The organism is Allorhizobium sonneratiae, assembly GCF_023700755.1.
Taxonomy (GTDB): Bacteria; Pseudomonadota; Alphaproteobacteria; order Rhizobiales; family Rhizobiaceae; genus Allorhizobium; species Allorhizobium sonneratiae.
This window is the reverse complement of the sequence record NZ_JAMKOJ010000002.1, coordinates 457,803-565,159: the sequence shown is the minus strand read 5'-3', so window position 1 is coordinate 565,159 and position 107,357 is coordinate 457,803. Positions and strand designations below refer to the sequence as shown.

The 107,357-nt window shown below is 58.1% G+C and carries 101 protein-coding genes, 2 tRNA genes and 1 other RNA gene (1 of these 104 only partly in view); 61 read left to right on the top strand and 43 right to left on the bottom strand.

Translation table 11 applies throughout. The annotated features are described in order from the left end of the window. Window positions 1–291: 291 nt before the first annotated feature. From NAC44_RS05635 to NAC44_RS05625, 3 genes are read right to left on the bottom strand one after another with little or no spacing between them, the layout of a single operon-like run. Entirely contained in the window at window positions 292–1,506 is a 1,215-nt protein-coding gene (locus NAC44_RS05635) for an SAM-dependent methyltransferase (RefSeq protein ID WP_250938712.1), read from the bottom strand. Next, window positions 1,503–2,321 (bottom strand): DUF1365 domain-containing protein, encoded by an 819-nt coding sequence (locus NAC44_RS05630; RefSeq protein WP_250938710.1) that lies wholly within the window; start codon window positions 2,319–2,321, stop codon window positions 1,503–1,505. Before NAC44_RS05630 ends, NAC44_RS05635 begins: the two co-directional genes overlap by 4 nt. Continuing rightward, window positions 2,318–3,673, bottom strand: a complete 1,356-nt coding sequence (locus NAC44_RS05625) for an NAD(P)/FAD-dependent oxidoreductase (RefSeq protein WP_476726963.1) — start codon at window positions 3,671–3,673, stop codon at window positions 2,318–2,320. The genes NAC44_RS05630 and NAC44_RS05625 overlap by 4 nt, the downstream gene beginning before the upstream one ends. A 242-nt stretch (window positions 3,674–3,915) precedes the next feature. On the opposite strand from NAC44_RS05625, the gene NAC44_RS05620 reads away from it, so the two are divergent. The 7 genes from NAC44_RS05620 to NAC44_RS05590 all read left to right on the top strand — a co-directional run bounded on the left by NAC44_RS05620 (window position 3,916) and on the right by NAC44_RS05590 (window position 10,859). Further along, the gene (locus NAC44_RS05620; RefSeq protein WP_250938706.1) at window positions 3,916–4,512 is read left to right on the top strand and encodes a sigma-70 family RNA polymerase sigma factor; all 597 of its coding nucleotides are present in this window, start codon (window positions 3,916–3,918) and stop codon (window positions 4,510–4,512) included. Continuing rightward, complete coding sequence (locus NAC44_RS05615; RefSeq protein ID WP_250938697.1) at window positions 4,512–5,192, top strand: ChrR family anti-sigma-E factor; 681 nt, start codon at window positions 4,512–4,514, stop codon at window positions 5,190–5,192. The genes NAC44_RS05620 and NAC44_RS05615 overlap by 1 nt, the downstream gene beginning before the upstream one ends. Window positions 5,193–5,361: 169 nt before the next feature. Beyond that, the gene (locus NAC44_RS05610; RefSeq protein ID WP_250938785.1) at window positions 5,362–5,766 is read left to right on the top strand and encodes a DUF2177 family protein; all 405 of its coding nucleotides are present in this window, start codon (window positions 5,362–5,364) and stop codon (window positions 5,764–5,766) included. A gap of 110 nt (window positions 5,767–5,876) precedes the next feature. Beyond that, window positions 5,877–7,409, top strand: a complete 1,533-nt coding sequence (locus tag NAC44_RS05605; protein ID WP_250938695.1) for an acyl-CoA carboxylase subunit beta — start codon at window positions 5,877–5,879, stop codon at window positions 7,407–7,409. A gap of 77 nt (window positions 7,410–7,486) precedes the next feature. Beyond that, complete coding sequence (gene yghU / locus NAC44_RS05600; protein ID WP_250938693.1) at window positions 7,487–8,380, top strand: glutathione-dependent disulfide-bond oxidoreductase; 894 nt, start codon at window positions 7,487–7,489, stop codon at window positions 8,378–8,380. Between the two features lie 99 nt (window positions 8,381–8,479). Then, entirely contained in the window at window positions 8,480–8,857 is a 378-nt protein-coding gene (locus NAC44_RS05595; protein ID WP_250938690.1) for a hypothetical protein, read from the top strand. 4 nt (window positions 8,858–8,861) lie between these two features. Further along, complete coding sequence (locus NAC44_RS05590; RefSeq protein WP_250938688.1) at window positions 8,862–10,859, top strand: acetyl-CoA carboxylase biotin carboxylase subunit; 1,998 nt, start codon at window positions 8,862–8,864, stop codon at window positions 10,857–10,859. Between the two features lie 56 nt (window positions 10,860–10,915). Here the strand turns inward: NAC44_RS05590 and iolB are convergent, their stop codons facing one another. From iolB to NAC44_RS05560, 6 genes are all read right to left on the bottom strand, one after another. Next, entirely contained in the window at window positions 10,916–11,725 is an 810-nt protein-coding gene (iolB, locus tag NAC44_RS05585; protein WP_250938687.1) for a 5-deoxy-glucuronate isomerase, read from the bottom strand. Next, complete coding sequence (locus NAC44_RS05580; protein ID WP_250938685.1) at window positions 11,722–11,946, bottom strand: hypothetical protein; 225 nt, start codon at window positions 11,944–11,946, stop codon at window positions 11,722–11,724. Before NAC44_RS05580 ends, iolB begins: the two co-directional genes overlap by 4 nt. Window positions 11,947–11,963: 17 nt before the next feature. Next, the gene (iolE, locus tag NAC44_RS05575; protein ID WP_250938683.1) at window positions 11,964–12,863 is read right to left on the bottom strand and encodes a myo-inosose-2 dehydratase; all 900 of its coding nucleotides are present in this window, start codon (window positions 12,861–12,863) and stop codon (window positions 11,964–11,966) included. Window position 12,864: 1 nt separating this feature from the next. Continuing rightward, the gene (iolD, locus tag NAC44_RS05570) at window positions 12,865–14,688 is read right to left on the bottom strand and encodes a 3D-(3,5/4)-trihydroxycyclohexane-1,2-dione acylhydrolase (decyclizing) (RefSeq protein ID WP_250938681.1); all 1,824 of its coding nucleotides are present in this window, start codon (window positions 14,686–14,688) and stop codon (window positions 12,865–12,867) included. A gap of 134 nt (window positions 14,689–14,822) precedes the next feature. Next, window positions 14,823–16,745 carry a bifunctional 5-dehydro-2-deoxygluconokinase/5-dehydro-2-deoxyphosphogluconate aldolase gene (locus NAC44_RS05565; protein ID WP_250938679.1) on the bottom strand — a complete coding sequence of 641 codons (1,923 nt, stop codon included), beginning with the start codon at window positions 16,743–16,745 and terminating at the stop codon, window positions 14,823–14,825. Window positions 16,746–16,860: 115 nt separating this feature from the next. Then, a complete protein-coding gene (locus tag NAC44_RS05560; RefSeq protein ID WP_250938678.1) occupies window positions 16,861–17,697 on the bottom strand; it encodes a MurR/RpiR family transcriptional regulator in 837 nt (278 codons plus the stop codon). A 119-nt stretch (window positions 17,698–17,816) separates the two neighbouring features. Between NAC44_RS05560 and iolG the strand changes: the two genes are divergently transcribed. Further along, a complete protein-coding gene (gene iolG / locus NAC44_RS05555) occupies window positions 17,817–18,806 on the top strand; it encodes an inositol 2-dehydrogenase (RefSeq protein WP_250938676.1) in 990 nt (329 codons plus the stop codon). A 156-nt stretch (window positions 18,807–18,962) separates the two neighbouring features. Next, window positions 18,963–20,267: a nicotinate phosphoribosyltransferase gene (gene pncB / locus NAC44_RS05550; protein WP_250938674.1), complete on the top strand. Its 1,305-nt coding sequence runs from the start codon at window positions 18,963–18,965 to the stop codon at window positions 20,265–20,267. A 48-nt stretch (window positions 20,268–20,315) separates the two neighbouring features. On the opposite strand, the gene NAC44_RS05545 is transcribed toward pncB, so the two are convergent. Further along, window positions 20,316–20,831 carry an A24 family peptidase gene (locus NAC44_RS05545; protein WP_250938672.1) on the bottom strand — a complete coding sequence of 172 codons (516 nt, stop codon included), beginning with the start codon at window positions 20,829–20,831 and terminating at the stop codon, window positions 20,316–20,318. A 104-nt stretch (window positions 20,832–20,935) separates the two neighbouring features. Further along, complete coding sequence (locus NAC44_RS05540; RefSeq protein ID WP_250938670.1) at window positions 20,936–21,118, bottom strand: Flp family type IVb pilin; 183 nt, start codon at window positions 21,116–21,118, stop codon at window positions 20,936–20,938. A 371-nt stretch (window positions 21,119–21,489) separates the two neighbouring features. Here NAC44_RS05540 and NAC44_RS05535 point away from each other — a divergent pair, with 371 nt between their 5' ends. The 5 genes from NAC44_RS05535 (at window position 21,490) to upp (ending at window position 25,473) form a co-directional block, all read left to right on the top strand. Next, window positions 21,490–21,933: a pilus assembly protein N-terminal domain-containing protein gene (locus tag NAC44_RS05535; RefSeq protein WP_420839878.1), complete on the top strand. Its 444-nt coding sequence runs from the start codon at window positions 21,490–21,492 to the stop codon at window positions 21,931–21,933. 319 nt (window positions 21,934–22,252) lie between these two features. Continuing rightward, entirely contained in the window at window positions 22,253–22,870 is a 618-nt protein-coding gene (locus NAC44_RS05530; protein ID WP_420839890.1) for a TadE/TadG family type IV pilus assembly protein, read from the top strand. Next, window positions 22,870–23,424 carry a TadE/TadG family type IV pilus assembly protein gene (locus NAC44_RS05525; RefSeq protein WP_250938667.1) on the top strand — a complete coding sequence of 185 codons (555 nt, stop codon included), beginning with the start codon at window positions 22,870–22,872 and terminating at the stop codon, window positions 23,422–23,424. The genes NAC44_RS05530 and NAC44_RS05525 overlap by 1 nt, the downstream gene beginning before the upstream one ends. Before the next feature lie 76 nt (window positions 23,425–23,500). After that, complete coding sequence (locus NAC44_RS05520; protein ID WP_250938665.1) at window positions 23,501–24,733, top strand: phosphopentomutase; 1,233 nt, start codon at window positions 23,501–23,503, stop codon at window positions 24,731–24,733. A 110-nt stretch (window positions 24,734–24,843) separates the two neighbouring features. Further along, window positions 24,844–25,473 (top strand): uracil phosphoribosyltransferase, encoded by a 630-nt coding sequence (gene upp, locus NAC44_RS05515; protein ID WP_250938663.1) that lies wholly within the window; start codon window positions 24,844–24,846, stop codon window positions 25,471–25,473. Window positions 25,474–25,641: 168 nt separating this feature from the next. Here the strand turns inward: upp and NAC44_RS05510 are convergent, their stop codons facing one another. The 5 genes from NAC44_RS05510 to mepA form a co-directional block, all read right to left on the bottom strand. Next, window positions 25,642–26,277, bottom strand: coding sequence for a 2,3-bisphosphoglycerate-dependent phosphoglycerate mutase (locus NAC44_RS05510; RefSeq protein WP_250938661.1), 636 nt, complete (start codon window positions 26,275–26,277; stop codon window positions 25,642–25,644). A gap of 21 nt (window positions 26,278–26,298) precedes the next feature. Beyond that, on the bottom strand, window positions 26,299–27,111 hold the full coding sequence (gene dapB, locus NAC44_RS05505; RefSeq protein WP_420839889.1) for a 4-hydroxy-tetrahydrodipicolinate reductase: 813 nt from the start codon (window positions 27,109–27,111) through the stop codon (window positions 26,299–26,301). A 78-nt stretch (window positions 27,112–27,189) separates the two neighbouring features. Next, entirely contained in the window at window positions 27,190–28,233 is a 1,044-nt protein-coding gene (locus NAC44_RS05500) for a glucokinase (protein WP_250938658.1), read from the bottom strand. A 46-nt stretch (window positions 28,234–28,279) separates the two neighbouring features. Further along, on the bottom strand, window positions 28,280–28,660 hold the full coding sequence (locus tag NAC44_RS05495) for a methylglyoxal synthase (protein WP_250938656.1): 381 nt from the start codon (window positions 28,658–28,660) through the stop codon (window positions 28,280–28,282). Between the two features lie 177 nt (window positions 28,661–28,837). Continuing rightward, complete coding sequence (gene mepA / locus NAC44_RS05490) at window positions 28,838–29,860, bottom strand: penicillin-insensitive murein endopeptidase (RefSeq protein WP_420839888.1); 1,023 nt, start codon at window positions 29,858–29,860, stop codon at window positions 28,838–28,840. A gap of 150 nt (window positions 29,861–30,010) precedes the next feature. On the opposite strand from mepA, the gene NAC44_RS05485 reads away from it, so the two are divergent. The 16 genes from NAC44_RS05485 to glpD all read left to right on the top strand — a co-directional run bounded on the left by NAC44_RS05485 (window position 30,011) and on the right by glpD (window position 49,627). Beyond that, window positions 30,011–31,858: an extracellular solute-binding protein gene (locus NAC44_RS05485; protein WP_250938654.1), complete on the top strand. Its 1,848-nt coding sequence runs from the start codon at window positions 30,011–30,013 to the stop codon at window positions 31,856–31,858. Between the two features lie 357 nt (window positions 31,859–32,215). After that, window positions 32,216–33,304 carry a microcin C ABC transporter permease YejB gene (locus NAC44_RS05480; RefSeq protein ID WP_250938652.1) on the top strand — a complete coding sequence of 363 codons (1,089 nt, stop codon included), beginning with the start codon at window positions 32,216–32,218 and terminating at the stop codon, window positions 33,302–33,304. 14 nt (window positions 33,305–33,318) lie between these two features. Next, window positions 33,319–34,437, top strand: a complete 1,119-nt coding sequence (locus tag NAC44_RS05475; protein ID WP_420839887.1) for an ABC transporter permease — start codon at window positions 33,319–33,321, stop codon at window positions 34,435–34,437. Next, on the top strand, window positions 34,434–36,062 hold the full coding sequence (locus tag NAC44_RS05470) for an ABC transporter ATP-binding protein (protein WP_250938650.1): 1,629 nt from the start codon (window positions 34,434–34,436) through the stop codon (window positions 36,060–36,062). Before NAC44_RS05475 ends, NAC44_RS05470 begins: the two co-directional genes overlap by 4 nt. A gap of 21 nt (window positions 36,063–36,083) precedes the next feature. Further along, entirely contained in the window at window positions 36,084–37,046 is a 963-nt protein-coding gene (locus tag NAC44_RS05465) for a 2-hydroxyacid dehydrogenase (RefSeq protein ID WP_250938640.1), read from the top strand. 638 nt (window positions 37,047–37,684) lie between these two features. Next, complete coding sequence (locus NAC44_RS05460; RefSeq protein WP_250938638.1) at window positions 37,685–37,909, top strand: exopolysaccharide production repressor protein; 225 nt, start codon at window positions 37,685–37,687, stop codon at window positions 37,907–37,909. 312 nt (window positions 37,910–38,221) lie between these two features. Beyond that, entirely contained in the window at window positions 38,222–39,031 is an 810-nt protein-coding gene (cpaB, locus tag NAC44_RS05455) for a Flp pilus assembly protein CpaB (protein WP_250938636.1), read from the top strand. Window positions 39,032–39,057: 26 nt separating this feature from the next. Beyond that, window positions 39,058–40,632: a type II and III secretion system protein family protein gene (locus NAC44_RS05450; RefSeq protein ID WP_250938778.1), complete on the top strand. Its 1,575-nt coding sequence runs from the start codon at window positions 39,058–39,060 to the stop codon at window positions 40,630–40,632. Between the two features lie 8 nt (window positions 40,633–40,640). Beyond that, window positions 40,641–41,354 (top strand): CpaD family pilus assembly protein, encoded by a 714-nt coding sequence (locus NAC44_RS05445; protein WP_250938634.1) that lies wholly within the window; start codon window positions 40,641–40,643, stop codon window positions 41,352–41,354. Window positions 41,355–41,375: 21 nt separating this feature from the next. Further along, window positions 41,376–42,665, top strand: a complete 1,290-nt coding sequence (locus tag NAC44_RS05440; RefSeq protein ID WP_420839877.1) for a CpaE/TadZ family protein — start codon at window positions 41,376–41,378, stop codon at window positions 42,663–42,665. 149 nt (window positions 42,666–42,814) lie between these two features. Beyond that, window positions 42,815–44,284, top strand: a complete 1,470-nt coding sequence (locus tag NAC44_RS05435; RefSeq protein ID WP_250938632.1) for a TadA family conjugal transfer-associated ATPase — start codon at window positions 42,815–42,817, stop codon at window positions 44,282–44,284. Window positions 44,285–44,380: 96 nt separating this feature from the next. Beyond that, on the top strand, window positions 44,381–45,385 hold the full coding sequence (locus tag NAC44_RS05430) for a type II secretion system F family protein (protein WP_250938630.1): 1,005 nt from the start codon (window positions 44,381–44,383) through the stop codon (window positions 45,383–45,385). A gap of 11 nt (window positions 45,386–45,396) precedes the next feature. After that, complete coding sequence (locus NAC44_RS05425) at window positions 45,397–46,377, top strand: type II secretion system F family protein (protein WP_250938628.1); 981 nt, start codon at window positions 45,397–45,399, stop codon at window positions 46,375–46,377. Window positions 46,378–46,630: 253 nt separating this feature from the next. Further along, complete coding sequence (locus tag NAC44_RS05420; RefSeq protein ID WP_250938626.1) at window positions 46,631–47,026, top strand: hypothetical protein; 396 nt, start codon at window positions 46,631–46,633, stop codon at window positions 47,024–47,026. A 155-nt stretch (window positions 47,027–47,181) separates the two neighbouring features. After that, a complete protein-coding gene (locus tag NAC44_RS05415) occupies window positions 47,182–47,955 on the top strand; it encodes a DeoR/GlpR family DNA-binding transcription regulator (RefSeq protein WP_250938625.1) in 774 nt (257 codons plus the stop codon). 163 nt (window positions 47,956–48,118) lie between these two features. After that, window positions 48,119–49,627 carry a glycerol-3-phosphate dehydrogenase gene (gene glpD, locus NAC44_RS05410; RefSeq protein ID WP_250938623.1) on the top strand — a complete coding sequence of 503 codons (1,509 nt, stop codon included), beginning with the start codon at window positions 48,119–48,121 and terminating at the stop codon, window positions 49,625–49,627. A 332-nt stretch (window positions 49,628–49,959) separates the two neighbouring features. Here glpD and NAC44_RS05405 read toward each other — a convergent pair whose 3' ends face one another. Continuing rightward, window positions 49,960–50,814 carry a prephenate dehydratase gene (locus NAC44_RS05405; RefSeq protein ID WP_250938621.1) on the bottom strand — a complete coding sequence of 285 codons (855 nt, stop codon included), beginning with the start codon at window positions 50,812–50,814 and terminating at the stop codon, window positions 49,960–49,962. Between the two features lie 11 nt (window positions 50,815–50,825). Next, entirely contained in the window at window positions 50,826–51,572 is a 747-nt protein-coding gene (locus tag NAC44_RS05400) for a 3-deoxy-manno-octulosonate cytidylyltransferase (RefSeq protein ID WP_250938620.1), read from the bottom strand. Between the two features lie 319 nt (window positions 51,573–51,891). Here NAC44_RS05400 and NAC44_RS05395 point away from each other — a divergent pair, with 319 nt between their 5' ends. Continuing rightward, window positions 51,892–52,443 carry a c-type cytochrome gene (locus NAC44_RS05395; RefSeq protein WP_250938618.1) on the top strand — a complete coding sequence of 184 codons (552 nt, stop codon included), beginning with the start codon at window positions 51,892–51,894 and terminating at the stop codon, window positions 52,441–52,443. A gap of 21 nt (window positions 52,444–52,464) precedes the next feature. Here NAC44_RS05395 and NAC44_RS05390 read toward each other — a convergent pair whose 3' ends face one another. Next, window positions 52,465–54,093: an MFS transporter gene (locus NAC44_RS05390; RefSeq protein WP_250938616.1), complete on the bottom strand. Its 1,629-nt coding sequence runs from the start codon at window positions 54,091–54,093 to the stop codon at window positions 52,465–52,467. 303 nt (window positions 54,094–54,396) lie between these two features. On the opposite strand from NAC44_RS05390, the gene rimP reads away from it, so the two are divergent. The 6 genes from rimP (at window position 54,397) to truB (ending at window position 61,819) form a co-directional block, all read left to right on the top strand. Beyond that, a complete protein-coding gene (gene rimP / locus NAC44_RS05385) occupies window positions 54,397–55,014 on the top strand; it encodes a ribosome maturation factor RimP (RefSeq protein ID WP_250938614.1) in 618 nt (205 codons plus the stop codon). A gap of 56 nt (window positions 55,015–55,070) precedes the next feature. Continuing rightward, on the top strand, window positions 55,071–56,705 hold the full coding sequence (gene nusA / locus NAC44_RS05380) for a transcription termination factor NusA (RefSeq protein ID WP_250938612.1): 1,635 nt from the start codon (window positions 55,071–55,073) through the stop codon (window positions 56,703–56,705). After that, complete coding sequence (locus tag NAC44_RS05375) at window positions 56,705–57,382, top strand: RNA-binding protein (protein WP_420839885.1); 678 nt, start codon at window positions 56,705–56,707, stop codon at window positions 57,380–57,382. Before nusA ends, NAC44_RS05375 begins: the two co-directional genes overlap by 1 nt. A gap of 106 nt (window positions 57,383–57,488) precedes the next feature. Next, entirely contained in the window at window positions 57,489–60,290 is a 2,802-nt protein-coding gene (infB, locus tag NAC44_RS05370; protein ID WP_250938608.1) for a translation initiation factor IF-2, read from the top strand. A gap of 166 nt (window positions 60,291–60,456) precedes the next feature. Further along, window positions 60,457–60,867, top strand: a complete 411-nt coding sequence (rbfA, locus tag NAC44_RS05365; protein ID WP_250938606.1) for a 30S ribosome-binding factor RbfA — start codon at window positions 60,457–60,459, stop codon at window positions 60,865–60,867. A 22-nt stretch (window positions 60,868–60,889) separates the two neighbouring features. After that, on the top strand, window positions 60,890–61,819 hold the full coding sequence (gene truB / locus NAC44_RS05360; RefSeq protein WP_250938604.1) for a tRNA pseudouridine(55) synthase TruB: 930 nt from the start codon (window positions 60,890–60,892) through the stop codon (window positions 61,817–61,819). Window positions 61,820–61,941: 122 nt separating this feature from the next. Here truB and nudC read toward each other — a convergent pair whose 3' ends face one another. Continuing rightward, the gene (nudC, locus tag NAC44_RS05355) at window positions 61,942–62,901 is read right to left on the bottom strand and encodes an NAD(+) diphosphatase (protein ID WP_250938602.1); all 960 of its coding nucleotides are present in this window, start codon (window positions 62,899–62,901) and stop codon (window positions 61,942–61,944) included. Next, complete coding sequence (locus NAC44_RS05350) at window positions 62,898–63,305, bottom strand: HIT family protein (protein ID WP_250938600.1); 408 nt, start codon at window positions 63,303–63,305, stop codon at window positions 62,898–62,900. Before NAC44_RS05350 ends, nudC begins: the two co-directional genes overlap by 4 nt. A gap of 89 nt (window positions 63,306–63,394) precedes the next feature. Here NAC44_RS05350 and ffs point away from each other — a divergent pair. From ffs to NAC44_RS05335, 3 genes are all read left to right on the top strand, one after another. Next, an RNA gene (gene ffs, locus NAC44_RS05345) (signal recognition particle sRNA small type) lies at window positions 63,395–63,491 on the top strand. A 54-nt stretch (window positions 63,492–63,545) separates the two neighbouring features. Beyond that, complete coding sequence (locus tag NAC44_RS05340) at window positions 63,546–65,420, top strand: DNA polymerase III subunit gamma/tau (RefSeq protein WP_250938598.1); 1,875 nt, start codon at window positions 63,546–63,548, stop codon at window positions 65,418–65,420. A gap of 39 nt (window positions 65,421–65,459) precedes the next feature. Next, window positions 65,460–65,783, top strand: a complete 324-nt coding sequence (locus NAC44_RS05335) for a YbaB/EbfC family nucleoid-associated protein (RefSeq protein ID WP_250938596.1) — start codon at window positions 65,460–65,462, stop codon at window positions 65,781–65,783. Window positions 65,784–66,073: 290 nt separating this feature from the next. Here NAC44_RS05335 and NAC44_RS05330 read toward each other — a convergent pair whose 3' ends face one another. From NAC44_RS05330 to recR, 5 genes are all read right to left on the bottom strand, one after another. Next, complete coding sequence (locus NAC44_RS05330; RefSeq protein WP_250938594.1) at window positions 66,074–67,090, bottom strand: class I SAM-dependent methyltransferase; 1,017 nt, start codon at window positions 67,088–67,090, stop codon at window positions 66,074–66,076. 76 nt (window positions 67,091–67,166) lie between these two features. Further along, window positions 67,167–69,305 carry a polyribonucleotide nucleotidyltransferase gene (gene pnp / locus NAC44_RS05325; RefSeq protein ID WP_250938592.1) on the bottom strand — a complete coding sequence of 713 codons (2,139 nt, stop codon included), beginning with the start codon at window positions 69,303–69,305 and terminating at the stop codon, window positions 67,167–67,169. A gap of 289 nt (window positions 69,306–69,594) precedes the next feature. Then, window positions 69,595–69,864, bottom strand: a complete 270-nt coding sequence (rpsO, locus tag NAC44_RS05320; protein WP_250938590.1) for a 30S ribosomal protein S15 — start codon at window positions 69,862–69,864, stop codon at window positions 69,595–69,597. Window positions 69,865–70,023: 159 nt separating this feature from the next. Beyond that, entirely contained in the window at window positions 70,024–71,274 is a 1,251-nt protein-coding gene (locus tag NAC44_RS05315) for a lytic murein transglycosylase (protein ID WP_250938587.1), read from the bottom strand. A gap of 25 nt (window positions 71,275–71,299) precedes the next feature. Next, window positions 71,300–71,905 (bottom strand): recombination mediator RecR, encoded by a 606-nt coding sequence (gene recR, locus NAC44_RS05310; RefSeq protein WP_250938585.1) that lies wholly within the window; start codon window positions 71,903–71,905, stop codon window positions 71,300–71,302. 89 nt (window positions 71,906–71,994) lie between these two features. Here recR and NAC44_RS05305 point away from each other — a divergent pair, with 89 nt between their 5' ends. Next, on the top strand, window positions 71,995–72,612 hold the full coding sequence (locus tag NAC44_RS05305) for an MOSC domain-containing protein (RefSeq protein WP_250938583.1): 618 nt from the start codon (window positions 71,995–71,997) through the stop codon (window positions 72,610–72,612). A 91-nt stretch (window positions 72,613–72,703) separates the two neighbouring features. Here the strand turns inward: NAC44_RS05305 and NAC44_RS05300 are convergent. From NAC44_RS05300 to NAC44_RS05285, 4 genes are all read right to left on the bottom strand, one after another. After that, window positions 72,704–72,788, bottom strand: a tRNA-Leu gene (locus NAC44_RS05300). 177 nt (window positions 72,789–72,965) lie between these two features. Beyond that, on the bottom strand, window positions 72,966–73,250 hold the full coding sequence (locus NAC44_RS05295; protein WP_250938581.1) for an Rdx family protein: 285 nt from the start codon (window positions 73,248–73,250) through the stop codon (window positions 72,966–72,968). Beyond that, window positions 73,247–73,789 carry a GNAT family N-acetyltransferase gene (locus NAC44_RS05290; RefSeq protein WP_250938579.1) on the bottom strand — a complete coding sequence of 181 codons (543 nt, stop codon included), beginning with the start codon at window positions 73,787–73,789 and terminating at the stop codon, window positions 73,247–73,249. The genes NAC44_RS05295 and NAC44_RS05290 overlap by 4 nt, the downstream gene beginning before the upstream one ends. Continuing rightward, window positions 73,786–74,361: a helix-turn-helix domain-containing protein gene (locus tag NAC44_RS05285; RefSeq protein ID WP_250938577.1), complete on the bottom strand. Its 576-nt coding sequence runs from the start codon at window positions 74,359–74,361 to the stop codon at window positions 73,786–73,788. Before NAC44_RS05285 ends, NAC44_RS05290 begins: the two co-directional genes overlap by 4 nt. Window positions 74,362–74,577: 216 nt before the next feature. On the opposite strand from NAC44_RS05285, the gene ftsZ reads away from it, so the two are divergent. The 3 genes from ftsZ (at window position 74,578) to NAC44_RS05270 (ending at window position 78,509) form a co-directional block, all read left to right on the top strand. Then, a complete protein-coding gene (gene ftsZ / locus NAC44_RS05280) occupies window positions 74,578–75,522 on the top strand; it encodes a cell division protein FtsZ (protein WP_420839884.1) in 945 nt (314 codons plus the stop codon). An 85-nt stretch (window positions 75,523–75,607) separates the two neighbouring features. Next, the gene (gene lepA / locus NAC44_RS05275) at window positions 75,608–77,428 is read left to right on the top strand and encodes a translation elongation factor 4 (RefSeq protein ID WP_250938575.1); all 1,821 of its coding nucleotides are present in this window, start codon (window positions 75,608–75,610) and stop codon (window positions 77,426–77,428) included. 511 nt (window positions 77,429–77,939) lie between these two features. Beyond that, window positions 77,940–78,509 (top strand): DUF992 domain-containing protein, encoded by a 570-nt coding sequence (locus tag NAC44_RS05270; protein WP_250938573.1) that lies wholly within the window; start codon window positions 77,940–77,942, stop codon window positions 78,507–78,509. 284 nt (window positions 78,510–78,793) lie between these two features. Here the strand turns inward: NAC44_RS05270 and NAC44_RS05265 are convergent, their stop codons facing one another. The 3 genes from NAC44_RS05265 to NAC44_RS05255 form a co-directional block, all read right to left on the bottom strand. Further along, the gene (locus NAC44_RS05265) at window positions 78,794–79,546 is read right to left on the bottom strand and encodes an alpha/beta fold hydrolase (RefSeq protein WP_250938571.1); all 753 of its coding nucleotides are present in this window, start codon (window positions 79,544–79,546) and stop codon (window positions 78,794–78,796) included. Between the two features lie 312 nt (window positions 79,547–79,858). Further along, the gene (gene ybaK, locus NAC44_RS05260; protein WP_250938569.1) at window positions 79,859–80,332 is read right to left on the bottom strand and encodes a Cys-tRNA(Pro) deacylase; all 474 of its coding nucleotides are present in this window, start codon (window positions 80,330–80,332) and stop codon (window positions 79,859–79,861) included. 9 nt (window positions 80,333–80,341) lie between these two features. Further along, window positions 80,342–80,692: an ArsC family reductase gene (locus NAC44_RS05255; protein ID WP_250938567.1), complete on the bottom strand. Its 351-nt coding sequence runs from the start codon at window positions 80,690–80,692 to the stop codon at window positions 80,342–80,344. 298 nt (window positions 80,693–80,990) lie between these two features. Here NAC44_RS05255 and NAC44_RS05250 point away from each other — a divergent pair, with 298 nt between their 5' ends. After that, window positions 80,991–81,944: an AEC family transporter gene (locus tag NAC44_RS05250; protein ID WP_250938565.1), complete on the top strand. Its 954-nt coding sequence runs from the start codon at window positions 80,991–80,993 to the stop codon at window positions 81,942–81,944. Window positions 81,945–81,948: 4 nt separating this feature from the next. Here NAC44_RS05250 and NAC44_RS05245 read toward each other — a convergent pair whose 3' ends face one another. The 3 genes from NAC44_RS05245 to cmk all read right to left on the bottom strand — a co-directional run bounded on the left by NAC44_RS05245 (window position 81,949) and on the right by cmk (window position 86,889). Beyond that, the gene (locus NAC44_RS05245; RefSeq protein ID WP_250938563.1) at window positions 81,949–84,015 is read right to left on the bottom strand and encodes a hypothetical protein; all 2,067 of its coding nucleotides are present in this window, start codon (window positions 84,013–84,015) and stop codon (window positions 81,949–81,951) included. A 360-nt stretch (window positions 84,016–84,375) separates the two neighbouring features. Further along, the gene (gene rpsA, locus NAC44_RS05240; protein WP_250938561.1) at window positions 84,376–86,079 is read right to left on the bottom strand and encodes a 30S ribosomal protein S1; all 1,704 of its coding nucleotides are present in this window, start codon (window positions 86,077–86,079) and stop codon (window positions 84,376–84,378) included. A 156-nt stretch (window positions 86,080–86,235) separates the two neighbouring features. Then, entirely contained in the window at window positions 86,236–86,889 is a 654-nt protein-coding gene (gene cmk, locus NAC44_RS05235; RefSeq protein WP_250938559.1) for a (d)CMP kinase, read from the bottom strand. Between the two features lie 296 nt (window positions 86,890–87,185). Between cmk and NAC44_RS05230 the strand changes: the two genes are divergently transcribed. From NAC44_RS05230 to NAC44_RS05220, 3 genes are all read left to right on the top strand, one after another. Next, entirely contained in the window at window positions 87,186–87,569 is a 384-nt protein-coding gene (locus NAC44_RS05230; protein WP_250938557.1) for a TIGR02300 family protein, read from the top strand. A gap of 222 nt (window positions 87,570–87,791) precedes the next feature. Further along, window positions 87,792–87,867, top strand: a tRNA-Ala gene (locus NAC44_RS05225). Between the two features lie 67 nt (window positions 87,868–87,934). Beyond that, on the top strand, window positions 87,935–88,759 hold the full coding sequence (locus NAC44_RS05220) for a YdcF family protein (protein ID WP_250938556.1): 825 nt from the start codon (window positions 87,935–87,937) through the stop codon (window positions 88,757–88,759). Here NAC44_RS05220 and NAC44_RS05215 read toward each other — a convergent pair. Next, a complete protein-coding gene (locus NAC44_RS05215; protein WP_250938554.1) occupies window positions 88,749–89,219 on the bottom strand; it encodes a hypothetical protein in 471 nt (156 codons plus the stop codon). The genes NAC44_RS05220 and NAC44_RS05215 overlap by 11 nt on opposite strands. 185 nt (window positions 89,220–89,404) lie before the next feature. On the opposite strand from NAC44_RS05215, the gene NAC44_RS05210 reads away from it, so the two are divergent. Then, the gene (locus NAC44_RS05210) at window positions 89,405–90,043 is read left to right on the top strand and encodes a trimeric intracellular cation channel family protein (protein WP_250938552.1); all 639 of its coding nucleotides are present in this window, start codon (window positions 89,405–89,407) and stop codon (window positions 90,041–90,043) included. Between the two features lie 236 nt (window positions 90,044–90,279). On the opposite strand, the gene irrA is transcribed toward NAC44_RS05210, so the two are convergent. After that, window positions 90,280–90,699: an iron response transcriptional regulator IrrA gene (gene irrA / locus NAC44_RS05205; RefSeq protein WP_250938550.1), complete on the bottom strand. Its 420-nt coding sequence runs from the start codon at window positions 90,697–90,699 to the stop codon at window positions 90,280–90,282. 304 nt (window positions 90,700–91,003) lie between these two features. On the opposite strand from irrA, the gene fabA reads away from it, so the two are divergent. From fabA to fabI, 3 genes are read left to right on the top strand one after another with little or no spacing between them, the layout of a single operon-like run. After that, window positions 91,004–91,519, top strand: a complete 516-nt coding sequence (fabA, locus tag NAC44_RS05200; protein WP_250938548.1) for a 3-hydroxyacyl-[acyl-carrier-protein] dehydratase FabA — start codon at window positions 91,004–91,006, stop codon at window positions 91,517–91,519. Window positions 91,520–91,553: 34 nt separating this feature from the next. Continuing rightward, complete coding sequence (gene fabB / locus NAC44_RS05195) at window positions 91,554–92,777, top strand: beta-ketoacyl-ACP synthase I (protein ID WP_250938546.1); 1,224 nt, start codon at window positions 91,554–91,556, stop codon at window positions 92,775–92,777. Between the two features lie 5 nt (window positions 92,778–92,782). Then, window positions 92,783–93,589 carry an enoyl-ACP reductase FabI gene (gene fabI / locus NAC44_RS05190; protein WP_250938544.1) on the top strand — a complete coding sequence of 269 codons (807 nt, stop codon included), beginning with the start codon at window positions 92,783–92,785 and terminating at the stop codon, window positions 93,587–93,589. 162 nt (window positions 93,590–93,751) lie between these two features. Here the strand turns inward: fabI and xseA are convergent, their stop codons facing one another. Continuing rightward, window positions 93,752–95,344 carry an exodeoxyribonuclease VII large subunit gene (gene xseA, locus NAC44_RS05185; protein ID WP_250938542.1) on the bottom strand — a complete coding sequence of 531 codons (1,593 nt, stop codon included), beginning with the start codon at window positions 95,342–95,344 and terminating at the stop codon, window positions 93,752–93,754. Window positions 95,345–95,498: 154 nt separating this feature from the next. Here xseA and NAC44_RS05180 point away from each other — a divergent pair, with 154 nt between their 5' ends. After that, window positions 95,499–95,726 (top strand): hypothetical protein, encoded by a 228-nt coding sequence (locus NAC44_RS05180; RefSeq protein WP_250938540.1) that lies wholly within the window; start codon window positions 95,499–95,501, stop codon window positions 95,724–95,726. Between the two features lie 63 nt (window positions 95,727–95,789). Here the strand turns inward: NAC44_RS05180 and NAC44_RS05175 are convergent, their stop codons facing one another. After that, on the bottom strand, window positions 95,790–97,643 hold the full coding sequence (locus tag NAC44_RS05175; RefSeq protein ID WP_250938539.1) for a hypothetical protein: 1,854 nt from the start codon (window positions 97,641–97,643) through the stop codon (window positions 95,790–95,792). Between the two features lie 155 nt (window positions 97,644–97,798). Here NAC44_RS05175 and NAC44_RS05170 point away from each other — a divergent pair, with 155 nt between their 5' ends. Then, entirely contained in the window at window positions 97,799–98,806 is a 1,008-nt protein-coding gene (locus tag NAC44_RS05170; RefSeq protein ID WP_420839883.1) for a glycosyltransferase, read from the top strand. Then, on the top strand, window positions 98,803–99,174 hold the full coding sequence (locus tag NAC44_RS05165) for a GtrA family protein (RefSeq protein WP_250938536.1): 372 nt from the start codon (window positions 98,803–98,805) through the stop codon (window positions 99,172–99,174). The genes NAC44_RS05170 and NAC44_RS05165 overlap by 4 nt, the downstream gene beginning before the upstream one ends. Window positions 99,175–99,222: 48 nt before the next feature. On the opposite strand, the gene gshB is transcribed toward NAC44_RS05165, so the two are convergent. From gshB to dnaN, 3 genes are all read right to left on the bottom strand, one after another. Then, window positions 99,223–100,170 carry a glutathione synthase gene (gene gshB / locus NAC44_RS05160; RefSeq protein ID WP_250938535.1) on the bottom strand — a complete coding sequence of 316 codons (948 nt, stop codon included), beginning with the start codon at window positions 100,168–100,170 and terminating at the stop codon, window positions 99,223–99,225. A gap of 231 nt (window positions 100,171–100,401) precedes the next feature. Then, window positions 100,402–100,878 carry a cupin domain-containing protein gene (locus NAC44_RS05155; protein WP_420839876.1) on the bottom strand — a complete coding sequence of 159 codons (477 nt, stop codon included), beginning with the start codon at window positions 100,876–100,878 and terminating at the stop codon, window positions 100,402–100,404. A gap of 55 nt (window positions 100,879–100,933) precedes the next feature. Then, window positions 100,934–102,052, bottom strand: a complete 1,119-nt coding sequence (gene dnaN / locus NAC44_RS05150) for a DNA polymerase III subunit beta (RefSeq protein WP_250938531.1) — start codon at window positions 102,050–102,052, stop codon at window positions 100,934–100,936. Between the two features lie 260 nt (window positions 102,053–102,312). Here dnaN and rsmI point away from each other — a divergent pair, with 260 nt between their 5' ends. From rsmI to ugpC, 6 genes are all read left to right on the top strand, one after another. Further along, complete coding sequence (gene rsmI, locus NAC44_RS05145) at window positions 102,313–103,224, top strand: 16S rRNA (cytidine(1402)-2'-O)-methyltransferase (RefSeq protein ID WP_250938529.1); 912 nt, start codon at window positions 102,313–102,315, stop codon at window positions 103,222–103,224. Further along, window positions 103,221–103,592, top strand: a complete 372-nt coding sequence (locus NAC44_RS05140) for a YraN family protein (protein WP_420839875.1) — start codon at window positions 103,221–103,223, stop codon at window positions 103,590–103,592. The genes rsmI and NAC44_RS05140 overlap by 4 nt, the downstream gene beginning before the upstream one ends. 160 nt (window positions 103,593–103,752) lie before the next feature. Then, window positions 103,753–105,051, top strand: a complete 1,299-nt coding sequence (locus NAC44_RS05135; protein WP_250938527.1) for an extracellular solute-binding protein — start codon at window positions 103,753–103,755, stop codon at window positions 105,049–105,051. A gap of 71 nt (window positions 105,052–105,122) precedes the next feature. Further along, entirely contained in the window at window positions 105,123–106,004 is an 882-nt protein-coding gene (locus NAC44_RS05130; RefSeq protein ID WP_250938525.1) for an ABC transporter permease subunit, read from the top strand. Window positions 106,005–106,014: 10 nt separating this feature from the next. Continuing rightward, window positions 106,015–106,857 carry an ABC transporter permease subunit gene (locus NAC44_RS05125; RefSeq protein ID WP_250938524.1) on the top strand — a complete coding sequence of 281 codons (843 nt, stop codon included), beginning with the start codon at window positions 106,015–106,017 and terminating at the stop codon, window positions 106,855–106,857. Between the two features lie 12 nt (window positions 106,858–106,869). Next, window positions 106,870–107,357: the 5' portion of a sn-glycerol-3-phosphate ABC transporter ATP-binding protein UgpC gene (gene ugpC, locus NAC44_RS05120; RefSeq protein WP_250938522.1), read on the top strand. 613 nt of this gene lie beyond the right edge of the window; only the first 488 of its 1,101 coding nucleotides appear in the window; it begins with the start codon at window positions 106,870–106,872; the stop codon falls past the right edge of the window.

Sequence of the window (107,357 nt, the reverse complement as noted above, 5' to 3'; positions counted from 1 at the left end):
TCTTCTATATCTTAAGCCACCTTCGGGTGGCTTTTTGCGTTGGAAAAGCTCCTCCGCATAAGCCTCGAGGAGCTTTTTGCGTTTGGCCTCCGTAAGCCTCATCAGCCCAAGCAGCGCTCCAGAAATCTGCCCGAGAATCAAGGCGATCACGCCGTGACTTCGAGAGGTAGCGGCTGCTGTCCCGGGCTCTTGCCCATTGCCCTAGAATAGGCAAGATTCTCTAAGATTTTGTTTTCGCATCGAGTTGTTGTGAAAACCATTTAACACTTTTCTCAGGATAGGCTTTATTCGTCATCGTTGCAGATGAAACTGCACAACATTCAACCGACCTGTACGGAAGCCCGCTGCGCAATAATTGAGATAATAGCGCCACATGCGATAGAAGCGCTCATCAAAACCGAGGCGGGAAATGCGCGGCCAGGCAGAGATGAAAGACTGTTCCCAAAGCAGCAGCGTCTTTTCATAGTCACGGCCAAAGCAAAACGCATCCTTGACCGTCAGCCCGGCTTTGCCGGCTTCGTCCTTGAAACGCTTGATTGAAGGCAGCATGCCGCCGGGAAAGATATAGGTCTGGATGAAGTCGGCGTTGCGGCGATAATAGTCGAAGCGGTCTTCTTCGATGGTGATGACCTGCACCACGGCTTCGCCCTTGTCGTCGAGCAGGTCTCTCAGGCGATTGAAATAGACCGGCCAGTTTTCTTCGCCGACGGCTTCGAACATTTCGATGGATACGATCTTGCTGAACGTGCCTTTCACATCGCGATAATCCTGCAGACGGATATCGACCTGGGCGTCAGGACCCGCAGGAGAAAGACGGCTTCGGGCAAATTCCGCCTGCCGGGTCGACAGAGTCAGGCCGGTGACATGGCAACCAGCCGTCCTGATCGCTTCTTCAGCAAAACCGCCCCAGCCGCAGCCGATTTCCAGAACGCGATCATTGGCATTAAGCCGCAGAGCCTCGACAATTCGGGCATATTTTGCGGTTTGTGCCGCTGCAAGCGACTGGCCCGGTTCCGAAAACAGCGCCGAGGAATAGGTCATGGTTTCATCCAGCCATAACTGGTAGAATTCGTTGCCGAGATCGTAATGGAAGGCGATGTTGCGGCGGCTGCCAGCGCGGGAATTGGCCCGTAGCCTGTGGCGTAACAAAGCCAGCCGTCCGATAAGGCTGGAAGGCGACATGATGCGGCTCCACTCCACCTCGTTCAGGATGGCAAGCTCCAGGAGGGCCGTGATATCGGGACTGTCCCAGTCTCCCTCCAGATAGGCGCGGGAAAAGCCGAGACTGCCACCGGCCATGAGGCGGCGCAGCGGTCTGGCATTGTTGAGTTTCAAAATGGCGGAAGGTCCAGCCTTGTTGCCTTTTGCGTGATGCTCTTGCCCGCCGGGAAAGATTAGCGTCAACTGACCGCTGGTGATGCGATCGGCCCAGCGTGACAGGATCTTCTGCCAGAACGGCGCGGAAGACGGGATGAAGCTCAGGCTCTGCTGGTCGGCATGGCTCATGGCGAACTCCTTGTTAGGTCAGAGCAGGTGAGATCGGAAGCGGGATGGACAATCGTGGTCTGAACCGGTCGTGCTGCCTTGTGATGTCTGTGAAGGGGAATACCCTTGAGCCAGAGGCGCAACGCCTCCCAGTGGATGGCCCCCATAATCTTCAAGGTCATCAGCGGATAAAACAACAGCGCCTTCAGCAGGGTCCGGTCACTCAGCGCTTTGCGTCTGCCGGTAAAGCTTGCATAGAGCAGCGAACCTTCGTCATCTGTCTCGTCAATGGCGATCAGCACGGTGTCATCGGGTGGCTTGATACGAAAATGATAGCGGCAATCCATGCCGATGAAGGGGGACACATACATGTCTTTGCGGCATTCGTGCTGAAGGCTTGTCTGCGTGCCTGACGATGCGGGAATGATATAGGTGTGGCGCTCGTGAAAGGTGTTTTCCACCTCATACAATATGGCGATCAGCCTGTTGTCGCCGTCACGGCAGAAATAGACCGTGAGCGGATTGAAGACATAACCAAAGATACGCGGATAACACAGCATTGAGACGGAGAGCGCCCGCGTATCAAGACCGGCCCGCTGGAGCTGGCATGCGACCCAGTCCTTCAATCCGCCCTCTCGCCCCTCACCATGGTCGCTCTCATAGAGACTGAGCGGCGCAAAACGGTTGAGGCCGAACAGACGCAGCGAACGGTCGAGACGCTCCATCTCGTCAAGGTCGATCAGCAGCGAAAACACCCTGTAACGCAGCCTGTGCTGTTTCGGGCGATGACGCTGGTGAAAGACCTCACCGGCAAAAAGGGCGGATGAAAAGCTCATTCTGCGGCCATCAGTGTCGGCTTGAGATGGATACGGCCCGATTCATTCGCTACCGTCCAGGGGCGGCGCAATCCGCCAATGTCTTCGGCAACCGCAAGGCCGGATTGCAGGCCATCCTCATGGAAGCCGCTGCCGAAATAGGCGCCGCAGAACCAGCTGTGGCGGCGGCCCTGCAATTGCCAAAGCTGGCGCTGGGCGGCAAGTGCCTTCGCATCGAAGAGCGGGTGGGTGTAATCGAAACTGGCATGGACCTTTGAGGGTGCAATCTCGCGGCTGGGATTGAGCGTCACGAACAGCGGCAAACTGGCCGGCAGGCTTTGCAGCCGGTTCATCCAATAGGTGACGCAGAGCGGAGTTGCGCCGCCCGCGGCGATATCGCCGATATAATTCCAGCTTGCCCAGACGGTGCGCCGTTTCGGCATCAGGGTCGCGTCCGAATGCAGCACTGCCCGGTTTGTGGTATAGTCGAAGGCGCCAAGAAGCTTTTGTTCCAAAGGGTCGGCATCGCCCAAAAGCGCCAGCGCCTGATCGGCATGGGTTGCCATGGTCACGGCGTCAAAATGGTCCTGATGTCCGGAGCGGGTTGTGACCGTTGCACCCGCGTCATTCCGCAGCACAGACACGACCGGATCGCCAAGATGCACCTTTGCCGCCATTGTTTCCAGAAGGCGGCGAACATAGGTCTGACTGCCGCCTTTCACCGTGCGCCAGTGAGGACGGTCCTTGATCTGCACCAGACCGTGATTGACGAAAAACCGCAAAAAGGCGTGCAGCGGATAAGCGCGCATATCCTTGGCCGTCGTTGACCAGATGGCGGCTCCCATCGGCAGAAGATGATCCTCTATAAAGGCGTGGCTGTATCGACTCATGGCAAGATAATCGCCGAGCGAGGCCTCTCGCAGATCCTCGCGCTCCAGCAGGGCGGGGGCCGCTTTGTAGAAGCGTATGATATCCGACATCATCCGCCAGAAACGCGGTCGCACCATATTGATTTTCTGGCCGAGCAGGCCGGAAAGCCGGGAGCCGCAATATTCAAAGCCGCCACCGTCGAGCGAGGCGGCAAAGGACATGTCGGAAGCTTGTGTTTCCACGCCGAGATGGTCGAACAGCGCAACGAGATTGGGATAGTTCAACCCGTTATAGACAATGAAGCCGGTATCGACGGCCACGGAACCTTCAGGCCCTTGGACCGTCACCGTATTGGAATGGCCGCCTGGCCGGTTTTCCGCTTCATACAGCACGACATCGACGCTTTTGGACAGGAGCCACGCGGCTGACAGACCGGAAATGCCCGAACCGATGACTGCCACACGCTGTTTCCGTCCTGTCCCGACCGGGCCCATCTGCCGCATCTTATCCTGTCCTTACCATTGAGCTTCACACTCAATAACGAAAAGTTTTGAGCCGTGGATTGATCTTCATCCTGTTTTTTCGTGCAGTGATCCATTTTCATTTGCCCGGCGTAATGGTCATCATGACAATCAATGTTCCCCAATCGGCTTTGGCCCCATTGGCTCTGGCCCAATCGGCTCAGGAATGCCAGAATGATTTCAAAGCGGCTGCGCTGGCAAAACAGCGCAGCCGAGGAGGAATCATGGGTCTAAGCAATGGTGGCGGAACACTTGGCGATGGAGATACAGAGGATATGGGGCGGCTGTTGCTGGCCGTCGGCCGTGACCGCGATGTGAGCGCCTTTGAAACCTTGTTCCGCCATTACGGACCGAGGGTGAAGTCTTACATGGCGCGCAAATCTTCTGACAGTCAGGCAGCAGAGGAATTGATGCAGGAAACCATGATGGCCGTTTGGAACAAGGCGGCCCTGTTCGATCCGGAGCGCGGGCATGTGTCGGCCTGGATTTTTACGATTGCCCGGAATTTACAGATTTCCGCCTATCGTAAGGAAAGACGCCCGGAATTCGACCCCAATGATCCGGCCTTCGTGCCCGAAGACGTGGAGCCGGCCGACAGGGAGCTTGAAGCGCGCGAGCAATCGGAACGGCTGCATAAAGCCATGCAGGCGCTTCCCGAGGAGCAGTTGGCGCTGCTGAAGAAATCCTTTTTCGGCGATGTGCCGCACAGTGCGCTGGCTAAAGAGTTCAATCTGCCACTGGGCACGGTGAAGTCGCGCATCCGCATGGCTTTCGCCAAATTGCGCGCTTCACTGGACGAACGCATGGGGGAGGAGGGCTGATGGCTGTTCATCACCATGTCAGCGACGAATTGCTACTCGATTATGCCGCAGGCACGCTTGCCGAAGGCTGGAGCCTTGCTGTCGCCACCCATCTGGCGCTCTGCCCCGAATGCCGCCACCGCCTGAAAACCATGGAAGCCACCGGCGCCGCTCTTATGGAAAGTGCTCCGCTCGAGATCTCCGCCAAATCCGAGATCGATGTATCCTGGGCTGTGATGCAAAAACGCCTGGGCCAGTCGCAGAAGGGGGCTGACATTAAGGAAAAGACCAGGGGGAAGGCTGCTGGCCTGTCCGGCCCTGTCTTGCCGGAACCATTGCGCTCGTATGTCGGTGGTGATGTTGATGGCTTGAGATGGAAAGCACTTGGGCGCGGCGCTTATCATATTCCTATCCGAACGCAGGATGGAGAAACCAATGTGCGTCTACTGCGTATTCCAGCTGGCAAGCCGGTTCCGGAACACAGCCATGGCGGGCGTGAACTGACGCTGGTTCTCAAGGGTAGTTTCCATGATGAAACCGGGGAATTCCGCCGGGGGGATCTGGAAGATGCCGATGATACGCTGGAGCATCAGCCGATTGCCGGAAAAGACGAGGACTGCATCTGTCTGGCGGTGACGGATGCGCCGCTCAGGTTCAAGAGCCGTCTGCTGCGCTTTATCCAGCCGGTTCTCGGCATCTAGAGCATTGCAGTGTTTCCGTGAAACGATACCGTCCATGCGACACATCAAAGGTTTAAAGCACCTTGCATGAGGCTGATAAGCCGCAACATGCTTTAACAAAACGGATTTTTTAAAAACAGGGTCAACCGGGCTGGGGTTCAGCAGTGAAGCCCCCAAGGATTTCGTCATGCTGACATACGGTCTTGCTTATCTGTCCACGGCCATCGTCTTCTTCGGCCTCGATTTCATCTGGCTTTCAAAAATCGCCACGGGATTTTACAAATCTCGTATCGGTGACATCATGCTGGAAAAGCCGAATTTTACCGCAGCGGGCCTTTTTTACCTGTTTTACATTGCAGGCATCGTTTATTTCGCCGTCGCACCGGCGCTAAACCACGGCAGTCTGGCCACGGCGGTTTTCAGCGGTGCGATTCTTGGCCTCATCGCCTACGGCACCTATGACATGACCAATCTGGCGACGCTGAAAAGCTGGTCGCTGACCATGAGCCTGATGGACATGGCCTGGGGCACCGTGCTGACGGCTACGGCTGCTGCGGCCGGATATGCGATCACTGCCCGCTTCTTTGCCGGGTAAGGATCGGTCTCAGCGATACGTCTATCCGTTGCTGATGTGGACGCCGTAATTTTCTCTTGCATAATCCCCCGATTGAGGCAGGCTCCAGAAAAATTGCCATGGGAGGCATCATGCCGACAATTCTGGACCAGTTGGAAGCAAGACGGGCGCAAGCGCGTCTTGGCGGAGGAGAAAAGCGCATAGCCGCCCAGCATGCCAAGGGCAAGCTCACCGCCCGCGAGCGGCTCGATGTGCTGTTGGACGAAGGCTCGTTTGAAGAATATGACATGTATGTCACCCACCGCTGCACCGAGTTCGGCATGGCGGAAAACACCGTGCCGGGTGACGGTGTCGTCACCGGCTGGGGCACGATCAATGGTCGGCAGGTCTATGTATTTTCCCAGGATTTCACCGTGCTTGGCGGCTCGCTGTCGGAAACCCATGCGCAGAAGATCTGCAAGATCATGGATATGGCCGCTCGCGTCGGTGCGCCGGTAATCGGGCTCAATGATTCGGGTGGCGCACGCATTCAGGAAGGGGTGGCTTCGCTCGCTGGCTATGCCGAAGTCTTTCGCCGCAATGCCGAGGTCTCCGGTGTCGTGCCGCAGATTTCGGTGATCATGGGGCCTTGTGCTGGTGGAGCCGTCTATTCGCCCGCCATGACCGATTTCATTTTCATGGTTCGCGATTCATCCTACATGTTCGTCACTGGCCCGGATGTGGTGAAAACGGTGACCAACGAGATCGTCACGGCGGAAGAGCTGGGTGGGGCGGGAACGCATACGAAAAAATCCTCTGTCGCCGATGGTGCCTTTGACGATGATATCGAGGCGCTGGAACAGGTGCGGCTGCTCTTCGACTTCCTGCCGCTCAACAATCGGGAAAAACCCCCGGTTCGCCCCTTTTACGACGATCCCTTCCGCATCGACATGCGGCTCGACACGCTGATCCCGGACAGTTCCACCAAGCCTTACGACATGAAGGAACTGATCCATGCACTGGCCGATGAAGGCGATTTCTTCGAGCTTCAGGCCGATTTTGCCAGAAACATCATCATCGGCTTCCTGCGAATGGAAGGCCGCACCGTTGGCGTGGTCGCCAATCAGCCCATGGTGCTGGCCGGCTGCCTCGATATCGACAGCTCACGCAAGGCCGCCCGCTTCGTGCGGTTCTGCGATGCCTTTTCCATTCCGATCCTCACACTGGTCGATGTGCCGGGCTTTCTGCCGGGCGTGGCGCAGGAATATGGCGGCGTGATCAAGCATGGGGCGAAACTGCTCTTTGCCTATTCGGAAGCGACCGTGCCGATGGTGACGCTGATTACTCGCAAGGCTTATGGTGGCGCCTATGACGTGATGGCCTCCAAACATATCGGCGCCGATGTCAATTATGCGTGGCCGAGTGCTGAAATCGCCGTGATGGGGGCCAAGGGGGCAACGGAAATCCTCTACCGTTCGGAGCTTTCCAACCCGGATAAGATTTTTGAACGCACGAAAAATTATGAAGAGCGTTTCGCCAATCCCTTCGTTGCGGCAGAGCGTGGCTTTATCGATGAGGTGATCATGCCGCATTCGTCACGGCGTCGTATTGCCCGCGCCTTTGCATCGCTCAGGAATAAATCGCTGACGACCCATTGGAAAAAGCACGACACAATCCCTTTATGAGATAGGTTGTTATGCGTCCGCGGCATGAAAAGGGCCAAATTCCCTTGCCGAAGAAAGCACCCATTTGCGAGGATTCCATGAGTGACACGAAATTTCCGCCGGAAAACAATCTACCAGCGGGCTATCAGCCGCCGAAGGTGTGGACCTGGGAAGGGGCCAATGGCGGCCAGTTTGCCAGCATCAATCGCCCGATTGCCGGACCCACCCATGACAAGGACCTGCCGGTCGGCAAGCATGGCCTCCAGCTTTATTCACTGGCCACTCCCAATGGTCAGAAGGTAACGATCCTGCTGGAAGAGCTTTTGGAAGCCGGCATCAAGGATGCCGATTACGATGCCTGGCTGATCACCATCGGCAAGGGCGACCAGTTCGGCTCCGGCTTCGTCGATGTCAATCCGAACTCAAAAATCCCGGCGCTGATGGACCACAAGCCGAAGGATGGCGGCGAACCGGTGCGGCTGTTCGAATCCGGCTCTATTCTCGTCTATCTCGCCGAAAAATTCGGCGCTTTCCTGCCGACCGATGCCCGCGCCCGCGCCGAGGTGATGAACTGGCTGTTCTGGCAGATGGGCTCGGCCCCGTTTGTCGGCGGCGGGTTTGGCCATTTCTATGCCTATGCACCGATGAAGATCGAATATGCGATCAACCGCTACGCCATGGAAACCAAGCGCCAGATGGATGTGCTGAACCGCCAGCTTGCCGACAATGCTTATGTCGCCGGCAGCGAATATTCCATTGCCGATATGGCGATCTGGCCCTGGTATGGACGCCTTGCGCTCGACCAGTCCTATCCCGATGCCGGAACCTTCCTCGCCACCCACGAATATGCGCATGTGGTGCGCTGGGCCAAGGAGATTGCCTCCCGCCCCGGCGTCAAGCGCGGTATCGTCGTCAACAAGGCCTCGGGCGATCCCGGCACCTTTCTGGCTGAACGCCATGACGCTTCGGATTTCAACGGTTTGACCATCTGACCCCATGCCGCCCGTCTCATCTTCAATGAGAAGAGAGGCGGGCGGTCGAGGGCTCCGCCCTCCAAATAAACATCGAGACAGCAGACACTGGAGACACTCTTGGCCAACCTACCCGAGATGACGAAACACCGGGGCTTTCCATCGGGAATGCCGGGAACAGGGGTGCAATTCATCATCCGCCGCGCCAATCCGAGAGGCGTGACGCCGATCAAGGCCCTGCCGCGCCGCGCCCGCCCCGGCACCAAGGAACACCGCATTGACGCCGCCTTCCTGCACGCGCTCTGGCATCATTTCGGCTCAGAGCCCTTCGAGCGCGGCAATCTCGACGCTGCCCGCCTCAATCTGCTCTTCGGTCGCGAAGTTCTGCCTGCGGACAAGAATTTCGATCCGCTCTCCTATGAGGCGATGCTGGTGATCAACGAGAAAGTGGCGCGGCAGAGTTTCCCCGAAGCCTTTGAAGACGTGTTCGAGGTGTAAAATCATGGCAATCCGTAAAATCCTCATCGCCAATCGTGGCGAAATCGCCTGCCGGGTGATCAAGACCGCACGCAAACTGGGGATTTTGACGGTTGCCGTCTATTCCGATGCCGACAAGGAGGCGTTGCATGTGAAAATAGCCGATGAGGCCGTTCACATCGGGCCTGCCCCGTCCAGCCAGTCCTATATCGTCATCGATAAAATTCTCGACGCGATCAAGCAGACCGGCGCAGATGCGGTGCATCCGGGCTATGGTTTCTTATCGGAAAATGCCGCTTTTGCCGAGGCGCTGGAAAAGGCAGGCGTCACCTTTATCGGCCCACCGGTCAAGGCCATTCAGGCGATGGGCGACAAGATCACCTCGAAGAAGATTGCCGCCGAAGCGGGTGTTTCCACCGTGCCCGGCCATATGGGGCTGATTGCCGATGCCGAGGAAGCGGTGCGGATTTCCGATGGCATCGGTTATCCGGTGATGATCAAGGCCTCTGCCGGCGGTGGCGGCAAGGGCATGCGCATTGCCTGGAATGCGCAAGAAGCCCGCGAGGGCTTTCAGTCCTCGAAGAATGAGGCGAAGAATGCCTTTGGCGATGACCGGATTTTCATCGAAAAATTCGTCACCGAGCCGCGTCATATCGAAATTCAGGTGCTGGGCGATCAGCACGGCAATTGCCTTTATCTTGGTGAGCGCGAATGCTCGATCCAGCGGCGAAACCAGAAGGTGATCGAGGAAGCCCCGTCGCCTTTCCTCGATGCGGCCACCCGCAAGGCCATGGGCGAACAGGCCGTGGCTTTGGCGAAGGCCGTCGGCTATCATTCTGCCGGCACGGTGGAATTCATCGTCGATGGCAAGGCCAATCAATTCTACTTCCTCGAGATGAATACGCGGCTACAGGTCGAACATCCGGTGACGGAGCTTGTCACCGGGCTTGATCTGGTCGGTGAGATGATCCGCGTCGCCAATGGCGAAACGCTGGCACTCACGCAGGACGAGGTCGCGCTCAACGGCTGGGCGATCGAAAGCCGGCTTTATGCCGAAGATCCCTATCGCAATTTCCTGCCTTCGATCGGTCGTCTCACCCGCTACCGCCCGCCGCAGGAAGGCGAACAGGCCGATGGCACGGTGCTGCGCAACGATACCGGCGTCTTCGAGGGCGGCGAGATTTCCATGTATTACGACCCGATGATCGCCAAGCTCTGCACCTGGGCGAAGACCCGCGATCAGGCGGTCGAGGCCATGGCGGCAGCGCTTGATGCGTTCGAGGTGGAAGGCATCGGCCACAACCTGCCTTTCCTCTCCGCCGTAATGGGGCAGGAGAGGTTTCGCGCCGGAAAGCTGACCACGGCCTATATTGCCGAGGAATTTCCCGACGGCTTTTCCGGCGTTGTGCCGGATGCGGCAGAGGCCCGGATTCTTGCCGCCTTTGCGGCTCAGGCGCATCTTATCCGCGAAAGCCGCGCCATCCAGATTTCCGGCACACTCGGCAATCATCCGCGCAAGCTGGGCCAGGATTGGGTGGTGACGCTGGGCGATGATACCTATGCCCTGACACTGGATGGCAGCACGGTCCATTTTGCAACCGGCGAAAGCCTGACGCTGGAAACGGCTTGGAAACCTGGCGAAACGCTGGCGCATGTCGATATCGATGGTGTTGCGGGCGCCATCAAGATCGATCTCAAGGGGGCGGGCCTTCGCCTGCGCTGGAAGGGCATCGACTTGACCGCTCATGTGCGCAGCCCGCGCGTGGCGGAGCTGGCAAGGCTGATGCCGAAGAAACTGCCGCCCGATACATCGAAACTGCTGCTCTGCCCGATGCCGGGTGTGATCACCGGCATCGCCGTCACCGAGGGCGAGGTGGTGGAGGCCGGTCAGCCGCTGGCAACGGTGGAGGCGATGAAGATGGAAAACATCCTCAAGGCCGAACGGCGCGGCACGGTCAAGCGCCTTGCGGCGAAGCCCGGCCAGAGCCTTGCCGTCGATGAGCTGATCATGGAGTTCGAATGAGGATGACGCGGCATCGTCAAGCAATCAGGTGCCGCGCCGATGATTGTCGTTTCGGCTTACGGGTTGTCGCGCTTGAAGATCCAGTCATGATCCGGGTGGTTTTGAAAGCGCCATTTGCGTAACGGTCCGGCCATGACATTGAGATAATACATCTCATAGCCATAGGGTGCGCCGCAGGGATGATGCCCCTTGGGCACCAGCACCACATCGCCATCGGCAACCGCCATGGTCTCGTCCAGCGAACCGTCCTCGGTGAAAACGCGCTGGAAACCGAAGCCTTGAGCCGGATTGAGCCGGTGATAATAGGTTTCTTCCAGATAGGTCATGGCGGGGAAATTGTCCTCGTCATGGCGATGCGGCGGATAGGAGGACCAGTTGCCCTGCGGGGTAAAGACCTCCGTCACCAGCAGGCTATCGGCCACATCGCGCTCTTCCATGGCAATCGGGAAGATATGACGGGTATTGGCGCCTTTACCGCGTTCCGTCAGGCTGATACCCGTCGGGCCGATCACCTGCGCGTCACGCCCCGGTTTTCCCGGCGCAGTGCAGACGGCAAGCGTCAATTCGGTGGTGGCGATGGCCGACCAACTGCTGCCTGCCGGAATATAGACGCAGTGCGGCGGGGTTTTCTCAAAGACGTTCATACGCTCGCCCAGCACGCCAAAGCTTTTGTCTCCGCCGGAGATCTCCGCCTTGCCCTCGACGAGCACGAGAATGACCTCCGTGTCGCCGGTCGCCTCGGCCACGGTTTCACCCGCCTTCAGATGGTAAAGGCCGAAGCCGACATAGGACCAGCCGGCGCTTTTGGCGGTAATATCATGGACCTTGCCCGTTTTGGCCACGGGTTTGCGCAACAGATGGCTCATGAATCCTCTCCCTGATTTGCCTCGTCCGGTTTTGGCGGGGTTTTGTAAAACACCCAGAACAATTGCAGACCGGCATAAAAGCCCAGCGCCAGCGAAATCATCGCCCAGACCGGCGTGCCGGTGAAAAGCTCGACCCCCGCCCAGATCAGCGGCACCAGCGTGACGACAATGCGCACCCAAAGCGGCTTGAAAAACGGATGGTGGGGATCGAGAAACGTCATGCGGGTTCTTTCAAAAATCAGGATTTGTCCAGTCCGGCAGATTTGGCCATGGCTTTCAGCGAGGCAAGGCCGAGGCTCTGGTAATCATAGGGTTTGCGCACATCCGGGTCCTGCTCGGCCTCGATCACCAGCCAGCCTTCATAGCCGTGTTCACCGGCAATTTTAAGCACGGGAGGGAAGTTTACCCCGCCTTCATCATCGCCCGGCACGGTGAACACGCCGCGGCGAACACCTTCGAGGAAGGACAGTTTTTCATCGCGCACCTGTTTGGCAATGACCGGACGGACATTCTTGGCGTGGATATGGCCGACGCGACCCATATAGTTCTGCGCCACCCGCTCCGGATTGCCGCCGCCGAAGAAGCAGTGGCCGGTATCCAGCAACAGTTTCGTCTGCGGCCCGGTATGGGCCATGAAGGCGTCGATATCCTCTTCGCTCTCGACAATCGTGCCCATATGGTGGTGATAGACCAGCGCAATGCCCTGATCGGCGGCAAATTGTGCCAGTGCTTCCACGCCTGCGCCGAATGTGGCCCAATCCTCAGCGGCGAGTTTCGGACGCTCATTGAGCGGCTTTGCATCATCGCCATGAATGGCGTTGGAGGTTTCGCAGGTGATGATGACCTTGGAGCCCATGGCTTTGAGAACATCGAGGAAGGGCTGCATCGCCGCTTTCTCCTCTTCGATGCTGTTGGTCAAAAGATTGAGCGAATGCCAGCCGGAGACGAATTTCAGCCCGCGCGGTTCAAGCACGTCTTTCAGCCCTCCTGGGGTGGTTGGCAGCTTGTGACCCTTTTCAATGCCGTCGAAACCGATTTTCGCGGTTTCATCAAGGCATTGTTCGAGGCTGATATGGGCGCCGAGGCTGCGGTCATCGTCATTCGACCAGGCAATCGGATTGGTACCGTAGAGGATCATGTTACTGTCTTTCCTTGAGGGCTGCCTCGTAATGGGCGCGGGCGGCGTTGACTTGTTGGCGATCGGACACTTCCGGCACGGCGACATCCCACCAATGCCCGCCTGCCTCAGGCGTCGGATAGGGGTCGGTGTCGATGACGATGACGCGGGTGTTGCTGGCTTCGCGGGCTTCGGCCAGTGCCTCTTCCAGTTCGACTATGGTGGAAACCTTGCGGGCATCCGCCCCCATCGCGGCGGCATGGGCGGCGAAATCGATCTCAGGCGGTTTCACGTGAGACGTATGAGCATAAAGATTGTTGAACTCGGCCCCGCCGGTGCCCATCTGCAGCCGGTTGATGCAGCCATAACCGCGATTGTCGGTGATGACGACGGTGAGTTTGCGCTCGAGCGCCACGGCGGTCACCAGTTCGGAATTCATCATCATGTAGGAGCCGTCGCCGACCATGACGATGACGTCGCGCTCCGGCTCGGCCATCTTGATGCCAAGGCCTCCGGCAATCTCATAGCCCATGCAGGAAAAGCCGTATTCCATATGGTAGGAGAGCGGCAGTTTCGCCTTCCACAATTGATGCAATTCGCCCGGCATGGTGCCTGCGGCGCACATCACCACCGTATTGTCGCGTGACTGGCGCTGTACCGCACCGATCACCTGCATGTCGGTTGGCAGGCTGTTGCCGTCCTTTGGTGGCGCGGTAACGGCATCGGCCCTGGCGAACCAGTCGGCCTTGAGAGTGGCGTCGGGGGAGGGGAAGCGATGGTCGCCAAGCGCTTCGGTAATCAGTTCCAGCCCGATTTTTGCGTCAGCGACCAGCGGGATCGCCTCATGCTTGGCGCTGTCATAGGGCTGGATGTTGAGCGCCAAAAGCTTGCGGGACGGGTTTTTGAACAGCGCCCAGGACCCGGTGGTGAAATCCTGAAACCGGGTGCCAACGCCGATGACGAGATCGGCTGCTTCGCACAGCGCATTGGCGCTTGCCGCGCCGGTGACGCCGACCGGGCCGAAATTCATCGGTTCATCCCAGGCGAGCGCGGATTTTCCGGCCTGTGTTTCAACCACCGGGATCTGATGTTTTTCGGCAAAGCTTTTGAGGGTTACCGTTGCGCCGGAAAAATGCACGCCGCCGCCTGCGACGATCACCGGCTGTTTCGCCGCCTTGATCGCGGCAATGGCACGGACAAGCTCATCCTCATCCGGGCGCGGACGGCGGATGGGCCAGACCTTCGGTGTGAAAAAGCTTTCGGGATAATCATAGGCTTCCGTTTGCGTGTCCTGGCAGAAGGCCAGCGTCACCGGGCCGCAATCGGCCGGGTCCGTCATGGTACGAAACGCCCGTGGCAGCGCCGTCAACAGATGTTCGGGCCGTGAAATCCGGTCGAAATAGCGGCTGACCGGGCGGAAACAGTCATTGACGGAGAGAGTGCCGTCGCCGAAATCCTCCAGCTGTTGCAGCACCGGATCGGGTCCGCGATTGGCGAAAACATCGCCCGGAATGAGCAGAACCGGCAGGCGGTTGACATGGGCAAGTGCCGCTGCCGTCACCATATTGGCAGCCCCCGGACCGATAGAGGAGGTCACCGCCATGGCGCGGCGGCGACCAAGCTGCTTGGCATAGGCAATCGCCGCATGGGCCATGGATTGCTCATTCTGGCCGCGCCAGGTTGGCAATTCCTCGCGCACGCCATAAAGCGCTTCACCAAGACCTGCGACATTACCGTGGCCGAAAATTGCCCAGACCCCGGCGATGAAGGGCACGCCCTCCGGCGTCAACTGATTGGCAAGATAGCGCACCAACGCCTGCGCGGCGGTCAAACGCACCGTCTTCATGTCTCTCTCCCTTTAGAGCATTGTCCCGAGAAAAGCGTGAAACGGTTTTCCGTCCGGACATGCTTAAAAACAATGCGTTGGAGCTTTTCAGCGTTTCCGAAAAGACAAACCAAAACAAAGAACTCTAGAGTCTGTCAGGCGCTTTTGACCTGTTTTACGCCATCCCGCGCCCGGTCCCAGACGGCGCAGAGATCGCTGTAACGGCGTACCATATCGGCTATCGCTTCCTCATCACTGAGGCGACCTGCCAGCCATTGCCGTGCCGCATCGCCGAAAATCGTGCGCCCCACCGCAAATCCCTTGACCAGATCGAAACCTGCCGCCGTCTGAAAACTTTCCTCCAGCTCCTCTGCTGGCGCATCGAGGCCGAGAACCACGATACCACGGGTATAGGGATCGTTGCGGGAAATGGTGTCGCAGGCATTGGCCCAGGCGGCGCGGGTCTTCATCGGCTCCAGCTTCCACCAGTCCGGATAGACACCAATATCATAGAAACGCTGGATGATGGTCGCTGCCGTATCGTCATCGACCGGACCGACCTTGGACGGGATGATTTCAAGAAGCATGTCCAGCCGGTTGCGCCGCGCGGCGGTGAAGAGCCGCTTGACTGTCATCTCCTGCTCGGCCTTCATGTCCGCCGTGTCGTCGGGGTGATAGAAACACAGAAGCTTGACGCAGTTTTCCACCGGCCATTCTGAAAGCCCGCCGAAATCGAGACCGAGTTCCGGCTCCAGCGACAGCGGACGAGATCCCGGCCATTCGACCGGGCGACCGATCCACAAGCCGGTGCCGGATGCCTGATAGAGTGCCTCGCGCCCCAGACGGCTGTCGCAGAGAATGCCATAGCCCGGTTGACCGGCAGAGACCTGAAGAGCGGCCTTGAGACAGAGCGTCTTGAAGCTGCCGATGCGCTCATGCGACACGCCTGCCTCGTCGCACATGGCCTCAAGCTGCATGCGGTGATCGAAGGCAAACACCCGCATGAGCGGCCAGTCACGGTCGCGATTGGTTGACCAGTGCACCTGTTCCAGCGCTACGTCCTTGCGCAGCGCTTTTTCACGAATGCCGGTGCGGTAGAAATAGGTAAGCTCTTCCAGACTGGGATAGGCGGGCGTGCAGCCGTGACGTGAAACGGCGAAAGCGCCGCAGGCATTGGCATATTTCAGCGCCGTCGGCCAGTTCTCGCCGGTCAGCCAGCCCTTGAGCAGGCCGGACATGAAACCGTCGCCAGCCCCCAGCACATTGAAGACCTCGATGGGAAAACCGGGCCCGGTTTCGCCCTTGTCGAGACTGTCTGGAATGTCGCCATCAAACACCACCGCGCCCATGGGGCCGCGCTTGCACACCAGTGTGGCCTTGCACACCTTGCGCACGGCTTTCAGTGCCGCAAGCGTGTCGGTGCTGCCGCCAGCGATGTGAAATTCTTCTTCGGTGCCGACAATCAGGTCGAACCAGTGAAGCGTCGATTGCAGCTTGGCGGTGACGGCAGCCGATTCGATGAAGCGGCTTTCGCCATCGCCATGCCCGGCAAGACCCCAGAGATTGGGCCGGTAATCGATATCCAGCGCCGTCTTGGCCCCGTTTTCGCGGGCAAGGCGCAGCGCCTTCAAAACCGCGGCTTCGGTATTGGGATGCGACAGATGCGTTCCGGTAACGCAGACGCAGGCGGTTTCGGCAATGAAGGCCGGATCGATATCGTCTTCGCACAGCGCCATGTCGGCGCAGTTTTCCCGGTAGAAGATCAGCGGAAACTGGTTTTCGTCGCGAATGCCCAGCAGCACCAGCGCCGTCAGCCGTTTCGGATCGGTCTTGACGCCGCGCACATCCACGCCTTCGCGCACCAGCTGTTCGCGGATGAAACGGCCCATATGCTCGTCACCCACACGCGTAATCAGCGCCGATTTCAGCCCCAGGCGGGCCGTGCCGGCAGCGATATTGGTGGGTGATCCGCCGATATATTTGCTGAAGGAGGCCATGTCCTCCAGCCGCCCGCCGATCTGTGCACCGTAAAGATCCACTGATGACCGGCCAATGGTGATCAGGTCGAGTGTTTTCACCGTTTCCTCCCTCTCAATCGCCCGAAAGCGACGAGCATGGCCAGCCTTGTCAAACCGGCTCTTATGGTATGAAATGGATGATATATTCTATTTTTTACCCTTTCAACATAATTATTCAATTATTCTGCCGCGCCGTGCCCACCGCAACCGCAAGGGTGATGGCCAGACAGAGCGTTGCCGACAGCGAACGAAACGCACCGAAATCCACCTCGGACACGGAAAGGGTAATGGCCTCCAGCTTGCGCATCGGGCTGACAATGCTGTCTGTGATGGCCACGACCGGAATATGGCGTTCAGTGACATGATCCACCAGTTCCACGGTTTCCGTCGAATAAGGCGAGAAGCTGATGGCGAGCAGCGCATCGCCCGTGCGAATGGCATGGCGGCTCTCCAGTTTGCCGACGCCGCTGTGCAGCATGGCGGGAACGCCCATTTTTTCCAGCGCATAGGCCAGATAGCTTGCTACGGGAAAGGACCGGCGCAGGCCGACAATATGCACGGTTCCGGCTTGTGCCAGCATGGTGACGGCCTGATCAAGCACCTGATCGTCCACGGTTTTCAGCAGTCCTTCGAGCGAAATCCGCCCGGCCTCGGCAAATTCGGCCAGAAGGGCTGCGGGGCTGCCGCTTTCGCTTTCACGCAGATGATTGAGCCTCGTGGAATAATCCGGCCAGCCACCGACATAGGATTCGCGAAACAGTTTTTGCATCTCGGAAAAGCCGGAAAAGCCGAGAATCTGGCAAAAGCGCATGAAGGCTGAAGGCTGGACGCCGGCGCCATCGGCCATTTCCGCAACGGTCGAGACCGCAATCCTGTCCTTGTTGGCGGCCACATAATCGGCGCATTGCTTGAGCCGTTTCGGCAATGTGTCGGCAATCTCGATCAGCCTGTCCTCGAACGCCTTCAATGTCACCGGCGCTGCCTGTGCTGCCGCCTCCGACCCATTCGCCATACGCATCTCATCCTTCAGCTTGACATAAACCTGAACTCATTCTAGCAAAATGGAACATATATTCCACAGGAAAGAGGAGCGCCGACATTCTGTAACGGAATGCGGCGGGAGGAGCGATCATGGTGAAGAAACTGGCCCTTCTGGGCGCTGGGCGTATTGGCAAGGTTCATGCCCGTGCCATTTCCGAGGACAAGCGCGCGGTTCTCTCCGCCGTTGCCGATCCCATGCCGGGTGCGGTCGAGGCCATTGCCGAGGCAACGGGCGCTGCCGTTCAGACGATTGAGGCCATTGAGGCCGATTCCTCCATCGATGCGGTGCTGATCTGCACGCCGACGAACACCCATTCCGACCTGATTGAACGCTTTTGCCGGGCTGGCAAGGCGGTGTTCTGCGAAAAGCCGATCGATCTCGATGTCAAGCGGGCGGAGGCCTGCGCCGAGGTGGTCCGCGCCACGGGTGGCAAGGTGATGCTCGGCTTCAACCGCCGTTTCGATCCGCATTTTCAGGCCGTGCGCAAAGCGATCGACGATGGCCGCATCGGCAAGGTCGAGATGGTGACGATCATCAGCCGCGATCCCGGTGCGCCGCCGCCATCCTATATCAAGGTCTCAGGCGGCATTTTCCGCGACATGACCATTCATGATTTCGACATGGCGCGGTTTCTCCTGGGCGAGGAGATTTCAACCGTCACCGCCACCGGCTCGGTTCTGGTCGATCCCGAAATTGGCACGCTCGGCGATTATGACAGCGCCAGCGTCATTTTGACGACGGCAAGCGGTCGTCAGGCGGTGATCTCCAATTCCCGCCGCGCTTCCTATGGCTATGACCAGCGCATTGAGGTGCACGGCTCGGAAGGCTCGGTCGCGGCGGAAAACCAGCGGCCTGTCTCCATCGAAATCGCCAATGGCAATGGCTATACCCGCCCGCCGCTCTATGATTTCTTCATGACCCGCTATACGGCGGCCTATGCGGCGGAAATCACCGCTTTTCTCGATGTCATTGAAAACAATGCCACGCCGTCGCCCTCGATCGAGGATGGGTTGATTGCCCTCAAGATTGCCGATGCCGCCCTGCAATCGGCAAAAAACCGCAGCGTCATCACGCTTTAACGTCTGGCGCATTCGGACGGAAGGTTCGGAGCGGTCGTGAAGAAAAATCTCCAGGGCCGCTCTGGACAATGCCGCCTGTTTTTTTGATAAGTGCTCACGAAACCGTCATCCATGATGATTTCCTTTGGCGCATGACAGCGGGTACGGGCGAGGACTATGGCCAAAACCGATATTGCAAGGCGGGTCTATAACCACGCCTGGAAGCTCGACCCCATTGTCCGCAGCCTGCTGGACACTGATTTCTACAAGTTGCTGATGTTGCAGATGATCTGGAAGCTGTATCCGGATGTTGATGTCACATTCAGCGTCATCAACCGCACGACCAGAGTGCGGCTGGCCGACGAGATCGATGAAGGGGAGCTGCGCGCCCAGCTCGATCACGTGCGCACCCTGTCCATTGCCAAGAAGGAACTGATCTGGCTGGCGGGCAACACATTTTACGGCCGCACCCAGATTTTCGAGCCGGAATTTCTCGCCTGGCTTTCCACCATCCGCCTGCCGCCTTATGAGCTGTCGAAGCGCGACGGGCAATATGAGCTGACGTTTCGCGGACGCTGGATGGAAACGACGCTGTGGGAAATTCCAGCCCTTGCCATCATCAATGAGCTGCGCAGCCGTGCGGCCTTGAATTCGCTTGGCTATTTCACCCTTGATGTCATCTATGCCAGAGCCAAGGCAAAGATGTGGGAGAAGGTGGAGCGGCTGAAAACCCTGCCGGGCCTGCGTATTTCCGATTTCGGCACCCGTCGCCGTCATAGTTTTCTCTGGCAGCGCTGGTGCGTCGAGGCACTGAAGGAGGGCATTGGCGATGCCTTTACCGGCACCAGCAATGTGCTGCTTGCGATGGATTCCGATCTGGAGGCGGTCGGCACCAATGCGCATGAACTGCCCATGGTGACGGCGGCACTGGCGAAAAGCGATGAAGACCTGGCCTTCGCCCCCTACAAGGTGCTTCAGGACTGGAACAAGCTTTACAATGGAAATCTGTTGATCGTCCTGCCGGACGCTTTCGGCACGGCGGCCTTTCTGCGCGATGCGCCGGACTGGGTGGCGGACTGGACCGGGTTTCGCCCCGACAGCGCCCCTCCCATCGAGGGCGGCGATAAAATCATTGCCTGGTGGAAGAAGATGGGCCGTGATCCAAGGCAGAAACTGCTGATCTTTTCCGATGGCCTCGATGTCGATGCCATTATCGAGACCTATCGTCATTTCGAGGGGCGCGTGCGGATGAGCTTCGGCTGGGGCACGAACCTCACCAATGATTTCATCGGTTGCGCGCCGAGTGAGCTTGCCGGGCTGAAGCCGATTTCAATTGTCTGCAAGGTCAGCGAGGCCAATGGCAGACCGGCGGTCAAGCTTTCCGACAACCCGCTGAAAGCCACCGGCGAGACTTCAGAGGTGGAGCGTTACCTGCGGTTTTTCGGCTCGCAGGACCGGGTTGAACAGATTGTCCGGGTCTGAGGCGCCGTCAGGCCCTGCAGACAGATTTATCGGGATCAAGATTTTCAATCAAAGATTTGCCGATTTCAGTGCCGCCTCGATCAGCGGCGATTGCGTCGCCGTGAGAAAGCCGCCAATGGCAATGGCGATACCGTAAGGGATTTTCTTTTCCATCGTGATCGAGCGCGGCAAGGGAATGCGAAGCGCCATCAACGTGTTTGCCTGATTGCGGATCAGAAGGATGGCAAGGGTCAAAAGGCCACCGGCAATGGCCACCATGATCATGAATTGCACAAGACCCATCGTCATACCGAACCAGAGTGCAGCAGCCGTCAACAGCTTGGCATCGCCGCCCCCCATGACGCCAATGGCAAACATGGCAAAGCAAGCGATGAAGACGATCAGTCCGGCCAGTAGATGTTGCCCCACTGTAGCAATCGGTAGACCGGTGGCCAGGGTGGCCAGCATAAAACCGGCAATCATTAACAAAGGAATGGCGTTCGGGATCTTCATCTCGAACAGATCGGTAAAGCCGGCTGTCGCAAGACAGAGCGGAAAGATCAGGCAGATGGTCAGGGCCAGCATGACATGCCTTCAAATGACAAAGAGAGAATAGATTTAAGCCATGTTGTGCAAAAGAAAAGCCGCCCTTGCGAGGCGGCTCTTTCGACCGTGATGGTCAGACACGCTTAGTACTTGTTGGCGGCGTCGGTCATCTTGTTGGATACGTTGCTGAATGTGTTGTTCAGGCTGGAGCCCAGCGTGGTTGCACCAGTAACCAGGGCAACGGAAATAAGGGCTGCGATCAGACCATATTCAATGGCGGTCGCGCCGGATTCGTCTTTCATGAAACGCGCAAAAATCTTGGACATGCTCTTCTCCTGCTCCACAAAGCTGTTGTTGCCGTCAACTGTTTCCGATGATCGGGTGAAGCCAAACTAACGCGCCGTCTGTTGCCGTCAGCTTAAGATATTCAGTTAATAAACTTTAAACCCTAAAATGGACTCTCAATGGTTAATTTCAGCTGAAATTCAGAGATAAAATTTTATTTCCCTTTAAAAGAGGCAGAAAATGGAATGATTTTGCCAATCAATTGCTAGTTTATTTCGGAGTGTAAGAATGTTATTTCGTAATGAGAAGGTTTATTTGACATGAAAAGCCATAGACTGCGAGTGAGTTATTTATTTTTGTTTAACCATTTTTTGGCAAAATTGGCACAGTTCGAGGGAATGAGATTGTGTCCATGCGCCTGATGCCCCTTTGTTTTCATTTGGCTCTTGCCGTGGCGGGCGTCCTGGGTCTTGCTGGCCAGGCCTGCGCTGATGGTGGCATGCTCAAGGTGTTTATGAATCAGGCGCGTATCCTGCGGCTGGATCGTCCGGTGAGTAAGGTGATTGTCGGCAATGACAAGATCGCGGATGTCACTGTGGCGGATGCCCGCACGATTGTCCTGACCGGGCGCAGTTTCGGCACAACCAATATTGTACTTCTCGATCATGATGGACAGGCCATCCTCGACGACAGGGTACTGGTGTCGCTGGATGAACAAAATACATTGCTGTTCTTCAAACAGACCGACAGAAGCGTATATTCCTGTACGCCTGAATGTGAAAAGCGCACACAACTCGGCAATTCTGCCGCCGGTTCATCAACGACCTCTTCATCCTCACAGCTCAGCACTCAATAACGGTAAGGCATCGGAGATGCCGACACATCCTGCTGTCACTCTTTAAAGCCATAGCGAAAATTCATGCCGCAGCCCGCCGTCAAGGCAATCTCATTCCTTTGTCCGTTATTGGTAAATTGGCTGCAAACTGAATGAAAACTGCAACGAAAATTCAATATATCGCATCCTAGTGTTTGGATGTGGAACTGTGACAAGAACGTTCCTGTAAAGGTCAGGGCCTGACGAGACACAGAGTCGAGGCAAAAGGCCGTAGTGATACATGTCACGATGCTGCACCGGACAGGCTGGCGGTGCGCGGTGGCAGGCAGCAGAGTGGGGATTGTTCGCCGTCATGATGAAAACCGGTTCCCGCCGATCGTACCGCTGGTGGCGGATGCTGAAGCGGCTGCGCGCCTCTCGCGATGGGGCGGCGGCCATTGAATTTGCCATCTTGGCCATTCCTTATTTGATGATCGTCTTTGCGATTTTCGAGACCTTCATCGCCTATATCGCGCAGGATGTGGTTGATGCTGCCGTCGATAAATTGGGCCGGGAGATCCGTACCGGGGCGATCACCTATAATCAGGGTCTCGCCACGGATATGACCTCAGCACAGTTCCGTCAGGCTTTCTGCAACGAAATTTCCTATCTTCTGAGTTGTGATGCCAGCGAGGTCTCGACCCCGGACCGTCTTTATCTGGACGTCCGCAGCTTTTCCGCCTTTTCCTCCCTTCCGACATCAATCACGAAAACCTCTTCCGGCAGTCTCGATACCAGCAGTTTTGCCTTCACGCCGGGCGGGGCCAGCACCTATACGATGCTCCGGGCCTATTACTTCTGGCCGATCACGGCCGATATCATTCGTCCTTATATTTCCAATATACATCGCGCCAGCGAGAGCGTGAATTCGGATTATCTCATTGTTTCGACATCGGTATTTCAGAACGAGGCCTATTGATGATCAAGGATGCGCTGAAAAAACTCGCCACCGACCGATCAGGCATGGGGGCTGTCGAATTTGCGCTTCTGGTGCCTGTTCTGCTGCTGCTCTATCTTGGCGCTTTCGAGCTGACGCTCGCCATGAGCGTCGCGCAGCGGGTAACTGCCACCTCCAGCGCCATCGCCGATATCGTCGCCTTGCAAAGTTCCACCGTCAACAAGAGCTTTTTATCGACCATGCCCACAGTCGGTCAGGCCATGCTGATGCCTTATACGACAACAGGCTATAAGCTGAAGATTACTGGCATATCGGTGGACAGCAATCTGAAGGCGACCGTGGCCTGGTCATGGTCTGCCGATGGCACCGTTCCCTATACCGCCGGCTCGACATGGACGATGCCGACAGACATGGCCGTGGCGGGCGCATTTTTCGTTCATGCCGAATACAGCGTGCCGCATCAGATCATCACCTATCTGCCAAATCTGACCAGTTCGGTCGCAACCATCAATATCGGTCGCGACTATTATTATCGCCAGCGCGAAAATGACACCATAAGCTGTAGTGATTGCTGAATATATCTTTTACATGTTTGTCATGGCGACCTGAAGTCGATATTCAGGGACATCACCTCACAGCATGGCAAACGCAATGGCACGGGCATTTCTTTTCGTACTGGACTCCTTCGGCGTCGGCGCAGCCCCCGATGCCGATCTCTATGATGATCTTGGCGCAGATACGCTTGGGCATATCGCTGAATTTTGCGCCGCAGGTGCCGGGGATCGGGATGGACTGCGCGCCGGTCCTTTATGCCTGCCCAATCTGTCCGCACTTGGCCTGATGGAAATCGCCAAGATGGCGAGCGGTTCCTATCCGGCGGGCATGGCCGCGCCGGAGCGGGTGTTCGGCCTTTACGGTGCCGCCAATGAAATCTCCAGGGGCAAGGATACGCCGTCCGGTCATTGGGAAATTGCCGGCTCGCCGGTCATGTTCGATTGGGGTTATTTTGCCAGCGAGGGGGATGCCTTTCCACCGGAACTGGTGGCTGAGATCTGCGAAACGGCGGGTCTCCCCGGTCTGCTTGGCAATTGCCATGCTTCGGGCACCGAGATTATCGCCCGGCTTGGTGAAGAGCATATCGCAAGCGGCAAGCCGATTTGTTACACCTCCTCCGATTCCGTCTTCCAGATTGCCGCGCATGAACGCCATTTCGGTCTGGAGCGCCTACTGAAACTCTGTGAGACCGTGCGGACACTTCTCGATCCCTATCGGATCGGCCGTGTGATTGCCCGACCTTTCATCGGCGAAAGCGCGTCCACATTCGAACGCACCGGCAATCGCCGCGACTATTCCGTGCCGCCGCCGGAAGCCACCCTGCTTGACCGATTGAGCGAGGCTGAGCGGCCGATTACCTCCATCGGCAAGATCGGCGATATTTTTGCCCATCGTGGCACAGGCCATGAAATCAAGGCCAATGGCAATGCCGAGCTGATGCAAAAGACACTCGAGATCATCAGGACGGCGCAAGACGGCGGGCTGGTCTTCACCAATTTCGTCGATTTCGACATGGTGTATGGCCATCGCCGCGACGTTGCTGGCTATGCCGCCGCCTTGGAAGCCTTCGATGTCTGGCTGCCGGAGGTGTATGGCGCGCTGAAGCCAGGCGATATGGTCGTTCTCACTGCCGATCATGGCTGTGACCCGACCTGGCGTGGCAGCGACCACACCCGTGAGCGTGTGCCGGTCATTGCTTTCGGTCCCGGCATTCGCGCCCGTTCCATCGGTATTCGCCGCACCTATGCCGATATTGGTGAGACAATTGCCGCGCATCTTGGCATTGCCAAAGGCCGCTATGGGAGCAGTTTTCTGCACAATCCCGTATGATGGCAGCAGCTTTTGGGGATTCGCAGCCAAGGGCAGAGCCAGCCTCTTGCCGGAACCGGGATTTCTTGAAAAAACAAAGATCACGAAAAAAAAGACAAGAAGGTTTTGCCATGGACGGCGTAACGGTTATCAATCATCCGCTGGTGCAGCACAAATTGACCATCATGCGGCGCAAGGAAACCTCGACGGCAGGTTTTCGCCGTCTGCTCCGGGAAATTTCCACCCTGCTCTGCTATGAGGTGACGCGCGACCTCGATTTGACGATGGAAACCATCGAAACGCCGCTCACGGAAATGCAGGCTCCGGTGCTGGAAGGCAAGAAGCTGGTGTTCGCCTCGATCCTGCGCGCCGGAAACGGGCTTCTGGAAGGCATGCTGGAACTGGTGCCGTCGGCCCGCGTCTCCCATATCGGCGTTTATCGCGATCATGAAACGCTGCAACCGGTCGAATATTACTTCAAGGCGCCGGAAAACCTGTCCGAACGGTTGATCATCATCGTCGATCCGATGCTGGCCACCGGCAATTCCTCGATTGCCGCCGTGGACAAGCTGAAAGAGCGCGGTGCCGTCAATATCCGCTTCCTCTGCCTGCTGGCGGCCCCGGAAGGGCTTGAGAATTTCCGCAAAGCCCATCCCGACGTGCCGGTCTTCACCGCCTCGATCGACAGCCATCTGAATGAAAAGGGCTATATCGTTCCAGGCCTTGGTGATGCTGGCGACCGCATGTACGGCACAAAATAAGGCCCTACAGCGCGGTTGCGTTTTATAAAACGCACCAAGGATGCTGTAACGCTTTATATTTACTGCATCATTTTCTCCTTAAACCTCACCCGATTTAAGGATTTATGCAGTAGACAGACGTGAAAGGCCCCGCATGCGGGGCCTCTCTCCTTGACCTGAAACGTTCAATCAATGCGCGCCGGACATGTCGCCCAGCACCTCTTTCGAGGCGACGGTGGAATCGGCGTTGAGCGTGTAGACCATCGGCACGCCGGTAGCGAGGTTGAGCTTGAGGATCTCCTCCTTGGAGAGCTTGTCCAGCACCATGACCAGCGAGCGCAGCGAATTGCCATGGGCGGCGACCAGCACTTTTTCGCCCTTCAGCACGCGCGGCAGAATGTCGGTGAGATAATAGGGCCAGACGCGCGCGCCGGTATCACGCAGACTTTCGCCGCCGGGCGGTGGCACATCATAGGAACGGCGCCAGATATGCACCTGTTCCTCGCCCCATTTGGCCCTTGCGTCATCCTTGTTGAGACCGGACAGATCGCCGTAGTCGCGTTCGTTCAGCGCCTGATCCTTGATGGTCGTCAATCCGCTCTGGCCGACCTTGTCGAGAATGATGGCGCAGGTCTTCTGGGCGCGGGTCAGCGCCGAAGTGAAGGCGATATCGAATTTGATGCCGGTATCGGCCAGCGCCTGACCGCCGGTGCGGGCTTCCTCGATACCAAGCTCCGTCAGGTCGGGATCGCGCCAGCCGGTGAACAGGTTTTTCAGGTTCCATTCGCTCTGGCCATGGCGCACAAGTACAAGCGTACCAGTCATGGGGGGTGTCCTTTTCGATCGTCAGCTGTTTTGGGAAAGCCCGAGAACATCGAGCATGGAGTAAAGACCGGGCTTCTTGTCGAAGGCCCAAAGGGCGGCCTTGACGGCGCCGCGGGCAAAAATCGTCCGGTCTCCGGCACTGTGCGACAGGGTAATGAGCTCGCCTTCGCCCGCCATGATCACCGAATGTTCGCCGATGACCGAGCCGCCGCGCAGCGTGGCAAAACCGATCGTACCCTGTTCACGCGGACCGGTATAACCGTCGCGCACACGCACGGAGGCATCCTGCAAATCGATGCCACGGCCCGCAGCCGCCGCCTCGCCCAATAGCAGGGCGGTGCCGGAGGGCGCATCCACCTTGTGCCTGTGGTGCATTTCCAAAACCTCGATATCCCAGCCGGCGGCGTCGAGCGCCTTTGCGGCCTGTTTCACCAGCACGGAGAGCAGATTGACGCCGAGGCTCATATTGCCGGATTTCACTACGCGTGCATGACGGGCGCTGGCGCGGAATTTATCCTCGTCTTCTTCCGTGCAGCCGGTGGTGCCGATCACGTGGACAATGCGTGCCTGAGCGGCCAGTGCCGCAAACTCGACCGAGGATTCCGGCCGGGTAAAATCGATCACCCCATCGGCGTGCACGAAAGCGGAGAGAGCATCCTCGGTGACCGGAACGCCAAGTGGGCCAATCCCGGCCAGTTCTCCGGCATCCTTGCCAATCGCAGCAGAGCCAGGACGGCCAACCGCCCCATGCAGCACAGCGCCCTCGGTTGCGGCGATGATCCGGATCAGCGCCTGTCCCATGCGGCCGTTTGCGCCGACCACCACAAGCTTCATCGGCCCCGTCATCTGTTTCTCCTGATGTTCATGCTTACCGTCATATCTTCAACAGTCTTGCCAATCTGTGTCTGACGCTCACTTCTGCCAGCGCCGCCCTTCCTGCCGCACGCCGTATTTTTCGGGCTTGCGGGCATAATGTGCAAGGCCAGAAAGTGCTGCCTGCGGATGGGTGACGACAAAGGTGGGAATGGTCTTCATCATCGCCGAATGCGGGGCCTTGTCTTCAAAGGCAGCGCGGAAATGCGGCCCTTTCAGCAATGGCACGATTTTCTGCGAAATACCGCCGGACAGATAGACTCCGCCGCGGGCCATGAAGGTCAGTGCGAAATCACCGGCGAGACGTCCGAGATAGGTGACAAAAAGCTGCATGGTTTCCACCGAAACCGGATCGGTTCCGTTCAGGGCATGGCCGGTGACATCGGCCGGATCGCTCCATTGCGGTGTCTTGCCATCGGCGGCACAGACGGCCTTGTAAAGATGGATGATCCCGCGCCCGGAGATGATCTGTTCGCCGGAAATACGTCCTTCGATGGTCTCGATATGGGGAAAGATCTGGTAATCGCGGGCGCTGCGCGGGCCGATATCGATATGGCCGCCTTCGCCCGGCACAGGAAACCAGCGATGTTCGGTATAAAGCAGGCCGCCGACGCCAAGCCCGGTGCCCGGACCCAGAACGACACGGGTTGCTGTGCTGCTGTCTTCCAGCGGCCCGATGGGCTCACGGTCGCTCTTGCCAAGGGTGGCGGCAGCCAGCGCCTGCGCCTCGAAATCATTGACCACCATGACATCGGTGAAGCCGAGTTTGTCGATCATCTGTTTCGGGCGGATCACCCAGGGACAATTGGTCAGCGGGATCTCATCGTCACGGATTGGACCGGCCACGGCCAGAAGTGCTGATTTTGGCCGCTCCGCCGCCTTGTCCAGAACCGATGACGCAATCGCCTCGTCAATCGTCGGAAAATCCGCCGTATGCAGGGTGGGAAATTCCACCGGCTTGCCTTCGGCATCGGGAATGATCCAGAACCGGGCATTGGTGCCGCCGATATCGCCGATCAGAACCGGAAAGGGGAGGTGATCGCTGTGAGGCTTTGAACTGTGTGAGGTGGAACTCTGAGACATGGCAAATCCAGTTTTCGCAAGACGGTAAGGCGCGTCTATCGGCAATCTATCGGGCAATGGCAGGCAGAAGAATATCAGCGCTGGCCAGGTTGAGCGCCATGGGCGTGTCATAAAGAATGGCCAGCCGCATCAGAGCTTTGACGTCGACATCATGCGGCATCGGGGTGAGCGGATCGACGAGGAAGATCAACAGCGCCACCTCTTCCTGGGCAATCATGGCACCGATCTGCTGATCGCCGCCAAGCGGGCCGCTTTTCATCCGGGTGATGTTCAGGCCGGGGCAGGCCTCTGCAACACGTGTACCGGTCGTGCCGGTGGCGACAATCTGGAATGGCTGCAGCAAGGCCTGATGCTTCAGGGCAAATTCCGCCATGTTCAGCTTCATCTTGTCATGCGCGATCAATGCGATTTTCCGTCGCTCCGCCATCAGGCTCCTCCAAAGCGCGCTCAGGGCTTACCCAAGCATGTCCCTGCCCCATGCACTCTGTGACATGCTCCCATAAAAAGACCCAAACCGGCAATGCGTCATCAAAACGCTTGTGGTTTTAAATCGTTTAATGCCTCTTATACCAAGGTTTTGCCGATGGAAAGCCGTCAGGCTTGATCAGGGCCGGGCAGAGGTGGGCGATGGGACGGGAAGTTTTGCCGAGGCTTTGAGCGCATAGCTGGCGGGATCGGTATAGGCCGAAGGCCCGCCGAAGGTTGCCATTCTTTCGCTTGCCACCGAAGGCGCGTTCAAGAGTGCCGCACAGGCTTTCGGCAGGTCCGATACCATGACCTCACGCGGTTTTGGCGCAGGCTTGGCATTGGGCGGCTTTTTCGCCGGTGCCCAGGGCTCGCTGGTAAACCACCAGGCGAGCGTCTTGTCGCAGCCATCACCGGCATTGACCGCCACCTGCCGCTTGCAATCGCTCGCACCTGCCGGGCAGAAGATGCGGATATGAAAATGCGAATCATGTCCATACATCGGGCGGATCTTGCCGAGATTGCTGCGGTCGCCGGTCCAGCTTTCGCAAAGCTTCTTCTTGATCGCGGGATTGACGAAAATCCGTTGAACCTGCGGATAGCTCGCCGCCAGCATCAAAAGCCGCGCATGGGCTGGCGTCCAGTGCTGCGGATCGATGGTGAGAAACTTGCCCTTTTCCAACATGGAGGTGAAGGGCAGGCTTTCGCGCTCGGCCACACTCATACGGTGGGCAGGCATGGGGGTGAGCCAGATATCGGCATCGAGCCCGATCTGGTGCGAGGCATGGCCATTGACCATAGGCCCGCCGCGCGGCTGGGCGATATCGCCGACCAGAAGCCCCGGCCAGCCGATTTTCGTTGCATCGCGCGACAGCTTTTCAAGCAGAGACAGCATGGCCGGATTGCCCCAGCGGCGATTGCGCGACAACCGCATGGCCTGCCAGGTGGGGCCATCTGTCGGCAGGGCTTCCGCTCCGCCCATGCAGCCCTTGGCATAAAATCCATAAGGGGTCGGTGGTCCAGCCGTTGGCAGTTTCACCGCGCCAAAGGCCTGTTTGGCCGGTTCATCCGCTGCTGCCGATGAAAGCCCCAGCGCCAGCGCCGTCATAAGCGCTGCGCCCAGCCGGAAGACATGAAAACCCCTTGCCACAGACCACCTCATCATGCCGTCGCGAATCGTTTTGACCACTTTACCGCGTTTGCCAGTCCGGCGAAACGCAGCGGCAGAGAAGGGTTTCCCGTTTCGCTCGCATTATTATAGGATCGCCCATTCGCAAGATTCGATATCAGCAGGGGACGGCGTTTGTTCAGGGTGGTTTTCAGATTTTTCATTGTCCTACTGGCGTTGGCTGCACAACCCGCTCTTGCCGAAGAGCTGATCTGGCATCACGCCATCGGCGTGATCACCGCACCGAAATATCCGCCCGGTTTCAAACATTTCGATTACGTCAATCCGGATGCGCCGAAAGGCGGCGCGGTCAGGCTGACGGCGGACGGTACTTATGACAGTTTCAATCCGGTGCCGGGCAAGGGGCAATTGGCCAGCGGTGTCACCACCCGTCTGTCTGTTGGCGGCGGCCTGTCTCTGGTCACAGAAACCCTGATGAAACCCTCGCTCGACGAGGATGGAACGAGCTATGGCCTGTTGGCCGAGGCGGTTGCCTGGCCGGACGATTATTCCTTCGTCAAGTTCCGCCTGCGCCCGGAGGCGACATGGGCCGATGGCCAGCCCGTGACGCCGGAAGACGTAGTCTTCAGCTTCGAGCGGTTCAAGGATCTGAACCCGGCCTATGCCGCCTATTATGCCCATGTGGTGAAGGCGGAAAAGACCGGTGCGCGGGAAGTGACCTTCACTTTCGACCAGAAGGGCAATCGCGAATTGCCCTCCATTGTCGGCGAGCTGGATATTCTGCCGAAACACTGGTGGCTGGCAAACGGGCCGGACGGCAAGCCGCGCGATATATCCAAAACCACGCTGGAGCCGATCATGGGTTCCGGCCCCTATCGCATCGCCGCCTTCTCGCCGGGCCAATGGGTGCGCTATGAATTGCGCAAGGATTATTGGGGCAAGGACCTCAATGTCAACATCGGCGCCAACAATCTCGGCACGATCACCTATACCTATTATACTGATCTCAATGTCGCCTTTGAAAGCTTCCGCTCCGGCGCCACCGATCTGTGGCTGGAAAATGCCGCCATGCGCTGGAAGCGCGCCTATGATTTTCCGGCGGTGAAAGAGGGGCGCGTCAAGCGGGAAGAGCTGCCGAATGATTACCGCAATGCCGGCCTCATGGTCGGTTTCGTGCTCAACACCCGGCGCGAACAATTCAAGGACGTCAATGTCCGGCGCGCGCTGAATGATGCCTTCGATTTCGAGGAATTGAACCGGACGATCTTCTTCGGCCTTTATAAACGCATCGACAGCTATTTTTATGGCACCGAGCTTGCGTCGAGCGGCCTGCCGCAAGGCCGGGAGCTGGAGATCCTCAAAGGTCTGAAACAGCCGGTTGACCCGGAAATTTTGACGAAACCCTATCGCAATCCGGTCAGTGAAACCCCGGACAAGCTCAGAGACAATCTGCGCATGGCAATCGCCCTCTTTGCCAAAGCAGGTTATGAACTCAGGGGCAACCAGATGGTTTCAAAAACAACCGGCAAGCCCTTCAGCTTCGAAATTCTGCTGGATGGACCGACGATTGAGAAGGTGGCGCTGCCCTTTGCCAATAATCTGAAGAAAATCGGCGTCAATGTCACGATCCGCACGGTGGATTCGGCGCAGTTTTTCAACCGGCTGCGCAGTTTCGACTATGATGTCGTCTATTATGGCATGTCCCAATCGACCAATCCGGGCAATGAGCAGCGGGATTTCTGGACGTCAGCCGCCGCCGATCAGCCGGGATCGCGCAATTATGCCGGTATTAAAGACGCCGATATCGACGCGCTGGTGCAGCAGGTTATTTTTGCCAAAGACCGGCCGACGCTGATCGATACGGTTCATGCGCTCGACCGTCTGCTTTTGAACGGCGCCTATGTCGTGCCCTCCTATACGCGGCGCACGGTCTGGTATGCCTATTGGGACAAGTTTGCTCATCCCGCCGCCCTGCCGGAATATTCCAGCGGGTTTCCCGATATCTGGTGGTCGAAACAGGTGGGGCAATAAAGCATCGGCCGAAAAGTGGGCACCGGTTTTCGGACAAACCGATGCGGAAACAAAATCTGAGAGCATCGGTTGAAAAGTGGGAACCGGTTTTCGGCACGATGCTCTCGCTTTGCCCTTTGCAGGCCGCATTTCAGCGGTTACCACTACTGCATCCCGCGTTTGCAAAACGTGGATCAGATGCGGTAACAGTTTCAATCTCCTGCATGATTCCTGAAATCGATTCCGGTCAGGCCATGTGTAGGAGGGGCTCATCACAGACGAAAAGGCAGAGCGATTGACAGGGCCAACAGCGATGGCAACCGGCGTCATCATCAAAGGCGGGAATGAAACGGGCCACATGACCCGGAGGGGCGGATAATGGCCGCCTATATTCTGCGCCGTCTGCTGCTGATGATCCCGACCCTGATCGGCATCATGGGCATTTCCTTTCTCATCGTGCAATTTGCCCCTGGTGGTCCGGTCGAGCAGGTAGTGGCGCAATTGTCCGGCCAGGGCGACAGCGCCGATCAGCGCCTGTCCGGCGGCGGGGATTTTTCCAGCGGGGTCGGCAATGACAGCGGTTCAACCTATCGCGGCGCGCAGGGGCTTGATCCCGACCTGATTGCCAAGCTCAACAAGCAGTTCGGTTTCGACAAGCCGCCTCTCACCCGCTTTGTCGAGATGATGTGGAATTACAGCCGCTTCGATTTCGGCGAAAGCTTCTTCCGCAATACCTCGGTGATCGATCTCATTTTGGAAAAAATGCCGGTTTCGGTGTCGCTCGGTGTCTGGGTTCTGTTGATTTCCTATGCCGTTTCCATTCCACTCGGCATCCGCAAGGCGGTGATGGACGGTTCCCGCTTCGATGTCTGGACCTCCGGCGTCATCATTGTCGGCTATGCTGTTCCCGGCTTTCTCTTCGGCATTCTGCTGATCGTGCTGTTTGCCGGTGGTTCCTTTTTCAACTGGTTTCCGCTGCGCGGCCTGACCTCGGATAATTTCGCCGCCTTGAGCTGGTGGCAGAAAATTTTCGATTATCTCTGGCATCTCACCCTGCCGCTGTTGTCGCTGCTGCTCTCTGCCTTCGCCACGACGACGCTGCTGACGAAGAATTCCTTCATCGAGGAAATCAAGAAGCAGTATGTGGTGACGGCCCGCGCCAAGGGCTTAAGCGAGCGCCGGGTGCTGTATGGCCATGTGTTCCGCAATGCCATGCTGATTGTCATTGCCGGCATACCGGGCGCTTTCGTCGCCGCCTTCTTCACCGGCTCGCTTTTGATCGAAAACATCTTCTCGCTCGATGGGCTTGGCCGTCTGGGCTATCTGTCGGTGGTCAACCGGGATTATCCTGTGGTGTTTGCCACGCTTTATATTTTTTCGCTGCTCGGCCTGGGCGTCAATCTCCTCTCCGACCTGATCTATACCTGGATCGACCCACGCATCGACTTTGAGCGGAGGGATGTGTGATGGAAAAGACCGGCATGGTGGCAGCACCGCAGAAAAAACCGTTCCTCTCGCCGCTCAACCGGAGGCGGCTTGGCAATTTCCGCGCCAATCGCCGCGGCTACTGGTCGTTCTGGATGTTTCTCGTCCTGTTCGTCTTGAGCCTTGGGGCGGAATTCATCGCCAATGACAGGCCGATCATCGCCTCCTACAAGGGCGAATTGCTGTTTCCGATCTTCGTCAATTACCCGGAATCGAAATTCGGCGGCTTTCTCGCCGTCACCGATTACCGCTCCGATTTCGTCTCCAAGGAAATCGATGAGCATGGCTGGATGGTCTGGCCGCCGATCCGCTATTCCTACAACACGGTCAATTCCTATATTCCCCATTCTGCTCCAACCCGGCCCTTCTGGCTGATGAGCAAGGAGGAACGCTGCTCGGCCTATCCGCTCGGGGTGAAAGACCCGAACTGCATTCTCGGCAATATGGACTGGCTCGGCACCGACGATCAGGCCCGCGACGTGCTGGCCCGGATGATTTACGGTTTTCGCATTTCCGTGCTGTTCGGTCTGGCGCTGACGGCGGCCTCAGCGGTGATCGGCGTGACGGCGGGGGCCATTCAGGGCTTTTTCGGCGGCTGGACCGATCTTCTGATGCAGCGTTTCATCGAAATCTGGTCGTCGATGCCGGTGCTTTATATTCTATTGATCATCGCCTCGATCCTGCCGCCGGGTTTCTGGGTTTTGCTCGGCATCATGCTGCTGTTTTCCTGGGTGCATTTCGTCGGCATCGTCCGGGCGGAATTCTTGAGGGCGCGCAATTTCGAGTATGTCAACGCCGCCCGTGCGCTCGGTGTCGGCAACTGGACGATCATGTTCCGCCATCTTCTGCCGAATGCCATGGTGGCGACCCTGACCTTTCTGCCCTTCATTCTCTCCGGCTCGATTGCCACGCTGACCTCGCTGGATTTTTTAGGCTTCGGCATGCCACCGGGTTCGCCATCGCTGGGTGAACTGATCGCTCAGGGCAAGCGCAATCTGCAGGCGCCATGGCTGGGTCTGACGGCCTTCTTCACCCTGTCGATCATGCTGTCGCTTTTGATCTTTATCGGTGAAGCCGTGCGCGATGCCTTCGATCCGAGGAAGACCTTCAAATGAGCGCGCCGATCCTTTCCGTCCGCAATCTTTCGGTCGCCTTTCGCCAGGGGGGCGTGGACAGTCTTGCCGTGGACGGCATCAGCTTCGATATCGCACCGGGCGAGGTGCTGGCTCTGGTCGGCGAAAGCGGCTCGGGCAAATCGGTGACGGCTGCCTCGATCCTGAAGCTTTTGCCCTATCCCGCTGCCCATCATCCCGGCGGAGAAATCCTGTTTGAAGGCCGCGACCTGCTGGGGCTGGATGAGCGGCAGCTCAGGGCGGTGCGTGGCAACGACATCACCATGATCTTTCAGGAGCCGATGACCTCGCTCAATCCGCTGCATACGATCGAGCGGCAGATCGGCGAGGTCTTGAACCTGCATCAGGGCATGGCCCGGCAGGCGGCGCGCGACAAGGTGCTGGAACTGTTGCGGCAGGTCGGCATCCGTGAGCCGGAAAAGCGGCTCAATGCTTTTCCGCATCAGCTGTCCGGCGGCCAGCGCCAACGGGTGATGATTGCCATGGCACTGGCCAACCGTCCGAAACTTTTGATCGCCGACGAGCCGACCACCGCGCTCGATGTCACCGTGCAGGCGCAGATCCTCGAATTGCTGGCGCATTTGCGCAAAGCACATGGGATGGCCATGCTGTTCATCACCCATGACCTTGGCATCGTCCGTAAATTTGCTGATCGGGTCTGCGTGATGACTGGCGGCAAGATCGTCGAAACCGGGCCGGTCGAGGCGATTTTTACCACTCCCCGGCACGACTACACGAAAAAGCTGCTGGCCGCTGAGCCGAAAGGCGCACCGCCTGTTGCCGATCCAAACCGTCCGGTGGTGATGGAGGGCAAGGATATCCGCGTCTGGTTCCCGGTCAAGGCCGGGTTCCTGCGCAAGGTGGTGGATCACGTCAAGGCGGTGGATGGTGTCGATATCAGCCTCAGAGAGGGCGAAACGCTCGGCGTCGTCGGCGAATCCGGCTCCGGCAAGACGACGCTCGGTCTGGCGCTGGCACGGCTGATCTCCTCCAAGGGGCCGATCCATTTTATCGGTCAGAACATAGACGGCTATTCTTTTCAGCAGATGCGACCGTTGCGTGATCGGCTGCAGGTGGTCTTTCAGGACCCTTACGGCGCGCTCAGTCCACGCATGTCGGTGGGTGACATTGTTGCCGAAGGGCTGAAAGTGCATGAGCGCGGCCTGTCTGCCATCGAGCGGGACCGGCGTGTCGCGGCAGCGCTGGAAGAGGTGGGGCTCGACAGCGCCACACGCTTTCGCTACCCGCATGAGTTTTCCGGCGGTCAGCGCCAGCGCATCGCCATTGCCCGCGCCATGGTGCTCAAGCCCCGCTTCGTCATGCTGGACGAGCCGACCTCAGCCTTGGACATGAGCGTGCAGGCGCAGGTGGTCGATCTGCTGCGCGATCTGCAGCAACGCCATCGGCTTGCTTATCTGTTCATCAGCCACGACCTGAAGGTGGTGCGGGCGCTGGCCAATAACCTGATCGTGATGCGCGCCGGCAAAGTTGTCGAACAGGGGCCGGCAGAAACGATTTTCCAGACGCCGAAAGAAGATTATACCAAAGCTCTGCTCGCCGCCGCCTTCAATCTTACGGCCATCAAGGCCGGTACAATCAGCCAGTAACACGCCTTTCAGGACCTTCCCATGACAGACAAACGCCCCGTGGTGATCGATCTCAAATTCGCGCGCGAAGCCGTGAGCGAGGCGTTGAAGGGGGCTTTCCCCGGGCGTGAGGTCATTGATCTTGCCGATTCCGCCCATGCCGGGCGCGATCTGTCCGAGGCCGCCTATGCCGTGGTCTGGAAACCGGACCCGTCGTTGTTTTCCCGTGCGCCGGGCCTGAAACTTCTGTTTTCCGGTGGTGCGGGCGTCGATCACCTGCTGAGCCTGCCCGGCCTGCCGGATCTGCCGATCATCCGTTTTGTCGATCGCAGCCTGACGGACCGGATGAGCGAATGGGTGGTGCTGAACTGTCTCTACCATTTGCGCAACATGCCGCTCTATCAAAGACAGCAGCGGGAAAAAATCTGGCACGAGGTGATCCGTCAGCCCGAGGCCTGCGACGTGACGGTGGGTGTCATGGGGCTTGGTGTTCTGGGGCTTGATGCGGTTCGCAAGCTCAAGGTGATGGGGTTCGATGTCGTCGGCTGGTCGCGGCGTTTGAAAAAGATCGACGGGATAGAAACGTTCGACGAAGACCATATCGATGATTTTCTGGCGCGAACCGACATTCTCGTCGGATTGTTGCCGCTGACGGCGGAAACAAGAGGGCTTTATGACAGCAGCCTGTTTGCCAAGCTCAGGCAGAAGGGCGCGCTTGGCAGGCCGGTCTTTCTCAATGCCGGACGAGGCGGCAGTCAGGTGGAGGCCGATGTGATCGCGGCCCTGGAAAAAGGCGTTCTCGGCGGAGCATCTCTGGACGTGTTTGAAAAAGAGCCGCTTTTACCCGAAAGCCCGCTCTGGAACATGGACAATGTGGTCATCACACCTCATGCGGCTGCGGCCTCTGATGTGAGCGTGCTGTTTTCCCATGTCGAGGCGCAGCTCACGCGTTATGAACGGGGTGAAGAACTCCAGCATGTCGTGGACCGTTGGTCCGGCTATTGAGGATGAATAGTGGGCGCATTTTGATGCCTTGTCGTGACGCATGCCGTTATTGCATGATGGCACACCATGTGTATGCGCTCTTCATCTGAGCAGTATCATTTTGAATGAAGCGAAATTTAGTCTTTATGATAAGGAAGAGATAAGGTTGCTCCTCTATTTTGGCCGCAGCCTTATGTTAAAGTAATTCACTGTATTTTGCTGAAATCGGCATCGATTTAAGACGAGTGAAATGGATTTGACATTTGTTATCAACCATTTCGTAAATGGGTAGCAAATCTTAGAATCAACCGACGAAACTATTGTTCCGAGAAAAGTGCGAAACGGTTTTATGTCCGGAAATGCGTAAAATAAAGCGTTACCGCGACCTTGGTGCGCCATATTTGGCGCACGGTGCTGTAAGGATGTGCAGCGGGTTGGGAGTAGGTTGCGCAGAAAATGTATCGATAACGTGATAATAACATCATTAAAAAAAATCATTGAATAGATTTCAGCATTTTCATTCCGAATTTGGCATTTATATTATTTATATCTGAGAAATCAAATTTTATATAAGGAAAGTTGTTGTTATTTTTCGAAGGAAAAATAATAATATATCACAATGTGGATGGGGGTGGAGAATGCGGGTATCCAGAATATTCATGGTGATGTTTGTCGTTATGATATTTTTTTCTGCTTTCACTTACGTTGTGACCGGTTCTCTCTCCGATACGATATTTAAAACTGTGATCGTGGGCGTTTTGCTGCAGATGGTGTATTTTGTTGCGATCGCCGTGTTGGTGGCACGCGAGACGAGACATCGGCGCCAGCAAAAAGGTGACATGCGGCGTAGTTGGGACAAAATAAATAAAAATGACGCTGTTTGACGATAATTTCTGTTGTTTATGGAGTTGCAATATTCCGTTTTGTGTCTCTGACTGGGTCAGAGAAAATCAGAGTGAACACAATAAAATATAGTCAGCTTTTTCTTTCCCGGAGATCCTGCCCGGCTTTTTGCTGCATAAGTTTCGCCTTAAGTTTCACTCGGTGTCAGAATTTTATGCAGGCGAATGCCAGATGGCTTCCTGATCTCGAGGCGTGCAACGGGCAAATCTTGTTGTAAGTCGTTTGTTAACCATAATTACACGAATTCCTGCTCTTCTCGGATAAAACGAATCCGTATTTCCGGGGGCCGGGCAATGAAGCCAATCAGGGTAGTGATTTTACTTGTCGCAGTCGTGGCGGCAGGCCTGGCTGGTGTTTTGGCTATGGGGCTGATGGGCCAAAAGCGGGTTGTTGTCGAGAAATCGGCGCCCAAGCTTGAGCGGGAACCGATGATTGGTGTGCTTGTGGCCTCGGAAAGCCTGCCGATCGGTGCCCGTTTGACGGACAAAACCATGCGTTGGATGCAATGGCCAAAAGGGGGCGTCGTCGACGGTTTCATCACAAGCCAAAATCGTGCCAATGCCCTCAAGGATCTGGACGGGATGATTGTCCGGATGCCGATTTTCGAAGGTGAGCCGATCCGTCTTGAAAAAGTGGCCGATGGGTCCAGCCGGACCTTGTCAGCCCTGCTTCCGGCGGGCAAGCGGGCCGTTTCGACGCCGATCACGGTCTCCACCGGGGCCGGGGGCTTTATCCTCCCCAATGACCGGGTCGATGTGATCATGGTGCGTAAGGGGGAAGGCGATACGCATATCCCTGAAACGGTTCTGTCCAATGTCCGCGTTCTCGCCATCGATCAGCAGATCGAGGAGAAGAAGGATGGCGTCAAGGCCGTCGTCGGCACTACGGCGACACTCGAACTGACCGACGAGCAGACCATGACCCTGGCCGCCGCCCAGGAAGTGGCCGAGCGGTTGACACTTGCCCTGCGCTCGATTGCCGATGCGCAGGAGAAGGACACGGCGTCGACCGATGATTTTTCCCAGAGAAACGGCACCAGCGCTCAGGTGCAGGTGATCAAATCCGGGCAGATCGTCAAGAGTTCGCAGGACACACTGCAATGAAAACGTTTCTCCTGAGAAAGCCGATGATGAAGACGCTTCGTTCCCACTGCTCCGCCGCTTTCCGCGGCTTGATCTGCTCCGTGTTAACGATCGGCCTGACGGCATTCGGCGTGCCGGCAGGTTCTGGCCGTCTTTTGGGCGCGCCGACACCGGCAGCGGCCGAAACCCAGAGCCTGATCCGCATCACGCAATCGGGGCCGGGCGCACACCGCTCTCTCAAGCTTGGTCTGAACAAGGCGCTTGTCGTCGATCTGCCCGAAGACGCGCATGACATTCTGGTGGCTGATCCGACCATCGCTGATGCCGTGACCCGCACATCCCGGCGTATCTATTTGTTCGGCAAGAAAGTCGGCCAGACCAATATTTTCGTTTTCGGCGACAAGGGGCGGGAAATCGTCAGCCTCGATCTCGAAGTGGAGCGGGATATCACCGGGCTGGAGGCCAATCTCAAACGTTTCATTCCTGATTCCAATATCAAGGTCGAAATCGTTTCCGACAACGTCCTTTTGACAGGAACGGTGCGCACCCCGCAGGACTCCTCGCGGGCCATCAGCCTGGCCAAAGCCTTCCTGCAGGGCGGTGAAGCTACGACCCGTAACGAAACCGCCACAAGCAGCAATGCCAGCGGCATTGGCGCCGTGGCGATCTATGCGGAAGATCGCCAGACATCGCAGATCGTCAATCTTCTGACCATCGAAGGCGAAGATCAGGTGATGCTGAAGGTGACGGTTGCCGAAATCAGCCGTCAGGTGCTGAAACAGCTCGGCTTCAGTGCATCCCTGTCGGACGGATCGAGCAACATAACCTATTCCAATCCCTCCAATCTCGGCAATGCCGTCGATGTCGGCGGAACCGCCTCGCTGACCAAGACCATCGGCCGTTTCGGCATTTCCGGTTATATCAATGCCATGGAACAGGCTGGCGTCATGCGCACCCTGGCCGAGCCGACGCTGACGGCCATTTCCGGTGAGCAGGCAAAATTCTATGTCGGTGGCGAATATCGCCTGGCGAGCGGTCAGGATATCTCCACCGACAGCGATACCGGCAAAACCACCGTGACCCGCTCCAATTCCTCGGTGGATTATGGGGTCCAGTTGAACTTCCGCCCTGTGGTTCTGTCTCCCGGTCGCATCAGTCTTGCGATCGAGACCGATGTTTCCGAGCCGACCTTTGAAGGTTCGGTTGTCAATGGCAGCGGCAATCCTTCCATTCCCGGCCAGACCTATATGTCCATCCGCAAGCGCGAGGCCTCGACCACGGTCGAACTGCCCTCCGGCGGCTCCATCGTCATCGCCGGTCTGGTGCAGGACAATATCCGTCAGGCGATGTCGGGCCTGCCGGGAATTGCCAATATCCCGATCCTCGGCACGCTGTTCCGCAGCAAGGATTTCGTCCGCAATGAGAGCGAGCTGGTCATCATTGCCACGCCTTATCTGGTGCGGCCGGTTGCCCGCAACGATCTGCAGCGGCCCGATGACAATTTCAACCCCACCGGTGACAGTGCCATGTATTTCCTCAATCGCGTCAACAAGATCTATGGCCGCAAGGAAGCGACAGCCAGCGGTGGTTATCAGGGCTCCGTCGGGTTTATTTACAAATGAGGGCGACCATGGACAGCCATGACTGCAAATACCGACCTGCTTTGCTGTTGCGCGCCGGCTGCGGCTTGGTCGCTCTTACGCTGCTGTCTGCCTGCGGCGCGCGTGATGATGGGACAACCGGATCGCTTCCCGACGATTACCGGACGCGACATCCGATTGTTGTGACCAATGTACAGCACGCTATTGAGCTTCCTGTCGCGCCCGGCTCCGGTCACCTGACCCAGGGCATGAGCGATATGGTCACTGGTTTTAGCCAGAATTACCGCAATGCATCGAGCGGCTATGTCGATATCATGGTGCCAAGCGGCTCGCCCAATGCGACAGCCGCTGTCATGGTGGCCAAACGGGTAAAAAGCCTGCTTGTCAGCAAGGGCATTCCAGCCGTGCGGATCGTCACGCAGACCTATCCGGCTGCTCCTTCGGGCGATGCCGCCCCGATCCGCCTGAGCTATATGGCAACGACGGCCACTGTCGCGCCCTGCGGCCAATGGCCGGAAGACCTGTCGGACAATATCTCGCAGAACCGCAACTGGGAAAATTTCGGCTGTGCGAGCCAGGCCAATCTGGCTGCCCAGATCGCCAGCCCCACCGACCTGATCGCCCCGCGTGGCATGTCGCCCATCGATGCCGAGCGCCGCGCCACGGTCATTACCAATTTTGAAAGCGGAACGGATACCTCGACCACCTCGTCGTCAAGTTCGTCTTCCAGCTCGTCGAACTAAAGACAGAACCGGAGCGCAATCATGAGTAGCATAGATTACGACATGGCCGGTTTTGGCGAGGGGGAGCCGCAGCATCCCGCACAGGCCGCGCCGGCAGATCTGGACCGGTTCCGGCCTTTGCCGCGCATTTCCGTTCATGCCTTCTGCATTTCTGATCAGGGTCTTGCCGTGATGGAGGAATGCGGGCGTGACCGGCGCATGGCCAAGGTTGGCCTGCGGCTGACCAGTGGCGGCATCTCGGCTGCGGTCAACATGTTTTCCGGCGCGCCGACGCCCAATCTGATCATTCTGGAAACGGAGGCACGCCCACAGGAATTGCTGGCCGAACTGGAACCTTTGGCCGCGGTGTGCGATCCCTCGACCCGCGTTATCGTCATCGGGCACTATAATGATATCGCCCTTTACCGCGAACTGATGCGCAGCGGCGTGTCGGAATATATTGTCGCTCCGGTTGCCATGGGGGATATCATTGGTGCCCTGTCGGCGATTTTCGTCGATCCTCAGGCTGAACCGCTGGGCCGAAGCCTTGCTTTCATTGGCGCCAAGGGCGGCGTCGGCTCGTCCACCATCGCCCATAACACCGCCTTCATGATCGCCTCGCTGTTTTCTCAGGAAACCATTCTGGCCGATCTGGACCTGCCCTATGGAACGGCCAATATCGATTTCGATCAGGACCCGGCCCAGGGCATCGCCGAGGCCGTCTATGCGCCGGAGCGGCTGGATGAGACCTTTCTTGACCGGCTGCTGACCAGCTGTTCGGATCATCTGTCTTTGCTGGCCGCTCCGTCCATGCTGGACCGGTCCTATGATTTCGACCCCTCCGCCTTTCTGCCGGTGCTGGAAACCCTGCAACGCACCGCGCCGGTGTGCGTGCTGGACGTGCCGCATGGCTGGAATGAATGGAAGAAGAACCTTTTGGCCGAAGTTGATGAAATCGTGCTGACGGTGGCGCCGGATCTGGCCACTTTGCGCAATACGAAAAATCTGATCGACGCCTTGAAAAAACTCCGGCCCAATGATCGACCGCCGCATGTGGTGCTCAATCAGGCCGGAATGCCGAAGCGACCGGAAATCAGCCTTGCCGATTTTTTCGAGCCGCTCGGCATTGAGCCTGCGGCCGTCATTGCCTTCGATACGCAATTGTTCGGCAATGCCGCCAACAGCGGCCGCATGATTGCCGAAGTGGATGCCAAGTGCCCGACAGCGGAGACCTTTGCCCAGATCGCCCATATCGTTACCGGCAGGATCAGCGAGAAAAAGCCGCGCAAATCCGGTCTTTCCGGACTGATGGGCTTGCTGGGACGAAAATGATCGACGCCATGACCGTGATGAAGGCCTTTAGAGCGCTTCACTGTCTCACGGAAACACGGAAGCGATCTCACTCTTTGTTTTTACGCATTTCTGGACGGAAAACCGCTACGCACTTTTCCTGGAAATGCTCGAGAGGATAAGCGAAACGCATGTTCGGAAAACGTGGAAATGACGGATTTGGCAAGGCGGGCCCAGGGGCTCAACCGCCCCATGCCACCATGCCGTCCTCCGTCCAGCCGAAATCCTCCGAGACACTGGTGGCGGAAGCGCCCCGCCCGGTCGCGCCGGTTGCGCCACCCGCCCCGCCACAGAAGAAGCGACCGGCCCGCACCGAGGAATATTATGACACCAAGAGCCAGGTCTTTGCCGCGCTGATCGATACGATCGATCTGTCGCAGCTGGCCAAGCTCGACCTTGAGAGCGCACGCGAGGAAATTCGTGATATCGTCAACGATATCATTTCCATCAAGAATTTCGCCATGTCGATTTCCGAGCAGGAGGAACTGCTCGACGATATCTGCAATGACGTTTTGGGTTACGGACCGCTGGAGCCGCTTCTGGCGCGCGACGATATTGCCGATATCATGGTCAATGGGGCGGGTCAGACGTTTATCGAAGTCAGCGGCAAGACCATCGAATCGGAAATCCGGTTTCGTGACAATGCGCAGCTCTTGTCCATCTGCCAGCGGATTGTCGGTCAGGTTGGCCGTCGTGTCGATGAATCGAGCCCGATCTGCGATGCCCGCCTGCCGGACGGGTCGCGCGTCAACGTGATTGCGCCGCCGCTGGCCATCGACGGCCCGGCGCTGACCATCCGCAAATTCAAGAAGGACAAGCTGACCCTGGATCAGCTGGTCAAATTCGGGGCGATCACGCCGGAAGGCGCGCAGATCCTGCAGATCATCGGCCGTGTGCGCTGCAATGTGGTGATTTCCGGCGGAACCGGCTCCGGCAAAACCACCCTGCTCAACTGCCTGACCCGTTATATCGATGCCGATGAACGGGTGATCACCTGCGAAGACACCGCCGAACTGCAATTGCAGCAGCCGCATGTCGTGCGTCTTGAAACCCGGCCCCCGAACATTGAGGGCGAAGGCGAGATCACCATGCGCGATCTGGTGAAGAACTGCCTGCGTATGCGCCCCGAACGCATCATCGTCGGCGAAGTGCGCGGACCGGAGGTCTTTGACCTGTTGCAGGCGATGAACACCGGCCATGACGGTTCCATGGGCACGATCCACTCCAACTCGCCGCGCGAATGTCTCAGCCGTATGGAATCGATGATCGCCATGGGCGGTTATTCCCTGCCGGCCAAGACCGTGCGCGAAATCATCACCGGCTCCATCGACATCATCATTCAGGCGGCCCGTCTGCGGGACGGTTCGCGCCGCATCACCCATATCACCGAGGTGGTCGGTATGGAGGGCGATGTGATCATCACCCAGGATCTGATGCGCTATGAGATCGAAGGTGAGGATCTGACCGGCAAAATCATTGGCCGCCATGTCTCCACCGGCATCGGCAAGCCGCAATTCTGGGACAAGGCCCGCTACTACAACGAGGACCGGCGGCTTGCGACGGCCCTCGACACGATGGAACAGAAGACCGGCTCTCTTTGAGAGCGTGTTCGATCTGAATGGATCAGATCTTCGCTCTCATTATGGTGTTTTGCAGCTTGATCTGGCCGTGGCCGGACCGGCGAAAAGGAGAAGGATATGGACATAAGGCTCCTTGGCATCATCCTGCTTGCAGCATTTGCTGCGGGATCGCTGGCCTATGTTCTCCTGTTTTCCCGCCTTGAATCCGACAAGAAGGCGGCGACACGCCTCAACCGCATCAAGAGTGCCGAAAGCGATGCCGTCAAAGCCCGGGTCGTGCGCGACCGGGTGCAGGAAATGTCGAAACGGCGCAAATCGCTGCAGGAGACGCTGAAGGAAATCGAGCGCAAGCAGAATGAGAAGACAAAGACGGTTTCCAGCAGTTCTCTGAAACAACGTCTGGTGCAGACGGGTTTGAAGATCTCCCTGCCGCAATTCATCATTGCCAGTGCCACATTCGGTCTCGTGCTGTTCTGCCTCTGCTTCGTGGCGGGCATGAGGCCCTTGCTTGCGCTGGGGCTTGGCTTTGCCGGCGGGGCCGGCTTGCCGCGCTGGGTTGTCGGGTTTCTGATCAAGAAACGCCAGAAAAAATTTCTCGATGAATTTCCCAATGCGCTGGATGTCATGGTGCGCTCGATCAAATCCGGCCTGCCGCTCAACGATGCGCTGAGGATGATTGCCGGCGATGCCCAGGAACCGGTCAGGACGGAATTTCGCCGTGTGGTCGATGCTCAGCAGATGGGGATCACCGTTGCCGAAGCCTGCGGGCGCATGTTCAATTCCATGCCGTTGCAGGAGGTGAATTTCTTTGCCATCGTCATTGCCATTCAGTCGCAGGCGGGCGGCAATCTGTCCGAGGCACTGGCCAATCTCTCCAAGGTTTTGAGAGAGCGGCGCAAGATGAAGGCCAAGGTGCAGGCCCTGTCGATGGAGGCCAAGGCATCGGCGGTGATCATCGGCGCCCTGCCGTTTATCGTGGCGCTTCTCGTCTATCTGACCTCGCCACCCTATATCCTCATCCTGTTCACCGATCCGCGTGGCCATTTCATTTTAGGCTTTTCCGCCGTCTGGATGAGCATCGGCATTTTCGTCATGCGCAACATGATCAATTTCGACATTTGAGGAGAGCGCCGATGTCTGCCGATCTTGCTGCCCGTCTGACCGATCCAAGACTGATCATTGCGGTTCTCGTGGCTTTGGCGGTCTTCGCCACGCTTTACACCCTGATCATGCCGCTTTTCGAAAAGGGAGATCTCAACAAGCGGATGAAATCGGTGGCGCTTGAGCGCGATCAGATGCGCGCGCGCGAACGGGCTCGGATGAGTGCTTCAACCGGTCGCGGCAGCCTGCGCAATACCGATAACAGTTCCGCGCGCAAGATCGTCGAGCGGTTCAACCTGCGCAAGGCGCTTCTGGACGACAAGACAGGGGATCGTCTGAAAGCGGCGGGTCTGCGCTCGCAAAACGCCCTTCATGTGTTTCTGGCAGCGCGCTTCATTCTACCCTTCATCTGTCTGGCGCTGGCGGGCGGGTGGATTTTCGGTCTCGATCACCTGAAGGAAAGACCCTTCGCCATGCGGCTCCTGGCGACGATCGTGGCGGGCTATGTCGGTTTTTATCTGCCGAATCTTTACGTTTCCAATCGCATCACCAAGCGGCAGCTTTCGATCCGCCGCGCCTGGCCCGATGCTCTCGATCTCATTCTGATATGTGTGGAATCCGGCATGTCGATTGAAGCGGCCATGCGCAAGGCCGGCGATGAAATGGCCACCCAGTCACCGGAACTGGCCGAGGAATTGATGCTGACCACCGCCGAACTGTCCTTCCTGCAGGATCGCAAGGTCGCCTATGAAAATCTCGGCAGCCGAACCCAGCTCGATACGGTAAAATCGGTCTGCCAGGCCTTGATCCAGGCCGAGCGATATGGAACGCCGGTGGGGCAGGCGCTGCGCGTTCTGGCGCAGGAAAGCCGTGACGAGCGGATGAACGAGGCGGAAAAGAAAGCCGCCGCTCTGCCGCCCAAGCTCACGGTGCCGATGATCCTGTTTTTCCTGCCGGTGCTGATTGCCGTCATTCTCGGCCCGGCCGGTATTCGCGTCGCCGACCGTTTTTAGCGCCGTTGCTGAAACTTGCGATCTGTCTGGCCTTTTGCATAAACGCCGTTCCGGTCTTGCGGTGATGCGTCTGGAAAAAACTGCAATCATCACCACATTTGGGTGGTTGGCGAAAGAGACTGTATCGTGTGTTTTCTCAAACGCATATAAGATGCTGTTCCATGGTGAATCTGGTGTGTCTGCCTTAAATCCTCCTTGATTTAAGGAGGATGCAGTCAGGCTCACAGCCTAAGCTGTTGCAGGAGACCGGTCCATGGCGTTGAAAAAGCTTCTCATCCTTGCTGGAGCGGTGCTGATTGGAGGCCTTGTGGTCACATCTGCGCAGGCGCAGACCAGCAAGGCCGCAGGCATCACCAACTGGTCGGTTGCGCCCGAGGCGGCGCCCACCAATCTTCCCGGGGTGAAATCGCAGGATGAGATCTTTCGCCAGAAACTGGCATCCTCTTATCACTGTACGACGGATGTCGTGCCGCTGCCGACCCGTGATGGCGGCTATGGTGTACATTATTTTGACCGCGGAATGCCGGAGCGGATCTATCGCTGCACCAATGGCAGCGGCGTGACGGCAACCAGTTCATCGCCGCCACTCGGCCCTGTCTGGTTGCCTGGCATTAATCCGCGTGATGTCGGCATGGGCGACAATCCTTGAGTGAGAGCGTTTTTCACATCAGCGGCATAGTGTCCCTGAGACAGGCGATTATGTGCCGATGGTGGCCCGCTTGATCTTTGCAAGACCGTATTGTCGCCATTTGCCTGTTTTTCGCTTCGGATTATAGTGAACTCATTTGAAATATGGAAAACGCCGTGCCGCTCTCTCCTCGTCAAAGTGATATACTTGATATTGCCAAAGCCGAAGGCCGTGTCCTTGTCGAAGAGCTGGCGTTGCGATTTGGTGTGACCCCTCAGACCATTCGCAAGGATCTGAACGATCTATGCGAAGAGCGGCGTTTGACGCGCATTCATGGCGGTGCATTGTTTCCCACCGGCGTTGAAAACATGCGCTATGAGGCGCGACGTTCTCTGGCCGCGCAGGAAAAACTCTTCATCGGCCGCGCCGCAGCCGAGCTTATTCCGAACAATGCGTCGCTGTTCATCAATATCGGCACGACGACGGAAGCGGTGGGTGAAGCGTTGATCGATCATCGCGAGCTGATGGTGATTACCAATAACATCAATGTTGCCAACCGCCTGCGGGTCTTGCCCACCATGGAAGTGGTGATTGCTGGCGGTGTGGTGCGCCGCTCGGATGGCGGCATCGTCGGAGAGGCGGCAGTAGACTTCATCCGCCAGTTCAAGGTGGATTATGCCGTCATCGGTGCGTCGGCCATCGACAGGGATGGATCGCTGCTCGATTATGATTATCGCGAGGTCAAGGTAGCACAGGCCATTATCGCCAATGCCCGCCATGTCATTCTGGTGGCCGATTCGTCCAAATTCGACAGGACCGCTCCGGTCAGGATCGGCCATCTGTCGCAGGTGCATAGCTTCATCACCGATGAGATCACGCATGAGGAGATCGTTGCCATTTGCGCGGCCCATTCGGTGGCTGTGGTGGAGACGATGACAGAAAAAATCTGAACCGTAACGCGGTTTTCGCTTTCGTTTTTATTTCATTTTTCTTTCTTTTGACTATATATATTTTCGCAAGCGCGCCTTTCAAGATAAGGCCGCCATTGTCTGCACCGCCGAGGAAAACCCGGAAGAGGGGTTCGGATGCGATGTTCGGGTCGAGGAGGCTTCTATGTCCGAGAGTGCAATATTCGATGTTTTCGTCATTGGCGGCGGCGTCAATGGCACCGGCATTGCCCGTGATGCCGTGGGCCGTGGTTATTCGGTGGCGCTGGCGGAGATGAATGATTTTGCCGCCGGAACTTCTTCCGGGGCAACCAAGCTCATTCATGGTGGCTTGCGCTATCTGGAATATTATGAGTTCCGGCTGGTGCGGGAGGCACTGATGGAGCGCGAGGTGCTGTGGGCGATGGCGCCGCATATCATCTGGCCGATGCGTTTCGTTCTCCCATTCCACAAGGGCGGCGTGCGGCCTGCCTGGATGATCCGTCTCGGGCTGTTTCTCTATGACCATCTGGGTGGACGCAAACTGTTGCCGGCGACGAAAACGCTGAGCATGAAGCGCGACCCGGCAGGTAAACCGCTGAAACCCCTGTTCACCAAGGCGTTTGAATATTCCGACGGCTGGGTGGATGATGCCCGCCTCGTGGTGCTGAATGCCCGCGACGCTGCCGACCGGGGTGCACTCATTCTCAACCGGACCCGCGTTATCGGTGCAAGACGCAATAACGGTCTCTGGACGATCGAGGTTGAGGATCGCGCCACCCGCAGTCGGACCTCCTATCAGGCGAGGATGCTGATCAATGCCGCCGGTCCCTGGGTCGATAGCGTGCTGTCCAATGCCGTTGGTCGCAATAATGCCCATAATGTCCGAATGGTGCAGGGCAGTCATATCGTCATTGCGAAGAAATTCGACGATCCGCGCGCCTATTTCTTCCAGAATCCCGACAACCGCATCATTTTTGCCATTCCCTATGAGCGGGATTTCACCCTGATCGGCACGACCGACCAGGACTACAAAGGCGACCCGAAAGATGTGAAAATCACCGGACAGGAGATTGACTATCTCTGCCGCTGCGCCAGCGAATATTTCGCCGAACCAGTGAAGCCGGAGGATATCGTCTGGTCCTATTCGGCCGTGCGGCCGCTATATGACGATGGCGCTTCCAAGGCGCAGGAGGCAACCCGCGATTACGTGCTGAAACTCGAGGAGAAAGACGGCGCACCGCTTCTCAACGTTTTCGGTGGCAAGCTCACCACCTATCGTCGGCTTGGCGAACACGCGCTGGAAAAGATCGGCGAGGCCATCGGGGTCAAGGGCAAGCCGTGGACAGGTGAAAGCCATCTGCCCGGCGGCGATTTTCCACCGACCGGTTATGAGGCGGAAGTCAGCCGGTTGAAATCGGCCTGTCCCTTTCTGGAAGACCGTCATGCCCGTCGGCTGATCCGCTGTTACGGGACGCTGACCCACGCGATGCTGAAGGGGGCCGACAGTCAGGCCGCTCTTGGCCGTCACTTTGGCGGCACGCTCTATCAGGTGGAAGTGGACTGGCTGGTGAACCGCGAATGGGCGCGCACATCCGAAGATATTCTCTGGCGGCGCACCAAGCAGGGATTGCGTCTCAGCGCCGATCAGGTTCGTTCCCTCGACGCTTATCTTGAAACCGCTGAAGCAGCCTGATTGTTTTAAATATGCAGTCCTGGGGGAGCCGCAGATCTCCCCAAGGACTGCATTAGGGTCAAAACTCAATCATGATGGTTGTTCTGCAAGGCGTATTTTGTGTCTGAGTAGAAGGAAAGGTGCAGGAAATGCTCCCCATTTTCAAACCTTTCCGACGCCCGCAGGCACAAAATACGCCTTGCCCAAAGGGTTGAACGGGATGGGCCGCCTGATTGCGAACAATGCTCGACAAGGCAAACCGGCCTTGTCTTGCGCTTGTTCGCTGCCATACAATCCCATCCCGTTCAACAGAACACCCATCCTGATTGAGTTTTGACCCTAAAGGTCTGCGTTCAAATCCTGCCGCGCATGGCATGTGCCTTGTAAACGCCGAGAATGCGGACTTTTTCTGAAAAGAACCGCAGTTCCTCCAGCGCCCGTTTGACAGGGGCGTCATCAGGATGGCCTTCGATATCGGCGTAAAACTGGGTGGCGATAAATTTGCCGCCGATCTGATAGCTTTCCAGCTTGGTCATGTTGACGCCATTGGTGGCGAAACCGCCCAGCGCCTTATAGAGCGCTGCCGGAATATTGCGGACATTGTAGACGAAGGTGGTGATGAACCGTTCCTCCGGTGCACTGCGTTTCAGCTCGACCGGATCGCGCGCCAGAATGACGAAGCGGGTGACGTTGTCCTCGGAATCCTCGACATTCTCGGCCAGAATATCAAGCCCATAGAGCGAAGCGGCCAGCCGTGGCGCAAGCGCTGCCATGGAGCGATCCTTTCGCTCCGACACAAGCTTGGCCGCACCTGCCGTATCTCCGGCGACCACAGCCTTCCAGCCATGGCTGCGCACGATCTTGCGGCACTGGCCAAGCGCATGGATATGGCTGTGCACGCTGCGGATTTCGTCGAGCTTCACCCCCGGCAGCGCCATCAGCTGAAAGCGGATCGGCATGAAATATTCACCGACGATATGAAGCCGGGAGAGCGGTAGCAGATAATGAATATCGGCAACGCGCCCGGCCAGCGTGTTTTCGATCGGGATCATCGCCAGATCGGCGTCGCCGTTTTCCAGCGCGGTGAAGGCATCCTCGAAGGTCGGGCAGGGCAGGGGTTCCATGTCCGGGAACATGTCGCGGCAGGCCATGTCGGAATTGGCGCCGTAATCGCCCTGAAAGGAAATGCGGTTGGTCAAGCTGGTCATGCTGGTTCCTGTCATGCTGAAAGAATGGCCCGTGCCTTTTCCAGATCCGCCGGTGTGTCGACGCCGAGCGGCACGGTCTCGACGATTTCGGCATCGATGCGCATCCCCGCTTCCAGTGCCCGCAGCTGTTCAAGCGATTCCCGCTTTTCCAGCACCGAGGGGGAAAGGGCAACGAAGCGCTCGAGAGCGGCGCGGCGATAGGCATAAAGCCCGATATGATGATAGAGCGGACCTTCGCCATAAGGGGCTGTGGCGCGGGTGAAGTAGAGCGCTCGAAGTCGGGTGTCCGACAGCGGTGAACCGACGATCTTCACGACGTTCGGATTGGTTTTTTCCGCCTCTTCGGTGATCTTCACCGTCAAGGTGGCGATATCCACCGCAGGATCTTCCAAAGGACGCAGGGCAGCACGAATGCTGTCTGGGTCGATGGTCGGCAGATCGCCTTGCACATTGATGATGATCTCGGCCTCGCCTTTGGGATCGACCGTGGTGAGCGCCTCGTAAATCCGGTCCGAGCCGGACTGGTGGCTCATGCCGGTCATGATGGCCGTAAAACCCGCCTCTTCCACCGCATTGCGGACCCTTTCGTCATCGACGGCAACAACGATCCTGCCCACTTGCGCCTCGGCGGCACGATGTGCAACCTGAACGATCATCGGCAGTCCGGCAATTTCGGCGAGCGGTTTGCCCGGCAGGCGAGTTGACGCCATGCGGGCAGGGATGAGAATCAGCGCCTTAGGGAATTTGGGGTCATGCATTGGAAAATGCCTTATCAAGCAGGGGCAAACGGTGGCAAAAGGTCTCAGAGCGGCCAGACATAATCAGGTTGCATATCTTTAGCAAACGTCATAGCTTTTTAGCTAATGCATTTTTACCGTGAAAAATGGAGTGGTTTTGCGGGCGTGACAGCATCGTGCGTTTTCACAAAGGCAGATAGGATGCTGTAACATTGAAAATATGCTGCATCGTTTTCTCCTTAAATCTCAGTGGATTTAAGGCATTATGCAGGAGAATGCAGACGGCGTGTGGAGGGATGTCCGGTTATCGTTGACGGACTTTTTGGGGAGAACTCACCGAATGAATTCCACTTTCAACATGGGGGCGGGTGCCTTGCTGGGCACAGTGTTCGTGCTGATGACGATTTATAATGTCTCGGACGGCCTGTTCAGTTCTCCTGCCCCGGAAAAGGAAGGTTATGCCATCGTGGCTGCTGAAGCGCCTGCTGCCGGAGGCGCTGCCAAGGAAGCGCCAGCCGAACAGCCGATCGCCAAGCTTCTGGCCTCTGCGGATGTCAAGGCGGGCGCGCAGATCTTCAAGAAATGTGGGGCCTGTCATGATGACACCAAGGGCGGCCCCAACAAGGTCGGTCCCAATCTCTGGGGCGTGGTTGGCCGGCCTGTCGCAAGCCATGAGGGCTTTGCCTATTCCGCCGCGATGAAGGATTTTTCCAAGGGTGGGTCCGAGCACTGGACCTATGAAAACCTCAACCATTTCCTGACATCGCCGCGCAAATTTGTCTCAGGCACGGCCATGGGGTTTGCCGGTCTGCCGAAAGAGCAGGACCGTGCCGATATCATCGCTTATCTGCGCACCCAGGCCGATACGCCAGAACCGTTGCCGACAAACTGACAATCGGGAAAGCCATATCGATCAGCGATGGTCGATATGCGGCTTGTGAAAGACGTCGTCGGCAGGTGGAATGGCCTGCCGCTCGATCATCCGGTGTACGCGCGGACCCTTTTCGCCCTTGTGGAGGTCCATGAGCCGGTCGGTGATGTCGGCGTCGGCACGGGTGCGGCGATGGTTGTGGCGCACATAATCCACCCAGGTCGGGGTGTGATAGGTTTCGGTCCAGATATCCGGATTTTCCAGATCGCGCATCAAGGCCCAGTTCTGCGCCCCGTCACGGATGCGGATACGCCGTCGCTCGACCATGATTTTCAAAAATTCCGGCACGTCCTTGTCGTCGATTTCAAAATCGATCTGCACGACGATCGGGCCGCTGCGCGGGCGGATATCGAGCCGGAGCGGCGGTTCGTTGAAGCGATTGAGCGGGTTGAGATCGAGTGAGGCAAAGGCGGGCATGGGCAGGAAAAAACCGATGGCAACGCCAAGCACCATGACGATGGCGGAAAACACCAGCGCATGGCCCGAACTGACATGTTCGGCCAGGAGGCCCCAGATCCAGCTGCCCGACGCCATGCCGCCAAAGGCTGCCGTCTGGTAAAGCGCCAGCGCGCGCCCGACCACCCAGCGCGGTGTCGACAGTTGCACCACGGTATTGAACAGGGAAAGCGCCAGAACCCAGCAGGCCCCCGCCGCCATCAGGGCAGGCACGGTCAGCCACACATGCTCACTGATGCCGGTCAGGGCCGATGCAAGAGCAAAGCCGGCAAAGGAACAACGGACGATCTCTTCACTGGACAGCTTTTCCCTGATGCGCCCGTTGGAGAGCGCGCCGGCAATCGCGCCGATGCCGAAGGCACCCAGCAGCGCACCATAGATCAACGGTCCGCCCGCCAGATTGTTTTTCGCCACCAGCGGCAGAAGCGCCAGAATGGCCGTGGCGGCGAAGCCGAAAAAGAAGCTGCGGAACACAACCTTCATCAGGTTGGGCGACATGAACATGTAGCGCAAGCCGGCGGCGATGGCGCTTCCCAGGTTCTCGCGCGGCAGGGGGTTGGCCGGATAGGCCGGTTTCCAGCGCAAAAGCGCATAGATCATTGACAGATAGCTGACGGCATTGACGGCAAAGGCTGCCGCTGCGCTGGCGACGGCAACGATAATGCCGCCAAGGGCGGGACCGATGCTGCGGGTGATGTTGTAGCCGATACTGTTAAGCGAGACGGCAGCGGGGACGTCTTCACGGGTGACGATATCACCGACGGAGGCCTGCCAGGCCGGACCGCTCAGCGCCGAGCCGCAGCCGATGAGAAAGGTGAAGCCCAGAAGCGACCAGGGGGTGAGCCAGTCCTGCCAGGCAAAGACCGACAGCAGTGCCGAAACGGAAAGCAGGAAAATCTGTGCCGTCAGCATGACCCTTCGCCGGTCATAACTGTCGGCGATGGCGCCTGCCATCAGCGAAAACAGCATGATTGGTGCCGTGTTCGAGGCCTGCACCAGGGCGACCATGCTTTTCGATGAGGAAATGGAGGTCATCATCCAGGCTGCGCCGACATCCTGAATGAGGCCACCGAAATTGGAGGTGATGCTGGCGATCCAGATCGTCAGGAAAACGGGGTTGCGCAGGGGGGAAAGCGAGGAAACTCTATCCGGCACGGTCTTGTCCGATGCAGTCGATGAAGGGAATCTTGATATAAAGCAACCGTAACGGCATTGCCTGCCTTTTCCAGCTCTTTTATGCAAGAAAACTGCAAAAGAGCCCGAATTTTGGCAAAGCTGGAAAATGGCTGCAACTTGCCTTTTCAGCGCCTTCGCCGGTTTGTTGCGGCACGACTTGCAATTTCAGTCGAGTGGGCGTATATGACATTCAAATTCTTGATCGTCAGATGAAGGGTGGGCCCGAAAGGACCCGCTCTTTTTTATTGGTAATGACCCCTTACGGGGAACAGGAGGCAAGGCTTGTCAGACCATGACGCCGGCAGAAAGGTGCCCGAACCGCGCCTGATCACGGAAACCGGACTGGATCGGCGCATCGCCGACATCATCGAACCGGTGATCGTCGACATGGGCTTTCGTCTCGTGCGCGTGCGGATGATGAACCAGAACGGCCTGACCATGCAGATCATGGCCGAGCGTGAAGACGGCACCATGACCGTTGAGGATTGCGAAGCGCTCTCCATGGCTGTTTCGCCGGTTCTCGATGTGGAAGATCCTGTCGACAAGGCCTATCATCTGGAAGTATCATCGCCCGGTATTGATCGCCCCATGGTGCGCGTGTCCGATTTCGAGCGTTGGAGCGGCCATCTGGTCAAGTGTGAGACTTCGGTTCTGGTGGAAAACCGCAAGCGTTTCCGCGGGAAGATCGTTGCGGTCGAAGCTGATAGCTTTACGCTGGAGCGCGACCAGATCGCCTATGGCGAGGAGCCGCAGATCCGGATCGCTTTTGCCGCACTGGCCGAGGCAAAGCTTATTCTGACCGACGATCTGATCCGCGATGCGCTGCGCGCCGACAAACTGGCGAGAGCCGAAGCGGCCAACCAGAATGACGGGCAGAACGACGACAGCGACGAAGAATAACCGATAACACCGCCGACAGGGGCGTCGCCCCGGCAGGAAGACGGAGACTTTAGACAATGGCAGTCAGTGCTAACCGGCTTGAGCTGTTGCAGATCGCGGATGCGGTCGCACGCGAAAAGGTCATCGATCGTGAGATCGTTCTCGCCGCGATGGCGGATGCCATCCAGAAGGCAGCCCGCTCACGTTACGGTTCCGAGACCAATATCCGCGCCGACATCAATTCCAAGACCGGCGAGATCCGCCTGCAGCGTCTGCTGGAAGTGGTTGAGACGGTTGAGGACTATTCGACCCAGATTGCTCTGCCGCTGGCCCGCGACCGCAATGTCGATGCCAAGCTCGGCGATTTTATCGCCGACCCGCTGCCGCCGATGGATTTCGGCCGCATTGCCGCCCAGTCGGCCAAGCAGGTGATCGTGCAGAAGGTGCGCGAGGCCGAGCGTGATCGTCAGTTCGACGAGTTCAAGGATCGTGTTGGCGAAATCATCAACGGCACGGTCAAGCGCGTTGAATATGGCAATGTCATCGTCGATCTCGGCCGTGGCGAAGGCATTATCCGCCGCGACGAGATGATCCCGCGCGAAACCATGCGTTATGGCGATCGCGTGCGCGCCTATGTCTACGATGTGCGCCGCGAACAGCGCGGTCCGCAGATCTTCCTGTCGCGCACCCATCCGCAGTTCATGGTCAAGCTTTTCACCATGGAAGTGCCGGAAATCTATGACGGCATCATCCAGATCAAGTCGGTTGCCCGCGATCCGGGTTCGCGCGCCAAGATCGCCGTTATTTCGAATGACTCCTCGATCGATCCGGTCGGCGCCTGCGTCGGTATGCGCGGCAGCCGCGTCCAGGCCGTTGTCGGCGAGCTTCAGGGCGAGAAGATCGATATCATTCCGTGGTCGCCGGATCCGGCCTCCTTCATCGTCAATGCGCTGCAGCCCGCCGAAGTGGCCAAGGTGGTGCTCGACGAGGATGCCGAGCGCATTGAGGTCGTCGTGCCGGATGAGCAGCTGTCTCTGGCCATTGGTCGTCGCGGTCAGAACGTGCGTCTGGCCTCGCAACTGACCGGCTGGGATATCGACATCATGACGGAAGCCGAAGAATCCGAGCGCCGCCAGAAGGAATTCAACGAACGCACCAATCTGTTCATGGACGCGCTCGACGTTGACGAAATGGTCGGTCAGGTTCTGGCTTCGGAAGGCTTTGCCGCCGTTGAGGAACTGGCCTATGTCGATCTCGATGAAATTGCTTCCATTGACGGTTTCGATGGGGATACGGCTGAAGAAATCCAGACGCGCGCCCGCGAATATCTGGACAAGATCGAGGCCGAAATGGATGCCCGTCGCCGCGAACTCGGCGTGTCGGACGAACTTCTGTCGATTGACGGCATGAACAACCGCATGCTGGTTGCGCTGGGCGAGGACGGCATCAAGACCATTGAAGATTTTGCCGGCTGTGCCGCCGACGATCTGGTCGGGTGGAGTGAACGCAAGAATGGTGAAACCAAGAAGTTCGAGGGCCTTTTCTCGAAATTCGATATTTCCCGCGTCGATGCGGAAAACATGATCGTGCAGGCCCGTCTGGCCGCAGGCTGGATCACCGAAGCCGATCTTGCCGCCGAAGCGGAGGCTCTCGCGGCTGAGGAGAATGATGCGGCGGAAGCCGGCGCGGACGAGACCGGACAGGACGCATGATGGCCGTGGATCGGCCGGAAACGGGGATGACGCGCAAAAAGGATGACGCCAGCGAGCGCACCTGCATCGTCACTCGCGAGACCGGCACGCCGGATCGGTTGATCCGTTTCGTCGCAGCCCCCGATGGCAGCGTCGTGCCGGATCTGAAACGGGAATTGCCGGGACGCGGCTGCTGGGTAACGGCATCGCGTGCGGCGGTGGACAAGGCGGTGGCGAAAAAACTCTTCGCCCGCGCATTGAAGACAGAGGCGAGGGCCGCTCCCGCTCTTGGGGCGGAGGTGGATCGTCTCCTCGTCCGTCAAGTGGCGGGCATGATGAACCTGGCGCGCAAGGCGGGCCAGTTTGTCAGTGGATCGGCTAAAGTCGATCTGGCTATTCGCAGCGGCGAGGCTCTGGCGGTGTTTCATGCCGTCGACGCCGCAGCCGATGGCGTGAGAAAAATCGACCAGGCACGCAAGGCCTGGCACCTTGGAATGGAGACGGACGCCGAAATTCCGGCTTTCCGTCTGTTTTCTGCGGCGGAAATGGACGAACTGATGGGCCAGAATGCGTTTATCCATGCTTGCGCGCTTGCAGGGCAGGCGGGTGAGGGTGTAGTGAAACGCGCAACTCTGCTCGAAACCTATCGCGGTGTGATACCGCAGGAGACGGGCGGCGCTGGCCGGACTTCACAATGATGCGGTCACCGGCAGGCGCCGGTCTCCGCAGTGTAGCAGGACAGGATGTGAACGGCGTGGGGTGATGCTGAAAGGTATCCGACCGCGCCCGAAGGAACGGAACGGAATGACCGACAGCAAAGACGACAAGACACTCAGCGTAACGGGCAAGAAGACGCTCACGCTCAAGCCGACGGGCGTGAACCAGGGTACCGTGCGCCAGGATATGGGTCGCGGTCGAACCAAGGCCGTCGTGGTCGAGACGCGCAAGCGCCGCCCGACCCGGCCCGAGGACGAAAAGCCGGTCACGCCGACCCAGACACGCGCGCCCGAACCGGTCGCATCTGCGCCGAAACCGGTACAACCGCAGCAGCAGCCGCAAAGGCCGGCAGCAGCGAGCCAGCCGCCGCGCGGCGGTCAGACCAACCAGTATTCGCAGAACCGCAATCCCGGGCGTCCGCAGCCGCAGGGCAATCAGCCCTCGCGCAACAATGACCGTCCACGCGGCAATGTTCTGCATGATCTCTCCGCTGGCGAGATGGAAGCCCGCCGCCGGGCGCTGATCGAAGCCCAGGCTCGTGAGGTCGAGGAAGCCAAGCGTCGCGCCGAGGAAGAAGCCCGCCGCAAGGTCGAGGAAGCAGAACGCCAGCGTCAGGCCGAAGAGGAAGCCCGCCGTCAGGCCGAGGAAGAAAAGGCGCGTGCCGCCCTCGCAGCAACTGAAAGCGTGGCGGAACAGAGCCCGACCGAGGCAAAATCCGCTGAACCGGCTTCCGTTGCCAAGGCGGAAGAGCCGAAAGCCGCCGCTCCGGCCCGGGCTGAGGCACAGTCGCAACGCGCACCTGCTGCCGCACGGCCCGCAGACGCTCGTCCGGCGGCAGCGCCTGCTGCCCCTGGCGCTGCCTTCCCTCGTGGCCGCAAGGCTGGCGACGATGATGATGATGATCGCGGCGCAAACCGCAGCGGCGCGCCGCGTGGCAAGGTGGTTCGTCCCGAACCGGCCAAGGCTCCCGTTCGTCCCAAGGGTGAGGCCGACCGCCGCCGCGGCAAGCTGACCGTCACCAGCGCTGATGTTGATGAGGATGGTGCAGCACGGGGTCGCTCGCTCGCCTCCATGCGTCGCCGTCAGGAAAAATTCCGCCGCAGCCAGATGCAGGAAACCCGCGAAAAGGTCATGCGCGAAGTCATCCTGCCGGAAACCATCACCATTCAGGAACTGTCGCAGCGTATGTCCGAACGCGCTGTGGACGTTATCAAATACCTGATGAAGGAAGGTCAGATGATGAAGCCGGGCGACGTCATCGACGCCGATCTGGCCGAACTGATCGCCACGGAATTTGGCCACACCGTCAAGCGCGTTTCCGAATCGGATGTGGAAGAAGGCATCTTCAACATTTCCGACGAGGAAGGCGAACTTCTGCCGCGCGCACCGGTCGTCACCATTATGGGTCACGTCGACCACGGCAAAACCTCGCTGCTCGACGCCATCCGCAAGGCCAATGTCGTGGCCGGTGAAGCCGGTGGCATCACCCAGCATATCGGTGCCTATCAGGTTGAGCAGAACGGTCAGAAGATCACCTTCATCGACACGCCCGGTCACGCGGCCTTCACTGCCATGCGTGCCCGCGGCGCGCAGGTGACCGACATCGCCATCCTCGTGGTGGCTGCCGATGACAGTGTCATGCCGCAGACGATCGAATCGATCAATCACGCCAAGGCGGCCGGCGTGCCGATCATCGTGGCGATCAACAAGATCGACAAGCCGTCCGCCGATCCGCAGCGGGTGCGCACAGCGCTTTTGCAGCATGAGGTTTTCGTCGAATCCATGGGCGGCGATGTTCTCGAAGTCGAGGTGTCGGCCAAGAACGGCACCAATCTCGACAAGCTGCTCGAAGCCATCCTGCTTCAGGCCGAAGTGCTCGATCTCAAGGCCAATCCGAACCGCACGGCGGAAGGTTCGGTCATCGAAGCCCAGCTCGACCGCGGTCGCGGTGCTGTGGCAACGGTCTTGATCCAGAAGGGCACGCTGAAGCCCGGCCAGATCATCGTCGCTGGCGACCAGTGGGGTCGTGTGCGCGCGCTGGTCAACGACAAGGGTGAACATGTCAAGGACGCCGGTCCGGCCATGCCGGTCGAAATCCTCGGCCTGTCCGGCACGCCGCAGGCGGGTGATAAATTCGCAGTCGTTGAAAACGAGGCCCGCGCCCGTGAGATCTCGGAATATCGTCAGCGTCTCGCCCGCGACAAGGCGGCGGCACGCCAGTCCGGTTCGCGCGGCTCGCTGGAGCAGATGATGAACCAGCTTCAGTCTTCCGGACTGAAGGAATTCCCGCTGGTGATCAAGGGCGACGTGCAAGGCTCGATCGAAGCCATTGCCGGTGCTCTGGACAAGCTCGGCACCGACGAGGTGCGTGCGCGCATCGTTCACTCTGGCGTCGGCGGCGTAACCGAATCGGATATTTCGCTGGCCGAAGCCTCGAACGCCGCCATTATTGGCTTCAACGTCCGCGCCAATGCCCAGGCACGCACGGCCGCCGAACGCACCGGCACGGAAATTCGCTATTACAACATCATCTACGATCTGGTGGATGACGTGAAGGCGGCCATGTCGGGTCTTCTGTCGCCGGAACGGCGCGAAACCTTCCTCGGCAATGCCGAGATCCTCGAAGTGTTCAACATCACCAAGGTCGGCAAGGTTGCCGGTTGCCGTGTGGTCGAGGGCAAGGTCGAGCGTGGTGCAGGTGTGCGTCTGGTGCGCGACAACGTCGTTATCCACGAAGGCAAGCTCAAGACCCTCAAGCGCTTCAAGGACGAGGTTTCCGAAGTGCCGGTCGGTCAGGAATGCGGCATGGCCTTCGAGAATTACGAAGATATCCGCGCTGGCGACACCATCGAGTGCTTCCGCGTCGAACACATCACCCGCTCGCTCTAAAGCTTTCGGGGTTACGGTTTGGGAAATCGCCGTGAAAACGGCGGTTTCCTCGTTTGTATGACAGTTAAGGACAGCATCTGCTGTCTTTCGGGTCCGATCCCCACCCGCCTTTGACCGCGTGTCCCTCCTCGTGGACATGCTCGAAAGGCCAGACAAGAGACAGGATATGAGTAAAGCTACTTCTTCAGCGCCATCGCAGCGTATGCTGCGGGTTGGCGAACAGGTCCGCGCCGCTATCACCCAGGTTTTGCAACGGGGTGACGTGCGTGACGACCTGATTGAAAAGACGGTGATTTCGATTTCGGAAGTGCGTATGTCGCCCGATCTGAAAATCGCCACGGCCTATGTGGCGCCGTTGGGCGTCAGCGATCATGCGGGCGTGATTTCCGCGCTTAATCGTAATGCGAAATTCATTCGCGGCCGTCTTGGGCCTCAGCTTCGGCAGATGAAATACATGCCGGAACTGCGCTTCCGCGACGATACCAGTTTCGACAATTACCAGAAGATCGATGCGCTGCTGCGCTCGCCGGAGGTCGCCCGCGATCTTTCCGACGATGCCGACGACGAACAAGACTGATTTTTCCGAAAGCCATACCCGAATGTCCAAACCCAGAAAACCCAAGGGCCGCCCGGTTTCCGGCTGGCTGATCCTCGACAAGCCGGTGGATTTCGGCTCAACCGAAGCCGTCGGCAAGATCAAGTGGCTGTTCAACGCCCAGAAGGCCGGTCATGCCGGAACGCTCGATCCGCTGGCCTCCGGCATGTTGCCGATTGCGCTGGGCGATGCGACCAAGACCGTTCCCTATGTGATGGACGGGCGAAAAATCTATGAATTCACCGTGAGCTGGGGCGAGGAACGCACGACGGACGATCTGGAAGGCGAGGTGACGCAAACCTCTGCCCAGCGCCCGACGGAAGAAGCAATCCGCGCCATCCTGCCGCGCTATACCGGCATGATCAGCCAGATCCCGCCGCAGTTTTCTGCCATCAAGATTGCCGGTGAGCGTGCCTATGATCTTGCCCGTGACGGCGAAACGGTCGAAATTCCCTCGCGCGAGGTGGAAATCCATCGTCTGACCCTGCTGAAAACCGAACAGGACCGGGCCTTTTTCGAGGTGGAATGCGGCAAGGGCACCTATGTGCGCTCGCTTGCCCGCGACTTTGGCCGCGACCTTGGCTGCTACGGGCATATTTCGGAACTCCGCCGCTCCTTCGTCGCACCCTTTGCCGAAGAGATGATGGTGCCGCTGGACGAATTGGTGGCGCTGGAAGAGATTGAGGATCGCGACGAAAGGCTGGCAGCACTCGATGCCTTTCTCGTCGATACCAGCGAAGCGCTCTCCACCCTGCCGCAGATCCGCATCAGCGACGATCAGGCCTATCGCCTGCGCATGGGCAATCCGATTCTGCTGCGCGGGCGGGATGCACCGGTGGCCGAACCGGAAGCTGTGGCACTGGCCGGTGGAAAGCTGGTGGCCATTGGTGAAATCGGTCAGGGCGAATTTCGCCCGAAACGGGTTTTCGCCTGAATCTCCTGCGGGAGCGCCGTGCACCAAATATGGCGCACGGTGCTGTAACACTTTTAATTTGCTGCATCATTTTCACCTTAAACCGATTCCGGTTTAAGGTGAAAATGATGCAGTAGATGGCGTCACGCCGTCCAGTCCAGCCAGTCGCTCATCAGCCGATGGGCGATTGTGCCTTTGGCCGGGGCCTTTGCTGCTTCTGACCGCAGATCGATCATCGCTTTGACCTCATCGCGGCTGAACCAGCGGCAATCGGCCAGTTCCGCCTCATCGCGCGTGATCTCGAAGCTCAGCGCTTCCGCCAGAACGCCGATCATCAGTTGATGCGGCACGGGCCAGGGCTGTGACGCATGATAGCGGACGCGGCCGATGCGGGTGCCTGATTCCTCCAGCACTTCCCGCCGCACGGCATTTTCGATGGTTTCCGCCGGTTCGATGAAGCCAGCCAGACAGGAATACATGCCTTCGGGAAAATGCACGCCGCGGCCGAGCAGAACCCGATCTTCCTTCTCATCGACACAGAGCATGATCGCCACCGGATCGGTGCGAGGAAAGCTGATCCGGCCACAGGCGGGACATTCACGTTTGTAGCCGCCTATGCGCGGCTGCATCGGTTGACCACAGGAGCCGCAGAAGCGGTTTTCACTGTTCCAGTGAAGCAGGCTGAAGCCCTGCGCCGCCTCGCCGATCAGTTCGGCCTCGAGATCGGTGTCGCGGTAGAGTTCGCGGGCGGTGATCAGCTTGTAGCCTTGAGCAAATCTCGATTCTTCGGCCAGGACTGGAAGGGCAATGCGCGGCTCGCCATTGGCCTTGTAGCCCAAAAGCACGGCATTGTCCGGGTCGGGCGCAAGATCGGCCAGTTCATAAGGCGCAAAGAGTGGATCGAGAACCTGCTCTTCATGTTTCAGCACCAGCCGGTTGCCGGAAAAGGCAAGGATGTGCAGCCCATCCCGCTTCAGCGCCTCGGCCAGGCTTTCCTCCGTGCGGGCTTCGGCCAGACGATTGAGTTCATTGCCGGCAAAGGCGGTCAACTGGCTTGCTTCGGGATGGGGTGCATCATGATCGAACAGCGAAAATCCCTTCACTGCAAAGCCTCCAGAATCTTTGCCGCCATGGTTTGAAAGTCCTCTTGCGAATAGGGTCGTGATACACCATAGCCCCAGATCGGTCCGGGCCAGTTGGCGTCGCCGGAAAACCGGGCAACGATATGAACATGGAGTTGGCGCACGATATTGCCAATGGCGGCGATATTGATTTTTTCCGCTCCCGTCGCCTGCTTCAGGGCTGCGGCAATCATCACCTGTTCGGCCAGAAGTGCGGCCTGATCTTCAGGCTCCAGCTCGAAGATTTCGCTGATACCGGCCCGGCGCGGGACGAGGATCAGCCATGGCCAGCGGCTGTCCAGCGCAAGTCTCAGATCGGAAAGCGGCAATTCGAGCAATAACTGGCTGTCACGTGCCAGCCTTTCATCCAGAACGAAGGGGTCCAAACGCAGTCTCCTCACATTTTTTCAATGGAGTAGCAGTTTTTTTGCTGCTTGGCTTGCATTTGTCGCAGCAATTGCCGATATGTCGCTCGGGAGGTTGGTGGTGGACGAGCCACTCGCCAACCGGGTCAGGTCCGGAAGGAAGCAGCCCCAACGAGCCCGGCACGGGTCGCCGTGCCAGCCTCCCACCCCGCTTTCACGATTGAGAGCCTGTTGAAGAACCCACGGGGATGCTGGCAGCCTATGTCCGATCAGGAGCCGACAGCCAAGGCCAATGCTGCACCCGGCGGTTACCGGGTTCTTGCCCGCAAATATCGCCCGAAGGACTTCACCGATCTCATGGTCGGTCAGGAGCCGATGGTGCGCACGCTCACCAACGCCTTCGAGACGGGACGCATTGCCCAAGCCTATATGCTGACCGGCGTGCGCGGCGTGGGCAAGACCACCACGGCCCGCATTCTCGCCCGCGCCCTGAACTACAAGACAGATGAGATCGACCGTCCGACCATCGACCTGAAAATTCCAGGTGAGCATTGTCAGGCCATCATGGAAGGCCGCCATGTCGATGTCATCGAGATGGATGCCGCTTCCCATACGGGCATTGACGATATCCGCGAGATTATCGAGCAGGTGCGCTATCGCCCGGTTTCGGCGCGCTACAAGGTCTATATCATCGATGAAGTGCACATGCTGTCGACCGCGGCCTTCAACGGGCTGTTGAAGACGCTGGAAGAACCGCCGGACCATGTGAAATTCATTTTCGCCACCACGGAAATCCGCAAGGTGCCGATCACGGTTTTATCCCGTTGCCAGCGTTTTGACCTGCGGCGTATCGGTGCCGGTGATCTGGTGCGGCTGTTTTCCACGCTTCTGGCGCGCGAAGGCATCGAGGCCGAGGATGATGCGCTGTCTATGATTGCGCGTGCTGCCGAAGGCTCTGCCCGTGACGGTCTTTCCCTGCTGGATCAGGCCATTGCTCATGGTGGCGGACGGGTGGAAACGGCCGCCGTGCGCGCCATGCTCGGCCTTGCCGACCGGGCGCGCGTGGTCGATCTCTTTGGCCATGTCGTGCGCGGCGATGTGGCGGCCGCCCTTGGCGAATTCGCCAGTCAGTATGAGGCAGGCGCCAACCCGAGCGTGGTGCTGACCGATCTCGCCGATTTCACCCATATCGTGACCCGGCTCAAATATGTGCCGAATGGTGCCAATGATCCCTCGCTCAGCGAAGTGGAGCGGGTGCATGGCGCGCAATTTGCCGAAACGGTTGCTGTGACGACGCTTTCGCGCATCTGGCAAATGCTGCTCAAGGGTATTCCGGAGGTGGAAAACGCCTCCCGGCCTCTGGGTGCTGCGGAAATGGTGCTCATTCGCCTCACCCATGCCGCGCATCTTCCGTCGCCGGAAGAGGCTGCCAGAAGGTTGCTGGAGATAGGGCAGGAGGGGGGCTCGTCAGCCAGTCCAGCTCCAGGAAATGGCCCGCGTGGGGGCTCCGGTGGGGCGTCAGCCAGTTATGCAACACAGGCCATGGCCCGTCCGGCCTCTTCTCAGCCGTCTCTACAGCCCGCAACGCAGCCGACGGCCCATCTTAAATCGGTGCCGCGTAGCGAGGCACAGCCTGAGATAGCGCCGCGCCGCGACAGCGAGCTGCAGCCCGAACCGAAGGTGCAGATCGCCAGCCTTTCCGACATTGCCGATCTGTGCACCGCCAATCGTGATCCGAAGCTGAAAGCGCTGTTGCGCGCCTATGTGCGGCTGGTGCGGCTGGAGCCGGGGCGGCTGGAGATCAATCTGCCGCCGGATGCGCCGAAAACGCTGGTGGGCGATCTGCAGAAGCGGCTGGAAGAGTGGAGCGGCATCCGCTGGATGGTGATCCTCAGCCGCGAGCAGGGCGGTCCGACGCTGCAGGAGCAGGAAAAAAGCGATCATGAGGCGCGCATGACCGATGCCGCCTCCGATCCGGATGTCATGGCGCTTCTCTCTCGTTTTCCCGGGGCGAAAATTATCGATGTGCGCATCCGTGCCGTCAACGCGGCGGAAGAGGATGAAGCGCTGACCCCGGCTGCCACCGCCGAATCGGCTGAAGGCGATATTCTGCCCGGCGACGATATTGAATTCTGACAGCGGCTGCGGCCTGCTGCAAGCAACAGGAGATACACGATGCGCGACATCATGGGCATGATGGGCAAGGTCAAGGAAATGCAGGCCAAGATGGAAAAGATGCAGGCCGATATCGCCGCTCTTGAAATCGAAGGCAAGTCCGGCGGCGGATTGGTCACCATCACCATGACCGGCAAGGGCGACATGAAGGGCCTGAAGATCGATCCGTCGCTGTTCAAGGAAGATGAGGTCGAGATTCTGGAAGACCTGATCGTCGCAGCCCATAAGGACGCCAAGGACAAGGTCGAGGCCGTCACCGCAGAAAAGACCAAGGAAATGACCGCCGGCCTGCCGATCCCGCCCGGTTTCAAGCTGCCGTTCTGAGCGGCTTACAGCGCCGTGCACTAAAGCACGTTGCGGCTTATCAGCCTCATGCAACGTGCTTTAAGTGCTTGTTTTTTTCGCATGTACGTTATCGTTTTATTGAGGACAATAAAACGCGACATGCTTTAAATATGGCGCACAAAACGCGCTGTCACACGTTTCATCTGCTGCATCATGTTCACCTTCAATCTCTCCCGATTTCAGGAATGATGCAGTAGGCGCTTGGCTGACATCAAAGAGGTTTACAGGCCCGGGCTTTGGATAAACGCCCGGGCCTCGCTGTATTCCGGTTATTTCTTCGCCCGAAGCACCTTGTAGCGGGCATTGCGGCAGATCTCGCTTTGCTCGCGGAAAATGTCCTTCAGCAGCGGCTCATAGGGCAGGCCGCGATTGGCGACCATCAGCAATTCGCCGCCATGGCTGAGCGCGCCGGCTGCGGTGCGGATCATGGCCTCACCGATGGATGGTTCGGCGGCATGGCCTTCGTGAAAAGGCGGGTTTATGACGATCAGATCGTATTTTTCCTTTGGCGGTTCGTTGGCCAGATCCTGCCAGAAGAAACGGGCGGTCAGTTTCGGGCAGTTGCGCGCCAGATTCTTCTTCGCCTGCTCCAGGGCCTCGTAATTGGCTTCGAACAGATCGATGCGGTTCACGCGCGGCGCTTTTTCCGCAAGCATCACCGAGAGAAAACCCCAGCCTGCGCCGAAATCGGCCGCATTGCCATCAAAGCCCTCAGGAAAACGTTCCACCAGAAGTTCGGAACCGGGATCGGCATGGGTATGGGAAAACTGTCCGGCAAAGGTCTCGAACCGGCCTTCAATGATGACAGGCTGCGAGGAAAGGGCCTCTATGGAAGGCGACGCATCGTCCGGCACGGCAAACCAGATCGCCACACCATGATATTTCGGCATGGATTGCGGATCGAGCCCCAGCCGGTCCAGACGTTTGCGCAGCGACTGCACCCCATCTTCTTTCGTCCCGGCAATGACGATCAGTCCGCCGGTCTTGACCCGCTTCAGGGCTTCGGCGATGCGGTTTTCGTTTTCGCCCTTGTGCTTGGTCAAGAGGATCAGCGCACCGTTGAAATCCTCGCCTTCCATCACGGGCTGAGGTTGGTGGCGGGCGGCCTGAAGCCTGAGAAATTCCGGGCGAAAGCCTTGAACCAGCGCAAGCTCTGCGGCAAAACCGTCCGGCGTGACGAAACCGGCTTCCGCACCGAGAAAGAGGAAGCGCTCTTCCTCACCCGGAAGGGCAAGAATTTCGGTAACGAAGGGATGAAACAGGGTTTTCAGAACGTCGCGGCTCATGGTGATGATCTTTCCGGTGAATACAAAAACGGCGCGGAATGTCTCCCGCGCCGCCTGATAAAGGTACAGGCTGCGCTTATTCAGCGGCAGCTTCACCATCCTGCTTCTTTTCGACTTCCTTGCCGGTTGCCTGATCGACAACCTTCATCGACAGGCGAACCTTGCCGCGTTCATCGAAGCCCATCAGCTTGACCCAGACCTTGTCGCCTTCCTTGACCACATCCGTGGTCTTGGCAACACGCTCGGAGGCGAGCTGAGAGATATGAACCAGACCGTCACGCGAACCGAAGAAGTTGACGAAAGCGCCGAAATCGGCGGTCTTGACGACCGTGCCTTCATAGATCGCGCCAATTTCCGGCTCGGCTACAATAGAGTGGATCCACTTGCGCGCCGCTTCGATTTCCTTGCCGGAAGACGATGCGATCTTGACGGTGCCGTCATCTTCGATGTTGATCTTGGCGCCGGTCTTTTCGACGATTTCGCGGATGACCTTGCCGCCGGAGCCGATGACTTCGCGGATCTTGTCGACCGGAATATTCATCACTTCGATGCGCGGTGCAAATTCGCCGAGCTGCGAGCGGCTTTCGGTGATGGCCTTGGCCATTTCGCCGAGAATGTGCTTGCGGCCACCCTGCGCCTGATTGAGCGCCACCTTCATGATCTCTTCGGTGATACCGGCGATCTTGATGTCCATCTGCAGCGAGGTGATACCGGCGTCCGTACCGGCCACCTTGAAGTCCATGTCGCCGAGATGGTCTTCGTCACCGAGAATATCGGAGAGAACGGCAAAACGGTCGCCTTCGAGGATCAGGCCCATGGCGATACCGGCAACTGGCTTGGCCAGTGGCACACCGGCATCCATCAGCGCCAGCGAAGTGCCGCAGACGGTGGCCATCGAGGACGAGCCGTTGGACTCAGTGATTTCGGAGACAACGCGCAGCGTGTAGGGGAACTGTTCCGCCGTCGGCAGCATCGGGTGGATGGCGCGCCATGCCAGCTTGCCATGGCCGATTTCGCGGCGGCCCGGGGAACCCATGCGGCCCGTTTCACCCACCGAATAGGGCGGGAAGTTATAGTGCAGCATGAAGTTTTCCTTGTACATGCCCGTCAAGGAATCGACATACTGCTCATCTTCGCCGGTGCCGAGCGTGGCAACGACGATGGCCTGGGTTTCACCGCGGGTGAAGAGGGCAGAACCGTGCGTACGCGGCAACAGGCCAACTTCGGCAGTGATGGGGCGAACCGTTTCCAGATCGCGGCCGTCGATACGGCTCTTGGTGTCGAGAATGTTCCAGCGAACGATCTTGGCCTGCAAGTGCTTGAACACCGCGCCAACAACTTCAGCCGTATACCTGGCTTCGCCTTCTGCCGGCAGGAAATGCGCCTTGACCTTGGCCTTGACGGCATCGACGGCAGCATAACGCTCGGCCTTCTGGGTGATCTTGTAGGCGTCGCGCAGTTCGGCCTCGGCGATCTTCAGCATTTCGGCTTCAAGCTCGGAATGATCTTCCGGCACGAAGTCACGCGGCTCCTTGGCAGCGACTTCAGCCAGCTTGATGATGGCGTCGATCACCGGCTGAAAACCCTTGTGGCCGAACATGACGGCGCCGAGCATGATGTCTTCGTTGAGTTCCTTGGCTTCGGATTCGACCATCAGAACGGCGTCGGTCGTGCCAGCAACAACCAGATCGAGAATGGATTCATCCATCTCGTCAAGATGCGGGTTCAGAACATATTCGCCGTTGATGTAGCCAACGCGCGCACCGCCAACCGGGCCCATGAAGGGAATGCCCGACAGCGTCAGCGCGGCAGAGGCAGCGACCATCGACAGGATGTCAGGGTTGTTTTCCAGATCGTGCTGAATGACGGTGACGACAACCTGGGTGTCGTTCTTGTAGCCTTCCGGGAAAAGCGGGCGGATTGGGCGGTCGATCAGTCGGGAAACGAGGGTTTCGTTTTCGCTCGGGCGGCCTTCGCGCTTGAAATAACCGCCCGGGATTTTACCGGCGGCATAGGTCTTTTCCTGATAGTTGACGGTCAGCGGGAAGAAATCCTGGCCCGGCTTCGGCTCCTTGGCGGAAACGACGGTGGCGAGAACCACGGTTTCGCCATAGGTGGCGATGACAGCGCCGTCGGCCTGACGGGCAACCTTGCCCGTTTCCAGTTTCAGCGGGCGGCCTGCCCACTCGATTTCAACGCTATGGATATCGAACATATCTTGTCCTCATATGCGCATTGGCGCCGACCCTGAGGGCGGCAGCAAATCCGCATCGATAGTGACGCATCACGGGCAAGACAGCAGGGGACTTGATTTTAAAAGGCAATATGCCCGCAAGCCACCGACAATCCTGCCCCATGACAGGTCGTGGTTTCAATCGGCAGATCCGGCCCATCCGGCCTGCCGGGAGAGGTTGCGCCAGTCGGCGAAACCCTTGGATCGGGCCGTAACGGCCCCGAAAAGCAACCGGCGGGCCTGCTTTCGCAACAAGCCCGCCGGAAAACCGTTAGCGGCGAATGCCCAGACGGCCGATCAGGCTGGTGTAGCGGGCTTCGTCCTTCTTCTTGAGATAATCAAGAAGCGAACGACGGCTGGAAACCAGCGTCAGCAGGCCACGGCGGGAATGGTTATCCTTCTTGTGGCCCTTGAAGTGTTCCGTCAGGTTGGTGATCCGCTCGGTCAGGATGGCAACCTGTACTTCGGGCGAACCGGTGTCGCCTTCCTTGGTTGCATATTCCTTGATCAGGGCAGCTTTGCGCTCTGCGGTAATCGACATCGTATGATCCTTTCTTGAAATGGAGGAATTGGGACGCCCTCAGCCGGGATGCCGTCCAGCCGGGGCCATGTGTGCAGGCAATCCATGCCATGCTGGCGCCCGCTATATATCATCCTGACCGGAAAGAAAAGACCACCATCGGTCACGACGCGATGCCGATTATTTCAGTCGTGCCTTCAGGGTCTCATCGGGAAAACAGGTGGGCGAGAACCCCGCCTTTGCCTGCCATTCTCCCAGAGACCGCCTTGTCTTGTAGCCTGCCAGCCCGTCGGCCTTGCCGACATCATAGCCCATCGCCACCAGTTTTTGCTGCATGGTCAGCACATCCGAGCGCAGCATATGGCCGACCGGACCGAAGGGGGCGGAAAAAGCCCCCGATCCCCTGGCAATCCGGTCGGCAAGATTGCCGATGAAGAGCGCGTAGAGGTCGGAATTGTTATATTCTTTCAGCACGTAGAAATTCGGCGTCACCAGAAATTCCGGTCCATGCGTGCCGGCGGGCGTCAGCATCATGGCCTCGGCCTTGCGCTCCTTTGGCGAAAAGGGCATGGGCGACACCGGTCTGATGCCCATGGCCAGCCATTGCTCAAGATTTCTGGCACGATCCGGCCCCTCATCGGCGCAGGAAACGCTGGCCGGTATCGTCACCTCGAACCCCCAGCCGCGGCCCTTCTGCCAGCCTTTGTGCTCGAGAAAATTGGCCATGGAGGCCAGCGTATCCGGCACGGAGGTCCAGATGTTGCGGTGGCCGTCGCCATCGCCATCCACGGCATATTTCAGAAAGTTTGAGGGCATGAATTGCGGCTGGCCGAGCGCACCGGCGCTGGAGCCGAGCATGGCGGCAGGGTCGATGTCGCGATCGCCGACGATCTTCATCGCATCGATCAGTTCTTTTTCAAACAGCGCCTTGCGGGTGGACATGAAGGCCCCTGTGGCCAGCACATCGATGGCGCGATAAGGCAGTTTTGCCGCGCCATAGCCGGTTTCCCGGCCCCAAAGCGCCAGCAGGATCGGCCCCGGCACGCCATATTTCGCTTCGATCCGTTTCAGCGGCACGGCATAGGTTTTGGCAAGCGCCCGGCCCTTTACTGCCAGTCCCTCAAGCCGGGCCTCATTGAAATAAGGGCCGGGGGAGGAAAACTCCGCCTGAGACTGCGGGCGCTGCTTCGGCGGTGGAAAGCCCGGCGGCTCAAGATCCGGCAGCGACCAGATCAATCGCGCCCCTGCCATGGCCTTCGAAAACTCCGCCTGCGAAATGCCAGCTTTCTGCGCCTCAGGCCACAGATCGCTGGCGATCCAGTGTTGAAACTGCTGCTCGACCTCGGCCTTTGACGGCTGAGCCAGTGCGGGAGATATCCATGCGCTCAGCGCAACAGTAAGGGCGGCAAGGCGGCGAAGAGACCGTTTCATCGCATCGGCTCCTGTTTTGTGTTTCTCAGATGGCGGTGCGGGCGCGCAGCGCGGCCGACAATGTGCCTTCATCGAGATAATCCAGCTCGCCACCCACCGGCACGCCATGGGCCAGCCGGGTGATCTTTACATCGAAACCGGAGAGATGGTCGGTGATGTAATGGGCCGTCGCCTGACCCTCTACCGTTGCATTGACGGCCAGAATGATTTCGCGGACATGGCCCTCGGCCACGCGGTCGATCAGGCCCTTGATGTTGAGATCGTCCGGGCCGACACCGTCGAGCGGCGACAGCGTGCCGCCCAGCACATGATAAAGCGCATTCATGGCGCCTGCCCGCTCCAGTGCCCAGAGGTCGGAGACATCTTCCACGACGATGATCAGGGCGCGGTCGCGCCGGTCATCGGTGCAGACGGTGCAGGGATCAATGGTATCGACATTGCCGCAGCAGGAACAGGTTTTGACCTTGGCATGGGCTTCCCCCATGGCCAGCGCCAAGGGTCCCATCAGCTGATCGCGCTTGCGGATGAGGTGCAGTGCTGCCCGGCGGGCCGAGCGCGGCCCAAGGCCCGGCACTTTCGCCAGAAGCTGGATGAGTTTTTCGATTTCGGGGCCGGTGACTCGTTTTGCCATGCGGCGTTCTTACTGCATAATTGCTGAAAACGGAATCGCTCTGTCAGCCGGATGCAGAGATTCCCGCATACACAGGAAGGACGGGCTTTATGAAACTCAGCGCCATCTGCATTGGCCAGCCGCACAGCGTCAACGGGCTGAACTACAAGACCGGCATCGACAAACATCCCGTCGCAGGTCCCGTCATGCTGGACAGGCAAGGGCTTGTCGGCGATGCGATCCTCAATCGCAAACATCATGGCGGGCCGGATCAGGCGCTTTATCTTGAAGGATCGCTGACGCTTGCCTGGTGGGAAACCGAGCTTTCCCGAGCTTTGTCGCCCGGTGCTTTCGGCGAAAATCTGGTGATCGAAGGGCTGGACAATCGGGATTTGGCGATTGGCGACCGGTTGACGATCGGCGAGACCCTCATCGAAATCACGGCAGCGCGCATTCCCTGTGCCACATTCTGCGCCCATATGCAGGACCCGACCTTCGCCAAGCGCTATACCAAGGCCGCCCGACCGGGCGCCTATGCCCGCGTGATCAGCGGAACGCTGCTGGAAGCAGGCGCCTCGGTCAGGCTGCAAGCCTATACCGGTGATCGGCTGATGGTGGCGAGCCTGATCGGACGCTCGCTCAAAACGTTGGACGACAGCGAAAAAGCCCGCTTTCTGGCGCTTCCGATTGCCGAACGGATGCGTGCGCAGATCATGAAGCAGAGGTAACGGGGACTATCATGATAAAAACAAAAAAGCCCGGAAAACCGGGCTTTTTGCAGTGTTTCATGACTGTATCAAACAGTCTGAAACTGGAATTTGGTGCCCAGAAGAGGACTCGAACCTCCACGCCTCGCGGCACAGGTACCTGAAACCTGCGCGTCTACCAATTCCGCCATCTGGGCGACGAGGAGCCGTGTAATAGGACGGGCCGCTGCTGTCAACACGGTTTTTGAAGTTTTCATGTCAGGCTTTGCGGTTTTTGCGGCGGCCTATGACCAAGATTTCCCTAAGGCGATGGTTATGAATGTTTTTCAGGTGCTTATCTTTTTTAGAGCCCCGATTTATTTTTCTGCATTCTTTTATTCCGGCTTGCGATCTGTGTGGCCGAGATCGCGCTCTGGATCGATGATGTCGCGCACGCGCTGCTTCAATTCCTTCGGACCGGGAAAGCCGCCATCGCGCTTGCGCTCCCAGATCAGCACGCCATCGAGCCGGATTTCAAACGCGCCGCCGGTGCCGGGCAGAAGGGCCACCTCGCCGAGGCTGTCGGAAAAGGTCTGCAGCAGCTCCTGCGCCATCCATCCGGCCCGCAGCAGCCAGTTGCACTGGGTGCAATAGAGAATGGTGATTTTCGGCTTGTTCATGCGCTGAGGCTTTCATGGGAGGCGTTCGCCAGTCTCTTATAAAAAATCACCGTGTCACAGAAACGCCCATCGGGAAACAGGGCATAATCCGGCACCATGCCCGCCCGGCTCCAGCCGAGCTTTTCATAAATGGTTTCGGCGATTTCGCCTCTTGCGGTATCGAGCACCAGAAGGCTTTTGTCTGCGCGTGCTGCGGCGTCTTCCGCCGCCGCCATCAGAAGACGCGAAAGCCCAAGCCCGCGCGCCTTGCGATGCACCAGCAGTTTCTTGAGATCGGCGCGGTGCGGCTGGTTGGGCGGTTGTCTGAGGCCGATCTGCACGGTGCCGACAATCTCACCGTCATGCTCTGCCGCCAAAAGCAGGATGTCGCCGCGTTCCACCGCATCGATGGTGGCGGACCAGAAGGACAGGGCCTCATCTTTGGAAAATGGCAGCATGAAGCCCACCGATGCGCCACCTTGGACACAATCGCAAAGCACGGCACAAAGCTGTGGAATGGCCCTCCTGGCCTCCAGGGCATCCAGCAGGCGGATCGTCATGGCATATCGTCCTTTCTGATGTCGATGATCACCGCATAGCGGGCGGGTTGATCGGTCTTGTTGGCAAAGGAGAGGACATCGGCCACCGGCATGAACAGGCAATCGCCGGGCTGAAGCGTCCAGACCGTGTCTCCTACGGTCAGCTCCATCTCTCCTTCCAGAAGCCAGACATGCTGCCATTGCCGTTGATTGGCAGGCTGTGCACCATAGCTGACTTTTGCCTGCGGGGGGAAGGTCACCTCCACCACATCCACCCCCAGACCGGGCGGCGAGACCGAACGGCGCAGATAACCGGTTTGCGGGTCACGCCACACCGGCTGATCGGCATGGCGCATCAGCGGCGGGCCGGCCTCTTCTGCGGCGAAAAAGACCGAGAGCGACTGGCCGAGTGCGACGCACAGGCGCGACAGAAGCACTGCCGTGGGGCTGGCCTCGCCGCGCTCGATGCGTGAAATCATCGCCCGGCTGACACCGGAGCGCTCGGCCAGCTGGTCGAGCGTTTGTCCTTTTGCCCGCCGCAGCCCTTTCAGTCTCTCGCCGATAGCAAGATTGATGTCATCCATATTTTCCATGATAAGAGATTTTCATGATCTTATAGTGGAGTCAATCGGAGATTTCTCCATTTTCGCTCAAGCAAAATCGCATTTTATCAACAGACCTCTTGCAAGCCGCCCCACTCCCGGCCTTTTTCCAATGGCAAGAGAGAGTATGATTCGCAGCGGTGAGAGCAACCGCCAGACGTCAAGGAGATGTATGTGGTCGACATCAGGAAACCGCAAATTGAGGAAATGCGGCCCAAAATTACCGTGATCGGTGTTGGCGGCGGCGGCGGCAATGCGGTCAACAACATGATTTCCGAGGGCCTGCAAGGCGTGGATTTCATCGCAGCCAACACGGATGCGCAGGCGCTGACCATGTCGAAAGCCCCGCGCCTCATTCAGCTTGGCGCGGAAATGACGCAGGGCCTCGGTGCCGGCTCCATTCCTGAAACCGGGCGCCTTGCGGCAACCGAATCGCTCGACGAGGTGATGGACCATCTCGCGGGAACCCATATGTGCTTCGTCACGGCGGGCATGGGCGGCGGCACCGGCACGGGTGCTGCACCGGTGATTGCGCGCGCGGCGCGCGAGGCAGGTATTCTGACGGTCGGCGTCGTCACCAAACCCTTCAGTTTTGAAGGCCGTCGCCGGATGTTGGCGGCCGATGAGGGCATTGAAAACCTGCGTCAGGCGGCAGACACGGTCATCGTCATCCCGAACCAGAATCTGTTCCGCATTGCCGACGCCAAGACCACCTTTGCCGATGCTTTCGTCATCGCCGACAAGGTGCTCTTCTCTGGCGTTTCCTGCATCACCGACCTGATCGTCAAGGAAGGTCTGATCAATCTCGACTTCGCCGATGTCAAATCGGTGATGAAGGGTATGGGCCGCGCCATGATGGGCACCGGCGAGGCGACCGGCGACGGCCGCGCCATGAAGGCGGCGGAAGCGGCGATTGCCAATCCGTTGCTCGACGAAGTGTCGATGCGTGGTGCACGCGGTGTGCTGATCTCGATTTCCGGCGGCATGGACATGACGCTGTTCGAGGTGGACGAAGCCGCGACCCGCATCCGCGACGAGGTCTATGATGAGGCCGATATCGTCGTCGGGGCGATCTTCGACAAGGAGCTCGATGGCACTTTCCGCGTCTCGGTCGTGGCCACGGGTCTCGGCGACGTTCCACCGAAGGCCTGATGGCCCGCAACATCCATCGAAATAGTTTTCAAAGCCCTGTATTCCCTCTAGGCGGGATACGGGGTGACTGCTATATGCGCAGCCCATGAGCACACAGAACCGTACGTTACTTGACCATATCCGCAACTTTTCCATCGTGGCGCATATCGACCACGGGAAATCGACGCTGGCCGACCGCCTGATCCAGACCTGCGGCGGTCTGGCCGAACGCGAAATGTCGGAGCAGGTGCTCGACAGCATGGATATCGAGCGTGAGCGCGGCATCACCATCAAGGCTCAGACCGTGCGTCTGCACTACAAGGCCAATGACGGCGACACCTATGTGCTGAACCTGATCGATACGCCCGGCCATGTCGACTTTGCCTATGAAGTCTCGCGCTCGCTCAGCGCCTGCGAGGGCTCGCTTCTGGTGGTGGACGCTTCGCAAGGCGTGGAAGCCCAGACGCTGGCCAATGTCTATCAGGCCATCGACAACAATCACGAACTGGTCACCGTGCTCAACAAGGTGGATCTGCCCGCTGCCGAGCCGGACCGAATCAAGACGCAGATCGAGGAAGTGATCGGCATCGATGCTTCCGAAGCCGTGCTGATTTCGGCTAAGACCGGCCTTGGCATTCCCGATGTGCTGGAAGCCATCGTCCATAAGCTGCCTGCGCCGAAAACCGGCGATGAAAAGGCGCCGCTCAAGGCGCTGCTCGTCGACAGCTGGTACGACACCTATCTCGGCGTCATGGTTCTGGTGCGCGTCATCGACGGCGTTCTGTCCAAAGGCCAGCAGATCCGCATGATGGGCACAGGCGCGAAATACGGTGTCGAGCGCGTCGGCGTGCTGACCCCGAAAATGCTCAATGTGGACAGTCTCGGCCCGGGCGAAATCGGCTTCATCACCGCTTCGATCAAGGAAGTGGCCGATACCCGCGTGGGCGATACGATTACCGATGACAAGCGCCCGACCGACAAGGCGCTGCCCGGCTTCAAGCCGGCCCAGCCGGTGGTGTTCTGCGGTCTCTTCCCGGTTGATGCCGCCGATTTCGAGGATCTGCGCGCTGCCATGGGCAAGCTGCGCCTCAACGATGCGTCTTTCTCCTTTGAAATGGAATCGTCAGCAGCCCTTGGCTTCGGCTTCCGCTGCGGCTTTCTGGGCCTTCTGCATCTGGAAATTATTCAGGAGCGGCTGGAGCGCGAGTTCAATCTCGATCTCGTCGCCACGGCACCTTCCGTCGTCTACCAGATGACGCTGACTGACGGCACGGAAAAGGAACTGCACAATCCCGCCGACATGCCGGACGTGGTCAAGATCGACGAGATCCGCGAACCGTGGATCAAGGCAACGATCATGACGCCGGACGAATATCTCGGCGGCATCCTGAAACTCTGTCAGGACCGGCGCGGCATTCAGACGGAGCTGACCTATGTCGGCAACCGCGCCATGCTGACCTATGAATTGCCGCTCAACGAAGTGGTGTTCGATTTCTACGACCGGCTGAAGTCGATCTCCAAGGGCTATGCCTCCTTCGACTACAACATCATGGATTATCGTGCCGGCGATCTGGTCAAGATGTCGATCCTCGTCAATGGCGATCCGGTCGATGCGCTCTCCATGCTGGTGCACCGCTCGGCAGCGGATCGGCGCGGCCGCGGCATGTGCGAAAAACTGAAGGAACTCATTCCGCCGCACATGTTCCAGATCCCGATCCAGGCCGCCATCGGCGGCAAGGTGATTGCCCGCGAAACGGTGCGGGCCCTGCGCAAGGACGTGACGGCCAAGTGTTATGGTGGCGACGCCACCCGCAAACGCAAGCTTCTGGACAAGCAGAAGGAAGGCAAGAAGCGGATGCGCCAGTTCGGCAAGGTCGAAATCCCGCAGGAAGCCTTCATCGCCGCGCTGAAGATGAACGACGAATAAGCCTGACTGCGGTTCTTCGCCGCAGACAGGCTGCGCCCGCCACGTGACAATCGTCAGACATGCACCGCTATCCTGCTGTTTTGGCAGAGAGGGCCAACTTGCTTTGCCATCACGTTTTTTTGCGCGTCTTGAAAAGTACAAAAGCCGGAACAAATATTTTTCTCAAGCTTTTATAAAGCGGCACGATCTTGCCAAAATCTGAGCTTTAGGCTGGATCGCATACGAAATCTGTCGGGTTCAGGTTGAATCAGGCAGAAGATGAATTGTGTGTTTGCGTTTGTCTTTTCGGGAAAACCGGTTTCCACTTTTCCCTGACAAACTCTTGAGCATTTTCAGGAAAACGGCTTAGCGGTTTTCCGTCCGGAAATGCGTAAGAACAAAGAGTGAGAGCGTCGGGCGAAAAAGTGGTTACCGGGTTTTCGGCACTCCTGACGCGACAAACAAAAGAGCTGGATTATCGTGCGGTTTATCTGAGCCGGTCGATCATCTGGCAATGATAAGGGAGAATACCATGTCGTTACTCTCAAAACTGTCTGCCTTGGCCGCTGTTTCGGCGTTGGCTCTGCCGTTTGCGGCAACCAGCGCAAACGCCTCCAATGTCGAGGTTGGGATGTTGAACTGCGAAATGAGCCCGGGCATCAGCGCCGTGATCGGTTCCAATCGCGAATTGAAGTGCACTTTCAAGCCGACCAATGGCGGCCCTCGTGAATATTATCAGGGCACGCTTTCCAAATTCGGCATCGATCTCGGCTATGTCCAGCGCGGCAATCTTGCCTGGGCCGTTTATGCGCCGAGCAAGCTGATGGAAGGCGCTTTGCAGGGTGACTATGGCGGCACCAGTGCCAATGCCGCTCTCGGCTTCGGCGGTGCGATCAACACGCTGTTCGGCGGCTTCCACGGCTCCGTGGCCTTGCAGCCGATTGCGCTTGAAAGCACGCTTGGTATCAATCTCGGCGCCACCATCACCTCAATGAATCTCGCCTATATCCCGCCGGCAACACCGAAGTCGCTGGACAATGGTCCGCCGCTTGAACCGCACCATCCCTATCATCACGGCAAGCGCCTGCATCATAAATACTGATCGAGATTTAAAAGGCCGGGTTAAACCCGGCCTTTTTCAGTGTGATCTACTGGGGGCGGTTCAGGCTTAGAGCGGTTCAGTGTTTCACGGAAACACCGAAGCTCTCTAACTCTTTGTTTCTTCGTATTTCCGGACGGAAAACCGTTTCACACTTTTCCTGGAACTGCTCTAGTTCATTTGGGATAGCTCATATTTGGAAACTTTGCGCCAGAATCGGTCATTGCGACCATGGCGAAACTCCCTATTCGGCGACGTCGCAAACGTCATGGAAACAGAGGATCGTCTTACCTGTAGGCTAGGCAGGTCAGCACCGACTTGGCAAACAGCATGGGGTCTTCCGCCATCATGAGGTGGCCGACATTTGGAATGTTCACCCGCATGGAACAAGCGCTGTTCGCCCAATCTGGAACATTCCATCCGCCGGCTGAGCGTGCACCGGCAATCAGGTAAACGGGAGTTGACGAGGACATCAGGCTGCGGATACCTGAGAGATAATCGTCGCGACCGGTTGCGGTGACGACCGCTTTTGCCTGCGCCTTGATGGTGGACGCGGGCTGATTGGACAGCCAATGTTTTGCCAGCGCCGAGGTCCACGGAGATATCGGCACTCCGGCGGCGGCAATCCAGGCATCGGGATCGTCCTTGTAGCTTTTGATGATCGAGACGACTTCTGATGCCGGCTTCTCGGCAATCTGTCGGGACCAGAAAGCATCCTTCAGCGTAAAATTGCCTTCTATACTGGTGAAGGAGGCGACGAGCTCGGGGTAAAGTGCGCAGACCAGCGCGGACACCGCGCCGCCAACAGAGTGGCCGCAGAGGTGCACCTTCGTGCCTCCAAGGCGACGGATATACGCCGCGACATGATTTGCCTGATCGTTGAGAGTTAGATTTTCGACATTGCTGTCCTGGTATTGCCCATAGCCGATCAAGTCAGGCACATGGATTTCCCTATCGCCGAAAGCAGATATTATTTTAGAATCGTCTAAGCTTCCAAACAGACCATGCACAAGAACAATCGGAGCATCTGAAAAAGTCATTACTAAAGTCCGTTCATGAGAGGCATTAGGTCATCCCCTCTTCATATACCACTGGCTCCGGCCTTGCCAGCGAGCGTCGCGTACATCTCAACACTTGCAAAATATCTCTCGCACCTGAATTTCAACAGGAATGTAAGTCGTAAAAATCAGAGTTTCTCGGCCGATGCTCTCGGGCCGCTTCGGGCCAGTTGCAGGCTTTTCCAGTTACAGTATTAATTATGCAGCAGTATGATTTCTCCCTCACGCTAAACCGACTCTTACTGCATCATGCGTTTGATGAAACAGAAGATGCAGCAGGGAAGAAACGCCCTGTCAGGCAATCACCGCAGCGGCAATGGCGCTGAGCGCCTCGCAGGCTGTCTTGGGATCGACCCTGATCTGCAAGCCTCTCTGGCCTCCGTTGACATAGATATGCGGCTCATTGAGTGCGGTGATTTCAATGACCGTTGGCACCTGTTTTTTCTGGCCGAAAGGACTGATGCCGCCAACGACATAGCCGGTCAGCTTTTCCGCGGCCTGCGGCTTCATCATGGTGGCGTGTTTGCCGCCAAGGGCCGCAGCCAGTTTCTTCATGCTGACCTCGCAGTCGGACGGAATGACGGCACAGACCGGCTTGCCATCCAGCTCGACCATCAGAGTTTTCAGCACCCGGCGCGGCTCCTCTCCAATGGCTTCCGCTGCCTGCAATCCGATGCGCTCGGCATTGGGATCGTAGGCATATTCATGCAGGCTGAAGGCAAGGCCTGCCTTGGTCAGGGCCTGGGTGGCGCGGGTTGTCTTTGCCATGACCGTGGCTCACTTTGCAAAGAAGGCGGCGTATTGTTCCGGCTTGAAGCCGACCAGCAGGTCACCGTCCCGTTCCAGAACTGGGCGCTTGATCATCGAGGGTTGCGACAGCATCAGGGAAATGGCCTTGTCGCGGTTCAGGTCGGCGCGAGCATCCTCCGATAGTTTGCGGAACGTGGTGCCCGATCGGTTGAGCAGCGTCTCCCATCCGGCCTTGTCGGCCCATGTCTCCAGATGCGGTCTGTCTATTGCTTGCGATTTATAGTCGTGAAAGCTGGAATCCACGCCCGCCGATTCCAGCCAGAGCCGGGCTTTTTTCATCGTGTCACACGCCTTGATGCCGTAAATCGTCACTGCCATGGGATCAGCCTTTTTCGCTTCATCAAACCACCCTATGCTTCAGAAAACGCACATAGGACGCTGTACCATTTCCATGATGCTCTACTGCATAATTCCCTGAATCGGAATCGTTATAAGGAGAAAATTATGCTGACGGAATCGCATCTGCGTTTGATTAGCTGCTCGAGGGTCTCGTAAAACCAGAAGGTCACGCAAGCCGTACCCTCAGGAAATCTCTCCTTTGCATTGCATCGGCATCCGGACGACGTTTATAAGAGACTGACACGCCCATCTTTCCCCTTCCAGCAAAGCCAGTTTCATGCTTGCCATCGTTTTCGACGTTCTGCCGATTTTTCTTTTGATTCTGACGGGATGGGCCGTCGTCAAAATCGGGTTCGTCAAAAGTGAACTCGGCCCGCAATTGGGTGACTTCGTTTTCAAGGTCGCAGTGCCGGTTTTGATGTTCCACACCATCACCACGGCCAATTTCGGCACGGCATCGCCTTTGCGTCTGTGGAGTGCCTATTTCTTCGGGATCCTTATCACGTGGACGATCGGCCATCTGCTGGCCACACGGTTGTTCGGCCGCGACCGGCGGATCGGGGTGCTGGCAGGCGTGTCTTCTTCTTTCGCCAACAATGTCTTTATTGGATTGCCGCTGATCAGCCGGGTTCTCGGCAATGACGGTCTGGTGGCCGTGTCCATTCTGCTGGTGGTGCATTTGCCCTTGATGATGGTGATCGGCACGGTGATGATGGAAAATGCAGAACGGCGGGAAACTGGCGGACATGCCCGTGGTCTCGGTGCTGTCCTGTTGCAGGTCGGCCGCAATCTCCTCACCAATCCGCTGGTCATCGGCCTTCTTCTCGGCCTTGTTGTGCATGAAAGTGGCGTGCCTGTTCCGTCGCCGATTGAAAGCGTGCTCTCCCAGATTTCCGGCATGGCGGGACCTCTGGCGCTCATGTCGCTCGGCATGGCGTTGACGCGCTATCACGTCTCAGGCAATGCCGGTATCGCCATGCTGACCAGCGGCCTGAAACTGTTCTGCCTGCCCGCCTGTGTCTGGGTCGGCTGTCATATCGTTGGTCTTACCGGCACCTGGGCCCAGGCCATGGTGCTGACTGCCTCGGTGCCGACCGGCATCAATGCCTGGCTGATTGCCAACCGTTTCGGTATCGGTCACGAACTGGCGGCATCGACAATCACCCTGACGACAGCCTTTGGCGTCCTGTCTGTTACCTTCTGGGCCTTTCTTCTGGGATTGGGCGGTTGACCGCCTACGCCAGATCGGCCATGCGGCGATAAAGGTTTTCGGCAGGAAAGGCTTCCTCATGCGCCGGTGATGGCAGGGAGAGTGTCTCTGCCGCCAAAGGGGGTGTATCGGCTGCTTCCATTGTCACAATGCTTTGGCCATCCTGCCCGAAGAGATCGACGATGGCATAAACGCCTTCCTCATTTCTGGTGTCGTCTGGTTCACCCTGCGGCGCATCGTCAGGCTGTTGCTGCTGACGATCCTGTTGCTTCTGCCCGCGCTCGTCGTCTTCGTCATCGCCAAGTGCGTCAATGGCATCAATCGTATGGGGCCTGTCCTTGTCGATCTCGTCCTGAACGGCCAGATAGCTCACCACCGGCAAGGGTACGCCCAGCGGCAGAGCGGTCTGCACGATCACAGAGGTATTGGGCTGCTGTGACGCAGCCACGGACAGGACAAGCTGCTGGTTTCTGACCGCAGAGGTCTGTGCAGTAGAACCCTCTTCTGCATATGCGTCTTGCGGCAGCACCGATCCGGTGCTGGAGGAGGGGGAGCGTGCCGGATTGGCCGCATCATGGGCTGTGTCCGTCTGATCCGCCAGACTGTCTGGCTGCGTTATCGTCTCTGGCGTCTGGAAAAACACCTGGCGGAAGAGGGCTGTTTCTGCGGCAGTGTTGTGCTCGGCAGGCTTTAATACATCGACAAGCTGATTGATCGTTGCAGCCGCCGTCATCAGTAATAGGGCCGATTGTGCTTCGAGTGCCCGGTTCTGCTGGTCGTTTTCCTCTATGGCTGCGGATGGTCGATGCGAGAGGGGCTCTGCTCCTTTATCGGTCGCGGGGATCTGCCCATCCTTCGGCTGAGGCGTGACCGCGCCGGGGTTGGCATCCATCCTTGATGTGTGGAGCGCATTCCTGTCGCCGGATACGGTAGATTGCGGTTCTTCAGTCCAACCGATTGGAAGTTGTTGCGAAGGCCCAGACGTTGCCGCCACGGTTGGTCGATTAACGGGTTGGGCGCTGTTTTGCGATGCGGCAGCAAGGCTCTGATGCACGCCGGCAATGGTGGCCTGTTGCGTTGCCGTGGCGGCAGCAAGCGGCACGGCGGTTTCCCCTTGCTGTTGAAGGGGGGCGGCTGGCGCTGCGGCTTGGGCATTTGGGTTGGCCACAGACAGCGGCCATGGCTTTTGTCCATCTATGGACGGCATTGCGGGCTCTGGTGCAGCGTTTGCCAGCGTCGTTGGGCCAATGTTTGCGGTCAAGCTACTGGCAGGGTTTAGGGCAGAAGCATCCTGCAATCTGTTGCTCGCGGAAGGCGCTGTAAGAGCTGGAGTCGTCCCCGAACCTTCCGGCGCGCCGGAGCCGGGCTCAAGGCCCATGGATGGGCTGGCAGAAGAGGCCAGAGTGGCGGGAGAGGGGCCGATGCTCTCCTGTGGAACGCTCGTCGGCGCCGATGGCCGTGACAGTATGACGGCAGCAGATGTTTCAGCGTCGACGGTCGCACCTGCGGGAGAAGCAGCAGGAGACATCTCTCCTGTCGGGGAGAGTGGGGTGCCTTGTCCGCCAAGTTGTGACGTTTTCACCGGTGCGGCATCATTCTGGCTATAGGACAGCACAACCGACTGCGTTTTGAGATCGCCGCGATTGTTGCGCAGAATATCCATGGCGGCCGACAGCAACGCTGCCTCAGGCCCCTCGGGATTGCTCAGGATCTGCAATAGCATATCCAGTTGCAGACCCTTCATCGCATTGGCAAGACTGGTCTGAAGGGCAAGCCTGTCGCCCGGTTTCAGATCGGCCAGAGCGGTGATGAAGCGGGTGGTAAAAGCACTGTCGCTTTCTCCCGGTTGCCGGACAAGGCCAATCGCCGGGCCTGCCAGATCAGCAATGGTGGCGAGATCACTCTGGATACTGCCCCGTCCGTTCAGCATCAGATCGTTGATTCGTCCGGCAATCGCCGAGGCGTTTTCCTGATCCACACGGATCAGGCCATTGACCGGAAACATCGCTGCGGAGCGGGCGTCAGCGCCGCCTGCCTGTCCATCCTGCTGGATCGGAGTAGCGCGCGATTGGGTCTGAACGGGAGGCAGCATGGCGATCCCTCTCAAATGCAGCCTGATGGAGGATAAGGGTTAATGGACACCGCTCATGCGGGCCGGACTGAACACGAGAGCATTTCCCGGAAAAGTGTATAGCGGTTTTCCGTCTGGAAATGCGTAAAAACAGAGAGTTAGAGCATTTCAGTGTTTCCGTGAAACAGTGAAATGCTGGAAGAGATGCGCTGCTAATGCCTGCCGTTGAGGCGCTCTATACCCACACAGGCAAGCGAATCGGCTTAGAGAGAAGAATGAGAGAATAGCGTTAACAAATAGTAAAATCGCAAAAACAACGGTTAATAAAAAAGCCGCCGGAGGGATACTCCGGCGGCCTTGTCCCAAAAGGGTGTCTGGCGATTATTCGCCGGTGCGGTTCTTCAGAGCTGCACCGAGAATGTCGCCGAGCGACGCACCCGAATCGGAGGAACCGAACTGGGCGACGGCTTCCTTCTCTTCTGCGATCTCGAGAGCCTTGATCGACAGCATAACCTTGCGGTCCTTCTTGGAGAAGTTGACGACGCGGGCATCGACAACCTGACCGACCGAGAAGCGCTCAGGACGCTGTTCGTCACGGTCACGCGACAGGTCGGCGCGGCGGATGAAGGTCACGAGGTCTTCGTGGTTCACCAGCTTCACTTCGATGCCGCCATCATTGACGCCAATGATTTCAGCCGAAACGACGGCGTTCTTGCGCAGGTCGCCGGACTGGGCTGCTTCGCCAACGCTATCGCGGCCAAGCTGCTTGATGCCGAGCGAGATACGTTCCTTGTCTACGTCTACATCGAGAACGACAGCCTTGACGACATCGCCCTTGTTGTATTCTTCGATGACCTGCTCGCCCGGACGGTTCCAGTCGAGATCCGACAGGTGAACCATGCCGTCGACATCGCCTTCAAGACCGATGAACAGACCGAATTCGGTCTTGTTCTTGACCTCGCCTTCCACTTCCGTGCCAGCCGGATGGCTGTAGGCAAAGGCCTGCCACGGATTTTCAAGCGTCTGCTTCAGGCCAAGCGAGATACGGCGCTTGGACGGATCGACTTCGAGAACGACCACGTCAACTTCCTGGCTGGTGGACAGGATCTTGCCGGGGTGAACGTTCTTCTTCGTCCAGGACATTTCGGAGATGTGGATCAGGCCTTCAATGCCCGGCTCCAGCTCAACGAATGCACCGTAATCGGTGATGTTGGTCACGGTGCCGGAGATCTTCTTGCCAACCGGGTACTTGGCAGCGATGCCATCCCACGGATCCGACTCGAGCTGCTTCATGCCGAGCGAGATGCGGTGGGTTTCCTGGTTGATGCGGATGATCTGAACCTTGACCGTCTGGCCGATGTTCAGGATTTCCGACGGATGGTTGACGCGGCGCCATGCCATGTCGGTGACGTGCAGCAGGCCGTCAATGCCGCCGAGGTCAACGAACGCACCGTAATCGGTGATGTTCTTGACAACGCCTTCAACAACCTGACCTTCTTCGAGGTTCTGAACGATTTCAGAACGCTGCTCGGCGCGGCTTTCTTCGAGAACCGTACGGCGCGAGACAACGATGTTGCCACGGCGCTTGTCCATCTTGAGGATTTCGAAGGGCTGCGGGTTGTGCATCAGCGGGGTCACGTCGCGGATCGGACGGATATCGACCTGCGAACGCGGCAGGAAGGCAACAGCGCCGTCGAGATCGACCGTGAAGCCACCCTTGACCTGGTTGAAGATAACGCCTTCAACGCGCTCGCCGGCTTCGAACTTGGCTTCGAGCTTGATCCAGCTTTCTTCGCGGCGAGCCTTTTCGCGCGACAGAACGGCTTCGCCGAGAGCGTTTTCGATGCGCTCGACATAAACTTCGACTTCGTCGCCGATCTTCAGCGCGCCATCCTTGGCCCTGGCACCGAATTCCTTCAGCGGAACGCGGCCTTCGACCTTGAGACCAACGTCAACAATGGCGACGTCCTTCTCGATGGCCGTGATGATGCCCTTGGCAACATAGCCTTCGGCCAGATCGGACTTGGCGAAGGACTCTTCCAGCAGGGCCGCGAAATCGTCCCGCGTCGGGGTAGAAACAGACATGATAACTCCTGATGCATCCTTCAAAGGATGCGTGCGCGCCGGTGGGCTGGTGTTGAAACCGGCCGCTTCCTCGTCCGCCCTCTTTGAAGAGAGCAATCCGGCGCAAGGACAAGGTTGCGGCTGATAAGGACAGGGTGTCGAACGCCCGTCCATCTGTCATTTCGTCTTCAAGGCAGCCTCGATCAAGACCTTTGCCGCCTGAAATGCCGCCTCTATACTCATTTCGGACGTATCGATCAAGTGCGCATCGTCTGCTGGTTTCAAAGGACTGTCAGCGCGCCCCATATCGCGCGCATCGCGGCGCCTGACGTCATCCAGTATGGTGGCGTAATCGGCAGCCTGTCCCTTTGCCACCATTTCCTCGTGGCGGCGGCGCGCCCGCACTTCAGCCGTCGCCGTGACATAAAGCTTCACAGTCGCATCCGGGCAGACAACGGTGCCGATGTCGCGCCCATCCAGTACCGTGCCGGGCGCTTTGGCGGCAAAGCGGCGCTGGGTTTCGACCAGAGCGCGGCGCACGGCGGGCATGATCGCCACTTTCGACGCAGCCTCACCAATCGCATGGGCTGACAGGATCTCGCGGTCGAGACCTGTGAGGTCGAGATCCAGCGCCACCTGCTCTGCCACCGCTTCATCATCGAGTGGCAGGCCGCGATCGATGAGCGCCTTGGCGGTGGCGCGGTAGGTGAGGCCGGTATCAAGGTGATGAAAGCCGTATTCCTCGGCAATCCGGCGCGACAGCGTGCCTTTTCCCGCAGCGGCCGGGCCATCGATGGCGATGATGGTATGGGCTGGACTATTCTGTGCCATGATGGGCCTCCCTCCTGCGTCGCCCCATGTCGGGCCAGAGACTGTAACCGGAATTGGCCCGACGCTCTAACACAGGCCCGCCCTGCGGTCATCCCCGGGCTGCTGCCGCATGCGCAGCCTGTTCCGTGCGCAGAAATAAGCGTGTGGAATGCCTGTTCATGCCGTGAAAGGCGCATTTTCAGTTTGCCTTTGACAGAAACCGCCATAACGATTAAGGCCAGCGTCTTGAATTATCCCGGACAATACCCGGATTTGGCGTATGCCCCTAATCTTCACGTGCTCATGAGGCTTTGACAGTGGCGAAGGCAGAACTTGGAACCAAACGCACTTGCCCCGACACGGGCAAGAAATTCTACGATCTGAACAAGGATCCGATCGTGTCGCCCTATACGGGCAAATCCTGGCCGCTCTCTTATTTTGAAGAGACCTCCGTTGCTTCGATCATGGAGAAGGCCGAAGAAGAGGATGTGGCGGAAGTCGATACCGAAAACACCGATATCGAAATGGTCTCCCTCGAAGATGCCGATGAGGCCGCAGGCGGAGACGACATTCCCGATATGGGCGACGACGATGTCGAAATCGATGACGATGACGACACCTTCCTTGAAGCGGATGACGATGATGAGGACGACGACATGTCCGGTATCATTGGCGTGACCGGCGACGAAGACGAAGTCTGATCGTTTGCATGCATCGTTCAAAAGGCCGTGCCGGATTGGTGCGGCCTTTTCTTTTTGTTCATTTTCAAGGCTTTGTCTTGTTTTTGCGCTTCTGGACGTCAAAAAAATGTCATGACCGGCATTTTCCCCCTTGTCACGGCGCAAGCCGCACAGTAATAAGCCGCCACACCGACGGAAGCAGCGCTTCCAAGGTTCCCGGGCCGGGTCAGCCGGCATCCTGATGGGGCTATAGCTCAGCTGGGAGAGCGCTTGCATGGCATGCAAGAGGTCAGCGGTTCGATCCCGCTTAGCTCCACCAAATCATTCAAATGTCATAATTGTCTTTCACCGGCTGAATGCGTTCATTTGGTGTGAAGAGAATCCCCATGTTTCTGCTTGGAAAACTGCTTTGGCTGCTGGCGCAGCCCCTGTCTCTCACCTTTCTTCTTGGCCTTTTCGGACTGATTGTCAGCCTGACCCGGTTCCGTCGCATCGGTTTTGCCGCCACGACGCTGGGATTGCTGATCCTGTTCGTCACGCTGTATACCACGGCAGGCACTGTGGCCCTGCAGAGCCTTGAAGCGCGCTTTCCCAAGCCGGGCCATGATCCACAGGCTGTCTCCTGTATGATTGTTCTCGGTGGGGCTTTTTCCTCCGACATCAACACGGCACGAAAGGGCTATGAAATGAACGAGGCGGCAGACCGCTATGTCGAAGCTCTGCGTCTGGCGTTGAAATTTCCCGGCGCGAAAATTCTGGTCTCGGGCGGCGATGGCTCGTTCAACGGGGATTATGACGGCGATGCCGTGACCGCCCGACGTTTTTTCACCGCCTTCGGTCTGGCACCGGAGCGGCTGGTTCTGGACAAAACCTCGCGAAACACTGAGGAAAACATCGAAAACAGCAAAAGCCTGCTGGAAAAGAACAATCTCCAGGACTGCCTTCTGATCACGTCTGCCTTTCACATGCCCCGCGCCATGGGGCTGATGCGCCAACAGGATATCAGCGTTCTTCCCTGGCCGACAGATTACCGCACAACAGGCAAGACAAGGCTTGGCCTCGATTTCACCCAACCCACGCTGAATGCAAGGAACACGGCAACGGCATTGCGTGAATGGCTGGGTCTTCTGGCCTATCGGGTTGCGGGGCGCATATCGACGGTCTTTCCCGCGCCGGAACCGGCCGGGACGGTAGGCACGTCTACTTCTTGAACAGCGTCACAAACATCACGCCGCGCACCCTGACTGTCATTTCACAAGGCTTGTCATCGGTGCGGTCGCAGTAATGCGGCGCCATTTTCAGCACGAAAACCATGTTGCCGTAGCGCTTGATGAAGTCGTAGCCAAAAATCCGCGCAGTGGCGATCAGCAGATAACCGCCCTCCTGCACCTGAACATAGAAATTATACGGGCAGCCTTCATTGTTGCAGTCGGGACCATGCTTGCCATCGCAGGTCAAGCCACCCTCGTTGACCACCGCATCCATGAGGCCGTCATTATTGATATCGAGACGCGTGACGTAATTGGGGTCGAAGGAGGCCGTCTGGCAGACCTTGCGGAAATGATCCTTTTCAAAAATCTCCGGATCCGACACGAGCTGTTGCTGGGCAAGCGCCATGCTGCCTGAAAAAACATAGAGCAGGCTCAGGAAAAGTCTCAGAGCAAATTTCATGACCGGCCCCTCTCATTGTACGTGCATTGTCAAAGCAAAAATGGCCACTATTGCCTTGATCCGTTCATGCTGCGCGCGTCTTCTAAAACACAGGATGCTACGGGTTTTTAACGCTACAGGGTTAATAAGTCTCAAACGCAGGATTGTGCGAAAGCCGATCCTGCCCGTTGCCGCAAGGAACCCGAATGTCGCTTCTGATCTATCTAGACTATGCCGGTGTGGCTCTGTTTGCCGCCACGGGGGCGCTGTCAGCCTCGCGCAAACAGCTCGATATCATCGGCTTTCTGTTTCTGGCCACCATCACCGGCACGGGCGGCGGCACACTGAGGGACATTGTTCTGGGCCGTTTGCCGGTGTTCTGGGTTCTCAATCCGCTTTATATCGTCATCTGTTGTGCCATCGGTGTTCTGGTGTTTTTCACCGCACCTCTGATCGAATCGCGCTATCGGCTGTTGATTTGGCTCGATGCCATCGGCCTTTCCGCCTATTGCGTCATGGGGGCAGCCAAAGGTCTTGCGGCGACCGGTTCCGTCACCATTGCCATTGTCACTGGCACGATGACTGCAACATTGGGCGGTGTCCTGCGTGATCTTGTCGCCAATGAGCCGTCCGTACTGCTCAGGCCGGAAATCTATATCACAGCGGCACTCATCGGCGCTTCGATCTTCACGCTGGCTACGACTTTCGGTTTGTCCCTGTCCCTGGCGTCAGCAGGTGGGACGATGGCTGCTTTTCTCGTGCGTGGTGGCGCCATTTACTATGGCTGGACATTTCCGACCCGTGGCCACAAGCCTGGACGCGACCCCAAAGATCTCCTGAACTAAAGCATGTTGCGTCTTATCAGCCTGATGCAACGTGCTTTCAGTCTTTGATGCGTCGCATGGACGGCATCGTTTCATTGAGGACAATGAAACATGATATGATTTACAGCGTTCAGTGAAACACTCTGACTCTCTGTTTTCAGGCAAGTCCAGAGGCGCAACGGTGTCAGATTTTTGCTGGAATTGGTCTAAGGGCAGGTTGAAACAGGTGGAGATGTCTTGGAAACGGACAGGGAAGATCAGCTACGCTTGTGGCGTAATCTGACAACGACATCGACATGGGCGATTTCCATTCCGTCCGGCGGTTCCGGCAGATTGTCGATGATGATATTGCTGACCGGAATATCCAGCACCTCATTGTCTCCCTCGACAAAGAAGTGGTGATGATCCGACACATTGGTGTCGAAATAGGTCTTGTTGCTTTCAACCGCCAGAACCCGGATCATGCCAGCTTCGGTGAACTGATGCAGGGTGTTGTAGACGGTGGCAAGCGAAACGGGCACATTGGCGGCCACCGCCTCTTCGTGAAGTTCCTCAACGGTCAAATGCCGGTCACCCTTGGCAAAAAGCAGGCTTGCCAAAGCAATGCGCTGACGCGTGGGCCTGAGGCCCGAGTGCCGCAATTTTGCTTCCACACTGTCCGAGGCTTTCGCCTTCATCGGAACCTTCTCCTGCCTTGCAAACCTTAGAACCTTTAAAAATGACATATACCCGTTGCGATCGGCAGTTTCAATAGCGTCCCGGTTGGTAAAATCTGGCAAAAGCGCAGTATGACAACGCGATTTGCAGATTTTTTCTCTGGCCGATCATAAGCTCTTCCTGTATGCGACGGGGCAAGAGCGACTGGGAAAAGCCGATAACGACCGATTAAAGATCGGGATTGCACTGGTATCGGCTTCAATTCGTCGCCATGTTGATTTAAGTCTCCTGAGCGTGCGACCGAGGGAGGAAATGGAAAGCCACATGGTAGAAAGACAATCGAGCTACAATTACGAAGAGATTCTTTCCTGCGGACGGGGTGAATTATTCGGCCCCGGCAATGCGCAATTGCCGCTGCCGCCCATGCTGATGTTCAATCGCATCACGGAGATTTCCGAAACCGGTGGTCCGCACGACAAGGGTTATATCCGCGCCGAATTCGACATTACCCCGGATCTCTGGTTCTTCCCCTGCCATTTTCAGGGCGATCCTGTCATGCCGGGCTGCCTCGGTCTTGACGCCATGTGGCAGCTGACCGGCTTTTATCTGGGCTGGTTGGGCGAACCCGGCAAGGGCCGCGCCATTTCGACCGGCGAAGTGAAGTTTACCGGCATGGTGACGCCGCAAACGAAGCTTGTCGAATATGGCATCGATTTCAAGCGTGTCATGCGGGGACGGCTCGTGCTGGGCATTGCCGATGGCTGGATGAAGGCTGACGGCGAAACCATCTACAAGGCCAGCGATCTTCGCGTCGGTCTTTTTCAGGAAAAAGCAGGCTGAGCGCCTGCCTATGATGCAAACAGAAGGTGCTTTCATGAGACGGGTCGTCGTTACAGGCTTGGGCATTGTCTCCTCCATCGGCTCCGATGCGGCGGAAGTGACCGCGTCGTTGCGTGACGCCAGGTCTGGCATTTCCTTTTCTCCCGATTTTGCCGAGCACGGGTTTAAATGTCAGGTCTGGGGCCGGCCCTCTCTCAATCCCACCGACCTGGTGGATCGCCGCGCCATGCGTTTCCTGTCCGAAGGCGGTGCCTGGAACCATGTGGCGATGAAGCAGGCCATCGCCGATTCCGGTCTTGAGGAAAAGGATTATAGCGCCAATCCTCGCGCTGGTATCATTATGGGGTCGGGCGGTGCATCGACCAAGCAGATCGTCGAAGCTGCCGATATCGTTCGCCAGAACAACAGTCCGAAGCGCATCGGCCCCTTTGCTGTGCCAAAGGCCATGTCGTCTACGGCCTCTGCAACCCTTGCCACCTGGTTCAAGATTCACGGCGTCAATTATTCGATTTCCTCGGCCTGCTCCACCTCGGCACATTGCATCGGCAATGCCGCCGAAATGATCCAGTGGGGCAAGCAGGACATCATGTTTGCCGGTGGCCATGAGGATCTGGACTGGACCATGTCCGATCTCTTCGACGCCATGGGCGCCATGTCGACCAAATATAACGATGTTCCGGCTACCGCCTCGCGCGCCTATGACAAGAACCGTGACGGTTTCGTCATTGCCGGGGGTGCCGGCGTTCTGGTTCTTGAAGAATTGGAACACGCCAAAGCACGCGGTGCGAAAATCTATGCCGAACTGACCGGTTACGGCGCCACCTCCGATGGCTACGACATGGTGGCCCCCTCCGGTGAAGGCGCTATGCGCTGCATGCGTCAGGCGCTTGCGACGGTTCAGGGCGAGGTGGATTACATCAATACCCACGGCACCTCGACGCCGGTTGGCGACAGCAAGGAAATTGCCGCCATCCGTGAGGTGTTCGGCGACAAGATCCCGGCGATCCAATCGACCAAGTCGCTGACCGGCCATTCGCTTGGTGCTGCCGGGGTGCAGGAATCGATCTATGGCCTCCTGATGATGCAGGCGGGCTTTATTGGTGAAAGTGCCCATATCAGCGAACTCGATCCGGAATTCGACGGCGTGCCGATCGTGCGCCAGCGGATCGACAACGCCAAGATCGACACTGTGCTTTCCAACTCCTTCGGATTTGGCGGAACCAACGCCACGCTGGTCTTCCAGCGCTATAACGGATGACATCCATGATCGCTTCGATGCAAGGCAAACGCGGACTCATCATGGGTGTCGCAAACAGTCATTCTATTGCCTGGGGCATTTCCCAGGCACTGGCCGCCGCCGGGGCCGAGCTTGCGTTTACCTATCAGGGCGATGCGCTGGGCAAGCGGGTCAAGCCGCTGGCGACCGAACTTGGTTCCGATTTCGTGCTTCCCTGCGATGTGGAGAATATCGCCTCCGTTGATGGCGTCATCGATGCGCTTCGCGAACGCTGGGGCACGCTGGATTTTGTCGTTCACGCCATCGGCTTTTCCGACAAGAATGAGCTGAAAGGGCTTTATGCCAACACCACGCGGGAGAATTTCACCCGTACCATGGTGATTTCCTGCTTTTCCTTCACGGAGATCACCAAAAGAGCCGTAGAGCTGATGCCGGACGGCGGGTCGCTGTTGACGCTGACCTATGGCGGCTCGATGCGCGTTATTCCGAACTACAATGTCATGGGTGTGGCCAAGGCCGCCCTTGAAGCATCGATGCGCTATCTTGCTGCCGATTATGGTCCGCGCGGCATTCGCGTCAACGCCATCTCGGCCGGTCCGGTGCGCACATTGGCCGGGGCAGGGATTTCCGACGCCCGTGCCATTCTCAACTGGAACCAGAAGAATGCACCGCTTCGCCGCACGCCGACCATTGAGGATATCGGCGGTTCGGCGCTTTATCTGTTGTCCGATCTCTCGGCCGGCGTGACAGGCGAAGTGCATTATGTCGATGGCGGCTACAACATCACCTCGCTGCCGACACTCGATGTGCTGCGCAACGCCGATGCGGATTGATTGCCGTCATTGCGCCTGAAACAGCTTGTTAACACCGGTCCGAAAGGGCCGGTGTTTTTTTGAGCCTTGTCCCGAGCAAAGTGTGAAACGGTTTTCAGTCCGGAAGTACGGAATAACAAAGACTGAGAGCGCCGATCTCATATAATCAGACTAAAAAGCGCTCTAAAACAGACTGCCCTGATCGGGCGCTTTGGCACCCTTGCGCGGAGCCGCGCCTTTCTGACTTTTCACCGCAGCAGATGCCGGATCCGCGTTGCCGGTGACGGCATCAATCCGGCCATCGGCAAATTCGATGGCGACGGACTGACCATCGTTCAATGCCCCCGCCCGCGATACCGGGCGGTTGTCTTCATCGCGGATGACGGCATAACCGCGTTTCAGCACGTTTTTATAGGATAGCGACAGAAGCATCCGCTCCTGCGCCGCAAGAGCCGTTCCGCGTCGGGCACATTCATGTTTCATGGCGCTGTCGGCGCGATGGGTAAGATTGCCCAGCCGGTCGGCGGAGCGTTCGATCTGCGCCTTCAGCCGGGAGGGCACCGCCGTCAGCGTCGCATCGAAGCGACCGAGACGGGATTTCTGCCGCTCGACCAGCCGCTCGATGATCCGTTCCGCCAGGGCCGAGCGTTCGCTGACCCGCTGACGGCGTTCAGACAGGCGACGTTGCAGGGTCTCGGGCGAAAGCTTTGCTGCGGCTCGCTCGAAACTGCGGCGTTTCATCATTGTGTTCAGTTCCAGCCCGCGGCCAAGACCGCTGGCTGCCTCGTCAAACCGGCGTCGTGGCAGGGCCATGAGCTGATCGAGCGAGGGCAGCGCCCGGGCGAGCGCCTTGAGCGACTGGCGGCGATGGTCCATCTGCCGGTTGACCGCGCCGGAAAGCCGTGCGGCAAGGCTGGCAAGTTCAGCCTCCAGCTCTGCGCGGACCGGAACGGCGATTTCGGCGGCCCCGGTCGGCGTCGGGGCCCGCACATCGGCGACATAGTCGATCAGTGTCCAGTCCGTCTCGTGGCCGACGGCAGAAATCAGCGGAATGGTGCTGGCGGCTGCAGCGCGCACAACGGCCTCGTCATTGAAGCTCCACAGATCCTCAAGACTGCCGCCGCCGCGCGCCACGATCAGCACATCGGGTCGGGCGATATCGCCTGCCTCCTCCAGCGCATTGAATCCGGCAATGGCGCGCGCCACCTCATCTCCCGAGCCTTCTCCCTGCACCTTGACCGGCCAGAGGACGACCTGAACGGGGAAGCGGTCGGAAATGCGGTGCAGAATATCGCGGATCACCGCGCCGGTTGGCGAGGTGATGACGCCGATGACCTTCGGCAGAAAGGGCAGCTTCTTCTTGCGCGCCGGATCGAACAGGCCTTCGGCAGCAAAACGGCGCTTGCGCTCCTCGATCAGTGCCATCAGCGCGCCAGCGCCAGCCGGTTCCAGCTGTTCGATGACGATCTGGTATTTCGACGAGCCGGGGAAGGTGGTGATTTTGCCGGTGGCGATCACCTCCATGCCTTCTTCGGGGCGGTATTTCAGCTTGGAAAAGGTGCCTTTCCAGATGACGGCATCGATGCGCGCCCGGTCATCCTTCAGGGAGAAGTAGGCGTGGCCGGAGGAATGCGGTCCACGATAACCGGATATTTCACCGCGCACCCGCACATGATCAAAGGCCGTCTCGATCGTACGCTTGATCGAACCGGACAGTTCCGACACCGAAAACTCGGTGAGATTGGAGGGCGAATCGTCATTGAACAGTGAGGCCATGGCTCTCTTTTACAAAGAAGCGGGCAAAAACGCATCCCGGAAAGCGGGGATTCGATGAAAATCATTGCGACGGCTGGGTCTGATAAAAGGCAATCGTTAACCCTGCTTCGCTAAATTGACGCCATTGTAACGCTGCGTACGACAGGATTGATCAATGGTGTTCCTGCTTGCCATGGGGCTTGGCATTGCCACTGCCGCCACACGAAATATTCTGGCGATTGTGCTGGTGGCCATCCTGTTGTTCATCATGGGGCTGGTGCTGTTTTTCGGCCCTTTCGGTCTCAATGCCATCGATTTTCTCATGATGCTGATCGGCTATAATGTCGGCCTGATCGATTGCCTCATGCTGGTGGTCCTGACCACCCGCCGCCCGCTGCTATAAGCAGAAGGGCTTTTCCGGCAAATCCCTTCTGTCATTTGCACCCTTGGCCCACGGATTTCCGTGTCACGGTTTTTCTGTTTCAGGTTGGACGCGGTAAAGGATGAGCCCGCTTTGCGGCGATGGGGGCAGGGGAGTGAGGAAATCCGGGACGTCTCCCTTGTCGAGCATGGCGTAGAGACCATCCGGCTTGGTCCGCATCAGCAGTTTCGTTTCCAGATCATTGGCGCAGAAGGCAAGAATGCCGACCTTTGCTCCCGCCAGAAAGGCGTGTGCATCCTTTGGCGTGGCAAGGCCGATATGCAACTGGGTGAGCAGGCCTGCCTGATCGCGATGATAGGGCGCGGCCAGCACACGGTGATGGGTAAAGCGCAGAATGGCCGTTCCAAGACCGGAGGGCGCTGACACTGTGGTTGCGGGCAGATCGGCCAGTTCCTGTAGGTCAGCCTGCGTATCGCAGCCGTGACGGGCGGTTTTGCCATGGCTGCCAGTCGGCAAGGTTTTGTCGCTGGGTAGTCGCTCTGCCACGCTGGACGGCCCGTCGATGAGCAGGACGCTGCACACAGACCAGAGGGCAGGCACCGACGCCAGCAAGGTCAGGGCATAGGCAAGATTATAGCTTGGGCTGCTGCGCTTTTGATGGGTAATGGCATGTCTGAGGTCGGCAGCCAGCAGGGCAAGCGGCGGAATGGCCAGCAGATTGGAAAAAGTGGAACCACGCACCTGGATCACTGTGATCGCATAGCTCACGCCCACGAGAAGGAGATATGTCAGATGGGCAATGGGGCGATCGCGGCGGAGAAGCCGGATGGCCGAGACCAGAATGGCAAGAAGACCCACGGCATAATAGCCGCCCAGTTCGTCGGGCGATGTTTTGGCGACCATGAGAAAGGAACGCGCTTCGTTAATGTGATCGAGCCAGAGGGTGACCAGCATGGGATCGAGATTGGCAAGCGGATTGCCGAGACATTGCGGTGCAATCTCATGGGCCGTGATGAAGATTGTGGCCGCAAGCGCTGACAGAAGCGCAAGACGGATAATCCGTAAACTCCGGCTGGCAAACAGTGCCAGAGCGAAGAGCAATCCGCCGCCCATGGCCGAGAGGCTGTAAAAGCCGAAGGAGAGGTTGTCGCAGGTGACCACGCCATAGCGCGCAGGCGGGACCGTGGCGACGAAAAAGCCGGTCACGCAGAGCGCCAGACTGAGGGAAAATCCCAGCACGCGGCCGCGCATGGCCACGCCGCTCCAGCCCCATTGCAGGGCGACGATGGCGCAGGCGACCGCGACAATGGGCGTCGTTTCCGCGCCGATGGCAAGGGCAAGGGCTGCGGCAAAACCGGCCCATGCATAGATGCGCCAACCTTCACCGCTGCTGAGCGCCAGCGCCAGAAATGCCATCAGCGGCACCTGCACATTATCGTGATCGATGGCGCCGGGCAGAAACTTGTTGGAGGTGATGAGATAAAGGGCGGTCAATCCAAGGGCGATATGCATGGCGGCGCGCCCGCCAAGACGCGCACCGGTGCTTCCCATGATGGCCAGCACGGGCAGCGTTGTCATCAATGGCCAGACCGTGAGCGCCATCGCTTCGGCCTTCAGAGGTGGCAGCCAGAGGCCAAAAAGCCGGATCAGGGCGGCAATCGGCAGATCGATCAGCCGCGACCAGTGCATCAGTGTTCCGGGTTCAAGACCAAGACGGTACTGCATCAGGTCGAACCAGCCCTGACCGGTCAGAAAATCGCGCACCTCGACCAGACGCATGACATCGTCATTGTCCGAGCCGACATAATCCCGGCTATGGGGCAAGGTCATCGCTGCGATCACCAGAATGGTGACGCATCCATAAAACAGGACCACGAAGGGCGACATTCTGAAGGGTGTGCGAACGGAAAGTGTGGTGTTGTCGTCGGCAGAACGCATGAGATGTGAGGCTTTGGCTGAAGGCGCCGAGGATCGGCCCCATGAAAATTTTCTGGCGGTCGGAAACCTAGCCTTAACCTTCTCAAGAAATAGTAAAGCCCGGTGGTCATGGGGGTCTCCCAGGTCTGCCCGATGATCCTTTTGTTTTGAGTTTTGTGTTCATGGGCCAGACAGATTTTGCCGGCGTGGCCGTTCTTCTTCCCTGCTATAATGAGGCTGCGACTATCGGTGAGGTGGTTGAGCGTTTCCGTGCGGCTTTGCCGGGCGCATCCATTCACGTTTATGACAACAATTCCACCGATGGCACGGCGTTGAAAGCCATGTTGGCGGGCGCGCATGTGTTTCGCGAGCGTCGTCAGGGCAAAGGCCATGTGGTGCGCCGTATGTTTGCCGAAATCGATGCCGATATCTATGTCATGGCGGATGGCGATGGCACATATGCGGCAAAGGATGCTGAAGAATTGATCCGGGTTCTGGTGAGCGAAAGAGCCGATATGGTGGTGGGCACGCGCCGCGGCGTGCTGAAAGATGCCGGTCGTCAGGGCCATGCCGTCGGTAATCGTCTGTTCAACCGGCTCTATCGGTTTCTGTTCGGGCCGGGCTTTAGCGATATATTTTCTGGCTATCGCGCCTTTTCCCACCGTTTCGTCAAGAGCTTTCCTGCCGTATCTGGCGGGTTTGAAATCGAAACGGAAATGTCGGTTCATGCATCACGGTTGAAGCTGCCGGTGGCGGAACTGGAACTGGATTATGGCCGTCGCCCGGAAGGGTCGCATTCCAAACTCTCCACCCTGCGGGACGGGGCGAAAATTCTCTGGATGTTTGCCATGCTGACAAAAGAGACACGGCCTTTCGCCTTTTTCGGCGCGCTCGCCACCGGCTGTCTCGGTGCAAGCCTGTTTTTCATGACCCCGGTGTTGATCCGCTATTTCGAGACCGGTCTGGTGCTGCGATTGCCCACCTGGGTTCTGGCGGTCGCGCTGCTGATGATGAGCCTGCTTCTGTTGACGGCGGGGCTCATTCTCGATTCTCTCTCGCGTGCGCGTGCCGACCAGCTTCGTCTGCATTATCTCTCACTTGACGGCAGAAAGCCTGCGCTCGACTGGGGGCAAGAGGATGAGCAACCAGTCAAACCTCAATCCGGCATTGCCGACGCCGCATGAAAAAACTCTTTCGCTTCGCCTGTGTCGGTTCCTTCGGCTTCGTCATTGACGTCAGCCTGTTTTTTCTGCTGCTGCATCATACCGGTGTCGGTCCTTTTGCTGCGCGCGGACTGGCCATTGCTGCAGCAACGATGATTGCCTGGCTGCTCAATCGCCGCTTCACATTCGGTGCATCGAAACGGGCGATCGTGGTGGAAGGATTTCGCTATGGATCGGTCGGATCCATTGCCGCCCTGGTCAATTTCGGCCTCTATTCCGGCCTGCTTCTGGCCATGCCGGCGCTTAATCCCTATGCAGCCCTGATCATCGCCTCACTGTCGGCCACAGCGCTGAGCTATATCGGCTATGGCCGCTTTGTTTTCCGATAAACGGATCGAGATCGCTTCCGCCCCGACAGGTCTGCATGAAACAGACCCTTATGCGCGCTTGCTTTCGATGGCGTCCCAGAGCAGGCTGGCAATATCGGCGCCGCCGAATTTCTTCACTTCGCGAATGCCGGTCGGCGAGGTGACGTTGATCTCAGTCATGTAATCGCCGATCACATCGATACCGACCAGAAGGAAGCCACGTGCCTTGAGGGCAGGGCCGATGCGGGCGCAGATTTCCTTTTCCCGTGCCGTCAGTTCGGTGGCTTCGGCACGACCGCCGACATGCATGTTGGAACGGCTGTCATGTTCGGCTGGAACGCGGTTGATAGCACCCACCGGTTCGCCATCCACAAGAATGATGCGTTTGTCACCCTTGCGCACCGCCGGCAGATAGCCCTGGGCGATGAAGGGCTCGCGGAACATCTGGCCGAACATTTCCAGAAGCGAGGTAAAATTGCGGTCATCACGGGTGGAATGGAACACGCCTGCGCCGCCATTGCCGTAAAGCGGCTTCAGGATGATGTCGCCCTGTTCCTCGCGGAAGGCGGCGATTTCGCCCGGATCGCGGGTGATCAGCGTTGGCGGCATCAGATCGGCAAATTCGGTGACGAAAATCTTTTCCGGCGAATTGCGTACCCAGGCCGGATCGTTGACGACAAGCGTCTTCGGATGGATGCGTTCCAGGAGATGGGTGGCGGTGATATAGGCCATGTCGAAGGGTGGGTCCTGGCGCAAAAGCACCACATCCATAGTCGATAGATCGACCCGTTCGGCTTGCCCCAGCGTGAAATGATCACCCTTGACATCGCGCAGTTGCATCGGCTCGACGGACGCATAAATCTTGCCATCGCGCATGGTCAGCCGATCCGGCGTGTAATGAAACAACTGATAACCGCGCGCCTGAGCCTCAAGGCTCATGGCGAAGGTGGAATCGCCTGCGATGTTAATCGTGGAGACGTGGTCCATTTGGACGGCGACGGTCTTGATCTTGGCCATTGTCTTTCTCTCGCTGAAACCGCGAAAGATTTAGGCCTCCCGACCTCAAAGCACAATGGCGTGCGCACCATTTCTGACACGCCTCCCGATTTTTCCGGCCTACAGCGCCGTGCGCCCAATATGGCGCACAAAACTCGCCGTAACGCTTTTCATCTGCTGCATCATTTTCACCTTAAATCTCACCCGATTTAAGGAATGATGCAGTGGCTTTTGTCATATCCTCCCCGTTCATCATGCCCGGCTGCGCATGGCATTGCGCAGACGATACAGTATCGCAACTGGCTCAGGAAAAGGTTTGCGCAGAAAGGCGATCTTGCGGACATAGGTGTCGATGCGCCATGTTGCCCAGCTTCCGGCTTTGAAATAGGCAATATCGCCTGTTTTTAACAGCCGTTCGGAACCATCCTCGGTGGTGACCAGAACGCTTCCTTCCTGGATGACAACAGTTTCATCCCAGCCGAAATGCCAGCGAAAGGTTCCGGCAGTGCAATCCCACACGGCTGTCACGCTGGCTTCATCATCACTTCTGGAATGATCGGCAAGGCGCGCCTGTGGCTCACCTTCTATAATCCAGTCCGGATGAATTGGCTGAGGCCGCATCTCCAGAGAACGCGCGGGTGCCGAAATAACAGGATCGACTGGCCCATCACGGCGTTTTGTCATCAGTGTGAAACCGGCCCAGCCGGCAATAAGCAATTTAAAAGGCATAACCCCAGTCCCCGTGAGCGTTCTAGGGTAATGCCAGATCGTTAAGCGGAGGTTGTCAAACGCGCATTGGCATCAGCACGTAAAGGGCATCATCGCCAGCGGTGTCGCGGATCAGGGTTGGCGACCCTGCATCGGCAAGCAGGAAAATCGCATCCTCACCGGAAAGCTGGGCAGTAATGTCCAAGAGATATTTGGCGTTGAAGCCGATTTCCATGGCATCGCTGTCATAGCCGACGGCCACTTCTTCCGTGGCGCTGCCGGAATCGGGATTGTTGACCGTCAGCGTCAGGTGACCATCGGCAATCGACAGCTTCACCGCCCGGCCGCGCTCGGAAGAAATGGTGGAAACGCGATCCACCGCCTTGGCGAAGCTTTCGCAATCGACCTGCATTTCCTTGTCGTTTCCGGTTGGGATCACCCGCTGATAATCGGGGAAGGTGCCGTCGATCAGCTTGGAGGTCATGACGATCTCGCCGATGGTGAGGCGGATCTTGGCGTCGGAAACTTCGAGCGACACGACGAGATCGGGATTGTCGACCAGTTTCTGCAATTCGCCGACCGTTTTGCGCGGAATGATGATACCCGGCATGCCCTCCGAGCCGGAGGGTGCTTCCATATCGGCGCGGGCAAGACGATGGCCGTCGGTGGCGACGGCGCGCAGCTTGAGTTTGCCGTCGGCCTCAATGGTGTGAAGATAGATGCCGTTCAGATAATAGCGGGTTTCTTCCGTGGAAATGGCAAATTGCGTGCGGTCGATCAGCATTTTCAGATCCGACGCCTTCAGCTTGAAAGCGTGGCTGAAACTGCCGGCGGTCAGATCGGGGAAATCGCTTTCCGGCAGGCATTGCAGCGAAAATTTCGAGCGGCCGGAGGCAACCGTCATCGTTGCGCCATCGGCGCTGGTCGACAAAAGCACCTCGGCGCCATCGGAAAGTTTGCGCACGATTTCATAAAGCAGGTGGGCGGGAACCGTGGTGGCACCGGCCATCTCGACATTGGCGGGCGTTGCCTCGGTGATTTCGAGATCGAGGTCGGTCGCTTTCATCGACAGGCTCTGGCCGTCGGCCTTCAACAGCACGTTGGACAGGATCGGAATGGTGTTGCGCCGTTCGACCACCCGGTGAACATGGTTCAGGGACTTCAGAAGATTGGACCGTTCAAGAGTAATACGCATCGACGCTGCCACTTTCGACTGTGCGATCCGGCTACGGGATCGGCTCTTCCTGCTGTTGCGGGCAAATATACCCGGCATGATTGGGAGGGGCAAAATGGCAGGAAAACCCATCAAAAGGCAAGAGGCACGACGTCTTGGAGCCGTTCTCTTCACGCTTTCCACCGGCAATTGCCGCCAAGGCCTTGCCTCGACTGCCGCAAATTCGCATAAAAGTGAAATTAAACAGTCACAGGAAGGCTGGCAATAAGAGGAAAACGCCCGTGAGCACGGATACTGACAGCGATCACCGTGCGAAAACCTTCCGTCTTCATGATCATCTGATCGTGGCCCGTCCGCTGGAACCGGCGCTCTATCTCGTGGCGACCCCCATCGGCAATCTCTCCGATATCACCCTGCGCGCGCTTGACGTGCTGGCCGGTGCCGATGTTCTGGCCTGCGAGGATACCCGCGTCACCCGTATCCTGCTCGACCGTTATGGCATTGCCACGCGGCCTTATGCCTATCACGAACATAATGCCGCAGAAGTCGGACCGAAACTGATCGAGGCTTTGGCGAGCGGTAAATCCGTGGCGCTTGTCTCCGATGCCGGAACGCCGCTCGTCTCCGATCCCGGTTATCGGCTGGGGCGGCTGGCCATCGATGCCGGGCTGAAAGTGGTGCCGATCCCCGGCCCCTCTGCTCCGCTTGCCGCCCTTGTCGGCTCCGGCCTGCCGAATGACGCCTTTCTTTTCGCCGGATTTTTGCCGGTAAAGGACAAGGCGCGACGCGAACGGTTGCAGGATCTTGGTGGGATCCAGGCGACGCTGATTTTCTTTGAATCGCCGCATCGCATCGGCGCGACCCTTGCCGCCGCGGCCAGCGTGCTTGGCGAAAACCGCAAGGCGGCGGTCTGCCGCGAACTGACAAAGACGTTTGAAGAGTTTCGTCGTGGCACGCTCGGCGAACTTTCTGCCTATTATGATGCGGATCGGCAGGTGAAGGGCGAGATCGTGCTGGTCATTGCGCCGCCGGATGCGCCGCCTGCTCCGGACGAAGAGGATGTCGATGCCTTGTTGATGCATCTGAGCGAGACCCTTCCGGCAGGCAAGGCCGCAACCGAGGCCGCCCGCCAGACAGGCCTGCCGCGCAAGCAGCTTTACGCCCGGCTTCTTGCCCTGAAAGAGGGATCGTGAGCGCGGCGGACAACGGCAACAGGCGCCGCCGGAAGGCGGAAAAGCGCGGCAAGCGGGCTGAAATTTTTGCCGCGTTGGCGCTGATGCTCAAGGGCTATCGCATTCTGGCCCTGCGCTACAAAACCAGGCTGGGCGAGATCGATCTCATTGCCCGGCGCGGTGATCTGGTGCTCCTGGTTGAGGTCAAGGCCCGCGCAAGCCAAGCTTCGGCTGTCGATGCCGTCAGCTTTGATAGCAAGCGGCGCATTCGTGCCGCAGGCGATCTCTGGCTTGCCAAGCAGAAGGATGCGGCCAGAATTTCCCTGCGCTGTGACATTGTTGCGGTTACGCCCTGGCGCTGGCCCCGTCATTTTCGCGATGCCTTTTGATGTGTTTGATAAATATTGAAGCCTGTAAGTATTGTTCCCTATTATTTCAGGGAATATAGGCGCATTGGCTTTGTAACAATACTGTCATAAAAAATTTAAAGTACTGTCACCATGCCTCTCTAATGGCTTCCTCACCCCATGTCTGGCGGAGAGGAAATCCATGTTCAAGAAAATTTCGATGGCGGCGCTGGCCGTAACCCTTTCGACCACCTCGTCCTATGCGGCAACCACCATCACCTTCTGGCATGGCATGGGCGGTCGCAACGCCGAAGTCATCAACGAAATCTCGAAGAAATTCAACGATTCCCAGAAGGAATGCATTCTGAACCCGGTTTCCAAGGGAACCTATGAGGAAGCACTTGCCTCTGGCATCGCCGCTTTCCGCTCGCATGAACAGCCGAACATTCTCCAGGTTTTTGACGCAGGCACCGCCACGATCATCGACGCCAAGGGCGCCGTCATTCCGGCGGAAGACCTGATCAAGAAGGAAGGTTTTTCCTTCGACCAGAAGGCTTTCATCGAAGGTGTTCGCTATTTCTATGCCGACAGCAAGGGCAAGTTCATCGGCATGCCGTTCAATTCTTCGGCGCCGATCATGTATTACAACACCGAAGCCCTGAAGAAGGCTGGCGTCGAGCCGCCGAAGACCTGGGAAGAATTTGAAAAGATCGCACAGAAGCTGAAGGATGCCGGCTATATTCCGCTCGTTCAGACGCAGCTGACCTGGGAATTCACCGAGAATTTCTTCTCGGTTCACGATCTGCAGTTTGCCACCAACAACAATGGCTATGACGGCATCAAGGGCACCACGCTCAAGGTCAATGATCCCGAGCATGTCATGATGTATGAAAAGCTGAAGGAATGGAAGGACAAGGGCTGGTTCGGCTATTACGGTGCCGGCTGGAACGACAACCAGAAGCCTTTCGAACAGGGTAAGGTCGCTCTGTGGATCGGTTCGTCCGGGTCCTTCGGTGGTCTGCAGAAGACGGCAACCATGCCGTTCTCGGCAACCTTCCTGCCCTATTGGGGCTCGATCAAGGGCGCAGGCGTCCACTCCTTCATCGGCGGTGCCGCCCTTTATGCCATGGCCGGCAAGCCGGAAGCGGAAAACCACTGCACCGCAGCTTTCTTCAACTTCCTGACCTCGCCGGAAATCCAGTATTACTGGCACAAGAACACAGGCTATGTTCCGATCACCACGGCAGCTTACGATCTGGCCAAGAAGGACGGCTATTATGAGAAGACGCCGGTGGCCGAGGTTGGCATCAAGCAGCTGATGCTGCCGGGCGGCAAGTGGGACAAGGGCTATCGCCTGGGCTTCTATCCGCAGATCCGCAGCGTCATGGAACGCGAATACAACAAGATCTTCTCGGGCGAAACCACGCCGAAGGCTGCGATGGACACCATCGAGAAGGAAGGCAACGAGATTCTTGCCCGCTTCGCCAAGACGGCCGGTTGATCCATCTTCATCAAGAACAGCAGTCCGGAGGTGAAAATCACCTCCGGGCTTTGTTATGAAAGAGCAACGCCATGAAGCGCGTCCAGTTTCAATCGAAATACCTGCCCTATCTGTTTCTGTTGCCGCAGCTGACCATTGCCGCCATCTTCTTTTACTGGCCAGCGGTTCAGGCGGTGCGGTCCTCCTTCTATATCGAGGATCCCTTTGGCTTCGGGGCCACCTTTGTCGGGCTTTCCAATTATCTGGATGTGCTGTCAGCGCCGGAATACCGGACCATTGCCGGTTTCACTGTCGTCTTCTGCCTGATTGTCACGGTGCTGGTCTCCTCCATCGGTCTGCTTCTGGCGGTTAAAGCGGATGCGGTCATCCGCGGGAAGTCCACCTATCGCACCCTGCTGATCGTCGTCTATGCGATTGCGCCGCCGGTGGGCGGTCTGATCGGGATGATGTTCTTTGATCAGCATATCGGCCCCTTCGTCCATTTCGTCCGTCTGTTCGGCTGGAACATGCAGGTTGGGGTGAATTATTATGACACCGCCTTCGCCATGATCGTCATCGCGGTGTGGAACCAGATTCCTTACAATTTCATCTTCTTCCTGTCCGGCCTGCAAGGCATTCCCGCCTCCGTGCGTGAAGCCGCCACCATCGATTGCCGCTCGGGCACGCGCCGCTTCTGGACGGTGATCATGCCGCTTCTGACGCCGACGGCCTTTTTCCTCATGGTCATCAACATGACCTATTCGCTGTTCGACACTTTTCCGCTGGTGGATGTCATCGTGCGCGACAAGCCTGCCGACAACCCGATCACCCTTGTTTACAAGGTCTATCAGGACGGTTTCCGCGGCAATGATATCGGCTCGTCCTCGGCGCAATCGGTGATGCTGATGGTGGTTGTGCTGATCCTGACAATGATCCAGTTCCGCTTCATCGAGCGGCGTGTCCATTACGGTTGAGGATATTTCCATGTACCGCACAAAAGTCTTCGACCATCTTATTCTGATCCTTGGCGTTGTCATCATGCTCGGCCCGCTGGTCGTGGCCTTCACCACCTCGACCCATACGGCGGCGGAAATCGACCGCCATGGCCTGATGCTGTCGATGGGGCATAATTTCATCCCCACCTACAAGAAGGTGATCTTTGCCCATAGCGGCTTCAGCGGCAGCGTCACCGGCCTCAATATGATGCTGAATTCGCTGATCCTCGGCCTCGGCTTTGCCATCGGCAAGATCGTGCTGTCGATGATGGCGGCCTATGCCATCGTCTATTTTCGCTTCCGCTTTGCCACGCTGGCCTTCTGGATCATCTTCACCACGCTGCTGTTGCCGCTGGAAGTGCGCATCGTGCCATCCTATCAGGTGGCAAGCGATCTTGGCCTGTTGAACAGCTATACCGGCATGATCCTGCCGCTTCTGGCCTCTGCCACCGGCACGTTTTTCTTCCGGCAGTTCTTCAAATCCGTGCCGGAGGAATTGCTGGAGGCCGCCCGCATCGATGGGGCGGGTCCGTTCAAGTTCTTCATCGACATTCTGATCCCGCTGTCGCGCACGATGATCGCCGCCGTCTTTATCATCATGTTCGTCTATGGCTGGAACCAATATCTCTGGCCGCTGATGACGACAACGGATGAGCATTATTATACGCTGATCCGCGGCATCAAGCAGATCCTGCAGGTCTGGGTCGGATCGCAACTGCCCGATTACAACGAAGCCTTCGCCATGGCCATTCTCGCCATGCTGCCGCCCATTCTGATCGTGGTGATTTTCCAAAGCTGGTTCATCAAGGGCCTCACCGAAACCGACAAGTAAGAGGGTATTCCCATGGCGTCGATCGATATCAATCAGGTCTCGAAGATTTATGACGGTGGTGTGCGGGCGGTCAATGCTGTCGACATCCAGATTGCCGATGGCGAGTTCATCGTGCTGGTTGGCCCCTCCGGCTGCGGCAAATCCACGCTGTTGCGCATGGTAGCCGGTCTGGAAGCCATCTCCGAAGGGGTGGTGCGCATTGGCGACCGGGTGGTCAACAAGACCGAACCGGCTGACCGCGACATTGCCATGGTGTTCCAGAATTATGCGCTCTATCCGCATATGACGGTGCGCCAGAATCTGGCTTACGGTCTGAAGAACCGCAAGACGCCCAAAGAAGACATCGAAGCGCGCGTCAGCGAAGCCGCCCGCATGCTGCAGCTTGAGCCCTATCTCGACCGCAAGCCGCGAGCCCTGTCCGGCGGTCAGCGTCAGCGCGTCGCCATGGGCCGCGCCATCGTGCGCAAACCGGCGGCCTTCCTCTTCGACGAGCCGCTTTC

Excerpts from the sequence above, each read along its gene's own strand:
- truB (WP_250938604.1), top strand. The coding sequence starts at position 60,890 with ATGTCCAAACCCAGAAAACCCAAGGGCCGCCCGGTTTCCGGCTGGCTG.
- NAC44_RS05475 (WP_420839887.1), top strand. The coding sequence starts at position 33,319 with ATGGTGGCAGCACCGCAGAAAAAACCGTTCCTCTCGCCGCTCAACCGG.
- NAC44_RS05330 (WP_250938594.1), bottom strand. The coding sequence starts at position 67,090 with ATGAGCCGCGACGTTCTGAAAACCCTGTTTCATCCCTTCGTTACCGAA.
- NAC44_RS05290 (WP_250938579.1), bottom strand. The coding sequence starts at position 73,789 with ATGACGATCCGCCTGCTGGATGCCCTGGAGGCCAGGAGGGCCATTCCA.
- glpD (WP_250938623.1), top strand. The coding sequence starts at position 48,119 with ATGTCCGAGAGTGCAATATTCGATGTTTTCGTCATTGGCGGCGGCGTC.
- NAC44_RS05265 (WP_250938571.1), bottom strand. The coding sequence starts at position 79,546 with ATGACTTTTTCAGATGCTCCGATTGTTCTTGTGCATGGTCTGTTTGGA.
- NAC44_RS05540 (WP_250938670.1), bottom strand. The coding sequence starts at position 21,118 with ATGTCCAAGATTTTTGCGCGTTTCATGAAAGACGAATCCGGCGCGACC.
- NAC44_RS05445 (WP_250938634.1), top strand. The coding sequence starts at position 40,641 with ATGGACAGCCATGACTGCAAATACCGACCTGCTTTGCTGTTGCGCGCC.
- NAC44_RS05500 (WP_250938658.1), bottom strand. The coding sequence starts at position 28,233 with ATGTCTCAGAGTTCCACCTCACACAGTTCAAAGCCTCACAGCGATCAC.
- NAC44_RS05495 (WP_250938656.1), bottom strand. The coding sequence starts at position 28,660 with ATGGCGGAGCGACGGAAAATCGCATTGATCGCGCATGACAAGATGAAG.
- pncB (WP_250938674.1), top strand. The coding sequence starts at position 18,963 with ATGGCCAAAACCGATATTGCAAGGCGGGTCTATAACCACGCCTGGAAG.
- lepA (WP_250938575.1), top strand. The coding sequence starts at position 75,608 with ATGAGCACACAGAACCGTACGTTACTTGACCATATCCGCAACTTTTCC.
- nusA (WP_250938612.1), top strand. The coding sequence starts at position 55,071 with ATGGCAGTCAGTGCTAACCGGCTTGAGCTGTTGCAGATCGCGGATGCG.
- NAC44_RS05460 (WP_250938638.1), top strand. The coding sequence starts at position 37,685 with ATGGTGATGTTTGTCGTTATGATATTTTTTTCTGCTTTCACTTACGTT.
- NAC44_RS05220 (WP_250938556.1), top strand. The coding sequence starts at position 87,935 with ATGTTTCTGCTTGGAAAACTGCTTTGGCTGCTGGCGCAGCCCCTGTCT.
- NAC44_RS05465 (WP_250938640.1), top strand. The coding sequence starts at position 36,084 with ATGACAGACAAACGCCCCGTGGTGATCGATCTCAAATTCGCGCGCGAA.
- irrA (WP_250938550.1), bottom strand. The coding sequence starts at position 90,699 with ATGAAGGCGAAAGCCTCGGACAGTGTGGAAGCAAAATTGCGGCACTCG.
- NAC44_RS05155 (WP_420839876.1), bottom strand. The coding sequence starts at position 100,878 with ATGCCTTTTAAATTGCTTATTGCCGGCTGGGCCGGTTTCACACTGATG.
- NAC44_RS05635 (WP_250938712.1), bottom strand. The coding sequence starts at position 1,506 with ATGAGCCATGCCGACCAGCAGAGCCTGAGCTTCATCCCGTCTTCCGCG.
- NAC44_RS05430 (WP_250938630.1), top strand. The coding sequence starts at position 44,381 with ATGGACATAAGGCTCCTTGGCATCATCCTGCTTGCAGCATTTGCTGCG.
- NAC44_RS05450 (WP_250938778.1), top strand. The coding sequence starts at position 39,058 with ATGAAGACGCTTCGTTCCCACTGCTCCGCCGCTTTCCGCGGCTTGATC.
- NAC44_RS05305 (WP_250938583.1), top strand. The coding sequence starts at position 71,995 with ATGAAACTCAGCGCCATCTGCATTGGCCAGCCGCACAGCGTCAACGGG.
- NAC44_RS05270 (WP_250938573.1), top strand. The coding sequence starts at position 77,940 with ATGTCGTTACTCTCAAAACTGTCTGCCTTGGCCGCTGTTTCGGCGTTG.
- dnaN (WP_250938531.1), bottom strand. The coding sequence starts at position 102,052 with ATGCGTATTACTCTTGAACGGTCCAATCTTCTGAAGTCCCTGAACCAT.
- NAC44_RS05440 (WP_420839877.1), top strand. The coding sequence starts at position 41,376 with ATGAGTAGCATAGATTACGACATGGCCGGTTTTGGCGAGGGGGAGCCG.
- NAC44_RS05510 (WP_250938661.1), bottom strand. The coding sequence starts at position 26,277 with ATGACTGGTACGCTTGTACTTGTGCGCCATGGCCAGAGCGAATGGAAC.
- NAC44_RS05435 (WP_250938632.1), top strand. The coding sequence starts at position 42,815 with ATGTTCGGAAAACGTGGAAATGACGGATTTGGCAAGGCGGGCCCAGGG.
- iolE (WP_250938683.1), bottom strand. The coding sequence starts at position 12,863 with ATGATCCTCTACGGTACCAATCCGATTGCCTGGTCGAATGACGATGAC.
- NAC44_RS05630 (WP_250938710.1), bottom strand. The coding sequence starts at position 2,321 with ATGAGCTTTTCATCCGCCCTTTTTGCCGGTGAGGTCTTTCACCAGCGT.
- rbfA (WP_250938606.1), top strand. The coding sequence starts at position 60,457 with ATGAGTAAAGCTACTTCTTCAGCGCCATCGCAGCGTATGCTGCGGGTT.
- NAC44_RS05315 (WP_250938587.1), bottom strand. The coding sequence starts at position 71,274 with ATGAAACGGTCTCTTCGCCGCCTTGCCGCCCTTACTGTTGCGCTGAGC.
- rpsA (WP_250938561.1), bottom strand. The coding sequence starts at position 86,079 with ATGTCTGTTTCTACCCCGACGCGGGACGATTTCGCGGCCCTGCTGGAA.
- fabA (WP_250938548.1), top strand. The coding sequence starts at position 91,004 with ATGGTAGAAAGACAATCGAGCTACAATTACGAAGAGATTCTTTCCTGC.
- cpaB (WP_250938636.1), top strand. The coding sequence starts at position 38,222 with ATGAAGCCAATCAGGGTAGTGATTTTACTTGTCGCAGTCGTGGCGGCA.
- NAC44_RS05620 (WP_250938706.1), top strand. The coding sequence starts at position 3,916 with ATGGGTCTAAGCAATGGTGGCGGAACACTTGGCGATGGAGATACAGAG.
- iolG (WP_250938676.1), top strand. The coding sequence starts at position 17,817 with ATGGTGAAGAAACTGGCCCTTCTGGGCGCTGGGCGTATTGGCAAGGTT.
- NAC44_RS05335 (WP_250938596.1), top strand. The coding sequence starts at position 65,460 with ATGCGCGACATCATGGGCATGATGGGCAAGGTCAAGGAAATGCAGGCC.
- NAC44_RS05615 (WP_250938697.1), top strand. The coding sequence starts at position 4,512 with ATGGCTGTTCATCACCATGTCAGCGACGAATTGCTACTCGATTATGCC.
- dapB (WP_420839889.1), bottom strand. The coding sequence starts at position 27,111 with ATGAAGCTTGTGGTGGTCGGCGCAAACGGCCGCATGGGACAGGCGCTG.
- cmk (WP_250938559.1), bottom strand. The coding sequence starts at position 86,889 with ATGGCACAGAATAGTCCAGCCCATACCATCATCGCCATCGATGGCCCG.
- NAC44_RS05165 (WP_250938536.1), top strand. The coding sequence starts at position 98,803 with ATGAAAAAACTCTTTCGCTTCGCCTGTGTCGGTTCCTTCGGCTTCGTC.
- NAC44_RS05375 (WP_420839885.1), top strand. The coding sequence starts at position 56,705 with ATGGCCGTGGATCGGCCGGAAACGGGGATGACGCGCAAAAAGGATGAC.
- NAC44_RS05590 (WP_250938688.1), top strand. The coding sequence starts at position 8,862 with ATGGCAATCCGTAAAATCCTCATCGCCAATCGTGGCGAAATCGCCTGC.
- NAC44_RS05545 (WP_250938672.1), bottom strand. The coding sequence starts at position 20,831 with ATGCTGGCCCTGACCATCTGCCTGATCTTTCCGCTCTGTCTTGCGACA.
- xseA (WP_250938542.1), bottom strand. The coding sequence starts at position 95,344 with ATGGCCTCACTGTTCAATGACGATTCGCCCTCCAATCTCACCGAGTTT.
- recR (WP_250938585.1), bottom strand. The coding sequence starts at position 71,905 with ATGGCAAAACGAGTCACCGGCCCCGAAATCGAAAAACTCATCCAGCTT.
- NAC44_RS05580 (WP_250938685.1), bottom strand. The coding sequence starts at position 11,946 with ATGACGTTTCTCGATCCCCACCATCCGTTTTTCAAGCCGCTTTGGGTG.
- fabB (WP_250938546.1), top strand. The coding sequence starts at position 91,554 with ATGAGACGGGTCGTCGTTACAGGCTTGGGCATTGTCTCCTCCATCGGC.
- fabI (WP_250938544.1), top strand. The coding sequence starts at position 92,783 with ATGATCGCTTCGATGCAAGGCAAACGCGGACTCATCATGGGTGTCGCA.
- NAC44_RS05520 (WP_250938665.1), top strand. The coding sequence starts at position 23,501 with ATGGCACGGGCATTTCTTTTCGTACTGGACTCCTTCGGCGTCGGCGCA.
- NAC44_RS05605 (WP_250938695.1), top strand. The coding sequence starts at position 5,877 with ATGCCGACAATTCTGGACCAGTTGGAAGCAAGACGGGCGCAAGCGCGT.
- NAC44_RS05420 (WP_250938626.1), top strand. The coding sequence starts at position 46,631 with ATGGCGTTGAAAAAGCTTCTCATCCTTGCTGGAGCGGTGCTGATTGGA.
- iolD (WP_250938681.1), bottom strand. The coding sequence starts at position 14,688 with ATGAAGACGGTGCGTTTGACCGCCGCGCAGGCGTTGGTGCGCTATCTT.
- NAC44_RS05215 (WP_250938554.1), bottom strand. The coding sequence starts at position 89,219 with ATGAAATTTGCTCTGAGACTTTTCCTGAGCCTGCTCTATGTTTTTTCA.
- NAC44_RS05525 (WP_250938667.1), top strand. The coding sequence starts at position 22,870 with ATGATCAAGGATGCGCTGAAAAAACTCGCCACCGACCGATCAGGCATG.
- NAC44_RS05245 (WP_250938563.1), bottom strand. The coding sequence starts at position 84,015 with ATGCTGCCTCCCGTTCAGACCCAATCGCGCGCTACTCCGATCCAGCAG.
- infB (WP_250938608.1), top strand. The coding sequence starts at position 57,489 with ATGACCGACAGCAAAGACGACAAGACACTCAGCGTAACGGGCAAGAAG.
- NAC44_RS05535 (WP_420839878.1), top strand. The coding sequence starts at position 21,490 with ATGCGCCTGATGCCCCTTTGTTTTCATTTGGCTCTTGCCGTGGCGGGC.
- NAC44_RS05135 (WP_250938527.1), top strand. The coding sequence starts at position 103,753 with ATGTTCAAGAAAATTTCGATGGCGGCGCTGGCCGTAACCCTTTCGACC.
- ftsZ (WP_420839884.1), top strand. The coding sequence starts at position 74,578 with ATGCGGCCCAAAATTACCGTGATCGGTGTTGGCGGCGGCGGCGGCAAT.
- NAC44_RS05180 (WP_250938540.1), top strand. The coding sequence starts at position 95,499 with ATGGTGTTCCTGCTTGCCATGGGGCTTGGCATTGCCACTGCCGCCACA.
- NAC44_RS05560 (WP_250938678.1), bottom strand. The coding sequence starts at position 17,697 with ATGGCGAATGGGTCGGAGGCGGCAGCACAGGCAGCGCCGGTGACATTG.
- NAC44_RS05295 (WP_250938581.1), bottom strand. The coding sequence starts at position 73,250 with ATGAACAAGCCGAAAATCACCATTCTCTATTGCACCCAGTGCAACTGG.
- pnp (WP_250938592.1), bottom strand. The coding sequence starts at position 69,305 with ATGTTCGATATCCATAGCGTTGAAATCGAGTGGGCAGGCCGCCCGCTG.
- mepA (WP_420839888.1), bottom strand. The coding sequence starts at position 29,860 with ATGAGGTGGTCTGTGGCAAGGGGTTTTCATGTCTTCCGGCTGGGCGCA.
- NAC44_RS05395 (WP_250938618.1), top strand. The coding sequence starts at position 51,892 with ATGAATTCCACTTTCAACATGGGGGCGGGTGCCTTGCTGGGCACAGTG.
- ybaK (WP_250938569.1), bottom strand. The coding sequence starts at position 80,332 with ATGGCAAAGACAACCCGCGCCACCCAGGCCCTGACCAAGGCAGGCCTT.
- NAC44_RS05285 (WP_250938577.1), bottom strand. The coding sequence starts at position 74,361 with ATGGAAAATATGGATGACATCAATCTTGCTATCGGCGAGAGACTGAAA.
- NAC44_RS05625 (WP_476726963.1), bottom strand. The coding sequence starts at position 3,673 with ATGCGGCAGATGGGCCCGGTCGGGACAGGACGGAAACAGCGTGTGGCA.
- NAC44_RS05425 (WP_250938628.1), top strand. The coding sequence starts at position 45,397 with ATGTCTGCCGATCTTGCTGCCCGTCTGACCGATCCAAGACTGATCATT.
- upp (WP_250938663.1), top strand. The coding sequence starts at position 24,844 with ATGGACGGCGTAACGGTTATCAATCATCCGCTGGTGCAGCACAAATTG.
- gshB (WP_250938535.1), bottom strand. The coding sequence starts at position 100,170 with ATGGCCAAGATCAAGACCGTCGCCGTCCAAATGGACCACGTCTCCACG.
- NAC44_RS05340 (WP_250938598.1), top strand. The coding sequence starts at position 63,546 with ATGTCCGATCAGGAGCCGACAGCCAAGGCCAATGCTGCACCCGGCGGT.
- rpsO (WP_250938590.1), bottom strand. The coding sequence starts at position 69,864 with ATGTCGATTACCGCAGAGCGCAAAGCTGCCCTGATCAAGGAATATGCA.
- NAC44_RS05250 (WP_250938565.1), top strand. The coding sequence starts at position 80,991 with ATGCTTGCCATCGTTTTCGACGTTCTGCCGATTTTTCTTTTGATTCTG.
- NAC44_RS05175 (WP_250938539.1), bottom strand. The coding sequence starts at position 97,643 with ATGCGTTCTGCCGACGACAACACCACACTTTCCGTTCGCACACCCTTC.
- NAC44_RS05480 (WP_250938652.1), top strand. The coding sequence starts at position 32,216 with ATGGCCGCCTATATTCTGCGCCGTCTGCTGCTGATGATCCCGACCCTG.
- yghU (WP_250938693.1), top strand. The coding sequence starts at position 7,487 with ATGAGTGACACGAAATTTCCGCCGGAAAACAATCTACCAGCGGGCTAT.
- NAC44_RS05470 (WP_250938650.1), top strand. The coding sequence starts at position 34,434 with ATGAGCGCGCCGATCCTTTCCGTCCGCAATCTTTCGGTCGCCTTTCGC.
- NAC44_RS05125 (WP_250938524.1), top strand. The coding sequence starts at position 106,015 with ATGTACCGCACAAAAGTCTTCGACCATCTTATTCTGATCCTTGGCGTT.
- NAC44_RS05405 (WP_250938621.1), bottom strand. The coding sequence starts at position 50,814 with ATGACCAGCTTGACCAACCGCATTTCCTTTCAGGGCGATTACGGCGCC.
- NAC44_RS05255 (WP_250938567.1), bottom strand. The coding sequence starts at position 80,692 with ATGGCAGTGACGATTTACGGCATCAAGGCGTGTGACACGATGAAAAAA.
- NAC44_RS05130 (WP_250938525.1), top strand. The coding sequence starts at position 105,123 with ATGAAGCGCGTCCAGTTTCAATCGAAATACCTGCCCTATCTGTTTCTG.
- iolB (WP_250938687.1), bottom strand. The coding sequence starts at position 11,725 with ATGAGCCATCTGTTGCGCAAACCCGTGGCCAAAACGGGCAAGGTCCAT.
- NAC44_RS05210 (WP_250938552.1), top strand. The coding sequence starts at position 89,405 with ATGTCGCTTCTGATCTATCTAGACTATGCCGGTGTGGCTCTGTTTGCC.
- NAC44_RS05400 (WP_250938620.1), bottom strand. The coding sequence starts at position 51,572 with ATGCATGACCCCAAATTCCCTAAGGCGCTGATTCTCATCCCTGCCCGC.